The sequence below is a fragment of the Streptomyces sp. NPDC058371 genome (assembly GCF_042723265.1).
GTDB lineage: Bacteria > Actinomycetota > Actinomycetes > Streptomycetales > Streptomycetaceae > Streptomyces.
Map to the genome: position 1 here is coordinate 57003 of NZ_JBHXJC010000016.1, position 113776 is coordinate 170778.

Below are 113776 nucleotides of genomic sequence, written 5' to 3' on the forward strand. Positions count from 1 at the left end.
AACACCGCGATGAACAGCGCGCCCGCCGCGAGGAGCAGCAGCCGGGAGACGAGCGCCGCGCCCGTCTTGGTCTGCAGCACCTGGCCGAGCAGGCTCAGGTCGAAGACGTCGGCGACCTTTCCGGAGCCGGTGTACGAGCCGCGCAGAAGCAGCAGCAGAAGCGTGGCGGCGGTGAGCGCGAGCCACCCGGAGACCACGAGCCGCTGCAGTGGACGTACCCCCGCACCCCGCTGCCAGCAGGCCAGTACGAAGGCCGCGCCGCCGATCATGAGGATGAAGCCCGCGTACGAGACGTAGCGTCCGAAGCCGTAGAGCCCGCCCACGACTCCGCCGCCGGCCGTCTGGTCGGACAGGGCGACGGAGGTCTGCGAGGGCGCGCCGATGGAGAAGGTGAAGGCGCCCGAGACGGGGTGGCTGTCCGCCGACACGACCTGGTACGTGACGGTGAACGTGCCGTCGGGCAGGCCCGCGTGCAGCTTCACGCCGTAGGTGGTGCCGCCCAGGTCGGACGCCTTGCCGGTGTCGACCCGCTTGCCCTTGGGGTCGAGGACGCGCACCGAGCTGTCGGACATGGCGACGTTCTCGGAGAAGGTGAGCGAGACCTGTGTGGGCGCCTTGTCGACCACCGCTCCCTGCTGGGGGTCGCTGCCGGTCAGCGCGGCGTGCGCGGAGACCGGCGCGGCCCCGGCCATGAGCGCGCCGACGACGGCGACGAACAGCAACAGCAGTGTCCGTACCCGGAGAGCCGCGCGGTGAGCGGTGCGCGGAGTGCCGCGGCGAGCCCCGCGTCGACCGGCTCGGTGACCGGCTCGGGGAGCGATGGCCTGCGTCAAGGTTGATCCCTCCCTCAGTGCCCGGTCTTGGGGTTGTACGTCGCGGACTTCACCGGCATGGAGACGCGCACCGTGCCGGACTTGGCGAAGTGCAGCTCCACGGACACCTTCTCGCCCTGCTCGGGCTTGCGGGTCAGCTTTTCGAACATGACGTGGTTGGCGCCGCTGGCGAAGTCGAGCGTGCCGTGCGCGGGTACGGCGAAGGACTTCTCCTCCTCCATCGCACCGCCCCGGGTGGAGTGCAGCGTGACGTCACCCGCGAGGTCACTGGTGACCGAGGTCAGGGTGTCGGCACCGCCGGAGTTGGTGACGGTGAAGAAGCCGGCTGCCATCTCGGCCATGGCCGGGGCGGGCATATAGGCGTCGGTGACCTTCAGATCGGGCTTGGCGGAGGTGGCCGTGGAGGCCGCCGAACCGCCCGAGTTCCCGCAGCCGGCCAGTGCCAGCGCAGCGGCTATGACCACCGCGGATCCCGCGAACCGCCTCACGGGTTCTCCCCCTTGATGAGCTTGGGGAGATCCTTGATGTAGTCGTCCACGGTGGCGTCCTCGCCGTACAGCACATAGCCGCCGTCGGTCTTCGGGGAGAACGCGATGACCTGGGTCCCGTGCACGGAGACGACCTTGCCGTTCTTGTCCTTCTTCGACGGCTCGATGGAGATGCCGAGGGTGCGGGCGCCGGCCTGGATCGTGGAGAAGTCGCCGGTCAGACCGACGACGTCGGGGTCGATCCCCTTGAGCCACTCGCCGAGTGCGGCGGGGGTGTCCCGGTCCGGGTCGGTGGTGACGAACACGATGCGGAGCTTGTCCTGCTCTGCCTTGGGCAGCTGCTTCTTGGCGACGGCGAGGTTGTTCATCGTCAGCGGGCAGACGTCGGGGCAGTGGGTGTAGCCGAAGTAGATCAGCGTCGGTCGGCCCTTGGTCTCCGCGCGGAGGTCGTACTTCTTGCCGTGGGTGTCCGTGAGCACCAGGTCCGGCTTCTCGAACGGCTGGTCGAGGACGGTGGCGGCCTGTTGCGAGCCGGACTCGGCGGAGACCTCGGCGACCGGCTTGTTGCCGTCGTCACTGCCGCAGGCGGAGAGGGTCAGAGCGGCGGCGGCGAACAGGGCGGCCACCGCATACGTCTTCTTGCGCATAGAAAAATGTCCCAGATGTGAGAGCTCCGGTGCGCACCGGGGGTCGTCCGGGCCGTACCCGGTCCGGTACGGCGACGTCGTACGACCGCCCGGTGCGCACCGACAGGCGGGTGGGCCTCAGGCGTTCGTACGCCGACGACCGGCCAGAACGCCGTACGCCACGCCCGCCGCGCCGACGACGATGCCGACGATGGCCAGCACGCGCGCGGTGGAGTCACTGCTGTCGGAGGATGCGCTTGCCTCGGTGTCCTTGGCGGCGGACGCGGAGTCGGCGGAGGCGTCCTCGGCGGTGGAGCCGTGGTGGCCGTCCTCGGAGGCGGTGGACAGCGTGAGCGCGGGCGCCGGGTTCTCGGGCTCCTCCTCGCCCTCCTTCTGGGGCTCGATCCAGCGCACGACCTCCTTGTTGTCGTACGTCTGGATCGCCTTGAAGACGAGCTGGTCGGCGTCCTCGGGGAGCTGGCCGACGGAGAGCGGGAACTTCTGGAAGAAGCCGGGCTCGACGCCCTTGCCGGTGGCCGTCCAGGTGACCTTGGTGACGGCCTCGTCGATCTTCTCGCCGTGCATCTCGAGCGGCTTGGCCAGCTTCGACTTGGTGACCTTCACGGTCCAGCCGTCCAGGGGCTGGGGCATCACCGAGGCGAGCGGGTGCTCGGCCGGGAAGTTCACCTCGAGCTTGGTGGTCGAGGCGTCGTCACGCTCGTTCGGGACCTTGAAGTCGATCGTCGCGTAACCGCCCTTGGCGGCCTCGCCCTCCGGCTGCACGCTGACGTGCGCGAAGGCGGGGGCGGACAGGACGACGACGGCCGAGGCGGCGAGGACGCCGGAGGCGGCGATACGGGAAGCCTTCATTACAGAGACACTCCACTGTGAGCGATGGTCCGGTGAGGAAGAGGGGCGCGCAGGTGCGCAGAGGTGCCCCTCAGGGAGCGCGCCCGAAAAGGCGGGCACGCGCGCGTGCCGCACGACGGCATCCCTCCGGGCGGAGTGCTCCACCACGTCGAGGGGTTCTCCGAAGGGAGTGCTCCCGCGAGGGAGGGTTCTCCGACGGAATGCCCCCGCGAGGGGCGTGATGCGTCGAGTCAGGCAGCGAGGACGAGCGCGGCGGCCGACGGCGGGCCGCGCCTGATCACCGAGTGCTGGAGTGCGGTGGTACGGGGTCGGAGCGGCCCCGGCAGCGCGGTGCGGGGCACGCGCGGTGCCGTACCGGGCGTGCCCGGAAGTCCCGCCCGCAGGGCGCGCACCAGAGCGAGGGCCGCGCGCAGGGACCGCACGAGCGCCGTCTCCGCGACGCCCTGGGCGGAGAGCCGCATGAGGCGCAGGACCGCCATGTCCCCGCGGCGCAGCACCCATCCGGCGGCGACGGCCGCGAGGACGTGGCCGAGCAGCATGGGCAGCGACGGCAGCACGGACATCGAGGATCCCGCGGTCGCCATGGCGTCCGCGGAGTGGTGCATGGCCTGCTGCGCGGTCCCGGTCCCGGTCGTGCCCGTGCTGAGCCGGGCGTCGGTGAGGAGCCGCTGGGCCTGCGTCGGGCTGATCGCCGCCGCCCCGGCACCGCACACCAGCCGCGCCGCCCGCTCGACGAGTGAGGCGTCCGACGTGGACGACGCCATGGACGAGGTCATGGACGTGGGCATCGATGTGCCGCCCGACGCCGGCATCGTCGACATGCCCTGCTGCCCGAGTCCGAAGAGCGTGTGCAGCACGGTCTGGCCGACCGCGAGGACCGCGGCGATGCCCGGCAGCGAGCGCTCCCGCCCGGCCAACGGGGCGGCCACGGCGAACACCGCGAGGAATCCGGTGCCCATGGACCACAGCGGGACCCTGGCGCAGGAAGCGATCCCATGACCTGCCGCGGCCAGCACGACACAGACCGCGGCGAACACCGCGGCCCGCAGAACCCGGAGATCGCATCCGGAGCGCGCCGAACGCTGGTGGGGGGCAGTCATGGCGGGCTCATCATCGCACTGGCCTTACTCGGCCCATACGGCAGGTCCGCAAGATGGCCTAGAGCCTGAAAGATGCCGTTTCGGGCGGAGTCGCCGGTGCATATGCCGATTTCCGGTGTCCCCACATACACCGATCTGGGCGCCCGCGCATCCGCCGTTCGAGCGGCGGCACGGGGTGCGGGCGATTGCACACCGGTCCTGGCGGCAATACGTAACGGTATGTCGAGCCGCGGCCGGGAGGCTGGAGCATGAGCATCTGGTGGTCACTCCATTTGCGGCGCGAAGCTGCGAGCGTCCCGCTCGCCCGGCGCCTGCTGCTCGGCACGATGGAGACGGCGGGTGTCGATCCGGATGTCTCGTACGACCTCTCCCTCGCCCTCAGCGAGGCCTGTGCCAACGCCGTCGAACACGGGGGGAACGCCGCGTCCAACGGCCCCTCCGAGGCGTACCGCGTCACCGCCTACCTCGACGGCGAGACGTGCCGCATCGAGGTGGCCGACTCCGGGCCCGGTTTCCCGTCCGGTCTCCGCCAAGAGCTCGACCCCGCCCCGGCGGGAAGGTGCTCCCACCGGCCTCCGGCCCGCACCGTCCACAGCGAAGCCGAGAACGGCCGCGGGCTGTGCCTGATCCACGAACTCGCCGACCACGTCCACATCGGCAACAAGCCGGGCCGGGGCGGGGCGGTCGTGAGCTTCGACAAGATCCTCAAGTGGCGCGAGGACACGCCTCTGGTGACGGCGTGAGCACACGCCGGCGGGACGGCATTGGCGCGTGCCGGCGGGACTTCCATGGCCGGGGCCGGAGTCCCCGCGGCAGCGCGGGTGGCTCCTCGCAGCCGCCCTTTTCGCCGACTCCCTAGTTGCGCGGCCACCCGCCGGCCGGGTCCGTACTACGCGGCTATCGCCGACCGGGCCCGCGCCCCGGTGGAGGGAGCGCTCGCCGGTATAGGCGACTGCTCGGCGGCCCGGCGGGTCTCCGCCCACCTTGCTGCCGGGCCCATCCCGAGCGAGGCGGCCAGCATCACGCCGCCCAGCAGCAGCCATCCCGGGGTTCCCCACCCGACGAGCAGGGCCGTGAGGACCAGGGGGCCGAGAGTGCGGGCCACCGTGACACCGGTGCCGAAGAAGCCCTGGTACTCGCCCGTGCGGTCGGCCGGGGCGAGGCCGAAGGCCAGCTGCCAGGAACCGGCGGACTGCTGCATCTCGGCGGCGACTTGAAGGATCGCGCCCACCACCAGAATCCCGGCCGCGAGCCAGGGCGCGGTCCCGGCGGAGAGGGCGAACACCGCGCACGACGCCAGCATCACGAACCCGGAGCGACGTATCGCCCGCGTGGCGGACGAGAGACCTGTGACGCCGCGGGCCATCCGCACCTGGAAGACCATCACCGCGCCCGTGTTGAGTACGAACAGCGCGGAGACCAGCCAGGCGGGCGCGTCGGTCCGCTCGGTGATCCACAGCGGGATGCCGAGGCTGAGCAGCGGCATCCGCAGCAGCAGGACCGTGTTCAGAAGCGTGACGAGCGCGTACGGGCGGTCGCGCAGGACACCGAGTCCGCGATCGCGGTTCACCGCGACGGGCGGCACGGAAGGAAGCCGCAACAGGACCGCCGCGCAGAACAGGAAGCTCACCGCGTCCAGCGCGAAGACCCCGAGATACGCGGCCCGCGTCCCCGCGTGCAGCGCGAGCCCGCCGAGGCCGGCACCCACCGCCAGGCCGGCGTTGAGCGTCGACTGGAGGTGCGCGAGCAGTCCCGTCCGCTCCCCGGCCGGTATCAGCCCGGCCAGCAGCGCCTGCCGGGCCGCCGCGAGTCCCGACTGCGCGGACGCGTACGCGCAGGCCGCGAGCAGGAAGGGGACGAAGCCGCGTACGACCAGGAAGGACGCGACCGCCATCGCGGTCGCCAGCGCGAGCAGCACCGCGGTGCCCCGCGGTCCGCGCCGGTCGGCGAGCCGGCCCAGCGGAACGCCCACCAGCGAGCCGATCGCCCACGCGACGGTCAGTCCCAGTCCCACCCGGGCGGGAGCCAGGCCGACCACATGTGTGAAGTACAGCGCCGAGGTGACGTAATAGGCGCCGTCGCCGACGGAGTTGCTGAGCTGGGCGAGCGCCAGCACCCGCTGCGGACCCGCGGGCGGCACGAGCCGACTCGCCTTGGCGGTGCTGCCGCCGCTCCCGGGTCCGCCGACGAGGCCACCGGCGGGCTCCTTCGCGCGGCCACCGGCGGTCTTCGCGAGACCGGGAGCGGTGGCGTCCGTGAGGCCGCGAGCGGTGTCGTTCGCCCGGTGTGTGGAGCGTGCGGCGCGTTTCGTCATGTCTTCGACGCTACGGGCCAGGTGGGTCGCTCAACAGGCCCAATTCTCACGCCTTTTCATGACCCAATTCACGCCCACCCATGACATCCGTCATGCCGCACCCGGCCTGTGCCCGGCCGGCGTCCGGTCCGCGCCCGGCTCGCAGCCGCCCCGTCTCCGGCCCGCACCCGACCCGTGCCCGACGGGTGCCGATCCCGTCCCAGGCCGGCACCCGACCTCGTCCCAGGCCGGCGCCCGCACCCGACCCCGCCCCGCATCACGTCGGCATCGGCACCCGCCCCGCCGGCCCCACGCGCCCCGACCCCCTCAACGAACCCGCCCCGGCCGGCCCGCCCGCACGACCTCCCCCAACACCCCTCCCAGCACCTCCAACGCCTCGGGATACACCCGCTCCCGAGGCGTCCCGTACCCGACGACCAGCCCCTGCGGCCGGCCCTCGGCCGCCTCGTGCCAGTGGTCGCCGAGGTGCCCGACCGCGAGCCCCTCCCGCTCGGCCAGTGCCAGCACCTCGGCCTCGTCCGGCACCTCCACCAACGCATGCAGTCCCGCCGCGATCCCGCGCACGCTCCAACGCGCCCCCAGCCGGTCGAGAAGCTGGTCCCTGCGTCGCCGGTACCGCAGCCGGGAGGCGCGCACATGCCGGTCGTACGCATGGCTGGTGATCATCTCGGCGAGTGCCAACTGACCGATGGACTCGGTGTGATGGTCGCTGTGCAGCTTGACGTCGGCCACCGCGTCGACCAGGTCTGGGGGCAGCACCATCCAGCCGAGCCGCAGCGCGGGGCCGAGGGTCTTGGAGGCCGTGCCCAGGTAGGCGACATGGCCCGGCGCCATCCCCTGGAGCGCGCCGACGGGCTGCCGGTCGTAACGGAACTCCCCGTCGTAGTCGTCCTCGACGATCAGCCCGCCACGCGCGCGTGCCCAGTCGGTGAGCGCCCGCCGCCGCTCGGGATGCAGGGTCACGCCGGTCGGGTACTGGTGGGCCGGCGTGACGACCACCGCGTCCTCGTCGGTCAACTGCCCCGCACAGGCGCCGCGTTCGTCGACGGCCAGCGGCACCACCTGCCCGCCGCCCCGCCGCACCACGTCCCGGTGGAACGGCAGCCCGGGATCTTCCATCGCGACCACTCCGCCGTCCAGCACCCGCGAGAGGAGCGCGAGTCCCTGCACGTACCCGGAAGTGATCACGATCCGTTCGGGCGGCGCGGTCACGCCGCGGGCCCGCCCCAGGTATCCGGAGAGGGCCGTCCGCAGTTCGATGCGGCCGCGCGGATCCCCGTAGTCGTAGGCCAGGGAGGGGGCCGTCGCGATCGCGCGCCGCAGCGCCCGCAGCCAGGCCGCCGCCGGGAACGTACCGACGTCCGGGCTGCCTGGACGCAGGTCGAAACGGGGTGCACGCGCGCGTGGAGCCCTCACAGCGGCCGTCACACCGTCCGTCGGCAGCGCGGCCACCTCGGTGCCCGACCCCTGCCGCGCCCTCAAGTACCCCTCGGCGACGAGCTGGTCGTACGCCGCCTTCGCCGTCCCCCGGGATATGCCCAGCTCGGTGGCGAGCCGCCGGGTCGCGGGCAGGCGTGTGCCCGGTATGAGGCGTCCGTCGCGCACGGCGTCCCGCAGCGCCCGTTCGAGCCCCGCCCTGCGTCCGTTCGCCGCGTCCGGCTCCAGATGCAGATGCAGATCCACACCGACGCCGGACCAGAAGTCCTCCACGAAAGCCGCCCCCTAAAAACGCCTGGTCATCACTGGACACTGGACAAACGAATGGCCGGGTACCCCACCGGTACCCGGCCGTCCGTGTCGTACTGCCTCGTCATCAGCCGTTGACGGGCGCTTTCCAGCCCTTCAGGGACGCCATCCAGGCCTCGACCTCGTCGGAGCGGCGCGGCAGCCCCGCCGACAGGTTCCGGTTGCCGTCCTCGGTGACCAGGATGTCGTCCTCGATGCGGACACCGATGCCGCGGTACTCCTCGGGGACGGTCAGGTCGTCCGCCTGGAAGTACAGGCCCGGCTCGACGGTCAGGCACATGCCCGGCTCCAGCGTGGCGTCGACGTACGTCTCGGTGCGCGCGGCCGCGCAGTCGTGGACGTCCATGCCGAGCATGTGACCCGTGCCGTGCAGCGTCCAGCGGCGCTGGAGGCCCAGCTCCAGGACGCGCTCCACGGGCCCCTCGACCAGACCCCACTCGACGAGCTTCTCGGTCAGCACGCGCTGCGCGGCGTCGTGGAAGTCGCGGTACTTGGCGCCCGGCTGCACGGCGGCGATACCGGCCTCCTGGGCCTCGTACACGGCGTCGTAGATCTTCTTCTGGATCTCCGTGTACGTGCCGTTGACCGGCAGCGTGCGCGTGACGTCCGCGGTGTAGAGCGTGTGCGTCTCGACGCCCGCGTCCAGCAGGAGCAGGTCGCCGGAGCGGACCGGGCCGTCATTGCGCACCCAGTGCAGCGTGCACGCGTGCGGGCCGGCGGCGCAGATCGAGCCGTAGCCGATGTCGTTGCCCTCGACCCGGGCGCGCAGGAAGAACGTGCCCTCGATGTAGCGCTCGCTGGTCGCCTCGGCCTTGTCCAGGACCTTCACGACGTCCTCGAAACCGCGCACGGTCGAGTCGACGGCCTTCTGCAGCTCGCCGGCCTCGAACTCGTCCTTGACCAGCCGCGCCTCCGACAGGAAGACCCGCAGCTCCTCGTCGCGCTCGGCGGTCACCTTGTCGGTGAGTGCCGCCTCGATGCCGGCGTCGTGGCCGCGGACGACCCGGACCGGGCCGGTGGCCTCGCGCAGCGATTCGGCGAGCTCGCGCACGTCCGAGGCCGGGATGCCGTACAGCTGCTCGGCCTCGGCCAGCGAGTGACGGCGGCCGACCCACAGCTCGCCCTGCCCGGACAGCCAGAACTCGCCGTTCTCGCGGTCGGAGCGCGGCAGCAGGTAGATCGTCGCCTGGTGGCCGCCGCTCCGGGCCGGCTCCAGGATCAGGACGCCGTCCTCGGTCAGGTTGCCGGTGAGGTACGCGTACTCGACCGAGGCGCGGAAGGCGTACTCCGTGTCGTTCGAGCGGGTCTTCAGGTTGCCCGCGGGGATCACCAGGCGCTCGCCCGGGAAGCGTGCGGACAGCGCGGCACGGCGGGCGGCGGTGTACTCGGCCTGGGCGATCGGCTCCAGACCGCGCAGCTCGGTGTCCGCCCAGCCGGACTTCATGTTCTCGGCGAGCTCGTCGGACACGCCGGGGTACAGGCCGTTCTTGCGCTGCTTGATCGGCTCTTCCTCACCCGCTTCGTCAGCGGCTTCGTCGAGCACGGCTTCCGGGGTCTCCGGGGTGAGCGCCTCCGACACGGTCTGCCTCCTAGTTACGACTCTGGACCACCCCCCATCGTACGGTCGTACGGAAGGGGGCCCAGGGCCGTAGGACCTGTTACCGCGCGCTCACTCGAACCGCGCCGCCAGCAGGACGACGTCCTCGTCGCTGTCCGCCTCGTCGAGGCCGTCGGGCAGCACACTCCGCAGGACGTGGTCGGCGACCGCGTCCGGATCGGTGCGCAGCGCCCGCGGCACACCCGCGGCGGCCGCGTGCAGCCGGGCGAAGGCACGGTCCATGGGATCGCCGGTGCGATGCAGCAGACCGTCGGTGTACAGAAGCACCGTCTCGCCCGGCTCGGCGCACAGCTCGACGCTCGGCGCCTCCCAGCAGGCGAGCATCCCCAGGGGAGCTGACAGGGAGGTCTCGACGAACTCGGTGCGCCGCTCGCCGATCACCAGGGGCGGGCTGTGTCCGGCCCCGGCGAGGGTGATCTTGCGCAGCGCCGGCTCGCAGTACGCGAAGAGGGCGGTGGCGGACCGGGCGGGCTCGGTGAGCCGCAGCAGCAGTTCGAGGTCCGACAGCACGGCTACGGGGTCCTCGCCCTCCATCACGGCGTACGCCCGCAGGGACGCTCTGAGACGGCCCATCGCGGCGACCGCGCTGGGCCCGGAGCCGGTGACCGATCCGACGGCGAGTCCGAGGGCGGCGTCGGGCAGCGGCAGCGCGTCGTACCAGTCGCCGCCGCCACGCGGACCGGTGCGGTGCCGGACGGCGAGCTGGACTCCGGAGACCCGGGGCAGCCGCGGGGGAAGCAGCTCCTCGGAGATTGTCGTCATGCACGCACGCGTGCGCTCCAGTTCCGTCAACCGCGCCAGGTGCTCGGCCGCGTAACGGGCGTACAGCCCGATGAGGTGGCGCTGGCGCTCGACCGGTTCGGCGGGCTCGTCGTAGAGCCATACGGCGGCACCCAGCCGGCCCGCGTCGTCGGTGGACAGGGGGACCGCGTAGCTCGCGGCGTAGCCGAGCCGGGCGGCCACCTCGCGGTGGCGGGGATCGAGCCCGTCCTCGGAGAACAGATCGGGCTGGGCGATCTCGCCCTCGCCGCCCGGCAGTCCGTCCAGGATCTTCCCGTACGACATGGAGCTGCGCGGGACGGTCTCGATGTGCCCCAGATCGGCGCGGGCCAGGCCCAGGCCGATGGTGGTGTCCGGGCCGAGTCCGTCGTGCGGCTCCAGGACGACGAGGCCGCGCCGGGCGCCCACGAGGGCGGCGCCGGCGCGCAGCAGTTCCTGGAGGGCGTCGGGCAGGGACGCGGTGCGCACGAGACGCTCGGTGAGTTCGTGCAGGGTCGTGAGGTCGGAGACCCAGCCCGCGAGACGATCTTGGAGAATGGCTCCGGCGCCGGTGGAAGGCGTGGCCGGTGGGGTACCCGTGGCGGCAGGCGTCGGCGCGACAGTGTGTGCGGGCGCGGGAACCGTGGAATCGATTCCGGCCACTTTCGGGAGGTGAGGGGCGTTCATGGTGTCCGGCTTTCCGACCGGTGCGTATTGCTCAATAGCATCGCAAACCCCCATGTCATTCTGCGCCGCTAGCAGTGTCTCCACATGTACACGCACTCGTGAGGGGATGTCCAGCATTGTCCTGCTGGGATTCCTGGTGTCCATGAGACACTTGCGGAAAAGCAAAGTTGGCTTAAAACTGCCTCGGGTAACGGGTTATTGAGGTCGACTGGCCTAGTTCGACGGAGCGTCACAGCGGTCGTGATGGGTACGTACTCGGTGAAGGCCAGGGGCGGTTGAGATCCGCCCGGAACCTGGCAGCGGACCCGGGCGTCTTAACCATCGACGACCGTGCCCCATCCTCCCGTGGCGGAGGCGGCGAGTAGTACTCGGGACAGCAAACGCCAGGCGCCGCCACCCCACGCCATGCCCCTGCTTCTGATAGACGCAGTATGGACGCGGACGCAGCCAGCTCTCGGCCCATAGGGGTTCCCCTTGCCTCGTGCAGGGGTGTGATGCGCCAGCAGGTACGCACAGTGAAGAGATCGACACATGGTGTGATGTGATCCACAGTGTTGCCAGGCGTGCAACGGAAAGGAACGAGCGCTCATGCGCGAGATCCTCGGAAGGCGACGCAGGCTCCTGTCCAGGCGAAACAGCAGGAGCCCTGAGATGCTCAGCGCGGCCCTGACCTTCGCGACCGAATGGCAGTGGCCCGTACTCCCGGGTGTGGCACCGGATCCGCGAGGGCGGGCCGGCTGCGCATGCCCCGATCCGGAGTGCACGGTGCCAGGTGCCCACCCCTTCGACCCCGGCCTCCTCGCGGCCTCCACCGACGAGCGCATGGTGCGCTGGTGGTGGACCAACCGGCCGTCGGCACCGATCGTGCTGGCCACCGGAGGCACGGCTCCCTGCGCGGTGAGCCTGCCGGCTCTCGCCGCCGCCCGCGCCCTCGACGCCCTCGACCACATGGGGATGCGTCTCGGCCCGGTCGTCGCCTCCCCCGCGCGGTGGGCGATCCTCGTCGCGCCGTACTCCCTGGAGCAGCTCGGCGAGCTGCTGTACGCCAAGGACTACGTCCCCGGCTCCCTCCGCTTCCACGGCGAAGGCGGCTACATCGCGCTGCCGCCGTCCGAGACCGGCCAGGGCCGGGTCCGCTGGGAGCGGGCTCCCCTGCCCGGTTCGGCCGTGCCCTGGGTGCCGGATGTGGAGGCCGTCGTGGACGCGGTGGTCGAAGCGCTCACTCGTACGGGTGTGAGCGCGCCCGAGTTGTAGGGGTGTCGGGCGCGCGGTGAACCGGGCGCCCGCCCCGCTCGTTATCTTCCCCTCATGAACCTTCGCCTGCTCGCACTCGCGGGCGTAGCGGCGGTCACGGTGGCCCTTCCGCTGGCCGTGGCATCCGCAGGGCCCGTCGGCGACGGCGGTCCTGCGGTCGTACGTGCATCCGAACACGACGACCGGCACGACGAACTCGGCGGCGGGCACGGCAACGAGCACCGGGACGGGCGCGACGACGGCAAGGGGACGGTCCCCGAACCCGGGCGCTCGCCCCTGCTGCTCGGCCTCGGACTCGCCACCGCCGCCCGCTGCGGGCCCGAACTCTCCTCCCCCGACGGGATCGAGGCGCAGACGTGTGTGCTGACCCAGGGGGAGGACACCTGGGCGCGCACCTACTACCGCAACGCGACGGGCGACGAGCTGAGTTCCGCGCTGAGTCTCATGGAGCCCGATGGCCGCACCGTGCAGATGTACTGCGCGGTGGGCGCCGGGGACGAGCCGGGGATGTGCGAGACGCCGCGGCGGCGCACGGCGGGCGAGGTGGCGGCGTACACGGCGGTCGCGGAGTTCGCGGAGGGTGCCGGGCGCGGACCGCTTCTGCTGCGGTCGGGCAGCAACTCTCGCCGCTCGTAGGCGCGTTGGCGCCGAGGGCCCGGGTTGCGCACATGAAAAGACCCGGTTGCTGGCGACGGGGGATGCACCAGCAACCGGGCTAATGGAACGGTAACAAGAGATCGGCTATTCGCAAATTCGATCTCGGCTATTCGGACACGGATTTGCCTGTCACAACTGGGAGTTGTGACAGGAGTCACCCGATTCGCCGGACCTCGACCAGCTGACCGGTCGGTCAGTCCGGACCTGTGTGTCAGCTGAGCGTGACCTGTCGGTTGGTGAGACCGCCACGCGCGCGTCGCTCGTCCGCGCTGAGCGGGGTGTCCGCCGCGAGGGCCGCCGTGAGGCGCTCGGCGAACTCGGCCGCCGGCTTCTCGATGTCGTCGGCCGTGACGCCGGTCGGCAGGTCCCAGACCGGCACCGTCAGGCCGTGTGCCCGGAAGGAACCGACCAGCCGCGTGCCCTCGCCGAGGCTGGAGCGGCCTGCCGCGTGCAGCCGCGCGAGGGCGTCCAGAAGTTGCTCCTCGGGGTACGGCATGACCCAGCGCAGGTGGTTCTTGTCCGGGGTCTCGCACCAGTAGGCCGCGTCGACGCCGGCGAGCTTGACCGTCGGAATGGCGGCCGCGTTGGCCCGCTCCAGGGACGCGGTCACTTCCGGTGTCGCGTTCTCCGCGTCGGGAACCCAGAATTCGAAGCCCGCGTGCACAACTGGCTCGAACGCGCCTTGGGGGTCGAGCAGATCCTGCAGCCGCGGACCGTCGGCGGGGGCGCGGCGGCCCTCGACCGGGGTGCCGGGCTCTGCCGTGAGCGCGCGCTGAAGGGTGTCGGCGAGGTCGCGGCTGATGTCGCCGGACGCCGTGTCGTTCTGCAGGCCGAGGAGGACCGAGCCGTCGTCGCGGCGCAGCGCGGGCCACGCCATCGGCAGCACGGTGGCGAGCGTCACCGAGGGGACGCCCTCGGGGAGGCTCTGCTTGAGCTTCAGCTCGACGGTCGCCGCGGGCACCAGCTCGCGCAGGGCGATCCAGTCGCCCTCGCCCGGCAGGCTCTCGAACGGCCGCTGCACCAGCTCGGTCACCGCGTGGGCGGCCGCTCGGCCGTGACAGGCCTTGTAGCGCCGGCCGCTGCCGCAGGGGCAGGGCTCACGAGCGCCGACGACCGGGATCTCCCCGTCTTTCAGCTGAGGCTGGTTGGCCTTCGTCTGGGAACGCTTCTTGGCCATCGTGGGTGTCTCCCGGTTACGGCTCGTCCTGTACGGGCGCGAGCCTAGCCGTTAGTACGAGGGCCGACGGGACCCTGTGGACAACGCACCGGCGTCGTCCCGTTGGTCCCGCGGGCGGTGCTCGCGTCCGGGGTCGCCCGCGGGCGGTGCTCGCTGCGGAGCGGGCCGGGTCGCGGCGGGCTGTTCCGAGCGGGCCGTATCGGGTGGCCCGGTGTGCGGCGGGCCGGTCCGAGCGGGCCGTATCGGGTCCCGTTCGAACGGGTCTCGGTCGGTGGGCTCAGTCCACGTCCTCGAAGGCGTCCACGAAGTCCAGCTCGGGTATCGCGGTGGACACGGCCGGGGACGCGACGCGCGTAGCGAAATCGTCACGGCGGTGCGCGGTCCCGACGTCGTCCTGGACGACGACCCACACCGTGACCTCACCGCGGGTGTCGTCCCGGACACCCCAGTCCTTGGCGAGTGCCGTGATGATGTTCAGCCCGCGGCCACCGCGCGCGGTGACCGAAGGCGTGGCCGGAACCGGGCGGGTCGGACCACCGCCGTCCGTCACCTCGACCGTGAGACGGCCCGCCGTGTCGACGCGCCATGCGGCGCGCACGTCGCCGTCGCCGGCCAGGGCGTCGCCGAGTGGCCTGCCGTGCCGACAGGCGTTGCTCAATAGTTCGGAAAGGATCAGTACGGCGTCGTCGATGACCGCTTCCGCCACGCCACCGGTACGCAGCTGGTCCCGCATCCGGTGTCTCGCTGCCCCCACGCCCGCAGGGCCATGGGGTACGGCCATGCTCGACGACGCGGGCACCTCCTGTGCCACCACCAACGCCACCCCCGAGACCTCCTTTGCCCCACGCCACGGTGTGAATGCCCCTTTGGACTGGACCGGAAACCGGCCAACCCACGTCCTCTGACGCACTCGTAACGATCGAATACGGACCGAACGCGCCGGTGCACTCCCTGTAGTCGCGTGGCCGGTTTTCGGCAGGTTTTCGGTGGCTGGAATGAGGGGTGATCTCGGTCCGGTCAGCGGCCCAACTGGTGCAGTACCGCGCGCGGTCGGTTGGTGATGATGGCGTCGACGCCCAGGTCAACGCAGAGATCGACGTCCTCGGGCTCGTTCACGGTCCACACGTGCACCTGGTGGCCGGTCCGCTTGAGGCGCTCGATGTACCCGGGGTGACCGCGCACGATCCGCATCGAAGGGCCTGCGATCCGGACACCGGCGGGAAGCCTCCCGTCGCGCAACCGGGGTGAGACGAACTGCAGCAGATAGACCGTCGGCAAAGTCGGGCACGCGGCGCGGACGCGGTGCAGCGAGCGCGCCGAGAAACTCATGACGCGTACGGGCGACTCGGCGGCCGTTTCCGGGGCGTCCAGTCCGAAGCGCTTCAGCAGGAGCAGCAGCCGCTCCTCGACCTGGCCCGCCCAGCGGGTGGGGTGCTTGGTCTCGATGGCCAGTTCCACGCGGCGGCCGGCGTCGGCGACGAGTTCGAGCAGCCGCTCCAGGGTGAGTACGGAGGTGTCCTCCGGGTCGCCGGGGCCGTGCTCCCAGTCGGGGGCCTCGTCGCGGCCCTTCCAGGAGCCGAAGTCGAGGGCGGCGAGGTCGGCGAGCTCCAGCGCGGAGACCGCGCCACGGCCGTTGGAGGTGCGGTTGACGCGGCGGTCGTGGACGCAGACGAGATGGCCGTCCGCGGTCAGCCGTACGTCGCACTCAAGGGCGTCGGCGCCGTCCTCGATGGCCTTCCGGTACGCGGCCAGGGTGTGCTCGGGAGCCTCTTCCGAGGCGCCGCGGTGGGCAACGACTTGGATCGGATGCTGTCGTGCGAGGGTCACCGCGTCATGGTGCCACCGTCGCGGGGTACGCGTGGAGGCGAAGACGTCAGGAATGCGTCCGTTTCGCCAGAAAGGTCCGATATAAAGGATGGCCTCGGACCCACAGCGACCGCTTATGGTGCTCTGACGGCCGGTGGGAAAAGCTGACGGCATACAAAAGCACATGCACAGCTGAATCGCGCCGGCCCGTCCACAAGCGTGAGTGAGCGTGACCGAGTGCGACCGAGAACAACAGCCGTGGATCGAGGAGAAGAGCTGTGAGCACCGAGAACGAGGGCACCGCGGTACCCCCGGCCCCGTCCGCGCCTCCCGTGCCGGTGGACACTCCCGTTGCTTCCGCGAGGAACACCGCGCCCGAGGGTGGCGCGCCGACGACTCCGATCCCGGCGGTGCCCCAGGGCGCGCCCGGCGCGTCGGAGCACGACCTGGTGTCCGCACCCCATGGCACGCCGTACGCGGCCGCCGGCGCCGCACCCGGAACAGGTGCCCCCGGACAGGGGCAGGGCTTTGGTGAGCACGGGCACGGCGCTCCGGGACAGGGCCAGGGACAGGGCTTCGGTGAGCACGCGCAGGGTGCGCCCGGCTCGTCGTCCGTTCCCGAGGGCGGCTGGCCGCCGCCTCCGCCCGCCGTCCCGTCGTACGCGGACGGCGGTGGTTCGGGGTCCGGTTGGGGCTCCTCCTACGAGCAGCCCGCGCCGAAGCCGAAGTCCGGCCGCGGTGGTCTGGTCGCCTCGATCCTCGTCGCCGCGCTGGTCGCGGGGGGCGTCGGCGGCGGTATCGGCTACTCGCTGGCCAAGGACAACGACAACTCCACGGGCTCCACGACGGTGTCCGCCTCCGAGAGCGGCGGCGACCTCAAGCGCGACGCGGGCACGGTCGCGGGCGTGGCCGCCAAGGCCCTGCCGAGCACGGTCACCATCGAGGCCGAGAGCAGCAGCGGCGAGGGCGGCACCGGCACGGGCTTCGTGTTCGACAAGCAGGGTCACATCCTCACCAACAACCACGTCGTGGCGGACGCGGTCGACGGCGGCAAGCTCACCGCGACCTTCGCCAGCGGCAAGAAGTACAACGCCGAAGTGGTCGGCCACGCACAGGGTTACGACGTCGCCGTCATCAAGCTCAAGAACGCGCCCTCGGACCTGCAGCCCCTGGCGCTCGGCAACTCCGACAAGGTGGCCGTCGGCGACTCGACCATCGCGATCGGCGCGCCCTTCGGCCTGTCCAACACCGTGACCACGGGCATCATCAGCGCCAAGAACCGCCCGGTGGCCTCCAGCGACGGCAGCGCCAGCAGCAAGGCCTCGTACATGAGTGCCCTGCAGACCGACGCGTCGATCAACCCGGGCAACTCCGGTGGCCCTCTCCTGGATGCCGGCGGCGCGGTCATCGGCATCAACTCGGCGATTCAGTCGAGCGGCGGCGGTCTGGGCGGCACCAGCCAGTCCGGTTCGATCGGTCTGGGCTTCGCGATCCCGGTCAACCAGGCGAAGTACGTTGCCCAGCAGCTGATCAAGACCGGCAAGCCGGTGTACGCGAAGATCGGCGCCTCGGTCTCCCTGGAGGAAGGCACCGGCGGCGCGAAGATCACCGAGCAGGGGGCGAACAACGCCGCTGCGGTGGAGTCCGGCGGCCCGGCGGCCAAGGCCGGCCTCAAGCCCGGTGACGTCATCACCAAGCTCGACGACATGGTGATCGACAGCGGCCCGACCCTCATCGGCGAGATCTGGACCCACAAGCCCGGTGACACCGTCAAGCTCACGTACACCCGCGGCGGCAAGACCCACACGGCCGACCTGACCCTGGGCGAACGCGAGGGCGACAGCTGAGCCGACGCCGCGTGCCGGGGGCTCACCTGAGGCAGGTGACGCCGCGCCCCGGGGCCTGCCTGAGGCGGCCGACGGTGTGACCCGTGGGCTTGCCTGAGTCGGGGGTCTGGGTGAGCCGCGGACGCGCCGCTCGACCGGTTAGTCTTGTCCCCGCGCGGCCGACGATCGTGGGCCGCGCGGGGTGGGTTGCCCGAGCGGCCTAAGGGAACGGTCTTGAAAACCGTCGTGGCAGCGATGTCACCGTGGGTTCAAATCCCACACCCACCGCGCAGGTCAAAGGTGTTGCAGGTCAGAAGGGGTGCCACTCTCCGGAGGGGCACCCTTTCTGTGTGCGGCCTGTCTCACGCTGATCCGGCGGTATCCCACTCCTGACTCGCGCGTGACCACGTTGGGTTGGGCAGGCCATGGGGCTCTGCTTTGCCGGTGGCCATAGGCCCGACGGTGGCCGCCCCCGCGTACATCATGTGGTCTGGAAGGCGGGGCCAAGGCAGGCGGCGGGGCCAAGGCAGGCACGAGGACGACGTGAGGCCGGCGGTCCCGGCGGAGGTGCCTCCGCTTCCGCCTCCGCCACCGCCGTTGGTTCCGTAGCTCAGCTGTGGAAGTGGTTGCGCTTGATCACTGCTTTGCGGATGTGGACCCTGGTCCCGCTCTTGGAGCCGCTCGCGCTGCTCGATGCATGGGCTTGTCAGTTCGCCTGGCTAGGGTGATCACTTCGGTGGCACGGATGGGGGAACCGCCTGTGCCTGTGAGGGGGCGTCATGGGTGGCGGCATTCAGTGGCTTGCAGATCAGGACGACTGGCGGCACGGCGTGGTGTTCGCGCGCGGCATCGCGCCGGAGGAACTGGGGCTGCTGATGGGGGGCGTGCCGGGATCTGTCGTGTCACCGATCACGGACACAGAGGCATGGCACATGGTCCAGGACCTGGCGACGGATGACGATGACATCGTGCGGGTCGGTGCGTGCGGCGGTTGGTCATTCGCCGTTGAGTACGGTTTGGGCGACGGGAGTCGCAGGCTGGCCGAGATCTCCGGAAACGGTACGGAGGCGATCCATCTGGATCCTGCCCCGGACCATCCGCCGGCGACGTTCGCATACGCGAGGGACGGGGAGATCGTCTGTGGTTTCGGAATCGGCGAAGAAGTCTGGCGATGGGGGACCCAGCCGAACCTGTTGCTGCCGGAGCTGATCGCGGCTGATGTGTTGTATCCGGACGGCGAGTACGCACGATCGGAAGACGAACCCTATCCAGACCGGGACCGCCACACATTGGCGCTCATAGAGGCGCGATTCGGTCTCTCCCTTCCTCGCGACGAAGTGGAGCAACAGCGTCTACCGGCCTTCATCATCGGTTGAATGACAGCCTCTGATCGAGGCTCAGCCATCGAGCACATCTCGACGGCATGCGCTCTGCCTGCCCTGCCGCAGGACAGTCGAGCAGCGATCCGGCCAGGGATCTGAGCAGAGTCCGTGCGAGACCTCTGCTGGCATGGTCGGATACGGGATCTCCTACTGGCTTCGTGCTTTCGCCGCGGACCCGGCAGACCCGACGGACCCGACGGACCCGACGGACCCGGCGCCGTGGCACCGAGGCGCTCGCCGACGGCGGTGACACGGTCGGTGCTTTGTCCGGGCAGGGGGAGGAGACTGGAGGCGGGTCTCTCAGGGGCTTCGGATCCAGGGAAGGACCCGGTGGAGGTTGACCTCCCGGCCGGCCAGTGGGACGCCAACGCGTTGATCCTCTTGGTAGCCGGTAGCCGGTAGCCGGTAGCCGGTCGTGGGCGCCACTGGAAGGCGGGAGGCCTGGCGGAGCCGGTCGTTGTCACCGTGGTTCTGACCGCGCGCTGTTGGCCTTGCGCACTGCCCTCACGGGGTGTCGGCGGGACGTGATCAGACGTAACAGGTCTCTGTCCATTGCCCTCGGTCTTCGCGGGAGGAAGCCGAAAGCTCCTCTCCGGCGAGAGCGGGGTTCGTGGTGGCGGACAGGGAGCGGCACCGTCGGTTGTCGGCGGCCGAGGGCGCCGCGAGGCGCGGGGACATTGCCTCCCCCCAGCAAGTGTTCCCGCGCTTCATGTCCTCACGAGTTCCCGCTCTCTTCCCTCGTTCCCTCTCTTCCCTCGTTCCCTCTCCTCTGTGCGGGTCACTGCTCCTTGTGGGGCCCGCTTCGTGGGGCCCGCCGCCGCTCCCCTGCGCTGCCCACCGAGACCGTGCGGCGGGCAGCGCCATGAGCGGCGTTCTAAGGGCGGTGTGACATGCGGGCCGCCGAGGAGATCGTCGACCGGGCCTCGCGGTCGGTGAGTCCCGTGTGGAGCGCCGCTTCGACGAGGGCTTCGGTCAGGTCCGGGCCGATGCCGTTCTCGTAGGCGCGGCAAGCGGCCCAGAACAGGCGGGTGTTGCGCTGCCCCTCATGGGCGGTGAGGACGAACTGGACGAGTCCCTGGCCGTGTTGGCCGGTCTCGCGGTGAGTGGGCTGGTGGGTGCGTGGCGGGGGCGTGAGCAGGCGCAGCAGGGCGGGTGGGCAGGGCGCGGGAGCCAGGTGCGCGGTGCCCGGGGCCGTGCCGTACACGCCGTGTTCGGTACGTGAGCCGGGGCCGACGAGATAGCCGCCGGCGCCCCTGATGTCGATGCCGGGGGCGAGTCGGCCCGCCGAGTTGGGGACGACCGCGTCGGGCGGGCCGCTGAGCCAGAGATGACGGCCGCCGCTGGGGGTCAGTACGACCACGGTGTCCGGGATCGTGAAGAGGTGCCGCAGGGCCAGTTCGCGCAGGGCCGCCGAGGAGTCCGTACCGGATTTGGTGTCGAGGTCGATGCCGATGAGGTGGTGGGGATGCAGCCCGCAGGCGATGCCGTAGCCGCTGGCCCAGGGGGCGGCGGCGAACAGGGCGCGGATGCGTCGGGGGTCGGTCGAGGCGTCGTAGACCCCATGTCCGAAGCGGCCGCACTCGCCGTGGCAGGTGGGTGCCGTGAGGTCCGGATCGTCGCGGTGGGGGGAGCGGAGGGCCGGGAGCTTGGTGCGGGACAGCGGAATGACCGCCAGCCCGCGTTCGGCGGCGGACAGGGCGTGTGCCAGGGCCATGGTCGTGGCCTGCCGGTCGATGGTGGCCATGACTCCATGTTCGTACGAGTGTTCGAAAAAGGGAAGAGGCGCTGGGCGGGCACATGCGCGTGTCGGCCATCGCGGGGCGGGTTGGGCGAGATTGGCCGAGATTGCGGCGAAACGCTTCAGCGCCTGTCGCGCTTGGGGTGGAGGAGGGTGTACCCGTCCTGAACTGGGTGTTCATGCGCCTTCGCGGGCCTTAAAGGTCATGAAACGGGTTTATCGACATGTCCTCACGCTTGAGGGCGAATCGCGGCTTCCGGGGTGGTTCGCCGGGGATTCGGTGGGCAACTCTTGATTCGCGACGTCGTGCACAGCAATCGAGGCGGTCGGCCAACTGCCTTGAAACAGCCCGTACTTCCCGGTCACGGCCGGTGTACATCCGGTTCTGGAGGAATTCACATGGCAAGCATCCGTACCGCCCGCGTTCTCGCCGCCGTTGCGGCCCTGCCCCTGGCTGCCGCCCTCTTCTCGGGGGTGGCGACGGCAGACAACGGCGCCTTCGCGGACGACGGATCGAACGCGGCTGTCGCCACCGTCAGCGGCAGCGGGGTCGGACACAACAACAACGGCAACTCGTCCACCACGCAGCAGCAGGCGGTGGGTTCCGGCGCCTCGAACCAGAGCAATACGGCTCAGGTGAACGGCTCCGCGTTCACGGCCATCGACCAGTCGAACGAGACCATCGCCGTCAACTTCACCAACCTCTGGTGAGCCGGGGGCCGATGCGCTCCCATCGGCCCTGAACTCCCTCATGGGGGTGCGTTCCGAGGGTGGTAAGCGTCTGCGCGGCGGCACTTCGGTGTCGTCGCGCAGACGCGTTCCGGGGAGCCGTGAGGCGGTCGATGACCTTGACAGGGCAGGGCATCTGACGGACAGTCAGAAAACCTTGCTCGTACGAGGCCCGAGGCCGAGGCCCTGGAGGATCGCCACCGTGCACCTCGCCCCCACCGAGCGCCAGCAGCGCCTGCGCGCCGAGCTCCGTACGTACTTCCGGGACCTGATGCCCGAGGGGCCGCCGCCCGCCGACGACCCGGCCCGGCAGCGCGCCCTGCTGCGCCGCATCGGCGCCGACGGGCTGCTCGGACTCGGCTGGCCGCAGGAGTACGGCGGTCAAGGCCGCGGCGCCGACGAGCAGTTCATCTTCTTCGACGAGGCGTACCGGGCGGGTGCGCCGGTGTCGATGGTGACGCTGAACACCGTGGGTCCGACGTTGATGAAGTACGGGAGCGAGGAGCAGAAGGCCTGCTTCCTGCCGCGGATTCTGCGCGGTGAGCTCGTCTTCGCGATCGGGTACAGCGAGCCGTCGGCGGGGACGGACCTGGCGGCATTGCGGACACGGGCCGTGCGGGTTGCCGGGGGTTCCGGGGACGCGGGGGGCGCCGGTGATACCGGTGATGTCAGGGACGCTGGGGATGCCGGGGGCGGTGGGGACACCGGGGACGCCAGGGGCGGCGGAGGTGACGGCGGGCTCGCGGGCGGAAGCTTCGGGGACTGGCTGATCGACGGGCAGAAGATCTTCACCTCGAACGCCCAGAACGCCGACTGGATCTGGCTCGCCTGCCGCACCGACCCCGACGCCCCCAAGCATCAGGGCATCTCGATCATCCTCGTGCCCACGGACGCGCCCGGTTTCTCGTGGACCCCGATCGAGACGGTAGGCGGGCAGTTGACGACGGCCACCTACTACGACGGGATCCGCGTCCCCTTCTCCCATCTCGTCGGCGAGGAGAACGGCGGCTGGGGCCTCATCACCAACCAGCTCAATCACGAGCGGGTCGCGCTCGCGGCGATCGGCATGCAGGCCGAGGACTTCTACGCGGCCGCGCTGGAGGCGGTGCGGACACCCGATCCGGTGACTGGCCGGCGCCGGATTGACGAGCCGTGGGTGCGGTCCGGACTGGCCGAGGTGCAGGCCCGGTTGGCGGCATCGCGCCTGCTCAACTGGCATTTGGTGGGGGCTGTCGGGGCGGGCGGACCGGCGCCCGGAGACGCCAGTGGCGTGAAAGTCATGGGAACCGAATCGGCGGTCGCGGTGTACCGAATGTGTCAGCACATCGTGGGAGCGGACGCCCTGGTCCGTTCGGGATCACCGGGGACGTTCGGGGGCGGCGAGCTGGAGCGGATGAACAGGGCGGCACAGATCAACACGTTCGGGGGCGGAGTGAGCGAGGTGCAGCGGGAGATCGTGGCGACGATGCGGCTCGGCATGCGAAGGGGGCGGAGGTGAGCGATGAGTTCCGGTGATGACTTCCTGGCACGCCTGAAGGGATACGAGGGGCGGGCAGCCGCGGTGGCAGGCGTGGGCAAGGACCCGGTCAACGAGCCGATGATCCGGCACTGGTGCGAGGCGATGGACGACGGCAACCCGGCGTACAGGGGACCGGACGCCATAGCTCCGCCGACCATGCTCCAGGCGTGGACGATGGGCGGCCTGTCCGGGCACGAGGGGCGCACGGACGCGTACGACGAGCTGCTCGCCCTGCTCGACGAGGCGGGGTGCACGTCGGTGGTCGCCACGGACTGCGAGCAGGAGTATCTGCGGCCGCTGCGGCCGGGGGACGAGATCACCTTCGACGCGGTCATCGAGTCGGTCTCGGCGCTCAAGACCACCAAGCTCGGCACGGGCCACTTCGTCACGACGCGGATGGACGTCCGCGCGGACGGGGAGCTCGCCGGGACGCATCGATTCCGGATCCTCAAGTACGCGCCCGCGCAGCACAAGCCCGAGGGCCGCCGGCCCCGGCCGGTGATCAATCGGGACAACGCCGCGTTCTGGGAGGGCGTGGGGCGCCACCGGCTGCTGATCCAGCGGTGCGAGGGCTGCGGCACCCTGCGCTTCCCCTGGCTCCCGGGCTGCAATGCCTGCGGCTCCCTGGAGTGGGACTCGGTCGAGGCGAGCGGCGAGGGGACCGTCTATTCGTACGTCGTCATGCACCATCCGCCCTTCCCGGCCTTCGACCCTCCGTACGCGGTCGGTCTGATCGAACTGGCCGAGGGCGTCCGGATCGTGAGCAACGTGGTGGGGGTGCCCTACGACGAGGTCCGCATCGGGATGCCGGTCCGGCTCCGGTTCGAGCGGTACGACGAAGAGCTGGAACTGCCGGTCTTCAGCGCGGACGGCGGCCAGGCAGCCCGCGCGGGCCAGACCGGCCTGGCGGGCAGTGCGGAGCACGAAGGAGGTGCGGGCTGACATGGACTTCACGCCCACGGAGGAGCAGGCCGCGGCGCGCGAGCTGGCGGCACGGATCTTCGGTGACCTCTCGACGCACGAGCGGCTGTCGGCGGCCGGGACGGACAGCGACCCCGAGCTGTGGAAGGCGCTCTGCGCGGCCGGGCTGGTGACCGCCGTGGAGGACATAGGACTCCTCGGCCTGGTCCTTCTGCTGGAGGAGCAGGGGCGGACGACAGCACAGGTGCCCTTCGCGGCGAGCTGTGTGTACGGGCTGCTCGCGGTGTCCGCCCACGGTTCGCCGGAGCAGCGCGAGCGACTCCTGCCGGGCATCGGGGACGGCTCGGTGGTGGTGTGCGGGGCGGTGTCGAGGGCGGAGGGTGTACGGGTTTCTGCGCGGTCGGGGGCGGAGGGCGTACGGGTGCCTGCGCGGTCGGGGGCGGAGGGCGTACGGGTGCCTGCGCGGACGCGCACGCGGTCGGGGGCGGAGGCGGAGGGCGTAGCGGCTTCGATGTGGCGGGGGGCGGAGAGGGAACGAGCCGCGACGTGGTCAGAGGCGGAGGGCGTACGCGGCTCCAGCGGGTCGGCGACGGGGTGGGTGCCACCGGAGACGGAGGGCATACGCGGCTCCAGCGGGCCGGCGGCGGGGTCGGTGCCACCGGAGGCGGGGGCCGGGGCTGGGACGCGACCCGGTCAACCGGGCGGTGAGGGCGGCCTGTTGAGCGGTGTGGCCCCCGTGGTGCCGTGGCTGCGGGACGCCACCCATGTCCTCGTCGCCGACGACCGGCAGCGGCTGTGGCTGGTGCGAACCGCGGACGCGGTGTGCGAGCCGGTGGAGCTGACCGCGCCCTGGGCCGTGGGCCGGCTGACGCTCGACGACACACCGGGCGAGCTGCTGGGCGACGGGGTGGGCGAGCAACTGGGTAACGGGGTGGGTGAGATGCCGGGCGACGGCCGGGTTGAGCGGCCACACGGTGCGGCGCGGGAGCGGCCGGGCGACGGCGTCGGTGACCGGGCGGGCGATGGCGTCGGTGAGCGGCCGGGCGATGGCGTGGGTGAGCGGGCGGGGGAAGGCGTGGGTGAGCGGGCGGGGGAAGGCGTGGGTGAGCGGCCGGGCGAGACCGGCGCGCATCCGGACGCGGGGGCGAGTGCGGGCCCTGGCGCTGACGGGGCCGGGGCGTACCCCGGCGTGGGCGCGTACGCCGACGTGCTGGCCATGGCGCGTACGGCCTTCGCGGGATTGCAGGCCGGAGTCTGCGCCGGATCGCTGGCGAGGGCGGTGCAGCACACCAACACGCGTGAGCAGTTCGGGCGGCCGCTGGCAGCCAGACAGGGAGTCCAACTGCGGGCCGCCGACGCGTACATGGACACGGAAGCGATACGTGTGACGACGTACGAGGCGGCCTGGCGGCGGGACGCGGGGCTGCCGTTCGCCTCGCACGCCCTGACCGCCGCCTGGTGGGCGTCCGAGGCGGGCCACCGGGTCGTGCACACGGGACAGCATCTGCACGGCGGTACGGGCGCCGACGTGGAGCATCCGGTCCACCGGCATTTCCTGTGGGGGCGCCAGCTGGAGGCGTACCTGGGGTGCGGAAGCGAAGTGCTTCAGGAATTGGGGGAGTTGATCGCACATGGGGAGGGGGACGGATGAGGGCCGGTGAGCAGATGCCGCCGCTGGAGATTCCGATCACGCGCACGCTGGTCGTCGCCGGCGCCATCGCCTCGCGTGACTACCAGGACGTGCACCACGACGCGGAGCTGGCGCGACGCAAGGGATCGCCGGACATCTTCATGAACATCCTGACCACGAACGGACTCGTCGGGCGGTACATCACGGATCACTTCGGCCCGAGCGCCGTCCTCCGCAAGGTGGCCATACGGCTGGGAGCGCCCAACTACCCGGGCGACACCATGGTGTTGACGGGCACGGTCGAGGAGGTGGACGGCGACACGGTCACCGTGAAGGTCGTCGGAGCCAACGACATCGGCAGACACGTGACAGGCACCGTGACAGTGACGGTCCCGGACGCCGGAGGTGCGGCGGCGGACAGAGGTGACGCCGTCATCCCTCGGGAGCCGGTCGGCCGGACGCCGGGCGGTGTCTCATGAGCGTGCGGACGAGAGACAGCCTCGGCGGCAGGGCCGCGATCGTGGGCATCGGAGCCACGGAGTTCTCCAAGGACTCGGGGCGCAGCGAGCTGCGGCTGGCGGTGGAGGCGGTGCGGGCGGCGCTGGACGACGCGGGGCTGACACCGGCCGACGTGGACGGCATGGTCACGTTCACGATGGACACGAGCCCGGAGATCACCGTCGCCCAGGCGGCCGGCATGGGGGAGCTGTCCTTCTTCTCGCGCATTCACTACGGGGGTGGCGCGGCGTGCGCGACCGTCCAGCAGGCGGCGCTCGCGGTGGCGACGGGAGTGGCCGAGGTCGTCGTCTGCTACCGGGCGTTCAACGAGCGGTCGGGGCGGAGATTCGGCTCCGGGGTGCAGCACCGGGAGCCGTCGGCCGAGGGCGCGGCGCTGGGCTGGGCACTCCCCTACGGTCTGCTGACGCCGGCGTCCTGGGTGGCGATGGCGGCCCAGCGGTATCTGCACGCCTACGGGCTGAGCCCGGAGGTCTTCGGGCACGTCGCCGTGCTCGACCGGAAGTACGCGGCGACGAACCCGGCGGCGTATTTCCATGGCAGACCGATCACCCTCGCCGACCACGCCGCCTCCCGTTGGATCGTCGAGCCGTTGCGCCTGCTGGACTGCTGTCAGGAGACGGACGGCGGTCAGGCGCTGGTCGTGACATCCGTCGAGCGGGCTCGTGATCTGCCGCGCGCCCCGGTGGTGATCACCGCCGCCGCCCAGGGCGCGGGCCGCGCGCAGGAGCAGATGACCAGCTTCTACCGGGACGATCTGACAGGGCTGCCGGAGATGGGAGTGGTGGCACGGCAGTTGTGGCGGACCTCCGGGTTGACGCCGGCGGACATCGACGTGGGGATTCTCTACGACCACTTCACCCCGTTCGTGCTGATGCAGCTGGAGGAGTTCGGGTTCTGCAAGCCGGGCGAGGCGGCGGATCTCGTGGCCGAGGAGCGACTGCCGCTCAACACCCACGGCGGCCAGCTCGGTGAGGCGTATCTGCACGGGATGAACGGCATCGCGGAGGCGGCCCGCCAGCTGCGGGGCACGGCGGCGAACCAGATACCCGGTGTGGACCGCGTTCTCGTCACGGCGGGCACCGGGGTCCCCACATCGGGGCTGATTCTGGGGTCGGACGGCTGAACGGGGCGTGTGGCTGACGCTCGGGCGCCCCGGCTGCTCGTTCACTCGCCCTATGCACTGTCACGGACGTCACCGGAGTCATAGCGGTCACCACCGTCAGCCCCGTCACCAGCGAGGTCCACGGGCCGTCGTCGGACTCGGCCTGGCGCTGCTCCTGCTGTCGCTGACGGCGGTTCCGGCGACAGGAGCGGTCCGAGTGAGCGGACGGGAGCTCGTGAGCTCCGGCCGCGGGTACGCGGCGCGTCCGGCGGTCGGGGGCGTGGTCACCGGGTCCGAGGGAGCGTCCGGCGCCGGGGCCCGTGGGGGCGGCGGCACGGGACAGCCCCGAAGATCGGCGGCGACGGTCTTCAAGGGCCGGGCCTTCGACACCTGCCAGGCGCCGTCGGCCGACACCATGCGCCGCTGGCTGACGTCCCAGTACCGAGCGGTCGGCGTCTACTTCGGTGGCCGCGCCCGGGCCTGCAAGCACCAGACGCACCTCACCCACGGCTGGATGCGGACGGTCAAGCGGCTCGGCTGGAAGGTGCTGCCGCTGTACGTGGGATCGCAGGCGACCTGTGTGTTCAGCCACTCCAAGCGGCCGGTGCGGATCGGAAGCCGGCCCTGGCAGCAGGGGAGGACGGAAGCGCGGGACGCGGTGCGCGCGGCGAAGGTGTACGGCATCCGGGCGGGCAGCCCGCTCTATCTGGACATGGAGGCGTACAACTACCGGAACAAGTCGTGCGCCAAGTCCACGCTCCTCTTTGTCCGGGGGTGGAACCGCGAGGTGCGGGCGCGGGGTTATCTGCCGGGGTTCTACAGCAGCGCCGCGACGGGCGTACGGCACATGGACACGGCCCGGCGGGCGGGGGTGCGGGACCTGCCGTCGGTGATGTGGTTCGCGCGCTGGCGGGTGAAGCCGCGGCTGGCCGGGGAGCCGGCACTCGGGCGCGGTACGTGGTCGGCGCGCAGGATCCACCAGTACGCGGGGGACGTGAAGGAGCGGCACGGGGGGCGTACCCTCCTCATCGACCGCAACCAGATGTACGCCCCGGTGGCGCGCGTCGGCTGACGCGGGCGCGGGGGCGGAGGCATCCGCGGGACTCCTCCGCACCCTCTTGCGGCGCTGCCCAGCTACTGCCGCGGGAGGCCCTCTCAGGGATGAACCCTCAGGGATCCGGCCCCGCTCCTCCACCTTCAGGAGGTGGGGGCAGCCCCACTTCTACAACCTGAGGCGGACATGGCTTCGGGACCTCCGGCCGATCCGCGGGAGTAGGGGGCGCTCCTAGCGTGGAGCCATGACCACACCCGTCTGCACCAGCGCTTCGAACGTAGCGACACGGAGCGTTCCGTACGCGCCGTACCCCTCGTTCGCGTCGTACGTGAAGGCCCGCCAGCCGGTGCTGTTGCGTACCGCGCGCTCGTTGACCGCGAACCCGAGCGACGCCGAGGACCTGTTGCAGACCGCGCTGGCCAAGACGTATGTCGCGTGGGAGCGGATCGAGGACCACCGGGCGCTGGACGGTTACGTACGCCGTGCCCTGCTGAACACGCGGACGTCGCAGTGGCGCAAGCGCAAGGTGGACGAGTTCACGTGCGAAGAGCTGCCGGAGTCGGCGGGCCTGCCCGCCGGGGACCCGGCCGAGCAGCAGGCGCTGCACGACGCGATGTGGCGCGCGATCATGAAGCTGCCGGCGCGGCAGCGGGCGATGGTCGTCCTGCGGTACTACGAGGATCTGAGCGAGGCACAGACGGCCGAGGTGCTCGGCGTCTCCATCGGCACGGTGAAGTCGGCGGTGTCGCGTGCGCTGGGCAAGCTGCGCGAGGACCCTGAGCTGGCCCCGGTTCGCTAGGCGCGCTCGCGGACTCTGCCGGCCCCGACACCTTCGCCGACCCCACCCACCCTGCGCGCCACGCCGACCCGCGCAGCCCGCCGCGGAAACTCCCCCGCGGCCTCCCAGGCAGGCCAACCACGGCTCACGTGACCTGATCGATCACCCGGAACTAGTGACATACCGCGCGGTATGTGCGCAGAATCAGCGCAACCCTTACCACCGCGTAGGCAATGTCGCCCCGGGAGGCCGCCGTGCTGAGCACGATGCAGGATGTACCGCTGCTGATCTCGAGGATCCTGGCCCACGGGTCGCGAGTCCACGGCACATCGCAGGTGACCACCTGGACCGGTGAGGGCGCACCGCAGCGCCGCTCCTATGCCGAGATCGGTGCCCGCACGGCCCAGCTGGCGCACGCGCTGCGCGAGGACCTCGGGATCGCGGACCAGGACCGTGTGGCGACGCTGATGTGGAACAACGCGGAACACGTCGAGGCGTACTTCGCGGTCCCCTCCATGGGGGCGGTCCTGCACACGCTGAACCTCCGGCTGCCCGCGGAGCAGCTCGTGTTCATCGTCCGTCACGCCGCCGACCGCGTGATCATCGCCAACGGCTCGCTGCTCCCGCTGCTCGCGCCGCTCCTCCCCCAGCTGCAGACGGTCGAGCACATCGTCGTCTCGGGCCCCGGTGACCGCTCGCTGCTGTCCGGCGCGACGGCGCAGGTGCACGAGTACGAGGAGCTGATCGCGGGCAAGCCGACGAGCTACGCGTGGCCCGAGCTGGACGAGCGCTCCGCGGCGGCCATGTGTTACACCTCGGGCACCACCGGTGACCCCAAGGGCGTCATCTACTCGCACCGTTCCATCTATCTGCACTCCATGCAGGTCAACATGGCCCAGTCCATGGGGCTGACGGACCAGGACACCACCCTCGTCGTGGTCCCGCAGTTCCATGTGAACGCCTGGGGCCTGCCGCACGCCACGTTCATGACGGGCATCAACATGCTGATGCCGGACCGCTTTCTGCAGCCCGTGCCGATCGCCGAGATGATCGAGAGCGAGCGGCCGACGCATGCCGCGGCCGTCCCCACCATCTGGCAGGGACTGCTCGCCGAACTGCACGCCAAGCCGCGGGACGTCAGCTCCCTCACCCAGGTCACCATCGGCGGTTCGGCCTGCCCGCCCTCGCTCATGGAGGCCTTCGACAAGCTGGGCATGCGGGTCTGTCACGCCTGGGGGATGACGGAGACGTCCCCGCTGGGCACGGTGGCGCGTCCGCCGGCCCATGCCGTCGGAACGGACGAGGAGTTCGCCTACCGCCTCACCCAGGGCCGTTTCCCGGCCGGTGTCGAGGGACGGCTCACCGGCCCCGGTGGCGAGCGGCTCCCCTGGGACGGTGAGTCCGCGGGCGAGCTGGAGGTCCGCGGCCCCTGGATCGCGGGCGCGTACTACGGCGGACAGGGCGCCGAAGTCCTGCGTCCCGCCGACAAGTTCAGCGAGGACGGCTGGCTCAAGACCGGTGACGTCGGCACGATCAGCTCCGACGGCTATCTGACCCTCACCGACCGCGCCAAGGACGTCATCAAGTCGGGCGGCGAGTGGATCTCCTCGGTCGACCTGGAGAACGCCCTCATGGCGCACCCGGATGTGGCCGAGGCCGCCGTGGTCGCCGTCCCCGACGAGAAGTGGGGCGAACGCCCCCTCGCCACGGTCGTGTTGCGAGAGGGCGCCACCGCCGACTTCGCCACGCTCCGCGCCTTCCTCGCGGACGAGGGCAAGATCGCCAAGTGGCAGCTCCCCGAGCGCTGGACGATCATCGAGGCGGTCCCCAAGACGAGCGTGGGCAAGTTCGACAAGAAGGTGCTGCGCAGGCAGTACGCGGAGGGCGAGCTGGACGTCACCCAGCTCTGACGCACCCCCGGACGTCACATGGGTTGGGGCACTGTTTCACGTGAAACAGTGCCCCAACCCACCTATGCGTGACGTCAGTTCGTGCCGATACGTGCCAGCAGATCGACGATCCGGTCCTGCACCTCGGCGCTGGTCGATCGCTCGGCGAGGAACAGGACTGTCTCCCCCGCGGCCAGGCGCGGGAGTTCGGTCTGGTCGACGACGGCGGTGTAGACGACGAGCGGTGTGCGGTTCAACTGGCCGTTCGCGCGCAGCCAGTCGACGATTCCGGCGCGCCGACGCCGTACCTGCATCAGGTCCATCACCACGAGGTTCGGCCGCATCTGCGAGGCCAGCGTGACCGCGTCCTCGTCGGACGCGGCCCGCGCCACCTGCATGCCGCGCCGCTCCAGCGTGGCCGTGAGGGCCAGGGCGATCTCCCCGTGCTCCTCGATGAGCAGCACGCGTGGCGGGTGCTGCTCCGAGTCGCGCGGAGCGAGCGCCTTCAGGAGTACGGCCGGGTCGGCGCCGTATGCCGCCTCGCGCGTCGCCTGGCCGAGTCCTGCCGTCACGAGGACGGGGACCTCGGCGGCGACCGCGGCCTGGCGCAGGGACTGGAGCGCGGTGCGCGTGATCGGTCCGGTCAGCGGGTCCACGAAGAGCGCGGCCGGGAAGGCGGCGATCTGTGCGTCGACCTCCTCGCGCGAGTGCACGATGACGGGCCGGTAGCCGCGGTCGCTCAGGGCCTGCTGAGTCGTCATGTCCGGCGCGGGCCACACCAGCAGCCGCCGCGGATTGTCCAGCGGCTCCGGGGGCAACTCGTCGTCCAGCGGCCGCGGCTGGGGCTGGTCGGCGATCTCGACGGCACCACCGGGGCCGTCGAGCGGCTCGGGACCTTCGTCCGCGTTCCTGTCCGGGGCTCCTATGGCGTACGAGCGTCCGGCGCCCTCGGTGCCACCGGCCAAGCGGGACTGCCCGTTCTGCGGATGCGGGCGGGCGCCGGTCTCCGGGCGGTCGGCGGCGGGTTCGGGACGCGTACCGAGCTTGCGGCGGCGGCCGGAACCGTTCGTCTGGTTCGGGGGAGGAGTCTGCGTCTGGGCCGGGGCTGCGGGCTGGGCCTGCGCCGGTGCCTGTGCGGGAGCCTGCTGGTTCGGCGCGGCCTGGCGGCCGAAGGGCACGCCCTGGCCGAGTGTGCGCACGCTGATCGCGCGACCCTGCGTCGAGTTCGGGTCCACGGGGGCGGCGGCCTCGGCCGGCAACGGCTGGGCTGCGCGGGGCGGGACCGCGCGCTCCGGCGGCAGCGGTGTGCCGGGCGCGGGGGTCTGCCCGGCCTGCCCGGTGGGAACGGGGTGGCCGGCACCGGACGAGTCGTCGGCGGCGGGCCAGGGCTGGGGTGCGATCGGGCCGGGGGCGGCGGCCTGCGCGGGGGCACCGGCGGCGGACGGTTCCGCACCGCTCGGCCACGCCTGGGGCGCGGAGGGCGCAGCCGACTGCTGGGCGCCCGGTGATCCTGCGGGAGTGCCGTACGGCGCGACGGCCTGGGCCGGCGGGACGGGCCGGACGGGTGCGGCCGGGCCGGGGCCACCCGGTGCGGTGACCGGCTGGCCGGCCGTCGCCTGACCCGGGATGTTCTGACCCGGTGCGCCCTGTCCCGCAACGGGCGGAACGGGCTGCCCGGGGGCGGCTGCCGAGCCGAGCGCCCTGCGCGGAGCGGCCTGTCCGGCCGTCCGGCCGACTCCGGTCTGAGCGGTGGCCGGCCGCTGACCCGCCGCGGCCGCCGCGGGCACGGCCTGCCCCGGCTGTCCGGGAACGCCCTGCGCGGGAACCGCCGGTCCGGGGATCCCCTGCGCGGGCGCTCCCTGGACCGGAGCGCCCGGGGCGCCCTGTGCCGGAACGGCCTGTGCGGGTGCGCCCGTCGCGTCCGCCTGCGCGGGAGCCCGGCGGGCACGGCGACGGCCCGTCGGTGCCGACACCGGGTGCGGCTGCGGCGGGGTGTGGTCGTCGGCCGGGTCGTGCGCCATCACGTCGTGACGGCCGTCGTCCACCTGGACGTTGCCCGCGGGGCCCGGCGCCCGGCCGGCGGCCTCGGCCGCCACGTACTCGGGCGAGCGGTCCGCCTCGGCCGGCGGCAGCGCGAACACCGTACGGGCACCCGCCTCCTGGGCCGCGGCACGTTCCGCCGCCGCGGCCAGGGCGCGACGGCGGCGGCCGGTCGGCTGCCCCGCGTCATCGTCCGGGGCATCGCCGTCCGGTGTGCTCGGCGCCGGGGGCAGGGCCGCGGGCAGCGCGTGCTGTTCGGCGTCCCGCCGGGCGCGCCGGCCCGAAGGCACGGGCACGCCCTGCGGCGGCACCGTTCCCCCCAGCCCCGTACCCGCCGCGGCGGTCCCGGCGCCGTGCTCGCCCGCCATGACGACCGCGCCCTCGGCGACGCCCTCGACAGAACTTCCGACAGCGCCTTCGGGCACGCTCTCGACCGCACTCGGTCGGCCCCGGCGCCGCCCGGTACCGCCGGAGGCTCCGCCGCCTCCCGTGTCCTCTGCTCCGGATCCCTCCCCGGGGATCGCCGCGTCCGCGGGCGCCGCCTCCGCCCTACGCCGACGGCGCCGCCCGGTGGGCGCGCCGCCCTCGCCGGAGGGGTCCCCGGCCGGGGACGGTGCGGACTCGGGTGTCGCGGCCTCGCTGTCCAGGAAGGCGTCCACGGAGGACCGCCGGGCCCGTCGCCGGCCGCCCCCGCTCCCCTGCGGTGCGGCCGGCTCGGCCAGCGCGATCTCCGTACCCGGCACATCTCCCGCGGCGACCGCTCCCGCACCACCGCCGAGCGGCACCTCGAGCACATAGGCGCTGCCGCTCATCCCCGGCACCTCGTGGGTCTGCAGCACACCGCCGTGCGCCCGCACGATGCCCCGGACGATCGGCTCGTGCACCGGGTCTCCCCCGGAGTACGGCCCGCGCACCTCGATACGGACGACCTCACCGCGCTGCGCCGCCGCCACGACGACCGTGTTGTCCAGATAACCGCCCGCCGATACGGGCGCGTTGCCGGTCGCGTCGACGCCCGCCACGTCCGCGACGAGATGCGCGAGCGCGGTCGCGAGCCGCTGCGGGTCGACCTCGGCCTCGATGGGCGGCGCGTGGACCGCGAACTGCACCCTCCCGGGGCCGATCAGCTCGACCGCGCCCTCGACTCCCGCCGCGACGACCGCGTCGAGCATCACCTTCGTGCGGGTGACCTGCTCGGTGCCGGCGTCCAGCCGCTGGTAGCCGAGCACGTTGTCGACGAGGGTGGTGATCCGCGAGTAGCCGGCCGCGAGGTGGTGGAGCACCTGGTTGGCCTCGGGCCACAGCTGGCCCGCGTCGTCGGCGGCGAGCTTCGACAGTTCGCCGCGCAGCTGGTCGAGCGGACCGCGCAGGGACTGCCCGAGCACGGCGAGCAGCTGATCGTGCCGCGCGGTCAGTGCCTCGTAGCGGTCCTTCTCGCGCTCGGCGAGCGCCGCGTACCGGTCGTCGCCGGCGGCGAGTTCCTCCTCGTGCTGCTCGCGCAGCTCGGCGAGCTCCTCCGCGTGCTGGGCGCGCAGCCGCTCCAGTTCCCCGGCGTGCTCGTCCGCGATCCGGGAGAGCTCCTCCGCGTGCCGGGCGGCCTCGGTGTCCTTCTCCTCCGCGAGGCTGTCGTACGGCCGTCGGTCGGTGAACGTCATCACGGCGCCCACGAGCTGGTCCCCGTCACGCACCGGCGCGGTCGTCAGGTCGACCGACACCTTGTCCCCGGCCTTGGACCACACGACCTGCCCGCGCACCCGGTGCTTGCGCCCGGAACGCAGGGTGTCGGCGAGCGGCGACTCCTCGTACGCGAAGGGCTCGCCGTCGGCGCGGGAGTGGAGGATGAGCGCGTGCAGGGCCTGACCGCCGAGGTCACTGGCCCGGTATCCCAGTATCTGAGCGGCGGCCGGATTGACGAGAACGACCCGTCCGTCGGTGTCCGTGCCCACCACGCCCTCGGAGGCGGCACGCAGGATCATCTCGGTCTGGCGTTGCGAACGCGCGAGTTCGGCTTCGGTGTCGACGGTGCCGGACAGATCGCGTACGACGAGCATGAGCAGCTCGTCGCCGGTGTAGCCGTAGCCGTCGTAGGCCTGCTGGGGGTTCTCCAGATTCGCACTGGTGACCTCGACCGGGAACTCGGTCCCGTCGGTCCGGCGGGCCACCATCCGGGTCGGCTTGGTCCGCCCGCTCTGGTCCATGGACTCGGGCCGTCGCATCGAGCCGGGGATCAGCCGGGAGTCGAACTGCGGCAGCAGATCGAGCAGCCCCCGGCCCACCAGCGCCGTGCCCGGGGCCTCGAAGGCCTCCAGGGCGATGGTGTTGGCGTTGACGACGGTGCCATTGGCGTTGACCAGTACCAACGCATCGGGCAGCGCGTCCAGTATGGCTGCGAGGCGAGCAGCGCCTCGGGATGGCCTGCTGCTCACGAGACGCTTCCTCCCTGTTACCGCACCTTGCCGACCGCGAGGGCCATCTTGCCAACCTGCTCGCAGCGTGTCACGCGAGGGAGTCTACGGGCAGAGGTTGCGCTCGCGACGCCGGATGAGAGGGAGGTCGCACGCAGAAGAGACGTAGAACCTGTGACCGCGCATTTCGTCCCTCGGACCCATGACTTGGACATGCCGTCACCGTGTCCTGCGCGTGCCTCATCCGTGTCCGGGCTGTGAGACGCGACCGTGAGCGGGGACTCGTCCGACGGCTGTACGGCGCCGGCCGCGCGCCGACGACCGGCCGACCGCCGGGCTCCGACCGAGGGGCTCCTGCGGAGGGCCGGACCGGTCCCAGCCCGAGCCCGAGGCCGAGCCCGAGGCCGAGCCGGAGTCGGATCCCGAGCCGAAGCCGGGGGCAGGACTCCGGCGGAGAGCCGGACGCAGACTCCGACGCAGCGCCGGACGCGGGACTCCGACGCAGGGCCAGATGCAGCGGGCCAGCTCGGCCGCGTCCGTCCGTCCTGGTGGGGACTTCGACGCAGGGCCCGGCAGGGCCTAGCCGCGGACTTCGGGCAACAGCGGCACGAGGGCGTTCCACCGGCCGATCTCGCATCCGTCGCCGCGGTCGTACCTGGCGTCGACGGGACGCCCGGCCCATGTCCCGGTGACATGCGCGGTGGCGGGGCCGCCGTACTGCATGGTGCACATCGACCCCTGCGGTACGGGTGCGAAGGGGTCCTTGCCCCAACGGGTGCCGCTGTCGAGCTTGTCGCAGGCGGCGCGCGCGTCGGGGTGGCTCCCGCCGCCGGGGTGGCAGGTCAGCTCGTACTTCCCGTCGGCCTGGCCGACGTGGCTGACGGTGACGACGAGATGATCGCCGCTCTCCCCGCCCGGGATGGGCAGCGGCATGAGGTGACCGGGCCGCGCGGACGCGAGGGGGCCGCTCTGCGGATCGGACAGCGGAAGGGAGCGCGGAGCGGACTCGGCGCTCGCGACGGAGGGAGCGGCCGCCAGGGCGGTGGCGGTGGCGGAGGCGGCGGCCGCGAGGGCGATCCGGCGCAGGACGACCCGGGACATGACAGGACTCATGACCGGACTAACGCCGTACGACGCGCGTGGTTGCGCGGCAGGACCGGGCTTTGCCCTGCGGCCTGCCTGCCTAGTACCGTGGGGGGCGATTGGTGACACCCCGCTCGGCTGTGTCATCATCTGCACGCACCATTCGCGCTCGCGCGGGTGGTTGTGCTGGAGGCGTCGCCTAGTCCGGTCTATGGCGCCGCACTGCTAATGCGGTTTGGGCCTTCAAGCCCATCGAGGGTTCAAATCCCTCCGCCTCCGCACTCGATACCGAAGCCCCGGTCGTGACGACCGGGGCTTCGGTCGTTCCCGGCTTCCCGTGCCTGCCTCCGACCCCTCCGGGGATCGTCACGCTCTGCTGATGTCCGCAGGTCAGGCCGGGTGCAACAAACGGATTTCGTCTCACGGCGCCAGTCATGTAATGTTGTTCCCGCAACGCCGACCGGGGCCGAAAAGCCCGGAAGGAAGAGCAACACAACAGAACACACAAGCACTCGTAGCTTAACGGATAGAGCATCTGACTACGGATCAGAAGGTTGCAGGTTCGAATCCTGCCGAGTGCACACAGGTTGAAGGCCCCCGGAGAGATCCGGGGGTCTTTTGCGTGGGGCGGGGCGGGCCGGGTTGTCAGTGGGGGCGCCTACGCTCGGGGGGAATGGGACGGGTGTGGAGTTGTTCGGGGTTGCGGTGGTCGGGGGACGGTCCCGTGCTGGTCTGGGGTGGGGGTAGGGGCAGTGCCCTGGCCTGGGGGCAGCGGGTGGCCTTCGGGGTGGCGGAAGGGGGGCGGCGGACTTGTGTGGGGGCGCGGGGGCATGTGTGTCCGCTGGGTGCGGCCGTGGCGGGGCGGAGCAGTGGCGCGCGGTGCGAGGAGTGTGCGCGGCTGGAGCGGGCCCACTCCGTCGCCGCGGACACGATCGCCGATGATCCGCGGCCGTACCACGTATATCTGGCGTGGTTCGGGCCCGGCATGGTGAAGGTCGGGATCACCGGCGTCGAGCGGGGATCCGCGCGGCTGTTGGAGCAGGGGGCCATCACCTTCAGCTGGCTCGGGCGGGGGCCGCTGATGGCCGCTCGGCGGGCGGAGGAGTTGCTGCGGGCCGCGCTCCGGGTGCCCGACCGGATTCCGTACGCCGAGAAGCGGGCGGTGCGGGCCGCGTTGCCGGGAGTCGGGGGTGCGGGTGGGTTGGGCGTCGGGGGTGCGGGAGGTGTGGGGGTCGGCCGTGCGAGGGAGCTGGAGGTCGGCGGCCCGGAAGAGCTGGGGGGCGGTGGTGTGAGGGAGTCCGGAGTTGGCGGTGTGGGAGACGCGGGGGTCGGCGCGCGGGTCGTTGAGATCGCGGAGCTGCATGCCCGGGCCGGGCTGCTCGACGGGTGGCCCGAGTCCCTGGAGCGTGCGCCGTTCCAAGCCGTCGATCACACCGAGGTGTTCGGGCTCGCGGGCCTTGCGCCCGCCGACGGTGTTGTCAGTGAGCTGATCGCCGGCGGTGTCGTGAGTGGGGAGTTGCTCGCCGCCGCCGGTCCCGATCTGCATCTCGCGACCGGTCTTGGGGTCGTCGTACTCGATACGCGGCTGCTGCCCGGGTGGGAGTTGACCGCCGTGACCGCCGCCGACGGGGACGGCCGGGTGACCGTGCCCGTGCGGGAGTCGAGGTCGGGGGCAGGGTCGGCGGGCGGGGTCCAGGACGGGCTCTTCTGAAGGGGACGCGGGGGACGCGGGGGAGGCACGGAGTGACCGGTCGTGGGCAGGGCGGTCGGGGTTCTCCGTGGGTCAAGACTTCGATCCCTTTTGGATCCCCTTCGGAAAGGCGCTGGACGTCGGCAGGGGGCCGCACCGAGAGTTGCGTCATGAGCGATCATCCTGTGGCGCCTGACGCCGTCGTCCCCGTCGCCGCCCACGAACCCCCTTATTACGCCGTGGTCTTCACCTCCGTACCGACCGAGGAGTCCGACGGGTACGGGGAAACCTCCGAGCGGATGGAGGAGCTGGTGCGGGGCGTCCCGGGGTTCCTCGGCATGGATCATGCGCGGACGCCCGGCGGGTTGTCCATCACCGTCGGGTACTTCAAGGACGAGGCCGCTCTTCAGGAGTGGCGGAGCGATGTCGAGCACCGGGCGGCGCAGCGGCGGGGGCGCACCGAGTGGTACGAGCGGTACACCCTGCACGTTGCCAAGGTCGAGCGCAGTCATGGGTACGAGCGCAGTCATGGGGACAAGCGCAGCCACGGAGACGAGCGCAGCCACGAGTACGAGCGCAGTCATGGGTACGCACGTGGCCGGGTCTGACGGCGACGGCGTCGACGACGCCCGCATCGAGAACCAAGCGGATGCCCGCATCGAGGACAAGGTGGATGCCCGCATCGAGGACCAGCCGGACGCCCGTCCCGGCGCTCAAGCGCCCGCGCACACCGGCGCCCGCGCGAACAACCGTCCCGGCACCCCCACCGACCCCCTCCCCGTGCGGCAGTTCTGGTCCCGGCTCGGGCTTCCCGGGCTCGTCGACGTGCACACGCACTTCATGCCCGAGCAGGTGCTGCGCAAGGTCTGGGACTACTTCGACGCGCTCGGCCCGCTGACCGGCGGGCTCGAGTGGCCGATCACCTACCGCGCGGACGAGGAGGAACGGCTCGCGGTCATCAGGGAGTTCGGCGTCCGCGCCTTCACCGCGATGCTCTATCCGCACAAGCCCGGCATGGCGCAGTGGCTCAACGGCTGGGCCGTGGACTTCGCCCGCCGCACCCCCGACTGTCTGCACACCGCGACCCTCTTTCCCGAGCCGGGAGCCGAGGCGTATGTGCGGGAGGCCGTCGAGGCGGGGGCCCGTGTCTTCAAGGCGCACGTGCAGGTGGGGGCGTACGACCCGGCGGACGAACTGCTCGACCCCGTATGGGGGTTGCTCGCCGAGGCGGGGATCCCGGTCGTGATGCACTGCGGGTCGGGACCCGCGCCGGGCAAGCACACCGGGCCGGGTCCGGTGGCGAACGTACTGGCCCGGCATCCGCGGCTGCGGCTTGTCGTCGCGCATCTCGGCATGCCCGAGTACGAGGACTTCCTCGGCCTCGCGGAGCGGTACGGCGAGGTGCGGCTCGACACCACCATGGCGTTCACCGACTTCAACGAACGCCTCGCGCCGTTCCCGCGCGAGGCGCTGCACAGGCTCGCCGACCTGGGTGACCGGGTGCTGCTCGGGACGGACTTTCCGAACATCCCGCACTCGTACGGCCACCAGCTCGACGTCCTGGAGGACCTCGGCCTGGGCGACGACTGGCTGCGGGCAGTCTGCTACACCAATGCCGTACGCCTGTTCGAAATCGACGGCTGAGTCGAGGAACGGAACGGGAGGCTGGGCCAGGGAACGGAACGGGAGGCTGGGCCAGGGAGCCGAACGGGAGGCTCAGTCAGGGAGCGGGAGGCGCGGACGGAGAACGGAACGGGAGGCTCAGCCGAGGGCAGGGAAGCCGGACGCTCAGCCGACGTACAGCTCCCTCCTTGGTTTCCGCCCGCGCACAGGCTCCTCCAGGGTGTCCGAAAAGCCCCGGAACCCTTGTGGCGTGGGGGTTCTGCCGGCTTCCCAGCTGTTCCCTGAGAGGCACCTGTGCATTTCTCAGGGAAATCACAGGTTCCCGAAAGGGTGCTCTCAGCGTCGCGCAGCAATCTGTGCGCTATGACCACGACCTCGCCCCAGGGGCGCACCGAACTGCTGAGGCCGGACGGGAGCCCCGTCCGAGTGCTGGTGGTGGACGACGAGCTGTCGATCACCGAGCTGCTGTCCATGGCACTTCGCTACGAAGGCTGGCAGATCCGCAGCGCGGGCGACGGACAGGGGGCGGTGCAGACCGCTCGCGAGTTCCGGCCCGACGCCGTGGTGCTGGACATGATGCTGCCCGACATGGACGGTCTCGCCGTCCTGGGGCGGCTGCGGCGCGAGCTGCCCGACGTGCCCGTCCTCTTCCTCACGGCCAAGGACGCCGTCGAGGATCGGATCGCGGGTCTGACCGCCGGTGGCGACGACTACGTCACCAAGCCCTTCAGCCTCGAAGAGGTCGTCGCCCGGTTGCGCGGACTGATCCGCCGCTCCGGTGCGGCCGACCGGCGCAGCGACTCCGTGCTCGTCGTCGGGGACCTCACCCTCGACGAGGACAGCCACGAGGTGTCGCGGGCCGGTGAGGGCATCCACCTCACCGCCACCGAGTTCGAGCTGCTGCGCTTCCTGATGCGCAACCCGCGCCGGGTGCTGAGCAAGGCGCAGATCCTGGACCGCGTGTGGTCGTACGACTTCGGCGGCCAGGCCAACGTCGTCGAGCTCTACATCTCGTATCTGCGCCGGAAGATCGACGCGGGCCGTGAGCCGATGATCCACACCCGGCGTGGGGCCGGCTATCTGATCAAGCCCGCCGCGTCATGACCGGGCGACGACGGCCGCGGAAGCAGAGGCGAGGACGAAAGCCGCGCACGCTGCGGACCCGGCTCGTCGTCTCCGCGGTCACGCTCATCGCCGTGGTCTGCGCCGTGATCGGCACGGTGACGACCATAGCGCTGCAGCAGCACCTGTATACGCAGCTGGACGGCCAGCTGACCGAGTCCGCCGCGCGGGCGTCCGGGGCCGGGCCGGTGAAGCCGGGGAACGGCAACGCGTCCAACCTTCCGGGTGTCGGGAAACTCGGCGGCTCCGCCGACCGGGTCCAGCCTCTCGACTTCCTCACCCGGGGCCCGACCCAGGTGAACACCATCGGGGCCGTCGTGGAGAACGGCGGGATCGCCAAGGCCGGCCTTGCCAAGGAGCAGCCCACCTCCACCAACACCACCGAGATGACCGCTCAGGACCTCACCAAGGCACAGATCGCGGCGCTCGGCTCGGTGTCGAAGGACGGCAAGAAGCACAGCGTGGACATCCCCGGACTCGGTGAGTACCGCGTCGTGTACCAGCACGGCGCCCGGGGCGACTTCTACGTCGGCCTGCCCACCCAGGCCGTCACGAACACCATCAGCACCCTGATCATCGTCGAGGTCAGCGTCACCGGCGCGGGTCTCGTCGCCGCCGGCATCGCGGGCTCCGTGCTCGTCAGTGTCGCCCTGCGCCCGCTGCGCCGGGTCGCCTCCACCGCGACCCGGGTCTCCGAACTCCCGCTGCACACCGGCGAAGTGACCCTCTACGAACGGGTCCCCGACGCCGAGGCCGATCCGCGCACGGAGGTCGGCCAGGTCGGCGCCGCGCTGAACCGCATGCTCGACCACATCCACGGCGCCCTGCACGCGCGGCAGCAGAGCGAGATGCGCGTACGGCAGTTCGTCGCCGACGCGAGTCACGAGCTGCGTACACCGCTCGCCTCCATCCGCGGTTACGCCGAGCTGACCAGACGTGGCAGAGAGGAGACCGGGCCCGACACCCGGCACGCGCTCGGCCGGATCGAATCCGAAGCCGGCCGCATGACCCTCCTCGTGGAGGACCTGCTCCTGCTCGCCCGGCTCGACGCCGGACGGCCGCTCCAGTACGAGAACACCGACCTCGTCCCCCTCGTCATCGACGCCGTCAGCGACGCGCGGGCGGCCGACCGCGAGCACAGCTGGCGGCTCGAACTGCCGGACGAACCCGCCCTGGTGTCGGCGGACGCCGCCCGCCTCCAGCAGGTTCTGGTCAACCTGTTCGCAAACGCACGGACGCACACCCCACCTGGTACGACCGTCACCGCGCGGGTGCACCGGCACGGGCCGTGGCTGTGCGTGGACGTCCAGGACGACGGGCCCGGCATCCCCCAGGAGCTGCTGCCCCGGGTCTTCGAACGCTTCGCCCGCGGCGACTCCTCGCGGTCCCGCGCCTCCGGTTCGACCGGTCTGGGCCTTGCCATCGTGCAGGCCGTTGCGGCCGCCCACGGGGGTGCCGTGACCGTCGACAGCCTCCCCGGCCGGACGGTGTTCACCGTGCATCTGCCCGCGCTGGCCGTCGAAACAAATTCGCAAACGTACTCACAGGCACAGCACAGTGCCACCACATGGGCGTAACAGGGCAGTTGACGAATGTCATTGCCATGCGAACCGACCCTTCTCCCGGCACCCTGCCGGCGCGGGAACACCTCCCTGCCGGAAATGCCGGTACGCCTGTCCTGGACGTAGTGATCCCCGTCTACAACGAGGAGAAGGACCTCCAGCCGTGTGTGATGCGCCTGCACGATCACCTCGCGCGGACCTTCCCGTACGCCTTCCGCATCACGATCGCGGACAACGCCTCCACGGACACCACCCCGCTGGTGGCCGCCCGGCTGGACGCGGAGATCCCGGAGGTCCGGTCCTTCCGGCTGGAGCAGAAGGGCCGCGGCCGGGCGCTGCGGACCGTCTGGTCCGCCTCGGACGCACCGATCCTCGCGTACATGGACGTCGACCTGTCCACCGACCTCAACGCACTGCTGCCGCTGGTGGCGCCGCTGATCTCGGGCCACTCGGATCTGGCGATCGGCTCCCGGCTGTCCCGCTCGTCGCGGGTGGTGCGCGGCGCCAAGCGGGAGTTCATCAGCCGCACCTACAACCTGATCCTGCGCGGTTCGCTGCAGGCCCGTTTCTCCGACGCGCAGTGCGGCTTCAAGGCGATCCGGCGTGATGTCGCCCAGGCGCTGCTGCCGCTGGTCGAGGACACCGGCTGGTTCTTCGACACCGAGATGCTGGTGGTGGCGGAGCGGGCCGGGCTGCGCATCCACGAGGTCCCCGTCGACTGGGTAGACGACCCGGACTCGACGGTGCACATCGTGAAGACCGCGACGGACGACCTCAAGGGCGTGTGGCGGGTGGGCCGGGCCCTCGCCACCGGTTCGCTGCCCCTCGACCGGCTCGCCCGGCCCTTCGGGGACGACCCGCGCGACCGCGAGCTGACCGACGTACCGCGTGGGCTCGCCCGCCAGCTGGTCGGCTTCTGTGTGGTGGGCGTCCTGTCCACGCTGTTCTACCTGCTGCTCTACTCGGGCTTCCGCATCGTGTCGGGGCCGCAGATCGCCAACGCGCTCGCCCTGCTCGTCTCGGCGGTGGCCAACACCTCGGCCAACCGGCGGCTGACCTTCGGTGTCCGCGGCCGTGACCGCGCGGTCCGCCATCAGGCACAGGGCCTGGTCGTGTTCGGCATCGGACTCGCGCTCACCAGCGGCTCGCTCGCCGCCCTGAACGCCGCGACGTCCAACCCCTCGCACTCCACGGAACTGGCGGTGCTCATCGCCGCCAACCTCGCGGCGACGGTGCTGCGGTTCCTGCTCTTCCGTGCCTGGGTCTTCCCGGACCGGACCGACGAGACGGCCTCCAAGGTCGTGGCGTCGCACAGCCCGGACTCGCCCGCGTACTCCAACGGGGCGCACCCGCTCGGCGCCGCGCCGGGGTCCCACCGGCCGACGGCGCAGCACGTTCCGTACGAGACCACAGACTTCCGCGTCGTCGATGCCGCGGACCGCCCCCGGGGCGACGCGACCGTGCAACTGCAGCCGGTGCGCCCGCACGATCACGATCCGAGGAACACCCGATGACCCTTGACTCCGACACGACCTACGAGGGGGGCGCAGGCCCCTCCGGGGGACCGCCCCCGACGGCGGCCCAGGAACCGGCCGTGCCCACCGCGGCCCCCCGCTCCGGTGAGCCGAAGCAGCCCTTCCTGCACCGTGCCTGGCGCGGCCGTCCCGAGGACCCGCGCTGGGCGCGCCCGGCCCTCCTCGGTCTGCTCGTCGCCACCGGTCTGCTCTACCTGTACAACCTGAGCGCCTCCGGATACGCCAACTCCTTCTACTCGGCGGCGGTCCAGGCCGGCAGCCAGAGCTGGAAGGCCATGTTCTTCGGCTCGCTCGACGCGAGCAACGCGATCACCGTCGACAAGCCCCCGGCCGCACTGTGGCCGATGGACCTGTCGGTGAAGATCTTCGGCGTCAACTCGTGGGCGATCCTCGTCCCCGAGGTGCTGATGGGCGTCGCCACGGTCGGCGTGCTCTACGCGGCCCTGCGGCGTCGCTTCAGCCCGGCGGCCGGTCTGATCGCGGGCGCGGTGCTGGCGCTCACCCCCGTCGCCGCGCTGATGTTCCGCTTCAACAACCCGGACGCGCTGCTCGCGCTGCTGATGACCGTCACGGTCTACTGCGTGATCCGCGCCCTGGAGGACGGCCGCACCAAGTGGCTGGTCTGGGCGGGTGTCGCGGTCGGCTTCGCCTTCCTGACGAAGACCCTGCAGGCCTTCCTGATCCTGCCGCCGCTGGCGATCCTGTACGCGGTGTGCGCGCCGGTGAAGCTGAAGAAGCGCTTCGGTCAACTCGCCCTCGCCACCGGCGCGATGGTCGTCGCGGGCGGCTGGTGGGTGGCCATCGTCGAACTGTGGCCCGCCTCCTCCCGCCCGTACATCGGCGGCTCGCAGAACAACTCCTTCCTGGAGCTGACCTTCGGCTACAACGGCCTCGGCCGGATCAACGGCGACGAGGCCGGCAGCGTCGGCGGAGGCGGCGGGGCCGGCGGCACCGGGCGGTGGGGTGCCACCGGCTGGGACCGCATGTTCAACGACGAGGTCGGCAGCCAGGTCTCGTGGCTGCTGCCGGCCGCGCTGGTCCTGCTGGTCGCGGCCCTCTGGCTGACCCGCAAGGCCAAGCGGACCGACCTGACCCGCAGTTCGTTCCTCGCCTGGGGCGGCTCGCTGCTGATCACTGTGCTGGTCTTCAGCTACATGGCCGGCATCTTCCACCAGTACTACACGATCGCGCTGGCCCCCTACATTGCGGCGCTGGTCGGCATGGGCGCCACGGCGCTGTGGGCGGAGCGGTCGAAGATCTGGGCCGCCCTGGCCCTGGCGGCCACCGCGGCCGCGACGGCGGCCTGGGGCTATGTGCTCCTCAACCGCACTCCCGACTACCTGCCCTGGCTCAAGTGGCTGGTGCTCATCGGTGGTCTGGCCGGCGCGCTCGGCCTGATCTTCGTGGCCAGGCTGGGCCGGCAACTCGCCATCGCGGCGGCCGGGTTGAGCTTTGTGGCGGCGATCGCCGGTCCGACCGCGTTCACGCTCAGCACGGTGGCCACCGGGCACACCGGTTCCATCGTGACGGCCGGTCCCGCCGGTGCGAGCCGGATGGGCGGTATGGGCGGCGGCGGTGGCGGTGGCGGTGCGCGCGGTGGCGGCGGCTTCCCCGGCGGCGGCCAGAACCGGCAGGGCGGCACGGGTCAGCCGCCGGCCGGCGGGTTCCCGGGCGGCGGTCAGAACCCGCAGGGCAACGCCCAGGGTGCGCCGCAGGGCGGTATGGGCGGCCGGATGGGCGGCGAAGGCGGGATGGCCGGCGGCGGTGCCGCGGGCCTGCTCAAGGGCGCAACCGTCAGCTCCGAAGCCAAGCAGCTGCTGGAGAAGAACGCGGGTGACTACACCTGGGCGGCCGCCGCTATCGGCGCCCAGAACTCCGCGAGCTACCAACTGGCCACCGGGGACCCGGTGATGGCGATCGGCGGCTTCAACGGCACCGACCCGTCGCCGACGCTCGCCCAGTTCAAGCAGTACGTGGAGGACGGAAAGATCCACTACTTCATCTCGGGCGGCGGTATGGGCGGTGGCGGCACCTCCGGCACCTCCGGCCAGATCACCACGTGGGTGGAGGCCAACTACAAGAAGGTGACGGTCGGTACCGCGACCTTCTACGACCTGACGCAGCCGACGAGCTGACGCGGGACTCACCGAAGAGCGGTGGCCCGGAGCAATCTCGCTCCGGGCCACCGCTCTTCGCGTGCCGCGCCGCGGGGTTGCCGCTCCTCGCGCGCTCGCCGCAAGGGGCACCAACCCGCTTCGGCCGACCCGCCGGGCCACCGCTCGCTTCGGCCGACCCGCCGGGCCACCGCTCGCTTCGGCCGACCCGCCGGGACGCCGCCCGCTCCTGTCCGTTCCGTGCGCGCGAATTCACCTTGTACGGCGTATGGCAAGTGTTCTACGGTGTACATCAACCACTTCCCGTACACCGTAGAAGGGCTCCGTATGCCGGCACCGACAGCCGCCGAGACGGCCGCGACCCCGCAGGGGCACCCGCAGCGCTGGCTGATCCTCGGCGTCATCTGCCTCGCGCAGCTCACCGTGCTGCTCGACAACACCGTTCTGAACGTCGCGATCCCCTCCCTCACCCGGGAGCTGGACGCGGCCACCTCCGACATCCAGTGGATGATCAACGCGTATTCGCTGGTGCAGTCGGGGCTGCTGCTCACCGCGGGCAGCGCAGCCGACCGCTACGGCCGCAAGAAGATGCTGATCGCCGGCCTCGCACTGTTCGGCGTCGGCTCCCTGGCGGCCGGACTCGCCGACTCCACCGGCCAGTTGATCGCCGCCCGGGCCGGGATGGGCATCGGCGGCGCACTGCTGCTCACCACCACCCTCGCCGTCGCGATGCAGATCTTCGCGCCCCAGGAGCAGCCGAAGGCCATCGGCATCTGGAGCGCCGTCAACGCGCTCGGCTTCGCGATCGGCCCGCTGATCGGCGGCTTCATGCTGGGCCACTTCTGGTGGGGCGCGATCTTCCTGATCAATCTGCCGGTGGCGGCACTGGGCCTCGCCGCGGTCGTCGCCCTCGTACCGGAGTCGAAGAATCCGCGGGGGGACCGCCCGGACCTCCTCGGCGCGCTGCTGTCCACCATCGGCATGGCCTCGCTCGTGTACGCGATCATCTCGGGTCCCGAGCACGGCTGGACGTCCGTCCGGGTGCTCACCCCGGCGACGGTGGCCGTGCTGGTGCTGGCCCTCTTCGCGTACTGGGAGAGCCGGATCCCGTATCCCATGCTCGACCTGCACTTCTTCCGTGACCGCCGCTTCACCGGAGCCGTCGCGGGAGCCGTCCTGATCACCTTCGGCATGGGCGGCGCGCTCTTCCTGCTCACCCAGCACCTCCAGTTCGTCCTGGGATACGGACCGCTGGAGGCCGGACTGCGCACGGCACCCCTCGCCCTCTCGGTCGTCGCGCTGAACTTCACCGGTCTGTCGGCCAGGTGGACGGCGAAACTCGGGACGCCGGTCTCCATCGCCCTCGGCATGGTGCTGATGTCGGGCGGCCTGGTGTCCATCGCGACGCTCGCCGCGCAGGGCTACACCGGCACCCTCCTCGGGCTGCTGCTGATCGGTGCGGGCTGCGCGGTCGCCAACCCCGCCATGGCGCACGCCATCATGAGCGCGATCCCGCCGGCCAAGGCGGGCGTGGGCGCGGGCATCAACGGCACGCTCGCCGAGTTCGGCAACGGCCTGGGCGTGGCGGTGCTGGGCGCCGTCCTCAACTCCCGCTTCGCCGCGCTGATCCCGATGGCGGCGGCCTCGTTGCCGGCGGCGCTCGCGTCGGCGGACTCGGCGCGGGAGCGGGAGCGGATCACCGACGCGTTCTCGTCGGGGCTGGAGACGAGTCAGCTCGTGGGCGCGCTGGCGGTGCTTCTGGGCGGACTGCTGGCGGCGGAGTTGCTACGGCGGGCCGAGAGGGCAGACTCCGCGGTGACGGCATCCGCGTAACGCCCGCATAGCATCAAGGTGGGCGGACCGGAGAATTCCGGCCCGCCCACCGCCAGGTACCCGAACCACGTCAAGTACCGCAGTCCGAGTTGCGAGAGAGGTGCGCCATGGTGAGGGCAGCCGACCGGGCCCAGGGTCCGGCGCGGGTCAGCGTCTGGTTGGAGGGCAAGGCTCCGCGGCGCGGTACGGCGCGCAGTGGCGGCCAGCCGTCAGGGCTCGACCGGGACCGCATCACCGAGGTCACCGTGCGGCTGCTCGACGCGGAGGGGCTGGCCAAGTTCTCCATGCGCCGGCTCGCCGCCGAGCTGAACGTCACCGCGATGTCCGTCTACTGGTACGTCGACACCAAGGACGACCTCCTCGAACTCGCCCTGGACGCGGTCTTCGGCGAACTCTCCCTGCCCGAAGCGGAGTCCGGCGAGGACTGGCGCGACCAGCTGCGCGCCGTCGCCACCGGTTACCGGGCCCTGCTGGTCCGCCACCCCTGGGTGTCACCGCTCAGCGGCAGCTTCCTGAACATCGGACCGCACTCCATGGCCCTCTCGCTCTGTGTGCAGCAGGTGATCCGCAACACCGGCCTGCCCCCGCACGGCCAGATGGGCGCGCTCTCGGCGGTCTTCCAGTTCGTGTACGGCTTCGGCACGATCGAGGGCCACTTCATCCAGCGGTGCGCCTCGGCCGGCATGAGCCAGGACGACTACTTCCGCCAGGCCATGAGCACGATCAGCGAGCAGCCCCAGTTCGCCGTCCACGTCGAGAGCGCCGCGGACCTGATGGAGGCCCGCGGCGGCGACACGGTCGAGGAAATGCGGGAACGCGACTTCACCTTCGCCCTGGACACGCTGATCGCAGGAATCGAGACGATGGTCCAACGCGGCAGCTGATGCCAGATGCGGCCCGCACCCCCCAGCCGTCAGACGGGGCCCGCCCCGGACTAGCCCTCAGACGCGGCCCGTGCCGGAAAGCCCCCCGTGGCCACGGGCCCCCACCGCTCGGGGGTGACCCGGATGATCGACTTGCCCTGCTTGACCATCGCCGCCCGGTACTCGTCCCAGTCCGGATGCTCACCCGCGATGTTGCGGTAGTACTCGACGAGCGCCTCGACGGAGTCGGGCGAGTCGATGACCTCGGCGGTGCCGTCGACCTGGACCCAGGGCCCGTCCCACTCGTCGCTCAGCACGAGCAGACTGACCCGCTCGTCCCGCTTGGCGTTCCGCGTCTTGGCGCGCTCCGGATACGTGGAGACGACGATGCGCCCCGAGTCGTCGACCCCGCAGGTCAGCGGTGAGCCCTGCGGCCCGCCGTCGGCCCGGCGGGTCAGCAGGATGGCGCGGTGCCGGGGCCGTACGAAGTCCAGCAACTCGTCCAGGGACACGGAGGTGTTCGTCGCGATGTTGGGTGCCATGACGCAAGCCTAGAGGGCGTCGCCGACCCGGGGCTGATCCCCACGCCACCCCTAGGACGACACGGCCTCCGCCAGGTCGTCGTACACGGCGACATCCCGCCGCAGTCCGGTCAGGTTCAGGACGCGGCCGGCCATGCCCTCCGGGTCCACCGCCACGCGCAGCTCCGTGCGGGGCGGGTGGTGCACACGGTGCCGCACCTGGTCGAGGAGGCGGACGCCCTGGGAGTCCATGAACCGGGTCCCGGTGAGGTCCAGGACGAGCACCCGCAGCCGGCCCGTCCGAGCGTGCACGAGGTCCATCGTCTCGGCGTACAGCAGGTCGGCGTTGGAGATGTCGATTTCCGCGGGCAGCGTGAGGAGAGTGCAGTTCGGCAGGTCACGTGGGTTCGGGGAGAAGGTCATGGCAACTCACCTGGCAGACGTGTGTCCGGATCCGATGAGGCCGCTTCCTGACCTGTCCGGCCATTCCATCACGGGCGCGCCCGAGTTCGGAAGCTCGTCCGCCGGGCCGCAACCTCACCCCATCGGAGCAGCTAAAGTGCTGTTCGTCCTGTGCTCGCAGTCGGGAATGTGCTGCGGAGCTCTCCTGCGCATGGCCATGGGTCTGTCGTCACGCCGACGACGGGGTCCGGGGCCATGCATGCCGAAGAGGTTCGTGGTGGCTTCGTCCGATTTTCCTGAAGTACCCCATTTCCCCATGGGTTTTGAGCTGGCCGAGGCTCTGACGGTGGCCGCTCAGCAGCTGCACGAGACGTCGACGGCCAACGGCGCCCTGCGGGCGGCGGCACGGCTGGCCGTGCACGTCCTGCCCGGTGCCGAGCACGCCGGTATCTCCGTCATCGAGAAGACCCACCGCCAGACCCTCGCCTGGACCGACGAGGTCGTACGGTCCGCCGACGCCCTGAACGCGGGCCGGGAACACCACCTGTACTGGAGCCGGCTGTGGACCGCGCCGGTCGCCCGGATCGACGACAGCGCGGCCTACGACAGCGGTGAACTCTCCTTCTCCGGCCTGGGCCTGCGCTCGGTGCTCTCGCTCCGGCTGCGCGCGGACCGCCGCCGGCTCACCGTGCTCACCGCTTACGCGCGCAAGCCGCGGGCCTTCGACGAGTCGGCCACCCGGGTCGGCCGGCTGTTCACCGCGCACGTCAGCATCGCGCTGGAGTCGGTGACCGCGCGCGAACAGCTCACCGAGGCCATGCGCACCCGGGACCTGATCGGGCAGGCGACGGGCATCCTCATGGAACGCCTGGGCATCGATGCCGGCGCGGCCTTCGACAGCCTGGTGCGCACCTCTCAGCGGGAGAACGTCAAACTGCGCGACCTGGCCCGCCGGCTCGTGGACACCATGCGCCACGAGTGAGCGGACACCCTGCACGACGAGTGAGCGGGCGTCGGCGGGATACCCGGATCTCCATGAGACCTCCAGCGGATCCGCTCGAGTCACCCCGGGCCGTCGCCCCCGACACCCGTACGGCAGCCGCCCCGCTGCACCAGGCGCTGGCCGGGAGCGGCGGCCTCGACACGCTGCTGCGGGACCTCACCGAGCGGGCGGTGCTCGCGGTGGAGGGGGCGGCGGCCTGCAGCATCACCGTGCGGCGCGACGGACGGCTGCTGACGCTGGCGGGCACCGACGGTCTGCCCAGCGGACTCGACCAGCGGCAGTACGAGAACGGCGACGGGCCCTGTGTCCGGGCGGCGGCGCTGGAGTCCGAGCAGCACGCCCCCGACCTGTCCGAGGAGACCCGCTGGCCCTCGTACACCGCGTACGCGCTCTCGCAGGGCATCCGTTCGGTGCTGGCCGTCCCGCTCACGGTCGACGGGGAGACGGATGCCGCGCTCAATCTCTACGCCGTGACCGAGGACGCCTTCCACGACCGGCGCGACACCGCCCGGGCGTTCGCGGCGCGTGCCTCGGAGGCGATCAACGCGGCGCTGCGGATCGAGCGCGAACGGGCGTCGGCGGGGGACGTCCGCACCGCGCTCCTCTCGCGCAGCGTGATCGACCAGGCGATCGGCATCCTGATGGCCAAGGAGCGCTGCGACGCGCGGGCGGCACTCGACAGGCTGCGCCGCGCCTCGCAGGACTCCAACGTCAAGCTCCGGGACCTGTGCGGCGATCTGGTGGCCCGGGTGACGGGCGCGACCGCGGCCCGCGACGGCAGGACGCCCAGGCCCTAGCGGCCGGTCCGCGTGGTCGGGCGGACGGGCGGCCAGGGCCCCGGCGACCGGTCCGCGGGTCAGACGGACGGCAGCGACTCCCCCTGCACCGCCTGGATGTCCAGCTCCACGCGCAGGGTCGTGCCGATGGCCGAGATGCCCGCCTGGAGCACCTGGTTGTAGTTCATCGCGAAGTCCTCGCGCCGGAGTTCGGCGGTGGCGCGGAAGGCGGCACGCGTGCCGCCCCACGGGTCGGCGCCGGTGCCCAGGTAGGCGAGGTCCAGATCGACCGGCCGGACGACACCGTGCATGGTCAGTTCGCCGTGCACCGTCCAGCGGTCCGACCCGGCGAGGGTCAGGCCCGTCGAGTGATAGGTGATCTCCGGGTACGTCGCCACGTCCAGGAAGTCCGGCGACTTGAGGTGTCCGTCGCGCATCCCGTTGCCGGTGTCGATGGACGCCGCGGAGATCACCGCCTCCACCCGGGACTTGGCCACCTCGTCCGGTGCGATCTCGATCCGTCCGGCGAACTCGGTGAACCGGCCGTGCACGCTGGAGATCCCCAGGTGCTGGGCGACCGCGCTCACGGAGGAGTGCACCGGGTCGATGGTCCAGGGACCCGGCGGCGGCAGCTCGGTGCCGCCCTGCCGGGTGAGGACCACGTTGCCGACCTCGGCCCGCCCGCTCGCCGTGACGATCGCGCTGGACGCCGCGGGCGCGTACCCGACCGCGGTGACGATCACGGTGTAGGCGCCGGGCGCCAGCGCGGTCGTGTCGCGCACGGCCCCCTCGCTGTCGGCCTCGGCCCGCAGCACCTGCGTGCCCGTCATGTCGGTCACCGTGACGACCGCGTGCGACACGGCCCAGCCGTCCCGCGTACGGATCCGTGCGGTCAGTCCCATCCCGTTTTCTCCTTGCAAGCCGGTTGCCGACTCCGCCGGGGCGGTGTCGGCGGAAAAAGAGCCGGCCCGTGGGGGCGCACCTCCGCTCGGAGCGCGTCCCCACGGGCCGGGGTCCGAACTACTCGCCGGGGTGGGCGAGTTCGATGTCGTGGCCGTCGGCGCCGCGGCCGTCGACCGTCAGCGAGGTGGCCACCGGCGGGTAGCCCGTCGCGATGACGGTGTACTCGCCGCTGTCCAGGTCGGTGAAGGCGTACGCGCCGTCCGACCCGGTCCGGGCCGTGCCGACCACGTTGCCGGCCGCGTCGACCAGCGTGACCCGCGCGTCGCCGAGCGGGCCGCCCGGTGCCCGTACGACACCCTGGACCTGGGCGCCCGAGCTGAGCTCGACCTCGACCCGGGTGACGCCGGTGCCGCCGACCTCGACGGGCAGTGCCATCGGCCGGTGCCCGGCCGCGTTCACCGCGACGGTCACGGAGCCGGGGACCAGCTCGGCGAAGGTGAACTCGCCCTGCGCACCGGTGGTTCCGGTGGCCAGCACATCGCCGCGCACGTCGGTCACGATGACCATGGCGTCCTTGACCGGGGCGCCGGTCTCGGCGGCGCGAACGACACCGTTCAGCCCGCTCGTGCCGCTCAGCAGGATGTCGTAGGCGAGCGGCTCGCCGTTCACGACGATTGTCGAGGCCTGCGGCTGGAAGCCGTCGGCGGAGGCGATCAGGACGTACGAGCCCGCGCCCGGCGCGTCCACCGCGTAGGCGCCGTCGGCCTGCGCGACCGACCGGCCCAACTGCCGTCCCGCGAGCGAGATCAGCGTGACCGCGGCCCGCGGTACGGGCGCGCTCTCGGCACCGCGGACATGGCCGCGTACCGCGATTCCACCGGACATCGGTGCGGTCTCCCTCTCCACAGTGGCGACGGCCGCACGTGGCTGCGTGCCGTCGGGGCCGGACTCGGCACCCGTCTCGGAGACGGCCCAGCTGGGGACCTTCTCCTCGGCGACCGGGGCGGCGACCGGGGCGGCGGCCGGGGCGGCGGCGGCCGGGGCCGCGGCCTCGGCGTTTGCCTCGGCGGCCTGCGCCAGGCCGCCCGAGGTCCGCAGCGGGACCTCCTTGATGAAGATCGTCACCAGGAAGGCGAGCAGCGCCAGCGGTGCGGCGATCAGGAACACGTCCGCGATGCCGTGGCCGTACGCGCTCTCCATCACGGTGCGCAGCGGCGCGGGCAGCGTGTCCATGTCGGGGATGGAGCTGCTGGAGCTCGAACTCGCCGCCGCGGCCGCGTACTTGGGGTCGAGGTGGACGAGCCCGTCCTTGGCGTAGTCGGTGATCCGGTTGGCCATGACCGCGCCGAGCGCGGAGACGCCGACGGCACCGCCGAGGGACCGGAAGAAGGTCACCGTGGAGCTGGCCGAGCCGAGGTCGGCCGGGGCCACCTGGTTCTGCGTGCACAGCACCAGGTTCTGCATCATCATGCCGATGCCGAGGCCCATCAGCGCCATGAAGATCGCGATGTGCCAGTACGGGGTGTCGTAGCGGATGGTGCCGAGCAGACCCAGACCCGCGCTCACCAGGACACCGCCGGCGAGCAGCCATGCCTTCCAGCGGCCGGTCTTGGTGATGACCTGGCCGGAGACCGTCGAGGAGAGGAACAGACCGGCGATCATCGGGATGGTCATCACGCCCGACATCGTCGGGGACTTGTCGCGGGCCAGCTGGAAGTACTGGCTGAAGAAGACCGTGCCGGTGAACATCGCGACACCCACGAAGAGCGAGGCGAGCGACGACAGGGTGATGGTCCGGTTGCGGAACAGCCGCAGCGGGATGATCGGTTCGCGGGCCTTGGACTCGACGAGGATGAAGAGCAGACCGAGGACGACGGATCCGCCGACCATCGCGTACGTCTGCCACGAGACCCAGTCGTACTTGTCACCGGCGAAGGTGACCCAGACCAGCAGCAGCGAGACGGCGGCGGAGATGAAGAACGCGCCGCCCCAGTCGACCTTCACGTCCCGCTTCACGACGGGCAGGTGCAGGGTCTTCTGCAGCACGATCAGGGCGATCACCGCGAACGGCACACCGACGTAGAAGCACCAGCGCCAGCCGAGCCACGAGGTGTCGGTGATGACACCGCCGAGCAGCGGGCCGCCGACGGTCGCGACGGCGAAGGTCGCGCCGAGGTAGCCGGAGTAACGGCCGCGCTCCCGCGGGGAGATCATCGCCGCCATGACGATCTGTGCCAGGGCGGAGAGACCGCCGACGCCGATGCCCTGGACGACCCGGACGGCGATCAGCATGCCCGAGTTCTGCGAGAGACCCGCGACCACAGAGCCCAGAACGTAGATGATCAGGGCTATCTGGACGAGAGCCTTCTTGCTGTACAGGTCGGAGAGCTTGCCCCACAGGGGCGTGCTCGCGGTCATGGCCAGCAGCGAGGCGGTGACGACCCAGGTGTAGGCGGACTGGCCGCCGCCCAGGTCGCCGATGATCTCGGGGAGTGCGTTGGTGACGATCGTCGACGACAGGATCGCGACGAACATGCCGAGCAGAAGCCCGGAGAGGGCTTCCATGATCTGCCGGTGCGTCATCGGAGCGCTGCCGCCGGAGGTCCCACCCCCGTGCTTGGCGTGAGCCCGCACACCGGCTGGTGTGGTCGTTGCCATGGGCTTCCTTTTCTTACGTGCTTGATGCGGGTGTACGGGTGGTCAGTTCTGTCGCGTACGAGTGCGGGGGCGCGGGCCGCTGCGGTGCGGAACGGCAGTCGCCGAAGCTCTCCCGCAGCCGGGCCATGAGCTCGATGAGCAGGCCGACCTCGTCGTCGGACCAGTGGCTCAGCCGGTCGGCCAGGAGCCGCGACGTGCGCAGGGAGAGCTCGTCCAGCTGGTCCTGCCCCGCGGCGGTGAGCCGCAGGATGCGGGAGCGCTTGTCGGCGGGGTCGGGGGACCGTTCGATCCAGTCCCGGGCCGCGACGTGCGCCACATGGCGGCTGGTCACCGACATGTCCACGGACAGCAGCTCGGCGAGCCGGCTCATCCGCATGTCGCCGTGCTGTCCGAGGAGCGTCAGTACGGCGGCGGCTCCCGCCGGGCAGTCCTGCGGCAGGATCCGCCCCATGTCCCTCTTCACGGCACCGATGGCACTGAGCTGACGAGCCAGTTCCTCGTACTGCGCCTGCCCGGCCATCCACCCTCCCGTATTCGTTGCTTTGGGCAACCATAAAATCAGTTGGTTGCCACAGGCAAACTAAGAAGCGAATGAGAGCCCTAAAAACTTGGCAAAGGCAAGCATTGGCAAACGTAAACCCGCAGGTGGGGTGGGGCGATGGCGCCCGGGGAGGGTCCGGGGGCCCGCTCGGCGAGCGGGGCGGCCGTCCATGGGCCTGCCCGACGCCGGGCGGCGAGGCCGTTCGGGGCGGACGGAGGCGCGGGAGCGGAGCCCCGCACTTGGGCAACCGTCATGCGTTCGCTAGGGTCCTGCCCCATGGCAAACACCCAGGGCCCCGAGGGCAACTACGACCCCGCGGGTAGCACCCAGATGTTCCGAGCGTTCGTCGACGAGGCGCCTCAGGGCCGGCAGCAGCAGGCCGCCGCCCCCGCCGGGCCCCGCGTCGGCCTGATCATCGGCGTCGTAGTCGCCCTGGCGGTCGTGGCCGCCGTGGCCTGGCTCGCACTCTCGTAAGAGGGCGTCGGCCAGGCGGCGCGGGCTACTTCCACTGGACGGACACGTCCCGCGTCTCGATGTGCATGCCCAGCGGCACCCGCCACGCGTCGACGCACACCGTCCAGGTCCTGTCCTTCGTGGCGCCGGCGGCGATCGGCGCGGGCAGGTCCTCGGTGGACTCGATCGTCGCCCAGTCGATCCCGAGCGCCCCGATGATGTGCGTCCCGAAGGTCACCCTGCCCGAACGCACCGCCGTACCGCCGGTGTTGCGGAACGAGACGGTGACCTCCTCGCACCACCGCTTGTCGGTGGCGGCCCGCTCGGGCTCGCCCACGCTCAGTGCGGCGGGGCCGGCCGAGGGGTGCGCCGGGGCGCCGGTCGCCGTACCGCCGCCGGAACCTCCGCTCGTACCACCGGAGTTGCCGCTCCCGGCGGAGGGCGACCGGGTGGCCGACGCACCGCCGCTCGTGGCGTCTCCGCCGTCCCCGCCCCCGTCGGCTGCGGCGCCTCCGGACGTCGCCCCCGAGCCTGACGCCAGGCCTGCGCCGGGTCCCGGGGTCGGCTCCCGCGACCCCGAACTCCCGCTCCTGGAAGCCTTCTTGGTGGCGGACGCGCCGGCGGAGCCGCCCCCGTCCAGCGGTGCCAGCGAGACATCTCCGGTCGGGGCCACCACCGCTCCGGACGCCCGGGGCGTGCCCCCGGCGGCGCCGACCGCGACATAGCCGCCCCCGCCGCCACCGCTTCCGCACGCGGCCAGCGCGGTACCCAGACAGACGACGGCCGCCGAGGCACCCAGCAGGGCACCCCGGCGACCATGTACCAACCGTCGACGCATCGCGCCAGTGTGGCTGACGATCCGTCAATTATGAACCCTCAGTCGGAGATGAGGCCTTCCCGCAGCTGGGCGAGGGTTCGGGTGAGCAGCCGGGAGACGTGCATCTGCGAGATGCCGACCTCCTCGCCGATCTGCGACTGGGTCATGTTCGCGAAGAAGCGCAGCATGATGATGCGGCGCTCGCGGGGCGGGAGCTTGGCCAGCAGCGGCTTGAGCGACTCGCGGTACTCGACGCCCTCCAGGGACGGGTCCTCGTAGCCGAGGCGGTCCGCGAGGGAGCCCTCACCGCCGTCGTCCTCGGGGGCCGGGGAGTCGAGCGAGGACGCCGTGTACGCGTTGCCGACCGCCAGGCCGTCGACCACGTCCTCCTCGGACACGCCCAGGACCACGGCGAGTTCGGCGACGGTGGGCGAGCGGTCCAGCTTCTGGGAGAGCTCGTCGCTGGCCTTGGTGAGGGCCAGTCGCAGTTCCTGGAGGCGGCGCGGGACGCGGACGGACCACGAGGTGTCGCGGAAGAACCGCTTGATCTCGCCGACGACCGTCGGCATCGCGAACGTCGGGAATTCCACGCCGCGTTCGCAGTCGAAGCGGTCGATCGCCTTGATCAGGCCGATGGTGCCGACCTGGACGATGTCCTCCATCGGCTCGTTGCGGGAGCGGAAGCGGGCGGCCGCGTACCGGACGAGCGGGAGGTTCAGCTCGATGAGGGTGTCGCGTACGTAGCCGCGCTCCGGGCTGTTCTCGTCCAGTGCGGCGAGCCGCAGGAACAGGGAGCGGGACAGGGTGCGTGTGTCGATGGCTCCCGAGGCCGGGAGGGCCGGGACGGCTTCCTGGTCCGGGAGAGCCGGGACGTTGTGAAGCGCGTCGGGCGCGGATTCGCTCTTCGTGAGCGTGAGCACCTTCGAGCTGCCCTGGTCTGCGGACATGCCACCCCCTTTGGGTCGCGGACGGTCGCGGCGGACGCTCCCGTCGGAGGAACGCAGCCTCCACCTGAATACCGGAGGCGGGGCCGCGGCAAACGCGCTTCCGAGAGAATGTCACATGTCGGCAACACGCTGTAGTGACATGTCGACATGGAGCAGCCTAATCGGCCCTGGAAAAAGGGGGTCTGACGGTTTTTCAGCGCTGAACTGTCGGAAAAGTAGCCACTGAGCGATTAGCTCTCATCGGTTACGCCTCGATCCTGTTTGCGGATCGAAGACGCGCGAAGCTTCGGGCGAGCAGCCTTGACACATGCATCTGGGAGACACCCAGTTCGGCGCTGATCTGCGACTGCGTCAGGTTGCTGTAGTAGCGCAGCAGCAGGATCCGCTGCTCGCGCTCGGGCAGCTGTACGAGCAGATGCCGTACGAGGTCGCGGTGTTCGACCCCGTCGAGCGCGGGGTCCTCGTAGCCGAGCCGGTCGAGCAGGCCCGGCAGCCCGTCGCCCTCCTGGGCGGCCTCCAGGGAGGTCGCGTGATAGGAGCGGCCCGCCTCGATGCAGGACAGCACGTCCTCCTCGGTGATGCGCAGCCGCTCGGCGATCTCGGCGGTGGTGGGGGAGCGTCCGAAGGCGGTGGTCAGATCCTCGGTCGCGCCGTTCACCTGCACCCACAGCTCGTGGAGCCGGCGCGGGACGTGGACCGTACGGACGTTGTCGCGGAAGTACCGCTTGATCTCGCCGACGACGGTCGGCATCGCGAAGGTCGGGAACTGCACGCCCCGGTCGGGGTCGAAGCGGTCGATGGCGTTGATCAGGCCGATGGTGCCGACCTGGACCACGTCCTCCATCGGCTCGTTGCGACTGCGGAAGCGGGCGGCCGCGTACCGCACGAGCGGAAGGTTCGCCTCGATGAGCGCACCGCGCACCCGGCCGTGCTCGGGGCTGCCCGGCTCCAGGTTCTTGAGCTGCCCGAAGAGCACCTGGGTGAGCGCCCGGGTGTCGGCGCCCCGACGCTTCTCGGGGGCGGGCGCGGACGGCTGGGCGGGAGTGGACGGGGTCGCGGGGGTGGTCGGCGTCGCGAGCGTGGAGGGCTGGGCCTGGGCGGAGACGGGGGGCTGGACGGAGGCGGAGGGCTGGACGGGGGTGGAGGGCTGTTCCTGGGAGGGCCCCGGCTGGGGCCGGGCCAAGGTCTCGGCCTGCGTCTGAGCCGGGGCTTCCTCCTGGGGTGGCGCAGTACTGGCCGACACGGTCAACGCCACCTCTTCATCCGTCAACGATCCGTCGACGTATCCGTCAACTCATCCGTCAAAAGCGGTCATAGCATCACAAGACATGTGCACTGTGTGCAAGCACCGCATAACACCGTGTTGACGGTCAGTTGGGGCATTTGACGCAAAAGGGCCCTCCGCCGGTTGCGGCGAAGGGCTTCGGAAGAGGGTGGCTGGAGGCTCAGAACGGGTAGTCGGCGATCACCCACGTGGCGAACTCCCGCCACAGGGCGACACCCGCCTGGTGAGCCGGGTGTTCCAGGTACCGCTTCAGCGCATCCGCGTCCTCGACCGCCGAGTTGATCGCGAAGTCGTACGCGATGGGCCGGTCGGTGATGTTCCAGTCGCACTCCCAGAACGTCAGCTCCGGGATCTGTCCGCCGAGCGCGCGGAAGGCCGCGACCCCCTCGACGACGCGCGGGTCGTCGCGCTGGACGCCCTCGTTGAGCTTGAAGAGGACCAGATGGCGGATCACGGGCGCTCCCAGGGGTACACGACGGGCGGCCGCCCAGCTCCGGGGTCTGCTTCCGGGCTCTAGTTCTTGGCTCCGTCGGCGATCCACGTCATGAAGTCGCCGACGGCCTGAGCGGCATTCGAAATGCCCTCGAACCCTATCTGGACGTAGTCCGCGGCCTTGGCCGGGTCCGTGATGATCACATAGAGCGCGAAGACCACGAGTACGTAGACGGCGATCTTCTTCGAATTCACCGCCACCGCGGCCTCCCCTGTGCCTGCTGTGTCCGCTGCGCCCGCGTGGGCCCCCTGTTGCCGGCGGTGAGTGTATCCCGGCCAGGTGTTCGGGCACCCGAAAAAGATCACGTATCCGCCGCCTCCTCACCTCGTCATCAGGGACCAACGGCCCGGCGATCGAGGCCCTTTGCCGGACCGATCGGGCCGGCGCGGGCGGCAGGATGGAAGTGAGCCCGGGCGGATCCGTCAGGAACCCCCGGGCCGGGACGGGCCCGACTGCGTGGTCCGCGTCGCAGCTTCCCCCAGAAGACGGCGCGGACTTGAGGGCCCGGACCTCGTCGGGGGAAGCGGCTGTCCCCCCGTATGCCGCTTCCCCCGACGCCTTGTGGGTGCGAGAAGAGCCCCGGTGCCGAGCGGCGCCGGGGCTCTATGCAGTCGTAGAGCCGGGGCTCGCGTCCGTCGGAGGGCTGGGCTCGCGTCCGTCGGAGGGCCGGGACGCGGTTGCCGTCGTATGGACGGGACGCGGTTGCCGTCGTATGGACGGGAGGCGTTGCCGTCGTATGGACGGGAGGCGTTGCCGTCGTACGGACGGGACGCGTTGCCGTCGTACCGTCCGGGCTTGTCGCCGTCGTACGGTCCGGGCTTGTTGCCGGAGTGCGGTCGGAGCCGGAGCAGCAGGAAGGGCCCGGTTCAAAGAACCGGGCCCTTCTCCAGCGGTAGCGGAGGGATTTGAACCCTCGGTGACTTGCGCCACACTCGCTTTCGAGGCGAGCTCCTTCGGCCGCTCGGACACGCTACCGAGGGAGACTTTACCCCACGGTGGGCCGTGCTCCGAAATCCGTTTCCGCGGGCCTCAGGAGGTCAGCGGGCGCGGAAGAAATCGGTGAGCAGCCGGGCGCTCTCGGCCGCGAGAACACCCTCGATCACCTCGGGCCGGTGGTTCAGACGACGGTCGCGTACGACGTCCCAGAGGGAGCCGGCCGCGCCCGCCTTCTCGTCGCGCGCGCCGTAGACGACCCGGTCCACCCGGGACTGCACGAGCGCGCCCGCGCACATCGTGCAGGGCTCCAGGGTGACGACGAGCGTGCAGCCCGACAGCCGCCAGGCGCCGAGCTCGGCGGCGGCCCGGCGGATCGCGAGGACCTCGGCGTGCGCCGTCGGATCGCCGGTGGCCTCGCGTTCGTTGTGCCCGGCCGCGAGCACCGTCGTACCGTCCGGGGACAGCACGACGGCGCCGACGGGAACATCCCCGCCCCGGACGGCCGACCGGGCCTCGTCCAGGGCGAGTCGCATCGCGCCCCGCCAGCGGTCGCGTACCGGATCCGCCGGGTCCCCCGGATCGGGCTGGGACGTCTCGTCTGTGCTGCTCACCCGGGGAACCTAGCGGACGGGACCGGCGGACGGGGCTGCCGGCGGGGTTGGTGGACGGGGCGACGGACCGAACCGGTGGACCGACCCGGCGGACTCGACTATCGGACCGGACTAGCGGACGGTCTCCAGGACCTCCGCGGCCCCCAGGGCATCGGCGATCGTGTTGAGCGCGTCGCCTTCACCGAGGGCGAGTAGTTCCTTCTCGCTGACGCCCAGGTCGGCCAGGACCTCGCGGTCCCCTACCGGACTGTGCGGCACGGCCTCACCGGAGGTGACGTCCTCGTCCTCGTCCTCGTCGGAGTCCGCTTCGTTGTCGGGTTCACCGTCCTCCGTACCGTCGAGATCGAGGGAGTCCAGGTCCGGGACGTCGTCGTCGGGCTCCCTTCCGAGCAGTTCGTCCGTGAGCAGGATCTCGCCGTACGAGCTGCGGGCTGCGGCTGCGGCGTCCGAGACGTAGATACGAGGGTCCTCCTCGCCGTCCACGCGGACGACACCGAACCACCCGTCCTCCTGCTCGATGAACACGAGAACCGTGTCGTCGTCGACCGAGGCCTCGCGGGCCAGGTCGGTCAGATCCGACAGGGTCTCCACATCGTCGAGCTCTGTGTCGCTCGCTTCCCACCCGTCTTCGGTGCGCGCGAGCAGTGCGGCGAAGTACACCGTGACTCTCCCACTGGTCATAGGTGTGCCGGTTGGGGGTCCCCCCGGCGGAGGCTGTGGGCGGGAGCGCTGCTGCCAGCCCCACCCACTCGGAATCGTGGCAGAAACAGAGCGTTCAGGGGACGTCTTCGGCCTGCTGTGTCTGCCTCTTTTGATCGCTGACAGCGGGATCGTACGCGGCTCACGGCGCCGTATCCGCACGTGACCGCTCCCGGACGGGCCGCGGCTACCAGCGGAAGGTGCGCATGCGCATGGCGTGACGCAGGCGAGCGGCTTTGGCGCGGCGGGGCTGGACTCGCTCGCGCAACTCGCGCGCCTCGGTCAGCTCGCGCAGGAACTGCGCGCGGCGCCTCCTGCGCTCGGCCTCGGTCTCCCGCTGCACCAGGGAGTCGTCGTCCCGCTCCGGCATAGGTACACCACCCCAGATCCGTCCCTCCCACTTTCCCCCTGATGAGGGGTTTGATGCCAGCGCACGGGTGAGCGCGGGGCCGGAGAGTTTGCGGGGGCGCGGCGGGGCGGGGCGACGGTCGGTACGGGCGCGGGCAGCGGGCGCCGGGGAAAGCCCGGTTACTGTTGTGGGCATGCGTCTCCACGTCGTCGACCACCCCCTGGTCGCCCATAAGCTCACCACGCTGCGCGACCGCCGCACCGACTCCCCGACCTTCCGGCGGCTCGCCGACGAGCTGGTCACCCTGCTCGCCTACGAGGCCACGCGGGACGTGCGGACGGAGCAGGTCGACATCGTGACCCCGGTCGCGTCCACCACGGGCGTCAAGCTGTCCCACCCGCGCCCGCTGGTCGTGCCGATCCTGCGGGCCGGGCTCGGCATGCTCGACGGCATGATGCGACTGCTGCCGACCGCCGAGGTGGGCTTCCTGGGCATGGTGCGCGACGAGGAGACGCTCGAGGCGTCCACGTACGCGACCCGCATGCCGGACGACCTCTCCGGGCGCCAGGTGTACGTCCTCGACCCGATGCTGGCCACCGGCGGCACCCTCGTCGCGGCGATCCGTGAGCTCATCAAGCGCGGCGCGGACGATGTGACGGCCGTGGTCCTGCTCGCCGCCCCGGAGGGCGTCGAGATCATGGAGCGCGACCTCGCGGGCACGCCGGTCACCGTCGTCACGGCGTCGGTCGACGAGCGGCTCAACGAGCACGGCTACATCGTCCCGGGACTGGGAGACGCCGGGGACCGCATGTACGGAGCGGCCGAGTAGGCCCTCCTCGCGTCAGCAGGTCTTCTTCGTGGCGGAGGGCGTCGGCTGGGGCTTGGCCAGGACGGCCAGGGCCTTCTCGGCGTCCTCCTTCGTCGTCAGCTCCTTGAAGCCGGCGCCGAGGATGAGGTCGACCTCGGTGGTCTTGTCCCGGCCGTCGGTCTTCACTTCCGCGCCGGAGAGCTGGGTGTTGAGCACCGGCAGCGCGGCCGCGTAGGCGGCCTTCGCGCCGAGCAGTATCCCGGGGCCGTCGACCTTCTTGTCGTACGTGTCCGTCGCGTTGCCCACGTCGCCGATGTGGAAGCCGCGCTTCTTCAGCTCGTCCGCGGTCTCCTTGGCCAGCCCGCTGCGGGGCGTCGCGTTCAGGACGTTGACGGTGATCTGGTCCGGCTTGGGCAGTGATCCGGCCGCCGCGGACTCGGTGGACGTCGTGGCCGACGGGCTCGCCCTGGTCGCGCAGGCGGCCTTCGAACCCGCCGCCGTGGCCTTGTCGCCGCCGCCCGTGAAGACGTCGATGAGCTGCAGGGTTCCCCAGCCGATCAACCCCAGCGCGGCGGTGGACGCGATCACGAGGAACACCAGCCTGCGGCGCCCCCGGGGTCGGCGCATCCGCGGGTATTTGTCCCCCGTGATCCGGTACTGGCCGCCCATGCCTGGGGGAGTCAGCATGCTCATGAGCGCAGCGTAGTGCGACTTGGCGACGATAACTACTAAATGATCATTGCCCGGGGCTCAGTCCAACCCAAAAGGGTCAACGGACGGGTGGTCGAGCCTCAGTCCAGCTCGAGTACGCGGGCGTGGAGCACCTGGCGCTGCTGGAGCGCGGCCCGGACCGCGCGGTGCAGTCCGTCCTCCAGATACAGGTCGCCTTGCCACTTCACGACGTGCGCGAAGAGGTCGCCGTAGAAGGTGGAGTCCTCGGCGAGGAGCGTCTCCAGATCCAGCTGGCCCTTGGTCGTCACGAGCTGATCGAGGCGGACCGGGCGCGGCGCGACGTCCGCCCACTGCCGGGTGCTTTCCCGGCCGTGGTCGGGGTACGGCCGGCCGTTTCCGATGCGCTTGAAGATCACACGGAAAGCCTACCGGTCAAGACCTTCCGGGCGCAGCCATGGCGACGGAGTGCGACGCTGGAAAAGACGTCGCATATACGGGCAAACCGGTTACTGTCCGTGGTTCCCAGGAACCCGCCGGGGACGCTCGAACGGGGACAACCGGGAACAGGGGCCTGACATGAGTGACAGCGAGACCGAGTCGGCGGCGTCCCCGGCAAGCGCACCCGAAGGAGTGGGCGGGACTCCCGCGCGGCCTGCGGAAGTCCAGGAGATCGCCGCCGGATACGCGTTCTCCGGCCCCGCCCTCGATCTCGGCGCCCTGCTCTGGGACGGACAGTGCCTGCCGGACGTACAGATCCGCATTCCGCTGCCCGTGCTCAACCGCCACGGACTGGTCGCGGGCGCCACCGGCACCGGCAAGACGAAGACCCTCCAGCTCGTCGCGGAGCAGCTCTCCGCCCAGGGCGTTCCGGTGTTCCTCGCGGACATCAAGGGCGACGTGTCGGGCGTCTCCGCGCCCGGCGAGGCCGGTGCGAAGGTCCAGGAGCGCGCGCGGGACGTGCGCCAGGAGTGGACGGCGACCGGTTTCCCCGCGGAGTTCTACGCGCTGGGCGGCATGGGGCACGGGATCCCCGTACGCGCCACCGTCACCAGCTTCGGCCCGGTGCTGCTGTCCAAGGTGCTCCAGCTCAACCAGACCCAGGAGCAGTCCCTCGGCCTGATCTTCCACTACGCCGACCAGAAGGGCCTGGAGCTGGTCGACCTGAAGGATCTGCGCGCGGTCGTCACCTTCCTGACGTCCGACGAGGGCAAGCAGGAGCTGAAGGGGATCGGCGGGCTCTCGTCCGCCACGGCGGGCGTGATCCTGCGGTCCCTCACCACGTTCGAAGCGCAGGGCATGAGCCCCTTCTTCGGGGAGCCGGAGTTCGACACCAGCGAGCTGTTGCGGACCGCGTCGGACGGCCGCGGCACGGTCTCCGTCCTGGAGCTGCCCGAGGTCCAGGACAAGCCGCAGCTCTTCTCGACGTTCCTGATGTGGCTGCTCGCCGACCTGTTCCACGACCTTCCCGAGGTCGGCGACGTGGACAAGCCGAAGCTGGTCTTCTTCTTCGACGAGGCGCACCTGCTCTTCAACGACGCCTCGAAGGCGTTCCTCGACTCCATCACGCAGACCGTCCGGCTCATTCGCTCGAAAGGGGTCGGCGTCTTCTTCGTGACGCAGACCCCGAAGGACGTACCGGCCGATGTGCTCGGCCAGCTCGGCAACCGGGTGCAGCACGCGCTGCGCGCCTTCACCCCCGACGACCAGAAGGCCCTGAAGGCCACGGTGAAGACCTTCCCGAACTCCGCGTACGACCTGGAGGAGGTCCTCACCGGCCTCGGCACCGGCGAGGCCGTGATCACCGTCCTCAGCGAGAAGGGCGCGCCGACGCCGGTCGCGGCGACGCGGCTGCGGGCGCCGGAGTCGCTGATGGGGCCGGTGGATCCGGCGGCCCTGGACCAGGCGGTGAAGGCCTCCTCCCTGTACGCGCGGTACGCGGAGGCGGTGGACCGCGAGTCGGCGTACGAGAAGCTCACCGCCCGCGAGCAGGCGGATCAGGCGCTGGCCGCGCAGGAGGCCGCGCGAACCGCGGAGAAGGCCCCGCCCCGGCAGAGCCGGCAGGCCAAGGGGGACGGCTCGGTGGTCGAGCAGGTGGTCGGCAGCGGCATCTTCAAGTCCCTGGCCCGTTCGGTGGGCACGCAGATCGGGCGGGAGATCACGCGCTCGATCTTCGGGACGGCACGGCGCCGGTAGCCCTCCGCCGCACGGGCGGCCGCCCCCGTTCGGGGACGGCCGCCCGCATGTTCAGTCGCGCCCCTGCTTCTTCGGAGGCGGCGTCTCCTCCCGTTGCTCGGCCGGTCCGGGGCGGGGTTCCGCCTTCGGTTTGGGCGCGTTGCGTACGCCCTCCGCGCGCAGCAGTGCCTGGAGGACCGCGTAGGGGTCGTTGGCCATGGCTGTGTCCTGTCCTGAGTCCTTGAATGCGTGACTTCGAATGCGTGACTTCGCTGATGAGGCGGGCCGGGCCACTCAGCAGCGCAGGACCACGCAGCGCAGGACGTGCAGGGCAAGGGGGGACAGCGGCGGTGACGGTACGGGGAGGGGGTGGGCGGCCGGCTCCCGGTGCGCGGTGTCCGGGGCGGGCGCGGGGCGCAGCGGGGCGAGCGGCCGGTGTCCCTGCCGGACCGGCGGGCGCAGGGCCGTGTCGAGTACGTCGTGCTCGGCGCCGCCCGTCTCGGCGGCGCCGGCGACGGGGACGGCGGCGAGCGACTCGGAGTGCGGACCCGCCGCCAGCAGCGCGACGACCAGCAGGACGAGGAAACGCAGCCAGGCGGCCCTGGAGACACGGCCGCGAGCCCCTCCCCGCGCCCGCACGCACTGGCGCAGCGGGTGCGGTGGACGCGGGGTGGGGCTCATGAGACGTCATGTCCCCATCGGGAGCGGGGTTTTCATCGGTCGGCCACGAGATCCGCCCTCTTGGCGTACGGGCCGGGCGTGCGGTTGACGGATCGGGACCGTCAGACGGCGTGCGGGATGTGCTGTGCGCGTCCGTGGATCCGGACCGCGGTGATGATCTCGGTGATGCCGACCGCGAGGAGCCAGCAGCCGCCGACGACGGCCAGTACGGCGACCGACTCGAACGGGGAGACGATCAGCACGACTCCGGCGAAGAAGCTGATGACGCCGAGGAACATCTGCCAGCCGCGGGCCGGAACGTTCGGGTCGGACGCGGCGGCCAGCGTCTGCGTGATGCCGCGGAACAGCCAGCCGATGCCGATCCACAGGGCCAGCAGCAGAATCGACTGCATCGCTCCGCGGAAGCAGAACAGGCCCAGCAGGATCGACAGCACGCCGCTGATGAACGCCATGACCCGCAGCGAGGTCGCGGCATGCGTCCCGAAGGCGGAGACGAGTTGCAGCACCCCGCTGACGAGCAGATAGAGCCCGAAGAGCACGCCGGCCGCGAACAGGGTCGCCTTCGGCCAGGCCAGGACCAGGATCCCCAGGACCAGCGCGGCGATCCCGGCGACCAGGACGGCCTGCCAGGCGGCGCGGGAGAGGAAGTGCAGGGGGCCCTCGAAGCCCCCGAGGCCCTCGGAACGGTCCGGGCCGGCGGGGTGGTCGCCTCGCGGGTCCCGGGACGCGTGGACGCGCCGGTCGTCGTACTCCGGACCCTGTGAGCCGTTCGGTACCTCGGTCATGTCTCATGGTCCGACCGGGCGCGCGGGATCTGCCACCCGGGACGGGCCAGGCGACTGACGCGGGCCTCGGCCCGGGTCGGTGACGTCTGCGTGCCGGCTACTTGCCGGCCTTGGCCGCCTTCGCCGCCGCCTTCATCTCCTGCTTGTGCGCCCGCACCTTCGCCAGCGACTCGGGACCGGTGATGTCGGCGACGGACCGGTACGCCTTCGGCTCCCCGTACGCTCCCGCGGCCTCGCGCCAGCCCTTGGGGCGTACGTCGAGCTGTTTGCCCAGGAGGGCGAGGAAGATCTGCGCCTTCTGGGTTCCGAACCCGGGCAGGTCCTTCAGCCGGCGCAGGAGTTCCTCGCCGGTCGCGGCGTCCCGCCAGACGGCGCTCGCGTCACCGCCGTAGTGCTCCACGAGGTACTGGCAGAGCTGCTGGATCCGTTTGGCCATCGAGCCCGGGTAGCGGTGCACGGCCGGCTTGTCGGAGAGCAGCGCCGCGAAGGCCTCGGGGTCGTACGCCGCGATCTCGTGCGCGTCGAGGTCGTCCCGTCCCAGCCGCCGGGCGACGGTGTACGGGCCCGCGAACGCCCACTCCATCGGAACCTGCTGGTCCAGCAGCATCCCCACGAGCGCGGCGAGCGGACTGCGGCCCAGCAGCTCGTCCGCTTCCGGCTGCTGGGCGAGGTGAAGAGTGGCGTCCATGCCTCGATGATCGCCCGCACGCGCGCGTGCCGCCTCTTCGGGCTCCATGGGCGTTGCCCCTCTTCCTTTTCGGGCTCCACGCGCGTGGCCCCGTGCGTACCGTTCCGTCGCAATAAGTTAGGTTAGCCTAACCTGAAATGAGTGGGGGTGGACCGTGACCACCGAGATCTACCGTGACGCCTGGGGCATCCCCCATCTGCGGGCGGACAGCCCGCGCGAACTCGCCCATGCCCAGGGCCGGATCACCGCGGTGGACCGGGCCTGGCAGCTGGAGGTCGAGCGGCATCGCGCGCAGGGCACCTCGGCCGCGTTCCTCGGCGCCGCGTCCCTCGACTGGGACCTCTTCGTGCGCCGCGCCCGCCTCGACGACACCTCCAGACGTTGTTTCGCGGCCCTGGAGGAACGGGACCCGGAGACGGCCGACTGGCTCCGGGCGTACGTCGACGGAGTCAACGCGGGCCTGGCCGAAGGCGCCCGCCGCGCCCCCGAGTTCGCGGCAGCCCGGCTCGCCCCCGGCCGCTGGGAGCCGTGGACCCCGCTGGGCGTCTGGCTGAGCGCTCACATCCTGTTCGTGGGTTTCCCCGCCAAGTTGTGGCGCGAGGAGGTCGTGCGGCGGCTCGGCCCCGACGCGGTCGGGCTCTTCGCCACCGACGGGCCCGGCACGGTCGGCAGCAACGGCTGGCTCGTCACCGGCGAGCGCACCAGCACCGGCCGGCCGGTCATCGCGGGCGACCCCCACCGCTTCATCGAGGACCCCGGCGTCTACCAGCAGATCCACCTCGCCTGCCCCGAGTTCGACGTCGTCGGCCTCGCCGTCCCCGGCGTCCCGGGCATCGCCCACTTCGCCCACACCGGCACGGTCGCCTGGGCCATCACCAACGCGATGGCCGACTACCAGGACCTCTACCGCGAACGCCTGCGGCGCACCACGGACGGCGTCGAGGCCCTCGGCCCGGACGGCGTTTGGCGGCCGGCGATCCGCCACACCGAGACCGTCGAGGTGGCCGACACGGAGCCCGTCGAGGTCGAGGTGATCGAGACGGAACGGGGGCCGGTGGTCATCGGGGAGCCCGGTGCCGTCATCGGTGGGTCCGGTGGCGTCATCGGGGAGCCCGGTGGCGCCGGGGAGGAGGCGGGCATCAGCCTCCGGTATCCGCCCCGGGTCACCCATGACCTCGGCTTCGGTGCGCTGTTGCCGCTGCTGCGCGCCCGCACGGTGGCCGACGTGGACCGGGCGCTCGACCGGTGGGCCGAGCCCGTGAACGTCGTCCAGGCCGCCGACACCGAAGGCGGGCTGCTGCACCGGGTCGCCGGCAAGGTGCCGGTGCGCCACGCGGACAACCGGACCCGCGTGGTGCCCGCCTGGGTGCCCGGCCACGAGTGGCGCGGCTGGCACGAGATGCCGTACGGCACTATCGACGACGGCATCGCCGTGATGGCCAACCAGCGCGCCGCGTCGGCCCCGCTCGGCGTCGAGTTCGCCCCGCCGCACCGAGCCGCCCGCATCCGCACCCTGCTCACCGCTCAGGAGACCTGGTCCGCGCCGGAGATGGCGGCCGTCCACATGGACACCCATCTCGCCTCCGCGGCACCCCTGTTGGCCCGCCTCGACGCCCTCGACGTGCAGGCGCTGAGTCCCCGGGCCGCCGCCGTACGGGCCCGACTCCTGTCCTGGAACCGGCACATGGACGCCGACAGCACCGACGCGACGGTGTACGCGGCGGTGCGCGGCGCGGTCGTACGACGGCTCGCGGCGCACCCCGCCCTGGCGTGTCTGACCGACCCGCCCGCGTACCCGGAGATCTTCCTCCCCTGGCTCGCCCTCACCCCACGCGTCGGTTACGCCCTGGAAAACCTGCTGGGTGCACGGGAGTTGTACGGCATCGACCGTGCCGCGATCGTGCGGGAAGCCGTCGAGGAGGTGGCCGCAGGCGCTGGGGACGGCATGCGGGATTCGACCTGGGGAGACACGCATCGCCTCGCACCGTGGCGCGCGCTCGCCTCGGCCCCGTACGACGAACCGGGTCTGTCCGGGGACCACGACTGCGTGCTGTGCACCTCGGCCGTCCCCGGGGTGACGGACCGCGCCGCGCGGGGCCCGGCCGCCCGTTACGTATGGGACCTCGCCCGCCGTGACGACAGCCTCTGGGTCGTCCCGCTCGGCGCCTCGGGCATCCCCGGCTCGCCCCACCACCGCGACCAACTCCCCTTGTGGCTCAAGGGAGATCTCGCCCTGGTCGGCACCGACTGGAGCCTGCTGCACCCGCTGACGAAGGAGAACGATGACCACTGAGCCGTACGCCGCTGCCCGCGAAGCCGTCCACGAGCAGTCCATCGACGGCTTCGGCACCGTCCGCATCCTGCCCCTGGACCCGCACGCCGACCTGGACGTCGTGCACGGCTGGGTCACCGGGGAACGCGCCGTCTTCTGGGGCATGAACGGGTTCACCAAGGAGCAGGTCCTGGAGACGTACGTTCATCTGGACACGCTCGACACCCACCACGCCTTCCTCGCCGTCATGGACGGCGAACCGGCCGCGCTCCTGCAGACGTACGAGCCGGCGGCCGACCGGGTGAGCGAGTGCTACGAGGTCGAGCCGGGCGACATCGGTATCCACGTGCTGATCGGGCCGGCCGGACCCGGCGGGCCGCGGCCCGGTTTCTCCGCCGCGCTGCTGACCGCGTTCACGGTGTACGTGCTGACCGGCCAGGACCGCCGGCGGGTGGTGGTCGACCCCGACGAGCGCAACGAGAAGGCGATCGCCCGTTTCGTCCGGCACGGTTTCGAGCCCGGGCCGCTGGTCGTCCTGCCCGAAATCGTTCTCCCCGACGTCCATCTGCCCGAGAAGCGCGCCCGACTCGCCTTTCTCACCAGGCAGACGGCCCCTGCCCCGGCCTCGGCTCAGTAGCCTGGCCGGATGACGCCCGAAGATCTCGTCGCCCATTACGGACTGGAGCCGATCCCCCAGGAAGGGGGCCTCTTCCGGCAGACGTGGGCGGGCCCCGAGCGGGCCGACGGCCGCCCCGAGGGAACCGCGATCGTCGCCCTGCTCACCTCCGCTCCCGGCGACTTCTCGGCCCTGCACCGGCTGCCGACGGACGAGGTCTGGCACTTCTACCTCGGCGATCCGCTGGACATGCTGCTGCTCGCCCCGGACGGCAGCGCGCGCACGGTCGTCCTGGGGCCCGATGTGCTCGGCGGCCAGCACCCGCAGTACACCGTCCCCGCCGGCACCTGGATGGGCGCGCGGGTCGCCGGGGACGGGTCCTGGACGTTCTTCGGTTGCACGATGGCCCCCGGATTCACCTACGAGGGCTACGAGCACGGCGACCGCGCCGAGCTGACCGCCCGCTACCCCGCCGAGGAGGCGCGGATCACCGCGCTGAGCCGCCCTTGACCGCCGCCGAGGGTCTCCTCGCCGGCCAAGTGGCCCTGGTGACCGGCGCCTCGGGAGGGATCGGGCGCGGGATCGCGCTGCGGTTCGCCCGGGCCGGCGCGGCGGTCGCCGTCCACCACCGCACCGGGTCCGCCGCCGCCGACGAAGTGGTCGCCGAGGCACGGGACCTGGGCGTCGAGGCCGTCGCTCTGCGAGCCGATCTGACGGACGAGGACGCCTGCGGGCGGCTGGTCCGGGAGGCGGCGGAGTGGGGGCGGGGGCTGGGACTCCGGCACGGCGCGGGTTCGGCGGGCGGTGCCGGGCTGACCGCCCTGGTCAACAACGCGGGCGTCCAGCCCACTCAGGCGTTGCCCGGTATGTCCCTGGCCGACTGGAAGGCCGTCGTCGACACCAACCTGTCGAGCGTCTTCGCCTGTACGCAGGCCGCCGCGGAGGTCATGAGCGCGGGTGGCGGTGGCAGCGTCACGCACATCGCCTCCATCGAGGCGACCCACCCCGCGCCTCTGCACGCCCACTACTCCGCCGCCAAAGCGGCCGTCGTCATGCACGCACGTTCGGCGGCCCTGGAGTACGGCCCGCACGGCATCCGCGTCAACACCGTCTCGCCCGGCCTGATCGACCGCGAGGGCCTGGCCGAGGCCTGGCCGGAGGGCGTACGACGCTGGCAACAGGCGGTCCCCACCGGCCGCCTGGGCCGCCCCGAGGACGTGGGCGACGCCTGCGTGTTCCTCGCCTCCCCGCTGGCGTCGTGGGTCACCGGCCACGACCTGGTGGTGGATGGCGGGGTGTCGGCACGGCCGACCTGGTAGGCCGGCCCGACCGCCGGTGACCTCGCCCGTGCGTCGTGGGGAGGTCGTCCTGGCCGTCCTGCTCGGCTGCGGTGAGGTCCGCCTGCTACGCCGGTGACCTCGCCCGTGCGTCGTGGGGAGACCGCCCTGCTCGGCCCCGGTGAGGCTCGCCCGCTCGGCCCGGTGAGTGCGCGACCGCGCACGTCCGTATGTATCCGCACGCAGCCGCGCGCCGGCACCACCGGACGTCCGGGACACCCCCGGACACGCGGAAGTACGGACGCGGCACCATACGGATACACGGATGACCCGGGCGCCGGCCGGCGGCGCCCGGCCATCGGATGCCCGGATACGGAGACGCGACGTGGGCCCACGGCGAGAAGAAGGACACGATGGCGGACGAGGCGGAGGGCGGGGCGCGACTGTCGCCGGGTCACGACGCGGACGCTGGGCCGGAGCGGTTGCCGGGTCGCGAGGCGGTCGGCGGGGCGCGACTGTCGCCAGTTCATCGCGCGGACGGTGGGCCGGGTCGTGGCGCGGACGGTGGGCCGGAGGAGTCGCCGGGTCGCGAACCGGTCGGTGGGGCGGCGATGTCGGCGAATCGCGAGCCGGACGACGGGCTGCGGCGGTCGCCGGATCCCGGGGCGGACGAGGCCCTGGCGGGCGGGTCGTTCACGGCGTGGTGCTGCTGGGCGCCGTGCTGGTCCTGCTCGTCCTCGGCGGCGCGGGCCCGGCGTCCGCGCACGCCGCCCTCAGCGGCACCGACCCCCGGGACGGAACCGTCCTCAAGTCGGCCCCACGCCACGTCACCCTGACCTTCACCGAGTCCGTCGGTCTGCTCGACGACTCCTTCCGCGTCCTCGACCCCGAGAACCGGCGCGTCCACACCGGAGAGGCCGGACACGCGGGGGGCCGTTCCGAGACGGCCAGGGTGACCCTGCCGCGTGATCTGGGCACCGGCACCTTCACGGTGGCCTGGCGGGTCGTGTCGGCGGACAGCCACCCCGTCTCCGGCGCCTTCACCTTCTCCGTCGGCAAGCCCTCCGCGACCAGCGTCGTCCTGCCGTCCGACGCCTCCGGGAACACGGCCGCCGGCACGCTCTACGACGCCGCGCGCTACTTCGCGTACGCCGCCGTGGCCCTGCTGATCGGAGCGGCCACCTTCGCCGTGGTCACCGGCGTCGCCCCGGTCCGCACCCTGCTGCTGGCCGGCTGGTGGACGCTGCTCCTCTCCACCGTCGCCCTGCTGCTGCTCCGCGGTCCGTACGAGCAGGGCAGCGGTCTTTCGACGGCCCTGGACCCGTCGGCCCTGGCGACCACGCTGACCGGGCGGCCGGGGGTGGCGCTGCTGGCCAGGCTGGTCCTGCTGGCCGCGGTGGCCCTGCTGCCGATGCGGATTCCTGCGCGGCTGCTCGAAGACGGCGATGAAGCCGTACGCGGGGGCGAAGCGGACGCCGATGCCGGGGCCGGAGCCGGAGCCGGAGCCGGCGGCGACGTCGCGAGCGGCGGTGAACCCGGGCCGGTCGGTGACGATCTCCCGCAGACCGGAACCGGAAAGGCAGACGCTTCCGACCCGGCGGAGGACTCCACCCCGACCAAGGACGCCACCCCTGCGGAGATCTTCAGCCCCCCAAGGGGCGTGCTCGTCGCGGGCGGTGTGCTGGCCGTCTCCCTGACGACGACCTGGGCCGCCGCCGAACACGCCTCGGCCGGGATCCAGGTCCCCGTGGCGATGGTCTCCGCCGTACTGCACCTGCTGTCGATGGCGGTCTGGCTGGGCGGCCTCGCGGCCCTGCTCACCGCTCTCCAGCGGGCCCCCGAGAGCCTGCCCGCCACCGCCGTCGCCCGCTTCTCCCGCCTCGCGTTCATCGCGGTCGCCGTACTGGTCGCCACCGGCGTCTACCAGTCCTGGCGCGGCCTGGGCTCCTGGGACGCCCTCACTTCGACGTCGTACGGCCGGATCCTGATCGCCAAACTGGCGGCGGTCCTGCTCGTCCTCGCGGCGGCGGCGTACTCACGACGCTGGACGGCACGTCTGCTGACGACAGCACGTCAGGTGACGACGGCACGTCTGGCGACGACGGCGGACCGTACGATCCCGGCGCCCGCGCGGCTGCCCGAGCGCGTGGGTGCCCCGGCCGCCCTCGGCGACGAGTCCGACGACGTACGGGCGGACTCCGACGACGTACGGGCGGACTCCGACGACGTACGGGCGGATGGTGAACGGCGGGACGGTGAACGGCCGGACGGCGTACGACCGGACGGCGTACGGCCGGACGCGGGTGCGGCCCTGCCCGAGGGGTCGCCCGATCCGGGAACGTACCGCCGTGCCCTGCGCCGCTCCGTGCTGGCGGAGGTGACGATCGGGATCGTGGTCCTGGTGATCACCACCGTGCTCACCGGGACCCAGCCGGGCCGCGCCGCCACGGAGGCGAAGGCGGCGTCGGCCTCGTCGGCCTCGTCGGCCGATCAGTCCGTCGGCTCGACGACCTTGATCCCGTTCGACGTGGGGACGCCGGGCGGGCACGGCAAGGTGCAGATCGATCTGGCGCCGGGGCGGGTCGGCGAGAACACGGTCCAGGCCGTGATCATCGGTCCCGACGGCGGGATCGCCACCGTCCCCGAGCTGCGCCTCAACTTCACGCTGGCCAAGGAGAAGATCGGCCCGCTCGACGCGAACGTCACCAACAGGGGCGGCTACTGGGGCGCGGACAGCGTCAACCTGCCGCTGCCCGGAACCTGGACGATGAAGGTCACGATCCGCACGACCGACATCGACCAGGTCACGGTCTCGAAGACGGTGAAGATCAGGTAGTACGGGGCGAGACGGGGCGGTGGGCCGGCGCAGGGCGACGGGCTCACCGCACGACAAGGGTCCTCTCGGTGACGAGCAGGTTCCGCATGGCCTCGGCGGCCCGGACGGCCGCGTCGGCACAGCAGTTGTTGAACAGCACGTGGACCTGCCGGGCCCGCTCGGCGGCACGGGCCACCCGGGGCGCCCACTCGGCCAGTTCACCGACGGTGTACTCGTGGCGGAACCGGTCCTCTTTGGTACCGGTCCCCCAGGCCTCGTTCCGCCCGTGGAAGCGGATCATCGCCAACTCGGGCGAGGTGACGGGCAGCACGGGCGGCACGGAGACGTCGAGCGTCTGCACCATGTCGACGGCGACGGCGGCCATCCCCGACTCGGAGAGCAGGGCGGCGGTATCGGCGTACCGCTCCTCCTGCCACCACGCCGGATGCCGGAACTCCACGGCGACGGACCAGCCGGCCGTACGCTCGGCGCACTCCGCGAGGAACCGCTCGGCCCGCTCCCCGGGCGCGAACCACGGCGGAAACTGGAACAGCACCGCCCCCAAGCGCCCCGCCCGCCGCAGCGGTTCGAGCGCCGAACCGAAACGCCCCCACACCTCGTCGAGCACCCCGGCCCCGGGCTCGCCCCGCCCGACCCGGCCCCGTAGATCACCGGGCAGCGCACCGTCCCGCGTCGGATGCCCGGTGAGCAGCGAGAACGCCTTCACGTCAAAGAGAAACCCGTCCGGGGTCCGCTCGCTCCACAGCAGACTGTTCCGCTCGCTGGGGAGGCCGTAGTAGGTGGAGTCCACTTCCACCACGGGAAACCGCCCCGCGTAGTGCCGCAACCGCCCCTCGGCATCCCGCCACCCGGAGGGATACCACCCACTCCCCACCAACTCCCGATCCGTCCACGAACAGGCCCCCACCAGAATCTCGCCCATGGACCCCGGCTACCCACCTGAGCCGGAAACTGTGTCGGCCAACGTCGAAGGGCCCCGCTGCAAGCAGCGGGGCCCTTCGATTTCGTGCCCGGTGAGGCACTGGCGGAGGATAGGGGATTCGAACCCCCTGAGGAGTTGCCCCCAACACGCTTTCCAAATGTTCGTCTGGGGGTCCGGGAGCGATCAGAAGTGTCCTGGCCTGCGGCGCAATGGTGTTGAGGGCAGGTGGCGGGCGGCGCCGAACAGCGGTGAATGAGCCAGACCGGTGCCGGTGCTGAAGACCATTTCGGCGCTACAGGCCGCGTCGGACAGATGGGTCCATCGGCTGCCCGTGGGCCGGCACTCGATGGTGCCGGCGCGTATCGCCTCCCACTCGCGTGCCATGCCGATGAGTGTGGTCTCTGTCCTGCGGCCGTCCGCGAGGGGGTGCCCCGCCCTCAGCTCTCTTCTTGAAGCAGCGTGAACGGGGCCTGGTAAGGCATTCGAAGATCACGCGCGGTGGAAGACGTCGAGTGGGCCGTAAGCAGTCGGCTTGCTGTTGGCCAGCTCAGGGTGGTTGCCGACGCGGTACCGGAGGATGCCGATGGTGTCGGGCCACACGGTGAAGTGTGCTCCGTCGCCCGTGAGGATGCGGTCCCAGTCCTGGGAAGCCGAAACGCCGGTTCGGTCGATGACGAAACCGCGGCACTCGGTTGGGTCCTGGTCGAGCGTGCGCACCAGTGCTGCCACGGCCTCTTCGCGGTCGGGTGCCGGGACGCCGGTGAGGCGCAGTGTGATGCTCTGCGTCGTCTCGTCCGTGCGTCGCACGATACCGGTCAGGGACTGGTCGTAGCCCTTCCAGCACGTGAACTCGGCTTTCGAGTAGCGGTCGTCGGCCAGGGCGGTGGCGAGGGCTGTGCCATCACCCAGCAGGGGTTCGCGGTTTCCGGTCGGCGTCTCGCGGAATCCGAAGAGGGCGTTCGTCAGGGGGTGCACGGCTGAGAGTCCCGCGTTCTCCAGATGGGCGAGGAGCTGATGGGCGCTCGTGCTGTTCAGCTTCGGCACGTACCAGGTGAAGAAGCCCGTTGCCTTGGACGGGGTCGTGGCGGGGGCGCTGTCCAGGAACTCCTCCTGGAAAATGTGCCTGGCTTGTTCGTCGGGTACGACAGGGACCGTGTAGTCGTTGGTCCGGATGTGGTCCAGGAACTCCTGCGGGAGGGCAGCGTGATGACGGCGCACGTAGTGCACGAGGTCAACGGGCCAGAGCCAGGTGCCGTCCGTCATCAGGGATCCGGAGCCGGTGATCCACTCCTCGCCGGTGAGGGCGTCGCGCTCGGCGCCCATCGTGGTGTAGATCTCCAGGGCCGATTCCAGGTAGGTGAGGACGCGGTCCTCGTCCCAGGGCCCACTGTCCTGTACGGCATCCCGCAGGGACGGCGCATCGTCTCCGGTTGTGGTCCGGCCGCCGATCTCCCGGTAGAAGCCTGCTCGCTTGATCATCTTCACTCCTGTGAGCCTGCCGCTAGTGGGCCATGGGCAGGTAGGTGCGCCAGTAGCCATTGTTGCCGATGGTGGGGGTCTGGTTGAGGCCGAGTTGGGGTGACGTGCCCACCTTGCTCGTGGGCGCGGTCACGGGTACGCCGAGTTCGTTGGCGACGGACTGAGCGAGGGGCAGCTCGGGAGGTCTCGCGTCGGCACCGGAGTAGCAGGAGATGAGGCGTACCGGTTCGCCGTGGTAGTTGGGATTGCTGCGGATGGCATCCGCGATGTGGTTGGGATGCACTTCGAAGTCCGTCAGGGTCTTTCCCGCCGCGTTGACCCGGCCGGGAACGAACACGCCCTCGTCCGTGCCGTGCACGACCACGTCGTGCACGCCGGGGACCCGGGCGACCCGTTGCAGGTTGTTCAGGGTCCGCTCGTCGTAGCCCACCGTGGTGGTGTTCTTGCCGAAGTAGACCGGGTCGCCCGAGACCAACTCGTGGTCGCCGGCCCGCGCCGGTGCGGCGGGAATCTTCGAGTCGGGAGACTGGAACAGCTTCCAGGTACGGGACTTGCCCATCTCGTCGAGGGCCGCGCTGTTCAGTCGGAAGCCGTTGAACAGGCTCTCCATCCCGCCGTTCTCGGTGACGATTCGGGCTGTGCTTCCGCCTGCTCCGAACGCGCCGCCGAACGCCATGCCGTAGCGGGCGGAGTCACTCACCTCGTCAAGGCTCAGGCCCTTGCTCTCCCCAGTGGCCATCGCAACGGGCTGGGTGACGGCCAGGTCGACGGTGATCGATTCGAGTCCGCCGATGGCAGCGCTGGCGAGTGTGGTGCCGGCGATGGTGGCGATCTCGGTGGAGACGGTCACGCCGAGGGTGGCGGACAGTTCCAGGATCGAGGCGGTGGCGGCGGCTGCGGCGCCTTCGGAGATGCCGAGAGTGAAGACCGCGAGGGCGGTGCCGGCGACGATGGTGGCGCCGACGATCTCCAGCTCGTGTTCCAGATGCTTGACGGCCTTGTGGACGACATCGGCGTACTGGTCGAGGGCCTTGGCCATGTCGCGGGCGCCGTCGATCATGTCCTGGAGCCAGCCGTGGCCGTCGTAGTAGTAGCGGCGCCAGAACGGGTCGTCGAAGGCGGATATCGCCTCGCCCTTGTTGTGCTCGATGATGCCCCGGGCCGACTTGTTCGCGGCGGCCGTGACCTTTTCGAGGTCGTCGGCAAAGTCCCGCCACGCCTTGGCCGCGTCCCGCAGACCGCCCTCGTCGGCATCCGGCCACCACATGCCGGTCATGTCCTGGACGATCTTCTTGGCCGTGTCGGCTGCGCTCACTGCGCGGTTCCGTTGCCGTCGTGCGGAGCGGGCTGGATCTTGCTGAACATCGAGCGGACGAGCAGTTCGTTGTCGATATGGCCGTCCGCCATGTCGGTCATGGCTGCCTCGATGCTGGCCAGGCCGAGCGCCAGGATTCCGGCGGCTTCTTCCATCTTCGTCACGTGCGGGCCGTACTGCTCGTGAAACTTCTGGCCCTGTTCGTCGTCGCCCCACGGTGAACCGGCTGCCGCCAGGCCGGTCTTGAGCTTGGTCAGCGCCTTGGCCAGGTCGGAGCTGTGCGTGTGGAAATGCGGGGCTGTCGCCTTTAGGTCGGCGATCTTGATGTCGAGTATCTTGCCGTCGCTTTTGTCGCCCATGGCGTCGTTTGCTCCCCCTGAGTCGGCTGGCCGGCCCGAAGACGGTAGATCACCGAGCAGGTTTGCTGTCGCGATATTGACAAAGGGCCGGCAAAGCCCTGATCAAGGTGGGCGCAAGGTGAGGGCTGTGCGGCCTGTATTTGCTGACCTGCTTCCGTCGGTGCGACGGCGCGCTGCGTGTCCGCCGTCGATGTCGGCGGTGAAGCGGCGGGCGAGCTGGAGATGGAGACATCAGGGAGTCGGCCATGACGGCGCCCCTTTTTGCCTGTCCGTGGAAGCCCACGGCTGACCGCTCTGCGTAACTGAGACCAGGCAACGACGAAGGGCCCCACCGCGAACGGTGGGGCCCTTCGACATCGTGCCCGGTGAGGCACTGGCGGAGGATAGGGGATTCGAACCCCTGAGGAGTTGCCCCCAACACGCTTTCCAAGCGTGCGCCCTAGGCCACTAGGCGAATCCTCCGCCGCAAACAATACAAGACGCGGAGGAGTGCTCGCGAACTCGTTCCCCCCGCTCAGATCGGGTACCCTGTGCGGAGCCCCTCACGTGGCGCTATCTGACTGAACTCCCCCAGGGCCGGAAGGCAGCAAGGGTAGGTCGGCTCTGGCGGGTGCGTGGGGGGCGTCTGCGTTCCCGGGTACGGGCCCCGCCGGGGCGGACGGGCACTGGCCTCCGGGGCGGGCTGCTGAGAGCCGACGAGTGCCGACTGTTGCGAGCCGGCGCGTGCAGGCTGCTGAGAGCCGGCGGGTATGGACTGTTGAGAGCCGGCGGGTGCGGGCTGCGGGGGCCGAGTTCGCGGAGCTGTCGGTGGTGGTGACCGGGCGTGGGGGAGGGGACCGCTTCCGGAGCGGTCCTGGTTGTCAGTGGGCGCCTATAACCTCGTATGCGTGTCGTCTCTCGCGCTGTACCGCCGCTATCGCCCGGAGTCGTTCGCCGAGGTCATCGGGCAGGAGCATGTCACCGACCCGTTGCAGCAGGCGCTGCGAAACAACCGGGTCAATCACGCGTACCTGTTCAGCGGTCCGCGCGGATGCGGGAAGACGACGAGCGCGCGCATTCTGGCCCGCTGTCTGAACTGCGAGCAGGGGCCCACGCCGACGCCCTGCGGGGAGTGCCAGTCGTGCCAGGACCTGGCGCGGAACGGGCCGGGTTCCATCGACGTCATCGAGATCGACGCCGCTTCGCACGGTGGTGTGGACGACGCCCGTGACCTGCGCGAAAAGGCCTTCTTCGGACCCGCGAGCAGTCGGTACAAGATCTACATCATCGACGAGGCCCACATGGTCACGTCGGCCGGTTTCAACGCGCTGCTGAAGGTCGTCGAGGAGCCGCCGGAGCACCTCAAGTTCATCTTCGCCACGACCGAGCCCGAGAAGGTCATCGGGACGATCCGGTCGCGGACGCATCACTACCCCTTCCGGCTGGTCCCGCCCGGGACCCTGCGCGAGTATCTGGGCGAGGTCTGCGGACGTGAGGGCACCCCCATCGAGGACGGGGTGCTTCCGCTGGTCGTGCGGGCCGGTGGCGGTTCGGTGCGTGACTCCATGTCCGTCATGGACCAGCTGCTCGCGGGCGCGGCCGACGCCGGTGTGACGTATGCCATGGCGACCTCGCTGCTCGGTTATACGGACGGGTCGCTGCTCGACTCCGTGATCGAGGCGTTCGCCTCCGGGGACGGGGCGGCGGCCTTCGAGATCGTCGACCGCGTCATCGAGGGCGGCAACGACCCGCGGCGCTTCGTCGCCGATCTGCTGGAGCGGTTGCGGGACCTCGTGATTCTCGCGGCCGTGCCGGAGGCCGCCGAGAAGGGGCTCATCGACGCTCCTGTCGACGTGGTGGAGCGCATGCAGGCCCAGGCCGGCGTCTTCGGCGCCGCCGAGCTGAGCCGCGCCGCCGACCTCGTCAACGAGGGACTCACGGAGATGCGCGGCGCCACGTCCCCGCGGCTCCAGCTCGAACTCATCTGCGCGCGCGTGCTGCTCCCCGCCGCGTACGGCGACGAGCGTTCCGTCATGGCCCGCCTCGACCGGATCGAGCGCGGGGTGAACTTCTCCGGGGGCGGGGCCGGTCCCGCGATGGGATACGTGCCGGCTCCGGGGCCCGATGCGCATGGGGGCGGGGCTGGGGGTGGGGCCTCGCTTCCGTCCGGTGGCGTCGGCGCCGGCGGGAGCGCGGGTGCGCCTGCTGGGGGACCTGCGGTTCCGCTCGGCGGCGGGCCCGCCGCTGCTCGGGCCGCGGTGCGGGCGGCGGGTGGTCCTGGGGGTGGGTCCGGGGGCGGACCTGCTGGTGGACCTGAGGGTGGCGCTGCGGAGGCCGGTACGCCTGCTCCGGCACCTGCCCCCGTACACCCCCCGACACCGACCCCGACCCCGGCACCGGAGCAGGGGCCGCCCGCAAGCGCACCCGTGGACGCGCCTACCGGGTCCGCTCCTTCCAGGCCTGCCACTCCTTCCACCTCTTCCGCTCCTTCCGCTCCGGCGGCAGCCCAGTCGTCGGCCCCGCAGCCGGCTTCCGCTCCGCCCGCCGCCGCGAACTCCGCGCCGGGCGCCTGGCCCACCGCGACGGCGGTGGGCAGCGGACGGCGACCCGGCGGCTGGCCGACGGCGGCACCCGCAGGCGGGGGACCGGCCCCGGCCGGTTCCGGTACGCCCGCGGGCCCTGCCCAGCCGGCGGCGCCCGTGTCTGCTCCGGCGCCCACGCCCGCCGCTCCCGCTTCTCCGGCGGCCTACTCGGCCCCTCCCGCGGGCGGCGGTCCCGACCCGCGCACGGTCTGGCCGAACATCCTGGAGGCGGTGAAGAACCGGCGCCGGTTCACCTGGATCCTGCTCAGCCAGAACGCCCAGGTGACCGGGTTCGACGGCACGACGCTCCAGATCGGCTTCGTCAACGCGGGGGCGCGGGACAACTTCGCCAGCAGCGGCAGCGAGGACGTACTGCGGCAGGCGCTGGCCGAGCAGTTCAACGTGCAGTGGAAGATCGAGGCGGTCGTCGACCCGTCGGGCGGCTCGGCGGCGCCGGTGGCCCCCGGCCCCGGCGGCGGTTACGGCGGCGCGCCCGCCGCTCCCCGTCCCGCACCGCAGCAGCCTTCGGCACCCCGCCCCGCCGCGGCCCAGGGCGGCCCCGGGTTCACCGGCCAGAACCCGTCCGCGTCCGCCCCGAGCAATGGCCCGTCGTCCGCTCCGGAACCGCCGCCCCCGGTCGCTCCCGAGGACGACACCCCCGAGGACGACGACCCCGACCTCGACGAGTCGGCCCTCTCCGGCTACGACCTGATCGTCCGCGAGCTGGGGGCGACGGTGGTGGAGGAGTTCTCCAACGAGTAGTCCGGGCGCCCGGCCCGGGCAACGCGGGCTGCCGAGCGACGGGACCACGGGGACACGGGGCATCAGGGCCTTAGGACATCGGGGCCTCGGGGCCTCAGGGCCTCAGGGCCTCAGGGCGTGATCCTCCCCTGGTTGCACCGCCACTCTCGTGCGATCCCACCAAGCGCGGGCGCATCCCACCTCGGAAGCCCCTACAAGGTCACTCGTCGCGGCCGGTTAGGCTGACCCCCGTGAAGGTCCTTGTCATCGGTAGCGGCGCCCGCGAACACGCCCTGTGTCACTCCCTGTCCCTCGATCCCGACGTCACCGCCCTGCACTGCGCTCCCGGGAACGCGGGCATCGCGGAGGTGGCCGAGCTGCACCCGGTCGACGCCCTCGACGGTGCCGCCGTGGCCGCGCTCGCCACGGAGCTCGGTGCCGAGCTGGTGATCGTGGGTCCGGAGGCCCCGCTGGTCGCGGGGGTCGCCGACGCCGTACGCGCGGCGGGCATCCCCTGCTTCGGCCCCTCCAAGGAGGCCGCGCAGCTGGAGGGCTCCAAGGCCTTCGCCAAGGACGTGATGGCCGGAGCGGGCGTCCCGACCGCGCGCTCGTACGTCTGTACGGCAGCGGACGAGGTCGACCTGGCGCTCGACGCCTTCGGTGCCCCGTACGTGGTGAAGGACGACGGTCTCGCGGCGGGCAAGGGTGTCGTCGTGACCGGTGACATCGAGGCCGCGAGGGCGCACGCGAACGCCTGCGACCGCGTCGTCATCGAGGAGTTCCTCGACGGCCCCGAGGTCTCGCTCTTCGCGATCACCGACGGCGAGACCGTCGTACCGCTCCAGCCCGCCCAGGACTTCAAGCGCGCACTGGACGGCGACGAGGGCCCGAACACCGGCGGCATGGGTGCGTACTCGCCCCTGCCCTGGGCGGACCCGAAGCTGGTCGACGAGGTCATGGAGACCGTCCTGCAGCCGACCGTCGACGAACTGCGGCGCCGCGGCACACCGTTTTCCGGCCTCCTCTACGCGGGCCTGGCGATCACCAGCCGCGGGGTGCGGGTCATCGAGTTCAACGCCCGCTTCGGCGACCCGGAGACCCAGGTGGTCCTGGCCCGGCTGCAGACCCCGCTCGCGGGGCTGCTGCTCGCCGCGGCCACGGGCAATCTCGCGTTCCTCCCGCCCCTGCGCTGGAGCGACGACGTGGCCGTCACCGTGGTCGTGGCCTCGCACAACTATCCGGACACCCCGCGCACCGGCGACCCGATCACCGGTCTCGACGAGGTGGCGGCCCAGGACGCGCCGTACGCGTACGTCCTCCACGCCGGTACGAAGCGTGACGGTGACGCCGTCGTGAGCGCGGGCGGCCGGGTGCTCTCCGTCACGGCGACCGGCGCGGACCTCACGCAGGCCCGTGACCGTGCGTACGCGGCGGTCGCCCGCATCCGCCTCGACGGCTCCCAGCACCGCACGGACATCGCGGCCAGGGCGGCGGCGGACGCGTCCCAGTGAGCACGGCCAAGGCGGCAGCTGTCTCGCAGTAACCGCTGCCGGGGCGAGCGCCTGACGGTCCCGCGGGGACGGCGCCTCCGGAGGGCGGACGTCTCCCAGTAACCGCGGCCGAGGCGGTGGCGCTCCCCTGTGACCGCGGCCGAGGCGGTGGACGCTCTCCTGTGACCGCGGCCGAGTCGGCGGCCGAGGGCTCCTGGTCGCCTCCCGGGCGCCTCTCCGTGACCGACGGTCATGGATCTCCGTCGCCCGCTACTTTCCGTCATCCGAGCTGTTCGGCACCAGGCCCCGGATTCCCCTTGGAATTCGGGGCCTGATCGTTGCCCACTGTCATCCACCTCTCCCCAAAGCCATTCCATCGAGTGACCGATGCCCCAACTGGCTGACGGAGGCCGAGGCCCCAACTAGGGTGCGGCGCAAGCGTTCCGGCACTTGGCCCACCGGCATTGCGTTGTCAGTGGTCGGTGCCACAGTGGGGGGATGAGCAACGCCAGGCGAGTGCCCGGCGCGGGCCGTGACGGTGGCTGTCACGACGTGCGCCGAGCCGGACAGTAGGGGGTGTCATCCGGTCGTGACCGGTATGGGTGTGGAGGTGGGCGCGCAGGCCGCGCGCTCCCGGGCTCTCGCTGTGCTGCGGATCCGCAGCAGGGCGTTGGCCGTCGCCCTGCTGCCCGCGGCCGTCGCCGTCGTGCTGCTCGTCGGCGGCTCCACCGGCCATATAACCGGCGGGAGTTGGGGGATCACGCGCTGGGTCGTGACGGCCGTAGCCGTCGTCGTCCTGCTCGCCGCCGCGGGCATCGCGCTCGTCGTCACCCGCGCCCGGCCGGCCCTGAGCCCCACGATCGCGATCAACGAGTCCTCGGCGCCCGACCTGTACCGCATGGTGCGGGACCTGGCCGACCGCCTCGACGTCCCCGCCCCCTCCGCGATAGCCCTCACTCCGGACTGCGACAGCTGGCTGGAGGACCGCACCCATCCGGCCCACGCCACGGCCCCGGCCGAGCGCGCCGACGGATCACGAGGAGCAGGACACGGCGTACGTGGGCTGCGTGGCCGCCTGTCGGCCCTGGTCCGTGGCGTCGGCCGGGCAGGGAAGTACGGGCATCGCCGAAGCCTCGCCGCGCCCGTCCTCGTCATCGGCTCCCCGTTCCTGTGGTGGATGCGCGTCGGAGAACTGCGCGCGGTCCTCGCCCCGGTCGTCGCCGGTACGGGCCCGTCGGCCCACCCGGACATAGCAGCGGCCCGCCGTTTCGTACGAGGTCTGGACGCGGCCGTGGCCGTGACCTCCGCGCCGAACCGCGGCCTGCTGTCCCGGGCGGTGCTCGGAGGCGTCGGCTGGGTTACGCGTCTGCTGCTGCGGAGCTGCCGCGGCCATGCGGGGGAGATGGAGCGGGGGGTGGCGGCCGCCGCCGCCGAGCGTGCACAGGCTGTGGACTACGGCCTGCGGATCGTCGCCCAGGAACAGGTGGGGCTGGCGTACGCGGGCTGGGACCGGTTGCTGACCCGGGTCGCGCTGCCCGCCTGGCGCATGGGCCGCTGGCCCTCCCGGCTGGACGCGGGCGTCGTCGCGGCCCTCACCGAACTCTCCCGGCGCGACCGTCTCGCCGAGGGCTTCACCTCCCGTCTCGGCGAGCGCCCCGCCTGTGACCTGCTGGAAGAGCCCGGCACGATCGATGAGGCGGCCTCGCTTCTCGCCGCCCGGCTCTTCCATGGCGGTCCCGCCGAGCGCGGTCTCGACTGGGCGCCGGTGAACTGGCAGGAGTATCCGGAGGAGGTCGTCGACCGGAAATGGCGGACCGACGCGGCTCGTCTCCACCGGGTCCTCGACGCCCAGGGCGTCCGCCCCAGTGGCGGCCCCGCGTCGTCCGACTCCGGGCCGACCCTCTCCAGGGTCATGGACCACCTGACCACCGTCCCGAGCGACGAGACGACCGCGCCCGCCACACCGACTGGGCCTCCGTCTCCGTCTCCGTACGACGAGACGGCCGAGGGCACGGCTGAAGGCGCAGGTGGGGAGCCGCAGGGCGTACCCGCCGGCGCGGTCGAGCCGTTGGACGACGACGAGGACGAGGATCCGCTGGGCAACGAACGGACGGCGGCTCTTGCGGCGGCGCTGAGCGCGGAGCTGGCGCGTGAGGAGGCCGCCGTGGGGCCGGTTGCGGCCGCCGGCGTGGAGCAGTCGGGTCCCGACAGCGCGCTCTGGGACGACGGGGTGCTGCCGCTCTTCCCGCTCCAGCCGCCGCGGACGGGGCGAGAGCTGCTCGCCGATCACGTCACGGCGATGGTGTGCTGTGCCGCGATGGACACGGCGGGGGCGGTGCCGGGTCTCGACTGGCTCGACGGGCCGTCGCTTCTCGTCAACGGCGAGCGTGCCGCCGATCTCGGCCCCAGGGTCGTCACCCTCATCGAGACCGGTGACCCGTCCCCCCTCCGCACCTGGCTCCGCGAATCAGGCGTCCGCCCAGAAAAACCGGTCCGCCTGGTCTGACGCCCCCGAGCGGACGCACGCCCAGGATTACGTCTGCCCGCAGCCAGGACGGCCCGCAGCCGCCCACGCGTCGATGGGGCCGTGGCGGCGGTCAGCCCTGACCCCCGTCCACCCGCAGTCGCGCACCCGTCGATGGGGCCGTGGCGGCGGTCAGCCCTGACCCCCGTCCACCTGCAGTCGCGCACCCGTCGATGGGGCCGTGCCGGGCTTAGCCCTGACCCCCGTCCACCCGCAGTCGCTCACGCACCGAAGGGGCCGTGCCGGTACATCAAATGCCCGTCGCCATGCGTGAGTACAGCCAAGACAAGCCCTCCAAGAACTGAACAGCCGGTAGGGCGACGGGCGGATGTACCGGCACGGACCCGACCCACCCACCGGCGAACCGCGAACCGCGCCCAGCGACAGGCGCCCCCGGCCGACAGCCCCACCCCGCCCCGCCCCGCCCCATCCCCCGGAGCCCCCCCCGTTCCGTTCACGTCAATTCGCGACGAACGGTGACGGAGTGCGTGCGTTATGTGATGTGCTGGGATCGATCGCGCACAGGGCAGGGCTGACAAGGGTGACGGGGGCGCCAGGGAGGGGAGCAGGCATGGGGTCGGAGCAGATCCGCCGCTGGGAGTCGGGTGCGCTCGCGCACGCCGTCACGGACCCCTTCGGGCAAGGCCCGGTCCCCTGGCTCCGAGGCGACGAGCACTACTTCAGTGACACCGGCCAGGTCGTCCCCTGGTACATCGACCAGGCCGACCAGGCCGATCAGGCGGACCACCACGGCCCCCGGCTTCCGGGAGCCGGCAGCGGCGCCACGCTCGAGGACGCCCCCCGCCCCGACAAGGGCACCCGCTCAGTCCCCCACCCCCGCGCCGGAGGCCCCCGCGCGGCCGACGACGTCCGCCGTCAGATCAAGGGCTTCACCTCCACCGGCGCCGTAGCCCCCGGCGAGGCCATCGACTTCCACATCACGGTCGACCCGCCCCAGGAATTCAGCGTCGACATCTACCGCATCGGCCATTACGGAGGCGACGGCGCGTCAAAGATCACCACCAGCCCCCGTCTCTCCGGCATCGTGCAACCGCCCCCGCTCACCGCGGACCGCACGGTCTCCTGCCATCACTGGTGGCTCTCCTGGCGGCTGCAGATCCCGAGCTACTGGAACATCGGCGCGTACGTCGCCGTACTCACCACCGCCGACGGCTACCGCTCCCACGTCCCCTTCACGGTCCGCGACGACCACCCGGCGGACCTGCTGCTCCTGCTCCCCGACATCACGTGGCAGGCGTACAACCTCTATCCGGAGGACGGCCGCACGGGCGCCAGTCTCTACCACGCGTGGGACGACGACGGCCGTCTCCTCGGCGAGGCCGACGCCGCGACGACGGTCTCCTTCGACCGCCCGTACGCCGGCGCCGGCCTCCCCCTGCACGTCGGCCACGCCTACGACTTCATCCGCTGGGCCGAGCGCTACGGCTACGACCTCGCGTACGCCAACGCCAGTGATCTGCACGCCGGCCGCGTGGATCCCACCCGCTACCGGGGCCTGGTCTTCCCGGGCCACGACGAGTACTGGTCGGCGGCCATGCGCCGCACCGCCGAGCGCGCCCGCGACCACGGCACCTCGCTGGTCTTCCTCTCCGCCAACACCATGTACTGGCAAGTGGAGTTGGGCCCGTCCCCGTCCGGCGTCCCCGACCGCCTGCTGACCTGTCGCAAGCGCCGGGGCCCGGGAAAGCCGGCCCTGTGGCGGGAAATCGACCGCCCGGAACAGCAACTCATCGGCATCCAGTACGCGGGACGAGTCCCCGAACCCCAGCCGCTGGTCGTCCGCAACGCCGGCCACTGGCTGTGGGAGGCGACCGGCGCCCACGAGGGCGACGAACTCGACGGCCTGGTCGCGGGCGAGGCCGACCGCTACTTCCCGCGCACCCCGCTCCCCGAGCACCAGGGCCGTATCCTCCTGGCGCACTCCCCGTACCCGGACAGCGAGGGCGTCCCCCGCCACCAGGAGACCTCTCTCTACCGCTCCCCCTCCGGCGCCCTGATCTTCGCCTCCGGAACGTTCGCCTGGTCTCCCGCCCTGGACCGCCCCGGCCACGTCGACACCCGGGTCCAGCGGGCCACCGCCAACCTCCTCGACCGCATCTGCAAACGCGACTGAGCGAGCCGCACCCCGTACCGACATCGACCCCACCACGTGCCCCAGGCACCCTCGCCACCCACCCGCTCCACACACCCCCTGGCCAAAGCCGGTCCCCATGTACGGGAGAATCGAGCCATAGGACAGAACTACGGGGAGGAACCGTGTCCGGATTCGTTGAAAAGCCCGAGCCCCTCCAGGTCCCGGGTCTGGTGCATCTGCACACCGGCAAGGTGCGCGACCTGTACCAGAACGAGGCGGGCGACCTCGTGATGATCGCCAGCGACCGCATGTCCGCCTACGACTGGGTGCTCCCGACGGAGATCCCCGACAAGGGCCGGGTGCTGACCCAGCTTTCGCTCTGGTGGTTCGACCAGCTCGCCGACCTGGCCCCCAACCACGTCCTCAGCACCGAACTCCCGCCGGGCGCCCCCGAGGACTGGGCCGGCCGCACCCTGATCTGCAAGTCCCTGCAGATGGTCCCGGTCGAGTGCGTCGCCCGCGGCTATCTCACCGGCTCCGGCCTCGTCGAGTACAACGAGTCCCGTACGGTCTGCGGCCTCGCCCTCCCCGAGGGCCTGGTCGACGGCTCGGAACTGCCCGCCCCGATCTTCACCCCCGCCACCAAGGCCGCGGTCGGCGAGCACGACGAGAACGTCTCGTACGAGGAAGTCGCCCGCCAGGTCGGCGCCGACACCGCGGCCCAGCTCCGCCAGTCGACCCTCGCCGTCTACAGCCGCGCCCGCGACATCGCCCGCGACCGCGGCATCATCCTCGCGGACACCAAGTTCGAGTTCGGCTTCGAGGGGGAGACGCTCGTCCTCGCCGACGAGGTACTGACCCCCGACTCCTCCCGCTTCTGGCCGGCCGAGCAGTGGGAGCCGGGCCGCTCCCAGCCCTCGTACGACAAACAGTTCGTACGGAACTGGCTCACCTCCGCCGAGTCCGGCTGGGACCGCAAGAGCGAGCAGCCCCCGCCCGCCCTGCCCCCGCAGGTCGTGGAGGCGACCCGCGCCAAATACATCGAGGCCTACGAGCACCTGACCGGCACCAGCTGGTCGTAACCGCCCACCGAAGCCGACCACACGCCCCCGGCCGACCACACGCCCCCGGCCGACCACACACCCTCGGCCGACCACACGCCCTCGGCCGACCGCATGCCCTCGGCCGACCGCATGCCCTCGGCCGACCGCATGCCCTCGGCCGACCGCATGCCCTCGGCGGACCGCGGGATTCGGCCGGAGACGGGTTCGGCGGCCTATGGCGGCGGGCCGGCCGAAGGCGCGCGGCCTGTTCGAAGGCGCGCGGCCTGCTCTAGGGAGCGCGGCCTGTCGAACGGTTCGGGCCGGCCACAGTGTTGGGACCGGCCACAGGGTTCGGGCCGACCACAGGGTTGAGGTGGCCACAGGTCTGGGGTGGCCACAGGTCTGGGGTGGCCGCATGGCGGGGGTCGGCCGCAGGCCTCGGGTCGGCCGGCCTGAGGCCCGCGTCGACCCCGAACACACGCAGGCTCCCCAACCTCCGGTCGCGAACACACCGACCCGCTCCCGGACATACGAAAAGGCCCCCGGTCCATGACCGGGGGCCTTTTCTTCCTGAGCGGACGACGAGGTTCGAACTCGCGACCTCAACCTTGGCAAGGTTGCGCTCTACCAGCTGAGCTACGTCCGCACTGCGCCGTGGCGCGACAGCCACTATACCCAACCTCGCTGACGCGCGAGCCGCACCGCCGTGTGCCGGTTCTCCGCTCCGAGCTTGGTCGCGGCCGACGACAGATAGTTCCGCACCGTCCCCTGTGACAGCGCCGCACGCTCGGCGATCTCCGAGACGGGCGCCCCGTCGGCCGCGAGCTCCAGCACCTCCGCCTCCCGCGCGGTCAGCGGCGAGTCCCCGGCCGAGATCGCGTCGGCCGCCAACTCCGGGTCCACATAGCGGTTTCCCGCATGCACCGTCCGAATGATCTCCGCGAGCCGCTGGGCGCTGACGGTCTTCGGCACGAACCCGCGCACACCCGCCGCAAGCGCCCGCTTCAGATGCCCGGGCCGCCCATGACTGGTCACGATCAGCACCTGGCAGGCAGGCAGTTCCTTCCGCAGGGATGTGGCCACCCTCACACCGTCAGCCCCCGGCATCTGAAGATCCAGCACTGCCACGTCGGGTGCATGGGCCCGTGCCATCGCGAGCGCCTCCGGTCCGGTCGCCGCCTCGGCGATCACCGTCAGGTCGTCCTCCAGGGCGAGCAGTGCCGCGAGCGCGCCCCGGATGAGGTGTTCGTCATCGGCGAGCAGCAGCCGCACACGAGCAGCGGGAGAGCCGGACGGCAGGGGCGGCACGGACGTCATGAGGTGACCTCGTTCATCGGATGCGGGAGGGGGGAGGGGGCAGCCGGGGCGGACGCGGCGTCCTCGGCGACCGCGGACTGCGTCACAGGCAGTGGTACGTCCGCGGTCAGCCGGTACATGCCGTCACCCCCGACGGGCCCTGCCCGCAACACCCCGTCGACCTTCCCGAGCCGCTCCCGCAGCCCGACCAGCCCGGAACCCGGGCCCGGGTCGGCGCCTCGCTCCGTCTCCGGGCACGGCTCCGCGGCCGGCACGCCGTCGTTCTCGACGGTGAGCACCACGCGGTCGTCCGTCACGCGCAAGGACACCGCGCAGCGCTGTGCGTCGCCATGGCGGAGCACATTCGTGGTCGCCTCCCTGACGACCCAGCCGAGCGCCGACTGGACCTGCACGGGCAGCCCCGCCGCCGAACCGCTGACCTCGCACTCGATCCCGGCCGCCGTCAACACCCCCTGTGCGCCGGCGAGTTCGACCCCCAGGTCGGCCGCCCGGTAGCCGCGCACCACCTCACGGACCTCCCGCTGCGAATCGCGCGCTATGCGCTGCACCTCGATCATCTGGTCCACGGCCTCGGGCCGCTCGCGCCGGGCCAGCTGCACGGCGAGCTCGCTCTTCAGGGCGATCACCGCCAGATTGCGGCCCATCACGTCGTGCAGATCGCGTCCGAAGCGCAGCCGCTCCTCGGCGACGGCCAGCCGGGCGCGCGTGTCACGGGCCTCGTCCAGTTCGTACACGGCGTTGAGCAGCCAGACCGAGAACGCGGCGGTGAATGCGAGGAAGCCGGCGGTGAGCAGCACGATCACGCCGGTGATCAGCGCAGCAGGGCCGGGGAGGCCCAGCGGGAACGAGACGATCGCCGCGCTCACGGCCGCGCCGAACACCACGTGGAGCAAACGTCTGGTGTTGCGCGTACCGAGTGCGAGCGTGCCGGTCCCGAACGCTATGACGCCCACGTAGAGAGTCGATGCCGCCGCGACAGTCTTCTCGTCGGCGGGCCGCCAGTCCGTGCCCGACAGGGCCATCGCCACCGAGGCGACCACGGCCGTGGCCACCGCGAGCGTCAGGAGCATGCGCCCCGGCTGCTCGCGCGTGCCGCGCGTCCAGTCCAGCGCCTTCGAAGCGGTCACCGCGCAGAGCACGGCGTGGCCGCACACCATGAGGAACAGCCACCACGCCAGGGGCTTTGCCATGCTCCCGAAGGTGGTGAGACCGATGGTGCTCACTTCGATCACCGCGAAGAAGTGGAACGACCAGCGGGTGTACGTCTCGACCTTCGCCGGGGTGCTCTTGCCCCGCCACCAGGCCATGGACTTGCGCATGCCTCATCCCCCGCCCATGTCACAGATCACCGCCGGGGTTCCCAGCGGAACCACCGTCGTACAGCAAACACCGCGAGCACGGTCCAGGCCACCGCCGTCACCAGGGCGCCCAGGGCCTCGTACGCGGAGAGGTTTCCGGTCCAGCCGCCGCGTATCAGGGTGATCACCGGGGTGAGCGGCAGCACTTGGCAGAACCTGGCCAGGCGGTCGGGGAGGACCTCCAGGGGGATGAAGGTGCCCGAGCCGAACATGGACACGAGCATCAGTGGCATGGCCGCGACCTGGGCGCCCTCCACGCTCTTGCTGAAGTTCGCCGTGACCGCCGCCAGGGCCGGGCACATCACGAGGCCCAACAGCAGTCCGAGAAGGGCGAGATGGGGTGCCTTGGGGACCCCGGCGTCGAGCGCCACGCCAAAGGCGGCGGTGAGGACCAGGCACTGCACCACTCCTATCACCACCGACGGCAGGGCGGCGCCCGAGAGGATCTCCATGTCGCGCAGCTCACCGGTCCGCAGCCGCTTGAGCACGAGCTCCTCGCGACGGGCCGCGTACACGCTCACGAGTGCGCTGTAGACGGCGAAGAGGAGAGAGAAGCCGATGGAGGACGGCAGCAGGATCGAGCCGACCGAGAGGCCGGTGCCCGCCAGATCCATCTGGTCGACCCCCGAGCGGACACTGAACGGCAGGACCAGCGGCACCAGCACCGCCGCGAAGAGCGTCGCCTTGGCGCGGCCCAGCAGGATCAGCTCGGCGCGGGCCAGCGCACTCATCCGCCCCAGAGCCGTGGTCGTGCCGACGCCGGCCGTCTTCACGTCGGCCCTCGCTACCCCCGCTGTCCCGCCCGCCGTCCCCATGTCCGCCCCCTCCATGCCTGCCGTCCCGATGTTGGCCGTCTTCTCGTCCGTTGTGACCTTCGCTCCGCCCATGCCCTTCACGCTGCTCATGCGGGCGTCTCCTTCCGCGGGCCCGTCCGCTGTGAGGTGAGGGTCCGGGGGCCCTCTGTCCCCGGCGGGTCCTGCGGTGCGACTTGCTGCGTCACCTTTTGCGCGTCCGTCTCCACGGCGTCCTGCGCTGCCTCCCTCGCTATGCGCAGGAATGCCTCCTCCAGAGAGGCCGACCGCACATCGAGCCCCCGCAGCTCGACCTGCGCCCGCTCGGCCCACAACAGAAGTGCGGTGGCGGTGCGTTGGACTTCGTGGGTACGCAGACGGACCGTGCGGCCCGTCATCTCGTGGTCGGTGACGCCCAGCTCGGCGAGCGGTGGCAGGTCCCCCACGAAATAGCCCTCGGGCAGGGCGAAGGAGATCCGGGAGGGCTGGGAGGCGGTCACCTCGGCAGGGGTGCCGGAGGCGGCGATGCGCCCCTCGTGAAGTATCGCGAGGCGGTCGGCCAGCTCTTCCGCCTCCTCCAGATAGTGGGTGGTCAGCAGCACCGTCGTACCGCCGGCGCGCAGCTCGCGCACCAACTCCCAGGTGTCCCGGCGCCCTTCGGCGTCCAGGCCGGTCGTCGGCTCGTCGAGAAAGAGGACCTCCGGACGGCCGAGGAGTGCGAGGGCCAGATCGAGGCGCCGTTTCTCGCCGCCGGACAGCTGCTTCACCCGGACCCGGGAGCGGCGCCCGAGCCCGACCGTCCCCAGCGCCTCTGCCGTGGGTCGCGCCCCACTCGTACAGCCCGCCCACATCCGGACGGTCTCCTCGACGGTCAGCTCCGAGGGGAAGCCGCCTTCCTGCAGCATCACGCCGATCCGGGGGCGGACCGCCGCCCGGTCCTCGTACGGATCGTGCCCGAGGACGCGCACCCGACCGGCGGCCGGGGGCGCGAGGCCTTCCAGCAGCTCGAGGGTGGAGGTCTTGCCCGCGCCATTGGTGCCCAGCAGTGCGTACAGCTCGCCGCGGCCCACGCTGAAGGTGATTCCACGCACGGCCTCGAAGGCCTTCCCGCTGCGGGCGGACGCCCGGGGACCCCCCTCGTACACGCGCCGCAGATCAGTGACCTCAATCACGTCATCGTGCTCATTCGTGTTCATGAGATCAGCGTCCCCGCGGACGGGACGCGGCAGCAGTGCGCGGTGTCATCACTCCCCATGACAAATGTCAGAAGGAGGGAGAGATGGAGAGGGAGGAGAGGAGGAGCGCAGGAAGCGACGGGCGCGATCGAAACCGTGCCGGGCACACCACACAGCGCATGACGCAGACACCCGACGCACAACAAAAAGCCCCGGTCATCGACCGGGGCCTTCATAAGTGGAGCGGACGACGAGGTTCGAACTCGCGACCTCAACCTTGGCAAGGTTGCGCTCTACCAGCTGAGCTACGTCCGCATTGCCTCCGACCGGCTCTCACCGATCGGCGCGAGCACCACCCTACCTGATCCACAAGAGTGGTCGATAAGGGATGCAGAGCGGGTGACAGGAATTGCACACTGCGCCTTCCCCCTGGAAGGGGGATGTTCTACTACTGAACTACACCCGCGTGACTCCGTGGGGTTCGGCCTTTCGGCCTTGCCCTTCGGCGTGCTCCAGACTCTAGCTGACCAGCAGGGGGGCAGCGCAAGTCGGCTGCTCTCAGGGCCCGATGGCAGGTCATCGCGGTGCCGCGCGGACGGGTGCTCCCGCACCTGTGAGCGGAGGGTGGCCTTCCGAGGAGCGCGCGTGCGCCCCCGCAGGACCCACCCGCCGGCACCTCGCCCCCAACGAAAGAACCCGGGCCCCCAAGGGAAGCCCGGGTCTCACGCGGGAGCCGGGCTTCCCTTGGGGCCGCCCGGATGCGTCCGCTCAGTGCGCCTCGGCGAACGCCTCGTACACCTTCTTCGGGATCCGCCCCCGAGGCGGAACCTCCAGCTTGTTCGAGCGGGCCCAGGCGCGGACGGCGGCCGGGTCGGGTGTCAGCGCCGTGTGCGTGTACGTCTTCCCGGACTTCGCCCGCTTGCGGCCGGCGTCGACGTACGGAGCGAGCGCCTTACGCAGTTTCTTGGCATTGGTTGGATTGAGGTCGATCTCGTACGACTTGCCGTCCAGTCCGAAGGCGATCGTTTCCGCCGCTTCTGAGCCGTCGATGTCGTCAAAGAGAGTGACCACGACACGCTGCGCCACGAATATCGGTCCCTTCGTGCGGCACCTCTCGATCGCGCACCACGACGTGCAGAGACGTCACGGAGTTGACGGAGAGATGTCGACTGTCCGGCTGTTATCGAGCAAAGTATCGGCTATTGCCAATTCCTTTGTACAGTGCCCGGCAATGCATTGTGAAGCCCGACTAAATCCCTCCGCGTGTCCGGGTGGCAATGTCCCCCCACCGCTCTTCTGCGGTTTTTCCCAGGATTTTCCGTGGAAGCCCCCGCGTCGATGCGGGATCGTGATGGGGCTCACGTAGGATTCTACGAATCTACGCGAGTAGAAATTTTGTGCGGGTAGTCTGAAGGGACCTGCTCAGCACCACACACCGGGAGTGCCAGTGGCACGCGTCGTAGTCGACGTCATGCTCAAGCCGGAGATCCTCGACCCCCAGGGCCAGGCGGTGCAGCGTGCACTGCCGCGCCTCGGTTTCGAGGGCGTCTCCGACGTACGTCAGGGAAAGCGATTCGAACTCGAAGTGGACGGACCGGTGGACGACACCGCACTCGCCCGCATCCACGAACTGGCGGAATCGTTCCTCGCCAACACCGTGATCGAGGACTTCACCGTGAAGGTGGAGGACGAGAAGGTGGAGGCCGGAAAGTGACCGCTCGTATTGGAGTCGTCACCTTTCCCGGCAGCCTCGACGACCGGGACACGCAGCGCGCGATCCGGCTCGCCGGTGCCGAACCCGTCGCTCTCTGGCACAAGGACAAGGACCTCAAGCAGGTCGACGCCGTGGTGCTGTGCGGGGGATTCTCCTACGGCGACTATCTGCGTGCGGGTGCCATCGCGCGCTTCTCGCCGGTGATGGAGACCCTCATCGCGGAGGCGAAGTCCGGAATGCCGGTCCTCGGCATCTGCAACGGCTTCCAGATCCTCACCGAGGCCCATCTGCTGCCCGGTGCGATGCTCGGCAACAACCACCTGCACTTCATCTGCCGCGACCAGAAGTTGCGGGTGGAGAACGCGGAGACCTCCTGGACCACCGACTACGCGTCGGGTCAGGAGATCCACATCCCGCTGAAGAACATGGACGGGCGGTACGTCGCCGACGAGCGCACCCTCGACATGCTGGAGGCGGAGGGCCGAGTCGCCTTCCGATACCTGGACTTCAACCCCAACGGCTCGCAGCGGGACATCGCCGGCATCACGAACGAGGCCGGCAACGTGGTCGGTCTCATGCCGCACCCCGAGCACGCCGTGGAGCCCCTCATCGGGTCGGGCCGCACCGACGGTCTCCCCTTCTTCACCTCGATCCTCAAGAAGCTGGTCACCGCATGAGCCGCACGCCTCTGGACACGGTCGAGAACGCGGCCGCGACCCCCGACGTCGAGCTGCCCTGGGCCGAACTGGGCCTGAAGAAGGACGAGTACGAGCGGGTCGTGGAGATCCTCGGCCGCCGGCCCACCGGTGCCGAGCTCGCCATGTACTCGGTCATGTGGTCCGAGCACTGCAGCTACAAGTCCTCGAAGGTGCACCTCCGCCAGTTCGGCGAGAAGGCCCCCGAGTCCGACGCGCTGCTGGTCGGCATCGGTGAGAACGCCGGTGTCGTGGACGTCGGCCAGGGCTATGCCGTCACCTTCAAGGTCGAGTCCCACAACCACCCCTCGTACGTCGAGCCCTACCAGGGCGCGGCCACGGGCGTCGGCGGCATCGTGCGCGACATCATCGCGATGGGCGCGCGGCCGGTCGCCGTGGTCGACCCGCTGCGGTTCGGCGCGGCGGACCACCCGGACACCAAGCGCGTCCTGCCGGGTGTCGTCGCGGGCATCGGCGGCTACGGCAACTGTCTCGGCCTGCCGAACATCGGCGGCGAGGTCGTCTTCGACGCCTGCTACCAGGGCAACCCGCTCGTCAACGCCGGTGCCATCGGTGTGATGAAGCACGAGGACATCCACCTCGCCAAGGCGTCCGGTTCGGGCAACAAGGTCATCCTGTACGGGGCTCGCACGGGCGGCGACGGCATCGGCGGCGCCTCGATCCTGGCGAGTGAGACCTTCGACGACGCCAAGCCGTCGAAGCGTCCCGCGGTTCAGGTCGGCGACCCCTTCCAGGAGAAGCTCCTCATCGAGTGCACCCTGGAGGCCTTCGCCGAGAAGCTGGTCGTCGGCATCCAGGACCTCGGCGCGGCCGGACTGTCCTGCGCCACCAGCGAGTTGGCGTCCAACGGCTCCGGCGGTATGCGCGTCACCCTCGACGACGTACCGCTGCGCGACTCCACGCTCTCGCCCGAGGAAATCCTCATGAGCGAGTCGCAGGAACGCATGTGCGCGGTCGTCGAGCCGGCGAAGGTCGACCGCTTCCTGGAGATCTGCGAGAAGTGGGACGTCATCGCCACCGTCATCGGTGAGGTGACCGACGGCGACCGGCTCGAGATCTTCTGGCACGGCGGCAAGATCGTCGACGTCGACCCGCGCACGGTCGCGCACGACGGCCCGGTCTACGAGCGTCCGTACGCCCGCCCGGACTGGCAGGACGCCCTCCAGGCCGACGACGCCAACAAGCTGCCCCGGCCGGCGACTTCGGAGGAGCTGCGGGACCAGGTCCTGAGGCTGGTGTCCTCCCCGAACCAGGCGTCCAAGTCCTGGATCACCTCCCAGTACGACCACTTCGTGCAGGGCAACACGGTGCTGGCGCAGCCCGAGGACTCGGGCATGATCCGCATCGACGAGGAGACCGGGCTCGGCGTCGCCATCGCCACGGACGGCAACGGGCGGTACGCGAAGCTCGACCCGTACGCGGGCGCGCAGCTGGCACTCTCGGAGGCGTACCGCAACGTCGCCACCACCGGTGCCAAGCCGCTCGCCGTCTCCGACTGCCTGAACTTCGGCTCGCCCGAGGACCCGGCCGTGATGTGGCAGTTCGCCGAGGCGATCCGCGGACTCGCCGACGCCTGCCAGCAGTTGGGCACCCCGGTGACCGGCGGCAATGTCTCGCTCTACAACCAGACGGGCGAGGTCGCCATCCACCCGACTCCCGTCGTGGCCGTGCTCGGCGTCATCGACGACGTCGCCCGGCGCACGCCCGTCGCCTTCCAGGAAGAGGGCCAGCTCCTCTACCTGCTCGGCGACACCCGTGAGGAGTTCGGCGGTTCGGCCTGGTCGCAGGTTGTCCACGACCACCTGGGCGGTCTGCCTCCGCGGGTGGACCTGGAGCGCGAGCGGCTGCTCGCCGAGATCCTCATCTCGGCGTCCCGCGACGGCATGATCGACTCTGCGCACGACCTGTCCGACGGCGGTCTGATCCAGGCCGTGGTCGAGTCGGCGCTGCTCGGCGAGAAGGGCGCGCGACTGATCGTCCCCGACGGTCTCGATGCCTTCACCTTCCTGTTCTCGGAGTCGGCGGGCCGCGCGGTCGTCGCGATCCCGCGCTCGGAGGAGCTCCGCTTCAACGACATGTGCGGCGCGCGGGGGCTGCCCGTCACCCGCATCGGTGTCGTCGACGGTGATGTGGTCGAGATCCAGGGCGAGTTCACCCTCCCTCTGGACGAGCTGCGCACGGCCCACGAGGGGACGATCCCGGCACTGCTGGCCTGACGCCGGCCGGCCGCCGGACGTACCCAGAGGGTTCGCTCCTACGGTGATGAAGGCCCCGCCCGATGTCCGGGCGGGGCCTTCCCCCGTTCCTCCGTGTCCGGGATCAGGCCGCGATCGGCTGGTCCCCCGGTATGGAGTCGTGTACGGGATCGCCCTTCTGTGGGGTCGGCTTCGGCAGTCGTAGGGCGAGCAGCGTTCCCAGCGCCATCAGTCCGGCCGCGCCCCAGAAGACGACGTCCATCGCCGAGACGAAGGCCTGCACGCCGTCGGCGCGGGCCGGCCCCGTCAGCCGGGCGAGGGCGCTGATGTCCCCGCCGGGCCCGTCGGCCGCGTACAGACGGGCCAGGACCGTGCCGAAGGCGGCGGTCCCCAGGGCGCTGCCCAGCGTCTGGAAGAAGCGGATGCTCGTCGTGGCGACGCCCAGCTGGTGGCGGGGTGCCGCGTCCTGCACGAGCAGGATCAGCTGACCCATGAGCTGCCCCAACCCGGCTCCGACGAGGAGCAGTTCGGCCCGGATCAGCCAGAGCGAGGTGTCGGGGCCGGTGGTGGCGAGGAGCACGAAGGCGAGCAGGGTGGTCGCCGTGCCGCTGATCGTGAACGTGCGGGCCGACCAGCCGCGCTCGGCGAGACGGCCCGAGAGCAGCCCGACCGCCGTCATACCGGCCGCCATCGGCAGCAGATAGAGCCCCGCGGAGGAGCTGGGGACGCCTCGGGCGACCTGCAGATAGACGAGCACGTAGTAGATGGCGCACATCATCGCGGCGCCCATCAGCCCCTGGATGGCGAAGCCCAGCCGCATTTCGGGGACCTTGAACAGGGAGAGCGGGAGCACCGGTTCGGGCGCCCGCCGCTGTCGCCGGAGGAACAGGACCAGGGTCGCTGCGGCGGTCAGGACCAGCCCTAGGACGACGGGTGAGGACCAGGCGTACTGCTTGCCGCCCCAGTCGGTGACGAGCAGCAGGGCGCAGGAGAACGCGGCCGCGAGTCCCGCGCCCGCATAGTCGATCGGCCGGCGGACGTGCTGCCCGGGGATCTTCAGTGCGAAGGCGGAGGCGGCCAGGACCGCGATGCCGATGGGCAGGTTGACGTAGAAGATCCAGCGCCAGCTCGCGTGGTCGGCGAGGAGGCCGCCGATCCAGGGCCCGATCGCCATACCGCCGCCCGCGACGACCCCGCCGATGTTGCTCCCCTTGCCGCGGTCCTGCTCCCCGGGGCCCTTGAGGTGGGCGATCACCACCATCGTGACGCTCATCAGGCCGCCGCCGCCCAGGCCCTGCACCGCACGTGCCGCGATGAGCTGGCCCATTGACTGGGCCGCGCCGCACAGCGCGGAGCCCAGCAGGAACGTGGCGATCGCGCCGGTGAAGACCTGCTTGGGTCCGAAGACGTCGCACAGCTTGCCGTACAGCGGCAGCATCGCGGCCGACGCGAGCGCGAAGGCGCTGACCAGCCAGGGGATCTTGTCGAGGCCGTGCACGGGGTCGAGGTCCCGGACGATCGGGACGGTCGCCGCCGAGACGATCTGTGTGTCGAGGATGGCCAGGACGATCGTGACCAGGCAGACCACGAAGCCGATCCTGCGTTGCCTTTCGGTCATCCCGGCCGGGCCGGGGCCGGTGTCGACTGGTGCGGACATGCGTAACTCCCCCTCGTGGACAGCGGTTCTGGCCCGCCGTCTGCGGTGGCACCACCATGCACGAGAAGTGTGGACCTGGTCAATCTTTTTTCTCGGAACAAATTTTATCCTGGTACACTGATGTGCATGGCTGAGGCGATGGGGCTGCGCGAGCGCAAGAAGCTGCAGACCGGGCTCCGCATCTGGCGGACCGCGGTCGAGCTGTTCCTGGAGCGGGGCTTCGACCAGGTCTCCGTGATGGAGATCGCCGAAGCGTCCGACGTCTCCAAGATGACGGTCTTCAACTACTTCGGGAGCAAGGAAGACCTGGTCTTCCTGCCGATGGAGGAGCACTTCGGCGATGTCGCCCGGGCCGTGCGCGACCGGCAGCCGGGCGAGTCCGCGGTGGCCGCCGTACGCCGGTATTTCCTGGAGATGATCGAGTCGCGGGACCCCTCGATCGGCCTGAGCCCGGACCCCTTCGTGCGCCAGGTGCGCCAACTGGTCATGGACACACCGGCCCTGTTGGAGCGGGCCTTCCTCGCCTCCCGGCAGGGCGAGCAGGAGCTGATCAAGGCGCTGATGGACGAGGGCGAGGAGCGTGTGCCCGCCGGCCTCGCGGCCGCCCTCCTCATCGCGGTCCGCAACACTCTGATCGAAGAACACCATCGCCGCGCGTCCGAGGGGGAGAGCGCGGACGAGATCGCCGCGGCCGCCGTCGACCTGGCCCACCGTGCCTTCGACCAGGTGGAGAACGGCCTGGGCGGATACGCCGTACGACCGTGACCGGACGGCCCGCGCCCACGGGACCGACACGGGCGCCCCGGCCGTACCCACGGGACCGACACAGGCGCCCCGGCCGTACGAGGCCTACTCCCGAGGCCTACTCCCGAGGCCGATTCCCGGATCCGAATTCCCGGAGCCGACTCCCGAGGCCGGGCCGGACCGCTGAGCCGCAGCCGCAGCCACAGCCACAACCCCGCCCACCCCCCGGCGCCGAGGCCGGACCCCGACCTCGAATCCCCGTTTGCACCGGGGCACCTGGGCAGCTAGGCACCTGCCCACCCGCCCCCAGGATCTAGGCTGAGGATCATGCCCCCGGCCAAGAAGCGCGCGCGTACGTACGACCCCGCCAAGATCCGCGCCGCGGTGCGCGCGCAGTTCGGGAACGTACGAGAGGGTGTGCACGCTCTCAGCGAGGAGCAGTTGGCGGGGCCCACGGGGCTCGGGGACTGGAGCGTGCGGGAACTGGCCGCGCACATCGCCATGACGGTGGAGTCCGTCAGCCGAGCCCTCGACCGGGACGAGCCGGCCAGGGCCGAACTCGACCCGCAGCAGATGCTGTTCGCCAGTGCCGCGTTCGCGGCGGACATCGCCGAGGGCACCCGTACGCTCGCCGAGCGCACCCCGGACCTCGACGCGCTGTACGCGGACGCCGAAGAGCGCCTCGCCGAGCGTCTGGCCGCGACCCCCGGCACCCGCCTGATCGACACCCGCGCGGGGGCGATCACGCTGGCCGACCACCTGGTCACCCGCACCGTCGAACTCGTCGTCCACACCGACGACCTGAACCGCGCCACCGGAAGCGCCGTCCCGCTGGACCGTCAGGCGCTCGCCGCCTGCACCCGTCTCCTCGCCGACGCCCTCGCGGTGAAGGCGCCCGGTGCCTCGACGGAGGTGCGGATTCCGCCGTACGCCGTGGTGCAGTGCGTGGAAGGCCCCCGGCACACCCGCGGCACCCCGCCGAACGTCGTCGAGACCGACCCGCTGACCTGGATCAGGCTCGCCACCGGACGTATCGACTGGCAGGCCGCTCTCGACGACGCCAAGGTGAGCGCGAGCGGGGAGCGCGCGGACCTGTCCGGACTGTTGCCCGTCGTGGGCTGAACCCGTCCCGGCCCGCGGGGGGAACCAACCACCCCACCCGCCCCGTCACACCGGCATGTACAGGCAGCGACTGACCCTCACCGCTCTGACCCTGCTCCCGCTCGCGATGGCCTGCGGCAACGAGACGGCCGGCGATGCGGTCCGCTCGGATGCCGGGCCGGACCTGGCCGGCACCTACTGGACCGTCGACAGCGCCACCGTCGACGGCACCACCCAGCGCGCGCCCGCCGGGGCCCGCGTCGAGATCGGCGACCACGGCAAGGTCCAGGGCAACTACGGATGCAACCACTTCAACGCGACCGCCACCTTCAAGGACGGCCGCCTCGACCTCGGCCCGGTCACCTCGACCGAGATGGCCTGCGAGAAGGCCCCGATGAAGTTCGAGAGCACCCTGGCCCGCACGCTCTCCGACGGCGCCCTCACCACCAAGGTCGCGGACGACGCCCTCACCCTCACCACCGACTCCGGAGACCGGGTCCGCCTGACCGAGGAGAAGGACGCGCCCCTGTACGGCACGAAATGGACCGTTACGTCGTTCGGTCACGCAGACGTCGCACAGTCCCTGCCGAAGGGCGCCGACAGCAAGGCCTACCTCGTCCTCGACAGGAAGAAGGGCACGCTGGGCGGCCGGTTCGGCTGCAACCACGGCTCCGCGAAGGCCACGGTCCGCGACGGACATATCACCCTCGGGAGGCCGACCACTACCCGGATGATGTGCGACGGCTCACTCATGGACACCGAGAAGCGTCTCCTGGGCCTCTTCGACGGCAGGGTGGCGTACACGTTGGATCACCGCACGCTCACGCTGACCAGCGCAAACGGTGAAAAGGTGACGGCCGTCGCCGACAAGTGATCCATCGGGGGCCGGCATCCCCAATTCGGACCAGTGGTCGATCTCGCCTACACTCGGTGGCGTGCCACGTGGTGACGGTCGACTCAATCATGATCTGCTCCCCGGTGAGAAAGGCCCCCAGGACGCTTGCGGCGTCTTCGGTGTCTGGGCTCCGGGCGAAGAGGTCGCCAAGCTCACTTACTTCGGGCTCTACGCCCTACAGCATCGAGGTCAGGAATCCGCGGGGATCGCGGTCAGCAATGGCTCCCAGATCCTCGTCTTCAAGGACATGGGCCTCGTGTCCCAGGTCTTCGACGAGACCTCTCTCGGTTCGCTCCAGGGTCATATCGCGGTCGGTCACGCCCGCTACTCGACCACCGGCGCCTCCGTCTGGGAGAACGCCCAGCCGACGTTCCGTGCCACCGCGCACGGCTCCATCGCGCTCGGCCACAACGGCAACCTGGTCAACACGGCGCAGCTCGCCGAGATGGTCGCCGACCTCCCGAAGCAGGACGGCCGCACCACACGCGTGGCGGCCACCAACGACACCGACCTGCTGACGGCGCTCCTCGCCGCCCAGGTGGACGACGACGGCAAGCCGCTGACCATCGAAGAGGCTTCCACCAAGATCCTTCCGCAGGTCAAGGGCGCTTTCTCGCTCGTCTTCATGGACGAGCACACCCTGTACGCGGCCCGCGACCCGCAGGGCATCCGCCCGCTGGTCCTCGGCCGCCTGGAGCGCGGCTGGGTCGTCGCCTCCGAGTCCGCCGCCCTCGACATCTGCGGCGCCGCCTACGTCCGTGAGATCGAGCCGGGCGAGTTCGTCGCCATCGACGAGAACGGCCTCCGTACGTCGCGATTCGCTGAGGCAAAGCCCAAGGGCTGTATTTTCGAGTACGTCTATCTGGCCCGCCCGGACACCGACATCGCCGGCCGGAACGTGTATCTCTCGCGTGTCGAGATGGGCCGTCGGCTCGCCAAAGAAGCTCCCGCAGAGGCCGATCTGGTCATAGCGACCCCGGAGTCGGGGACGCCCGCGGCGATCGGTTACGCGGAGGCCTCCGGCATTCCGTTCGGCGCCGGCCTGGTGAAGAACGCGTACGTCGGCCGGACCTTCATCCAGCCTTCACAGACGATCCGCCAGCTCGGTATCCGGCTGAAGCTGAATCCGCTCAAGGAAGTCATCAAGGGCAAGCGGCTGGTCGTCGTCGACGACTCGATCGTGCGCGGCAACACCCAGCGCGCCCTGGTCCGGATGCTCCGTGAGGCGGGTGCCGCCGAGGTCCACATCCGGATCTCCTCGCCGCCCGTGAAGTGGCCCTGCTTCTTCGGCATCGACTTCGCGACCCGCGCCGAGCTGATCGCCAACGGCATGACCATCGAGGAGATCGGCACGTCCCTGGGCGCCGACTCCCTCTCGTACATCTCCATCGACGGCATGATCGACGCCACGACCATCGACAAGCCGAACCTGTGCCGCGCCTGCTTCGACGGCGAGTACCCGATGGATCTCCCCGACCCGGAACTGCTGGGCAAGCAGCTTCTGGAGACCGAGCTGGCCGCGGGTCCCGCAGCCACGGCCGCGGCTGACGCCATCCGTCGCCCGTAAGCCTCGTACCAACCAACCCGAAAGATCCCAGGCAATGTCTGAGAGCCCTCGTACCGGTGCCTCCTACGCGGCTGCCGGCGTCGACATCGAAGCGGGCGACCGCGCCGTAGAGCTGATGAAGGAGTGGGTGAAGAAGACGCAGCGCCCCGAGGTCCTCGGCGGCCTCGGCGGCTTCGCCGGCCTCTTCGACGCCTCCGCCCTCAAGCGCTTCGAGCGTCCGCTGCTCGCCTCCGCCACGGACGGCGTGGGGACGAAGGTCGACCTCGCCCGGCAGCTCGGCGTGTACGACACCATCGGCCACGACCTGGTCGCGATGGTCATGGACGACATCGTGGTGTGCGGGGCCGAACCGCTCTTCATGACCGACTACATCTGCGTCGGCAAGGTCCACCCGGAGCGCGTCGCCGCGATCGTCAAGGGCATCGCCGAGGGCTGTGTCCTCGCCGGCTGCGCCCTGGTGGGCGGCGAGACGGCCGAACACCCGGGTCTGCTGGGTCCGGACGACTTCGACGTCGCAGGCGCCGGTACGGGCGTGGTCGAGGCCGACCAGCTGCTCGGCCCGGATCGTATCCGTACGGGTGACGCGGTGATCGCGATGGCCGCCTCGGGACTTCACTCGAACGGGTACTCACTCGTCCGGCACGTGCTCTTCGACCGGGCGAACCTCCGACTGGACCAGCACGTGGAGGAGTTCGGCCGCACGCTCGGCGAGGAGCTCCTGGAGCCCACCAAGATCTACTCGCTGGACTGTCTGGCGCTCACCCGCACCACCGAGGTGCACGCGTTCTCGCACATCACCGGCGGAGGACTGGCGGCCAACCTGGCCCGCGTCATCCCGGACGGGCTGCACGCGATCGTCGACCGCGAGACCTGGACCCCGGCCCCGGTCTTCGACCTCGTCGGCAGGACCGGTGACGTCGAGCGCCTGGAGCTGGAGAAGACGCTGAACATGGGCGTCGGCATGATGGCGATCGTCCCGGAGGAGTCGGCGGACGTCGCGCTCGCCACCCTTGCCGACCGCGGCGTGGACGCCTGGATCGCCGGCGAGATCACCGACCGTGGCGAGCACCCGACGGGTGCGGCGCTCGTGGGCGACTACGCGAACTGAGCCCCGTAGGGCAGCACGAAACCCGGTCCGGCGCTGAGGCCCCGGACCGGGTGAGGTGCAGTGCTGCGAGTTCTACGAGAACCGTGGAACCTGCTGAGCCCGCTGCGAGCGCTACGCGCCGCGACGTTGAGACTGAGGACCTGATTGGTCGTCCTCGTCCTCATCGTCGTCGTTGTAGAGATCCGCGTACTGGGCGTACGGGTCGTCTTCCTCGTCGTCGTCCTCGAACGGCTCGCCATTCGGCGGCTGGCTCGAAGTCGAAGCGCCCAGCTCATTGGCCAGGCGCGAGAGGTCAGTCCCGCCGCTGCTGTACTTCAGCTGGCGGGCGACCTTCGTCTGCTTGGCCTTTGCCCGGCCGCGCCCCATGGCTCGACCCCCTCGGATACGGGGCTCGATGGCCCCAGAGTCTTGACACGCGTTCATGATCTGGAACGGGCTCTCCGTGGAGAGACCGGTCCGTAGGGCATCCACGGTACCTGAGCCCACGCCCATACGGTACGTCGCCCGCAGCACGCGCCTTCGCCCACGACCCGCGAGGTGCCCTGTCCTCGCTGGTCAACCGCGATTTTAACCTCTTCTTGGCGCACGACCCGCCGACGAAAGTGAGAGTTCTCTCCAAGTGTCCGTCGGCGGGTCCCTGACAACGGGGTCCGCGGTCAGGGTCGGCGTGCCTCGGCCATCCGCTGTTCGGCGATCCGGTCGGCCGCCGCGGCCGGCGGAATCCCGTCCGCCTTCGCACGTGCGAATATTCCCAGCGTGGTGTCGAAGATCTTCGCGGCCTTCGCCTTGCACCGGTCGAAGTCGAAGCCGTGCAGCTCGTCGGCGACCTGGATGACACCGCCCGCGTTGACGACGTAGTCCGGGGCGTAGAGGATCCCGCGGTCCGCGAGGTCCTTCTCCACGCCCGGGTGCGCCAGTTGGTTGTTGGCCGCGCCGCACACGACCTTCGCGGTGAGCACCGGAACAGAGTCGTCGTTCAGTGCACCGCCCAGCGCGCAGGGGGCGTAGATGTCGAGGCCCTCGACGCGGATCAGCGCCTCGGTGTCGGCCACGGCGCGGACCGCGGGGTGACGGTGCAGGATGCGGCCCACCGCCTCCTCCCGTACATCCGTGATCACGACGTCGGCGCCGTCGTCGAGCAGGTGCTCGACGAGGTGGTGCCCGACCTTGCCGACGCCCGCGATGCCGACCGTGCGGCCGCGTAGCGTCGGGTCGCCCCACAGGTGCTGGGCGCTGGCCCGCATGCCCTGGTAGACGCCGAAGGCGGTCAGCACGGACGAGTCGCCCGCGCCGCCGTTCTCGGGCGAGCGCCCGGTCGTCCAGCGGCACTCGCGCGCCACCACGTCCATGTCGGCGACATACGTACCGACGTCGCACGCGGTGACGTACCGCCCGCCGAGGGAGGCCACGAACCGTCCGTACGCGAGGAGGAGTTCCTCGGTCTTGATCAGCTCGGGGTCGCCGATGATCACGGCCTTGCCGCCGCCGTGGTCGAGACCGGCCATGGCGTTCTTGTACGACATCCCGCGCGCGAGGTTCAGCGCGTCGGCGACGGCCTGCTCCTCGGTCGCGTACGGGTAGAAGCGCGTACCGCCCAGGGCGGGGCCCAGAGCGGTGGAGTGGATGGCGATGACGGCCTTGAGGCCAGTGGCCCGGTCCTGGCAGAGCACGACTTGCTCATGACCCCCCTGATCCGAGTGGAAGAGGGTGTGCAGGACGCCGTTGGTTACGTCGGTCACGGTGGTGACTCCCAGGTACGTAGCGGCGGTTGACGGCGGTGCCCGTGCGGGTGGCGGGCTCCCGTTGGGCACGAGATTAGAGCCTGGGCCCGGCCGCCACCGACGCAGTGTTCAGGATCACCCTCTCCCGGAGTACGTTCCGGTCGGTCCGTGGGACGATTTGCAGTGTTTTCCCGGTCGCTTGTGCGCAGGTTGCGCCGGTTCGCGCTCGGGTTTCACGTCCGGTCCGTTGGGGAGGGAGCAGGGGTGCCCAAGGTGTCCGCGGTGATCATCCCGTACGCGTCCTATCTGCGTGTGTACGAGCCGCTGGCGGCCTTCCCGGAGCCGGAGCGCGGCCACTGGGCGCGCTACGCCCGGCGGGCCGAGCGCCCCTCGTACCAGGACGAACTGCGTCGCTCCCTCGCCGATTTGCTGCCGACCCCGCCGATCCCCGTGCCGGTGCACGAGAGCGGTGACGCCTTCGTCGTGGAGGTCGACGGCGTGCTCTGCGTCTGTCCCTGGCGGACCAGGCTGCGCGGCTGGCAGGCCCTGGGCGAGCTGGCCGAGGAGTTTCCGGCGCCGGTCCTGGACGCGCTGCTGCCCCCGCTCGTACGCCGCCAGGCCACCCAGGACTACGAGCGCTGGCTGACCCGCAACCCCGACGCCCGTCCGTGGATCCGCACCTCGACCTGGCAGGTGCCGCTGAACTGGTTCGTCCTGGTCTCCGACGAGGAGCGGGAGTACGGCAAGGGGGCGGGGGAGCCGGACGGGGACGGGCCGGTGCTGCGCTACCGGACGCCGATGGTGCAGGCGCGGCGCCGGGTGGCGCGCGCCCTGAAGACGCTCAAGGACACCATCGAGGAAGGGCCGCTGATCGACGGCCTGTTGGACGTGGGGCGGTGGCTGGAGGAGTTCCACCCGCGCTCGCTCGTGGAGCTGGACTACGGCGGCCTGGTGCACGTCCTGCCGGCTGCGGAGCTGGAAGGGGACCACTCGGCGGCCGACGTCGCCGAGGGCATCGAGGCGCTGCGCACCGGTGACGGAGTTGCCGCGGGTGAGGCGTACGGCCGCCTTGTGGAGCGCTGGCGTTCGGTCCGGGACCGGCAGTCGGCGAACTGACGCGATCGTCCCTGTGAGGGGCTGACAGGGACGCGTGGTCGTGGTGGACTGGCGACCCTTGGCCCAGGGTTGACGCAGGGCGCCCAGTTCCCGCCCGACGTACCCCGGTCTTTCGCCGTACGGGACGTAGGTCCTGATCCGGGCTTTTGTCGCAAGCGTGATGGAACGCACTTACTCGCCCCTTGCGCCGCTTGCCCCCCCTCGTGCCAAAATAGGACAAGGAGTCCGGGGAGGGCTCCGTCCGTCCGTGTATGGGCGGAATCTCAGCATTGCACGCTATGGGGGGTCTGATGACTCCTGATCGCCCTGTGACTGATCGTCACAGCGGCGTGACTGTCCGCTATGGCATGGTCCATCGGCTTCCGTCGCTGATGAACACCTGGGAGGGCAATTCCATCGGTTTGGCCTACGCGGCTGGACGGATGGTGTAGTTGTAGTGCCGAGGACAAGCCGTTCGTCCTATAACCGACTCGACCCGCGCTGACCATTTCGGGCAACGCGGGTCAAGGTGCAGAATTTAGAGGAAAGAACCGAGAAGGTTCGGTTCTCCCGAGGAGGCCGCTCATGACCGCTCGCACCCCTGATGCCGAGCCGCTGCTGACCCCGGCTGAGGTCGCCACGATGTTCCGCGTCGACCCCAAGACGGTCACGCGGTGGGCGAAGGCCGGCAAGCTCACGTCGATCCGCACGCTCGGCGGGCATCGCCGCTATCGCGAAGCGGAGGTCCGTGCTCTGCTCGCGGGCATCCCGCAGCAGCGCAGCGAAGCCTGAACAACTGCATAGCCGGGCATATCGGTAAGTACCCCAACCTGCCAGGACGCCCGGACACAAGCTCCAAGCGACGCGGGTTCTGCCCCAACAGAGCCCACGCCCAAGCTTCACAAGCACGCGACAAGGGTGCGTCGTAGATCGCGCTGGACTCCGCCGGGTCCAGCGCGATCTTTTTTATGCCCTGATTCGGGACTGCTTGCCCACCGGTTCCGTCCCGCTTCTGACCGAGTTGGGCGCCGAGTGGACCGGTTCGGCTCGACTGTGAGCGTCCTTGTCGGAGTCTGGGGAGGGCTGTGGGATCTCCTGTGGGAGTCCTCTGGGAGTGGTGCAATTGCACATATTAAATTGACTAGTTGTAGGTGGGGCGTAAGTACCAGGGTTTCAAAAACTTATGCGGTGACACCCATCACACGCCGGGTACCTTGTTACTCATGAGGCAACTGCGCTAAAGGGGACGCGTGTTCGGGCCGGGTCGCTACGTCCAGCTTTCCACCGGGCGCGGCACCACTCTCCCCGGCTTTGGTCACGCCGTGGCGGGACTTTCGTCCTCGGCGGGTGCCTCGGGGTCCTCCACGGCGCGCGGGGCGGGGTCTACGGCGCGCGGCGCGGGCTCAACGGCGCGCGGACCGGGCTCCATGGCGAGGCGCAGGAGCTGGTGGCAGATCGGGCAGTGGCGCGTCAGGTGGCGATAGCCGGAGGCGGCCGACAGGTGGGCGCGGAGCAGGGCTCGCGTCTCGTGCCTGGCGGTCGTCGCCATACGCCACCTCCGGGAGGTCGAGGGCCCTGTTTTCTGGGTACCGGCCGACGGCGGCGACGTCAAGATGCGCGGGGCGGGCGCTCCATGCGGAAGGGCCCCGCAGCCGGGAGGATGCGGGGCCCTTCTTTGCTGCGGTCCTGACGGGATGTGCTGTGTTTGATTGCGGCTGCGCCGTGGGCGCGGCCTCCGGCTCGGTGGGGAGGCGGGGGTGGTTGGGGGGTGGGACGGGAAGAGCCCCGCTCCGTTGCCGGATGCGGGGCTCTTCGTTACTGCGGTCCTGACGGGATTTGAACCCGCGGCCTCCACCTTGACAGGGTGGCGAGCACTCCAAACTGCTCCACAGGACCTGGTCTCGCAGTCACCATTTGTGCGCTGTGCTGCGAGAAGAGACTGTACAGGAGGGTGGGCCCGGCGGTCGAACTCACCCATCGTGCCGGGCCGGTTACGGCACCGCCGCGTCGATCGCCTTCACGATGCGCTTGTCGGAGACCGGGTACGCCGTGCCGAGCGCGTGGGCGAAATAGCTGACGCGGAGCTCCTCGAGCATCCAGCGGATGTCCAGGACCTGCTGGGGGACCGGCCGGCCCATTGGCATCTGCTCCAGGAGCCACGCGTACTCGTCCTGCATCTCGTGGACCTTCTCCATGCGCGAGGTGTCCCGCTGGACGTTCGTCGGCATCTGCTGGAGCCGGCGGTCGGCGGCGACCAGGTAGCGCATCAGGTCCGGCAGGCGGCGCAAGCCGGTCTCCGTGACGAAGCCGGGCTTCACGAGGGCGTCCAGCTGCTTGCGCACGTCCGTGAGGTTCGCCAGCAGCGTGGGGCTCTTGACGCCCTTCAGCCGGCGCTCACAGGCCTGCCAGGCGGCGAGGACCTGCTGGACCTGGCCGACCGTACGCACCGTGGTGTCGACGATCTCGGCGCGCACCTTCTCGTACAGCTTCCGGTACGACTCCTCGTCCCAGGCCGGGCCCCCGAAGTCCGCGATCAGCTTGTCCGCGGCGGCTGTCGCGCAGTCGTCGAAGAGCGCCTGGACGGTGCCGTGCGGGTTCGCGGACAGGGCGATCTTCTGGGCGTTCGTGAGCTTGTCCGAGGCGAACTTGCCCGGGTTCACCGGGATGTTGCGCAGGATCAGGCGCCGGGTGCCCTTCCACATGGCCTGCTGCTGCTCGGCCTCCGTGTCGAAGAGCCGTACGGAGACGGTGTCGCCGTCGTCCACGAGCGCCGGGTAGGCCTTGACCGGCTGGCCCGCGCGCCGCGTCTCGAAGATGCGGGTGAGGGAGCCGATCGACCAGTCGGTGAGGCCCTTGCGCTCCAGGGACTCGCCGCCCTCGCGCTCCGCCGTCGCCGCCGCGGCCTGCGAGATCGCCTTGCGCGCCTTCGGCTTCAGCTGGAGCTTGAGCGCCTCCAGGTCCTTGTCCTCGGCGACGTTGCGACGCCGCTCGTCGACGATCCGGAAGGTGATCTTCAGGTGTTCCGGGACGCGCGACCAGTCGAAGTCGTCGGCCGTGAGCGGGACGCCGACCATGCGCTTCAGCTCACGCGCCATGGTCAGGGTCAGCGGCTCCTGGAGGGGTACCGCGCGCTCCAGGAACTTCTGGGCGAAGTTCGGGGCGGGCACGTAGTTGCGGCGGATCGGTTTCGGGAGGGAGCGGATGAGCTCCGTGACGACCTCTTCGCGCAGCCCCGGGATCTGCCAGTCGAAGCCCTCGTCCGTCACCTGGTTGAGGACCTGGAGCGGGATGTGGACGGTCACGCCGTCCGCGTCCGCGCCCGGCTCGAACTGGTAGGTGACACGGAACTTGAGGGCCCCCTGGCGCCAGGAGTCCGGGTAGTCGTCCTTGCTGACGTCGCCGGCACGCTCGTTGATGAGCATCGAGCGCTCGAAGTCGAGGAATTCGGGCTCCTCATGACGCTTGTGCTTCCACCAGGAGTCGAAGTGCGCGCCGGACACCACGTGTTCGGGCACCCGCTGGTCGTAGAAGTCGAAGAGCGTCTCGTCGTCGACCAGGATGTCCCGGCGCCGGGCCCGGTGCTCCAGCTCCTCGACCTCGGTGAGGAGCCGGCGGTTGTCGGCGAAGAACTTGTGGTGCGTGCGCCAGTCGCCCTCGACGAGCGCGTTGCGAATGAACAGCTCGCGGCTCGCCTCCGGGTCGATCCGCCCGTAGTTCACCTTCCGCTGGGCGACGATCGGGACGCCGTACAGCGTCACCTTCTCGTACGCCATCACCGCGGCCTGGTCCTTCTCCCAGTGCGGCTCGCTGTAGGTGCGCTTGAGGAGATGCCCGGCGAGCGGCTCGACCCATTCGGGCTCGATCTTCGCGTTGACCCGGGCCCACAGGCGCGAGGTCTCCACCAGCTCGGCGGACATCACGAAACGCGGGGGCTTCTTGAAGAGGGCCGAGCCCGGGAAGATCGCGAACTTGGCGTTGCGGGCACCCAGATACTCGTTCTTGCCCGTGCTCCTGCCGCTCTCGCCGCCGGTCTCCTTCACGTCCTTCATGCCGACGTGGGAGAGCAGGCCGGCGAGCAGCGAGACATGGACGCTCTGGTCGGCCGCGTCCTCCTCCTTCGGATGGATGCCCATCTGCTTGGCGACCGTGCGCAGCTGGCTGTAGATGTCCTGCCACTCGCGGATGCGCAGGAAGTTCAGGTACTCCTGCTTGCACATGCGCCGGAACGAGGACGAGCCGCGCTCCTTCTGCTGCTCGCGGACGTACCGCCAGAGATTGAGGTACGCGAGGAAGTCGGACGTCTCGTCCCTGAAGCGGGCGTGCTGCTGGTCGGCCTGCGCCTGCTTCTCGGCCGGGCGCTCGCGCGGGTCCTGGATGGACAGCGCGGCGGCGATCACCATGACCTCGCGCACACAGCCGTTCTTGTCGGCCTCCAGCACCATGCGGGCGAGACGGGGGTCGACGGGCAGCTGGGCCAGCTTGCGGCCGGTTTCGGTGAGCCGCTTGCGTACGTCCTTCTCGCTCGGGTCCAACGCGCCCAGTTCTTGGAGGAGTTGGACGCCGTCGCGGATGTTGCGGTGGTCCGGCGGGTCGATGAAGGGGAACTTCTCGATGTCGCCGAGCCCGGCCGCGGTCATCTGGAGGATGACGGAGGCGAGGTTCGTACGGAGGATCTCCGCGTCCGTGTACTCGGGGCGGGCGAGGAAGTCGTCCTCGCTGTAGAGGCGGATGCAGATGCCGTCGCTCGTACGGCCGCAGCGGCCCTTGCGCTGGTTGGCGCTGGCCTGCGAGACCGGCTCGATGGGCAGCCGCTGGACCTTGGTGCGGTGGCTGTAGCGGGAGATACGGGCGTTGCCCGGGTCGATGACGTACTTGATGCCCGGGACGGTGAGCGAGGTCTCGGCGACGTTGGTTGCCAGAACGATCCTGCGCCCGGTGTGCTGCTGGAAGACGCGGTGCTGCTCGGCGTGCGAGAGCCGGGCGTAGAGGGGGAGGACTTC

Annotated in this window: 97 protein-coding genes, 9 tRNA genes and 1 other RNA gene (2 of these 107 only partly in view); 52 read left to right on the plus strand and 55 right to left on the minus strand. The window is 71.0% G+C overall.

All coding sequences use genetic code 11. The features are described from left to right. From ACFWM2_RS33775 to ACFWM2_RS33795, 5 genes are all read right to left on the minus strand, one after another. Positions 1-728 carry the beginning of a copper resistance CopC/CopD family protein gene (locus ACFWM2_RS33775; protein WP_383288157.1) on the minus strand. The gene continues 1471 nt to the left of window position 1, outside the view, so only the first 728 of its 2199 coding nucleotides appear in the window; its start codon is at positions 726-728; its stop codon lies off the left edge, out of view. A gap of 119 nt (positions 729-847) precedes the next feature. After that, the gene (locus ACFWM2_RS33780) at positions 848-1321 is read right to left on the minus strand and encodes a copper chaperone PCu(A)C (RefSeq protein WP_383287887.1); all 474 of its coding nucleotides are present in this window, start codon (positions 1319-1321) and stop codon (positions 848-850) included. Continuing rightward, positions 1318-1968 (minus strand): SCO family protein, encoded by a 651-nt coding sequence (locus ACFWM2_RS33785; RefSeq protein ID WP_383287889.1) that lies wholly within the window; start codon positions 1966-1968, stop codon positions 1318-1320. The genes ACFWM2_RS33780 and ACFWM2_RS33785 overlap by 4 nt, the downstream gene beginning before the upstream one ends. A gap of 117 nt (positions 1969-2085) precedes the next feature. Next, positions 2086-2817: a YcnI family protein gene (locus tag ACFWM2_RS33790; RefSeq protein WP_383287891.1), complete on the minus strand. Its 732-nt coding sequence runs from the start codon at positions 2815-2817 to the stop codon at positions 2086-2088. A gap of 230 nt (positions 2818-3047) precedes the next feature. Continuing rightward, positions 3048-3917, minus strand: coding sequence for a hypothetical protein (locus ACFWM2_RS33795; protein WP_383287893.1), 870 nt, complete (start codon positions 3915-3917; stop codon positions 3048-3050). A 248-nt stretch (positions 3918-4165) separates the two neighbouring features. Between ACFWM2_RS33795 and ACFWM2_RS33800 the strand changes: the two genes are divergently transcribed. Next, the gene (locus ACFWM2_RS33800) at positions 4166-4660 is read left to right on the plus strand and encodes an ATP-binding protein (RefSeq protein ID WP_383287895.1); all 495 of its coding nucleotides are present in this window, start codon (positions 4166-4168) and stop codon (positions 4658-4660) included. 146 nt (positions 4661-4806) lie between these two features. Here the strand turns inward: ACFWM2_RS33800 and ACFWM2_RS33805 are convergent, their stop codons facing one another. From ACFWM2_RS33805 to ACFWM2_RS33820, 4 genes are all read right to left on the minus strand, one after another. Then, positions 4807-6231: an MFS transporter gene (locus ACFWM2_RS33805; protein ID WP_383287897.1), complete on the minus strand. Its 1425-nt coding sequence runs from the start codon at positions 6229-6231 to the stop codon at positions 4807-4809. Positions 6232-6537: 306 nt separating this feature from the next. Further along, positions 6538-7941 (minus strand): PLP-dependent aminotransferase family protein, encoded by a 1404-nt coding sequence (locus tag ACFWM2_RS33810; protein ID WP_383287899.1) that lies wholly within the window; start codon positions 7939-7941, stop codon positions 6538-6540. A 103-nt stretch (positions 7942-8044) separates the two neighbouring features. Next, on the minus strand, positions 8045-9556 hold the full coding sequence (locus ACFWM2_RS33815; RefSeq protein WP_383287901.1) for an aminopeptidase P family protein: 1512 nt from the start codon (positions 9554-9556) through the stop codon (positions 8045-8047). Between the two features lie 90 nt (positions 9557-9646). Continuing rightward, complete coding sequence (locus ACFWM2_RS33820; protein WP_383287903.1) at positions 9647-11158, minus strand: PP2C family protein-serine/threonine phosphatase; 1512 nt, start codon at positions 11156-11158, stop codon at positions 9647-9649. Positions 11159-11629: 471 nt separating this feature from the next. Between ACFWM2_RS33820 and ACFWM2_RS33825 the strand changes: the two genes are divergently transcribed. Both ACFWM2_RS33825 and ACFWM2_RS33830 read left to right on the plus strand, forming a co-directional pair. After that, positions 11630-12295 carry a bifunctional DNA primase/polymerase gene (locus ACFWM2_RS33825; protein ID WP_383287905.1) on the plus strand — a complete coding sequence of 222 codons (666 nt, stop codon included), beginning with the start codon at positions 11630-11632 and terminating at the stop codon, positions 12293-12295. A gap of 54 nt (positions 12296-12349) precedes the next feature. Beyond that, on the plus strand, positions 12350-12931 hold the full coding sequence (locus ACFWM2_RS33830; RefSeq protein ID WP_383287907.1) for a hypothetical protein: 582 nt from the start codon (positions 12350-12352) through the stop codon (positions 12929-12931). A gap of 232 nt (positions 12932-13163) precedes the next feature. On the opposite strand, the gene ACFWM2_RS33835 is transcribed toward ACFWM2_RS33830, so the two are convergent. The 3 genes from ACFWM2_RS33835 to ACFWM2_RS33845 form a co-directional block, all read right to left on the minus strand. After that, positions 13164-14129 carry a DUF5926 family protein gene (locus ACFWM2_RS33835; RefSeq protein ID WP_383287909.1) on the minus strand — a complete coding sequence of 322 codons (966 nt, stop codon included), beginning with the start codon at positions 14127-14129 and terminating at the stop codon, positions 13164-13166. A 277-nt stretch (positions 14130-14406) separates the two neighbouring features. Then, positions 14407-15039, minus strand: a complete 633-nt coding sequence (locus ACFWM2_RS33840) for an ATP-binding protein (protein WP_383287911.1) — start codon at positions 15037-15039, stop codon at positions 14407-14409. 107 nt (positions 15040-15146) lie between these two features. Continuing rightward, the gene (locus ACFWM2_RS33845) at positions 15147-15956 is read right to left on the minus strand and encodes a glycerophosphodiester phosphodiesterase (RefSeq protein ID WP_383287913.1); all 810 of its coding nucleotides are present in this window, start codon (positions 15954-15956) and stop codon (positions 15147-15149) included. Between the two features lie 257 nt (positions 15957-16213). Here ACFWM2_RS33845 and ACFWM2_RS33850 point away from each other — a divergent pair, with 257 nt between their 5' ends. The 3 genes from ACFWM2_RS33850 to ACFWM2_RS33860 all read left to right on the plus strand — a co-directional run bounded on the left by ACFWM2_RS33850 (position 16214) and on the right by ACFWM2_RS33860 (position 19137). After that, positions 16214-17782, plus strand: a complete 1569-nt coding sequence (locus ACFWM2_RS33850) for a S1C family serine protease (RefSeq protein WP_383287915.1) — start codon at positions 16214-16216, stop codon at positions 17780-17782. 180 nt (positions 17783-17962) lie between these two features. Next, positions 17963-18049: transfer RNA gene (locus ACFWM2_RS33855), tRNA-Ser, on the plus strand. Between the two features lie 491 nt (positions 18050-18540). Then, positions 18541-19137 carry a DUF6461 domain-containing protein gene (locus ACFWM2_RS33860; protein WP_383287917.1) on the plus strand — a complete coding sequence of 199 codons (597 nt, stop codon included), beginning with the start codon at positions 18541-18543 and terminating at the stop codon, positions 19135-19137. Between the two features lie 880 nt (positions 19138-20017). Here the strand turns inward: ACFWM2_RS33860 and ACFWM2_RS33865 are convergent. Continuing rightward, on the minus strand, positions 20018-20887 hold the full coding sequence (locus ACFWM2_RS33865; RefSeq protein ID WP_383287919.1) for a bifunctional DNA primase/polymerase: 870 nt from the start codon (positions 20885-20887) through the stop codon (positions 20018-20020). A 393-nt stretch (positions 20888-21280) separates the two neighbouring features. Between ACFWM2_RS33865 and ACFWM2_RS33870 the strand changes: the two genes are divergently transcribed. From ACFWM2_RS33870 to ACFWM2_RS33910, 9 genes are all read left to right on the plus strand, one after another. After that, positions 21281-21592, plus strand: a complete 312-nt coding sequence (locus tag ACFWM2_RS33870) for a hypothetical protein (protein ID WP_383287921.1) — start codon at positions 21281-21283, stop codon at positions 21590-21592. Between the two features lie 220 nt (positions 21593-21812). Then, positions 21813-23108 carry an acyl-CoA dehydrogenase family protein gene (locus ACFWM2_RS33875; RefSeq protein WP_383287923.1) on the plus strand — a complete coding sequence of 432 codons (1296 nt, stop codon included), beginning with the start codon at positions 21813-21815 and terminating at the stop codon, positions 23106-23108. Between the two features lie 3 nt (positions 23109-23111). Further along, entirely contained in the window at positions 23112-24071 is a 960-nt protein-coding gene (locus ACFWM2_RS33880; protein ID WP_383287925.1) for a bifunctional MaoC family dehydratase N-terminal/OB-fold nucleic acid binding domain-containing protein, read from the plus strand. Position 24072: 1 nt separating this feature from the next. After that, a complete protein-coding gene (locus ACFWM2_RS33885; protein ID WP_383287927.1) occupies positions 24073-25701 on the plus strand; it encodes an acyl-CoA dehydrogenase family protein in 1629 nt (542 codons plus the stop codon). After that, the gene (locus ACFWM2_RS33890) at positions 25698-26159 is read left to right on the plus strand and encodes a MaoC family dehydratase (protein WP_383287929.1); all 462 of its coding nucleotides are present in this window, start codon (positions 25698-25700) and stop codon (positions 26157-26159) included. Before ACFWM2_RS33885 ends, ACFWM2_RS33890 begins: the two co-directional genes overlap by 4 nt. After that, complete coding sequence (locus ACFWM2_RS33895) at positions 26156-27322, plus strand: lipid-transfer protein (RefSeq protein WP_383287931.1); 1167 nt, start codon at positions 26156-26158, stop codon at positions 27320-27322. The genes ACFWM2_RS33890 and ACFWM2_RS33895 overlap by 4 nt, the downstream gene beginning before the upstream one ends. A 196-nt stretch (positions 27323-27518) precedes the next feature. Further along, complete coding sequence (locus ACFWM2_RS33900) at positions 27519-28373, plus strand: glycoside hydrolase domain-containing protein (RefSeq protein WP_383287933.1); 855 nt, start codon at positions 27519-27521, stop codon at positions 28371-28373. Positions 28374-28599: 226 nt separating this feature from the next. Beyond that, positions 28600-29154 carry a SigE family RNA polymerase sigma factor gene (locus ACFWM2_RS33905; protein ID WP_383287935.1) on the plus strand — a complete coding sequence of 185 codons (555 nt, stop codon included), beginning with the start codon at positions 28600-28602 and terminating at the stop codon, positions 29152-29154. 212 nt (positions 29155-29366) lie between these two features. Continuing rightward, positions 29367-31043: a long-chain fatty acid--CoA ligase gene (locus tag ACFWM2_RS33910; protein WP_383287937.1), complete on the plus strand. Its 1677-nt coding sequence runs from the start codon at positions 29367-29369 to the stop codon at positions 31041-31043. A 74-nt stretch (positions 31044-31117) separates the two neighbouring features. Here the strand turns inward: ACFWM2_RS33910 and ACFWM2_RS33915 are convergent, their stop codons facing one another. After that, positions 31118-35488, minus strand: coding sequence for a PAS domain-containing protein (locus tag ACFWM2_RS33915; RefSeq protein WP_383287939.1), 4371 nt, complete (start codon positions 35486-35488; stop codon positions 31118-31120). 558 nt (positions 35489-36046) lie between these two features. After that, entirely contained in the window at positions 36047-36580 is a 534-nt protein-coding gene (locus ACFWM2_RS33920; protein WP_383287941.1) for an SSI family serine proteinase inhibitor, read from the minus strand. A 158-nt stretch (positions 36581-36738) separates the two neighbouring features. On the opposite strand from ACFWM2_RS33920, the gene ACFWM2_RS33925 reads away from it, so the two are divergent. The 11 genes from ACFWM2_RS33925 to ACFWM2_RS33975 all read left to right on the plus strand — a co-directional run bounded on the left by ACFWM2_RS33925 (position 36739) and on the right by ACFWM2_RS33975 (position 48913). Further along, positions 36739-36829 (plus strand) — tRNA-Ser (locus tag ACFWM2_RS33925). Between the two features lie 229 nt (positions 36830-37058). Next, positions 37059-37131: transfer RNA gene (locus ACFWM2_RS33930), tRNA-Arg, on the plus strand. A gap of 92 nt (positions 37132-37223) precedes the next feature. After that, positions 37224-38261 (plus strand): DUF2797 domain-containing protein, encoded by a 1038-nt coding sequence (locus tag ACFWM2_RS33935; RefSeq protein WP_383287943.1) that lies wholly within the window; start codon positions 37224-37226, stop codon positions 38259-38261. Between the two features lie 149 nt (positions 38262-38410). Next, complete coding sequence (locus ACFWM2_RS33940) at positions 38411-38848, plus strand: antibiotic biosynthesis monooxygenase family protein (protein WP_383287945.1); 438 nt, start codon at positions 38411-38413, stop codon at positions 38846-38848. Beyond that, complete coding sequence (locus ACFWM2_RS33945; RefSeq protein ID WP_383287947.1) at positions 38823-39884, plus strand: amidohydrolase family protein; 1062 nt, start codon at positions 38823-38825, stop codon at positions 39882-39884. The genes ACFWM2_RS33940 and ACFWM2_RS33945 overlap by 26 nt, the downstream gene beginning before the upstream one ends. A 342-nt stretch (positions 39885-40226) precedes the next feature. After that, complete coding sequence (locus ACFWM2_RS33950; protein ID WP_383287949.1) at positions 40227-40967, plus strand: response regulator transcription factor; 741 nt, start codon at positions 40227-40229, stop codon at positions 40965-40967. Continuing rightward, positions 40964-42562 carry a sensor histidine kinase gene (locus tag ACFWM2_RS33955; RefSeq protein ID WP_383287951.1) on the plus strand — a complete coding sequence of 533 codons (1599 nt, stop codon included), beginning with the start codon at positions 40964-40966 and terminating at the stop codon, positions 42560-42562. Before ACFWM2_RS33950 ends, ACFWM2_RS33955 begins: the two co-directional genes overlap by 4 nt. 26 nt (positions 42563-42588) lie before the next feature. Then, positions 42589-44061, plus strand: coding sequence for a glycosyltransferase (locus ACFWM2_RS33960; protein WP_383287953.1), 1473 nt, complete (start codon positions 42589-42591; stop codon positions 44059-44061). Next, complete coding sequence (locus ACFWM2_RS33965; protein WP_383287955.1) at positions 44058-46217, plus strand: ArnT family glycosyltransferase; 2160 nt, start codon at positions 44058-44060, stop codon at positions 46215-46217. Before ACFWM2_RS33960 ends, ACFWM2_RS33965 begins: the two co-directional genes overlap by 4 nt. A gap of 306 nt (positions 46218-46523) precedes the next feature. After that, the gene (locus tag ACFWM2_RS33970) at positions 46524-48029 is read left to right on the plus strand and encodes an MFS transporter (RefSeq protein ID WP_383287957.1); all 1506 of its coding nucleotides are present in this window, start codon (positions 46524-46526) and stop codon (positions 48027-48029) included. A gap of 107 nt (positions 48030-48136) precedes the next feature. Next, positions 48137-48913, plus strand: a complete 777-nt coding sequence (locus tag ACFWM2_RS33975; RefSeq protein ID WP_383287959.1) for a TetR/AcrR family transcriptional regulator — start codon at positions 48137-48139, stop codon at positions 48911-48913. Positions 48914-48963: 50 nt separating this feature from the next. Here ACFWM2_RS33975 and ACFWM2_RS33980 read toward each other — a convergent pair whose 3' ends face one another. Together ACFWM2_RS33980 and ACFWM2_RS33985 are read right to left on the minus strand one after the other, a co-directional pair. Continuing rightward, a complete protein-coding gene (locus ACFWM2_RS33980) occupies positions 48964-49434 on the minus strand; it encodes a PPOX class F420-dependent oxidoreductase (RefSeq protein WP_383287961.1) in 471 nt (156 codons plus the stop codon). 51 nt (positions 49435-49485) lie between these two features. Next, on the minus strand, positions 49486-49836 hold the full coding sequence (locus ACFWM2_RS33985; protein WP_383287962.1) for an STAS domain-containing protein: 351 nt from the start codon (positions 49834-49836) through the stop codon (positions 49486-49488). 238 nt (positions 49837-50074) lie between these two features. Here ACFWM2_RS33985 and ACFWM2_RS33990 point away from each other — a divergent pair, with 238 nt between their 5' ends. Continuing rightward, positions 50075-50797 carry an ANTAR domain-containing protein gene (locus ACFWM2_RS33990; RefSeq protein ID WP_383287964.1) on the plus strand — a complete coding sequence of 241 codons (723 nt, stop codon included), beginning with the start codon at positions 50075-50077 and terminating at the stop codon, positions 50795-50797. A gap of 53 nt (positions 50798-50850) precedes the next feature. Beyond that, complete coding sequence (locus ACFWM2_RS33995; RefSeq protein WP_383287966.1) at positions 50851-51615, plus strand: GAF and ANTAR domain-containing protein; 765 nt, start codon at positions 50851-50853, stop codon at positions 51613-51615. A 59-nt stretch (positions 51616-51674) separates the two neighbouring features. Here ACFWM2_RS33995 and ACFWM2_RS34000 read toward each other — a convergent pair whose 3' ends face one another. From ACFWM2_RS34000 to ACFWM2_RS34010, 3 genes are all read right to left on the minus strand, one after another. Further along, entirely contained in the window at positions 51675-52496 is an 822-nt protein-coding gene (locus ACFWM2_RS34000; RefSeq protein WP_383287968.1) for a YceI family protein, read from the minus strand. A gap of 118 nt (positions 52497-52614) precedes the next feature. Then, entirely contained in the window at positions 52615-55155 is a 2541-nt protein-coding gene (locus ACFWM2_RS34005; protein ID WP_383287970.1) for an MFS transporter, read from the minus strand. 13 nt (positions 55156-55168) lie between these two features. Beyond that, positions 55169-55675, minus strand: coding sequence for a MarR family winged helix-turn-helix transcriptional regulator (locus ACFWM2_RS34010; protein ID WP_383287972.1), 507 nt, complete (start codon positions 55673-55675; stop codon positions 55169-55171). Between the two features lie 297 nt (positions 55676-55972). Between ACFWM2_RS34010 and ACFWM2_RS34015 the strand changes: the two genes are divergently transcribed. Beyond that, on the plus strand, positions 55973-56170 hold the full coding sequence (locus ACFWM2_RS34015) for a hypothetical protein (protein WP_383287974.1): 198 nt from the start codon (positions 55973-55975) through the stop codon (positions 56168-56170). Between the two features lie 25 nt (positions 56171-56195). Here the strand turns inward: ACFWM2_RS34015 and ACFWM2_RS34020 are convergent, their stop codons facing one another. From ACFWM2_RS34020 to ACFWM2_RS34060, 9 genes are all read right to left on the minus strand, one after another. Continuing rightward, positions 56196-56987 carry a hypothetical protein gene (locus ACFWM2_RS34020; protein WP_383287976.1) on the minus strand — a complete coding sequence of 264 codons (792 nt, stop codon included), beginning with the start codon at positions 56985-56987 and terminating at the stop codon, positions 56196-56198. A gap of 38 nt (positions 56988-57025) precedes the next feature. Further along, complete coding sequence (locus tag ACFWM2_RS34025) at positions 57026-57913, minus strand: RNA polymerase sigma factor SigF (RefSeq protein ID WP_383287978.1); 888 nt, start codon at positions 57911-57913, stop codon at positions 57026-57028. Positions 57914-58157: 244 nt separating this feature from the next. Beyond that, positions 58158-59156: a SigB/SigF/SigG family RNA polymerase sigma factor gene (locus ACFWM2_RS34030; RefSeq protein WP_383287980.1), complete on the minus strand. Its 999-nt coding sequence runs from the start codon at positions 59154-59156 to the stop codon at positions 58158-58160. Between the two features lie 202 nt (positions 59157-59358). Further along, positions 59359-59652, minus strand: a complete 294-nt coding sequence (locus tag ACFWM2_RS34035) for a Dabb family protein (protein ID WP_383287982.1) — start codon at positions 59650-59652, stop codon at positions 59359-59361. Between the two features lie 59 nt (positions 59653-59711). Further along, positions 59712-59891 (minus strand): hypothetical protein, encoded by a 180-nt coding sequence (locus ACFWM2_RS34040; RefSeq protein ID WP_383287984.1) that lies wholly within the window; start codon positions 59889-59891, stop codon positions 59712-59714. Between the two features lie 690 nt (positions 59892-60581). Next, a tRNA-Ser gene (locus ACFWM2_RS34045) sits at positions 60582-60666 on the minus strand. Between the two features lie 62 nt (positions 60667-60728). Beyond that, the gene (gene tadA / locus ACFWM2_RS34050; RefSeq protein ID WP_383288161.1) at positions 60729-61160 is read right to left on the minus strand and encodes a tRNA adenosine(34) deaminase TadA; all 432 of its coding nucleotides are present in this window, start codon (positions 61158-61160) and stop codon (positions 60729-60731) included. A gap of 189 nt (positions 61161-61349) precedes the next feature. Continuing rightward, complete coding sequence (locus tag ACFWM2_RS34055) at positions 61350-61898, minus strand: hypothetical protein (protein WP_383288164.1); 549 nt, start codon at positions 61896-61898, stop codon at positions 61350-61352. 226 nt (positions 61899-62124) lie between these two features. Further along, positions 62125-62307 (minus strand): hypothetical protein, encoded by a 183-nt coding sequence (locus tag ACFWM2_RS34060; RefSeq protein WP_383288167.1) that lies wholly within the window; start codon positions 62305-62307, stop codon positions 62125-62127. Positions 62308-62479: 172 nt separating this feature from the next. Here ACFWM2_RS34060 and upp point away from each other — a divergent pair, with 172 nt between their 5' ends. Then, entirely contained in the window at positions 62480-63115 is a 636-nt protein-coding gene (upp, locus tag ACFWM2_RS34065) for a uracil phosphoribosyltransferase (protein ID WP_383287986.1), read from the plus strand. 12 nt (positions 63116-63127) lie between these two features. Here the strand turns inward: upp and ACFWM2_RS34070 are convergent, their stop codons facing one another. Both ACFWM2_RS34070 and ACFWM2_RS34075 read right to left on the minus strand, forming a co-directional pair. Then, positions 63128-63787, minus strand: coding sequence for a LytR C-terminal domain-containing protein (locus ACFWM2_RS34070; protein ID WP_383287987.1), 660 nt, complete (start codon positions 63785-63787; stop codon positions 63128-63130). Between the two features lie 98 nt (positions 63788-63885). Beyond that, positions 63886-64182 (minus strand): type II toxin-antitoxin system VapB family antitoxin, encoded by a 297-nt coding sequence (locus tag ACFWM2_RS34075; protein ID WP_003999914.1) that lies wholly within the window; start codon positions 64180-64182, stop codon positions 63886-63888. 160 nt (positions 64183-64342) lie between these two features. Between ACFWM2_RS34075 and ACFWM2_RS34080 the strand changes: the two genes are divergently transcribed. Then, positions 64343-65959 carry a helicase HerA-like domain-containing protein gene (locus ACFWM2_RS34080; RefSeq protein WP_383287990.1) on the plus strand — a complete coding sequence of 539 codons (1617 nt, stop codon included), beginning with the start codon at positions 64343-64345 and terminating at the stop codon, positions 65957-65959. 51 nt (positions 65960-66010) lie between these two features. On the opposite strand, the gene ACFWM2_RS34085 is transcribed toward ACFWM2_RS34080, so the two are convergent. From ACFWM2_RS34085 to ACFWM2_RS34100, 4 genes are all read right to left on the minus strand, one after another. After that, positions 66011-66157 (minus strand): hypothetical protein, encoded by a 147-nt coding sequence (locus tag ACFWM2_RS34085; protein ID WP_383287992.1) that lies wholly within the window; start codon positions 66155-66157, stop codon positions 66011-66013. A 75-nt stretch (positions 66158-66232) separates the two neighbouring features. Continuing rightward, entirely contained in the window at positions 66233-66619 is a 387-nt protein-coding gene (locus ACFWM2_RS34090) for a hypothetical protein (RefSeq protein ID WP_383287994.1), read from the minus strand. Between the two features lie 101 nt (positions 66620-66720). Continuing rightward, positions 66721-67404 carry an HdeD family acid-resistance protein gene (locus ACFWM2_RS34095; RefSeq protein WP_383287996.1) on the minus strand — a complete coding sequence of 228 codons (684 nt, stop codon included), beginning with the start codon at positions 67402-67404 and terminating at the stop codon, positions 66721-66723. A 97-nt stretch (positions 67405-67501) separates the two neighbouring features. Continuing rightward, positions 67502-68092, minus strand: coding sequence for an HhH-GPD-type base excision DNA repair protein (locus ACFWM2_RS34100; protein WP_383287998.1), 591 nt, complete (start codon positions 68090-68092; stop codon positions 67502-67504). Between the two features lie 154 nt (positions 68093-68246). Here ACFWM2_RS34100 and ACFWM2_RS34105 point away from each other — a divergent pair, with 154 nt between their 5' ends. The 5 genes from ACFWM2_RS34105 (at position 68247) to ACFWM2_RS34125 (ending at position 75093) form a co-directional block, all read left to right on the plus strand. Beyond that, positions 68247-70385: a penicillin acylase family protein gene (locus ACFWM2_RS34105; RefSeq protein WP_383288000.1), complete on the plus strand. Its 2139-nt coding sequence runs from the start codon at positions 68247-68249 to the stop codon at positions 70383-70385. After that, positions 70375-71001, plus strand: a complete 627-nt coding sequence (locus tag ACFWM2_RS34110; protein ID WP_383288002.1) for a GNAT family N-acetyltransferase — start codon at positions 70375-70377, stop codon at positions 70999-71001. The genes ACFWM2_RS34105 and ACFWM2_RS34110 overlap by 11 nt, the downstream gene beginning before the upstream one ends. A 9-nt stretch (positions 71002-71010) precedes the next feature. Beyond that, a complete protein-coding gene (locus tag ACFWM2_RS34115) occupies positions 71011-71490 on the plus strand; it encodes a cupin domain-containing protein (RefSeq protein ID WP_383288004.1) in 480 nt (159 codons plus the stop codon). After that, positions 71487-72299, plus strand: coding sequence for an SDR family NAD(P)-dependent oxidoreductase (locus ACFWM2_RS34120; protein ID WP_383288006.1), 813 nt, complete (start codon positions 71487-71489; stop codon positions 72297-72299). The genes ACFWM2_RS34115 and ACFWM2_RS34120 overlap by 4 nt, the downstream gene beginning before the upstream one ends. Positions 72300-72960: 661 nt before the next feature. After that, positions 72961-75093 carry a copper resistance CopC/CopD family protein gene (locus tag ACFWM2_RS34125; RefSeq protein ID WP_383288170.1) on the plus strand — a complete coding sequence of 711 codons (2133 nt, stop codon included), beginning with the start codon at positions 72961-72963 and terminating at the stop codon, positions 75091-75093. Between the two features lie 43 nt (positions 75094-75136). Here ACFWM2_RS34125 and ACFWM2_RS34130 read toward each other — a convergent pair whose 3' ends face one another. The 6 genes from ACFWM2_RS34130 to ACFWM2_RS34155 form a co-directional block, all read right to left on the minus strand. After that, positions 75137-76015, minus strand: a complete 879-nt coding sequence (locus ACFWM2_RS34130) for a DUF72 domain-containing protein (protein ID WP_383288008.1) — start codon at positions 76013-76015, stop codon at positions 75137-75139. A gap of 183 nt (positions 76016-76198) precedes the next feature. Further along, positions 76199-76399, minus strand: coding sequence for a hypothetical protein (locus ACFWM2_RS34135; RefSeq protein WP_383288010.1), 201 nt, complete (start codon positions 76397-76399; stop codon positions 76199-76201). Between the two features lie 105 nt (positions 76400-76504). Then, the gene (locus tag ACFWM2_RS34140) at positions 76505-77494 is read right to left on the minus strand and encodes a hypothetical protein (protein ID WP_383288012.1); all 990 of its coding nucleotides are present in this window, start codon (positions 77492-77494) and stop codon (positions 76505-76507) included. 22 nt (positions 77495-77516) lie between these two features. Continuing rightward, the gene (locus tag ACFWM2_RS34145; protein WP_383288014.1) at positions 77517-78809 is read right to left on the minus strand and encodes a hypothetical protein; all 1293 of its coding nucleotides are present in this window, start codon (positions 78807-78809) and stop codon (positions 77517-77519) included. After that, the gene (locus ACFWM2_RS34150; protein ID WP_383288016.1) at positions 78806-79168 is read right to left on the minus strand and encodes a hypothetical protein; all 363 of its coding nucleotides are present in this window, start codon (positions 79166-79168) and stop codon (positions 78806-78808) included. Before ACFWM2_RS34150 ends, ACFWM2_RS34145 begins: the two co-directional genes overlap by 4 nt. Positions 79169-79542: 374 nt before the next feature. Further along, positions 79543-79630, minus strand: a tRNA-Ser gene (locus ACFWM2_RS34155). A 72-nt stretch (positions 79631-79702) separates the two neighbouring features. Here ACFWM2_RS34155 and ffs point away from each other — a divergent pair. The 6 genes from ffs to ACFWM2_RS34185 all read left to right on the plus strand — a co-directional run bounded on the left by ffs (position 79703) and on the right by ACFWM2_RS34185 (position 89661). After that, positions 79703-79797, plus strand: an RNA gene (gene ffs / locus ACFWM2_RS34160) — signal recognition particle sRNA small type. 258 nt (positions 79798-80055) lie between these two features. Further along, the gene (locus ACFWM2_RS34165) at positions 80056-82491 is read left to right on the plus strand and encodes a DNA polymerase III subunit gamma and tau (protein WP_383288018.1); all 2436 of its coding nucleotides are present in this window, start codon (positions 80056-80058) and stop codon (positions 82489-82491) included. 230 nt (positions 82492-82721) lie between these two features. Next, entirely contained in the window at positions 82722-83981 is a 1260-nt protein-coding gene (gene purD, locus ACFWM2_RS34170; RefSeq protein ID WP_383288020.1) for a phosphoribosylamine--glycine ligase, read from the plus strand. Positions 83982-84558: 577 nt separating this feature from the next. Next, positions 84559-86466 (plus strand): hypothetical protein, encoded by a 1908-nt coding sequence (locus tag ACFWM2_RS34175; RefSeq protein WP_383288173.1) that lies wholly within the window; start codon positions 84559-84561, stop codon positions 86464-86466. Positions 86467-87055: 589 nt separating this feature from the next. Then, positions 87056-88618 carry a N,N-dimethylformamidase beta subunit family domain-containing protein gene (locus ACFWM2_RS34180; protein WP_383288022.1) on the plus strand — a complete coding sequence of 521 codons (1563 nt, stop codon included), beginning with the start codon at positions 87056-87058 and terminating at the stop codon, positions 88616-88618. Between the two features lie 143 nt (positions 88619-88761). Next, positions 88762-89661, plus strand: coding sequence for a phosphoribosylaminoimidazolesuccinocarboxamide synthase (locus ACFWM2_RS34185; RefSeq protein WP_383288024.1), 900 nt, complete (start codon positions 88762-88764; stop codon positions 89659-89661). Between the two features lie 534 nt (positions 89662-90195). Here the strand turns inward: ACFWM2_RS34185 and ACFWM2_RS34190 are convergent. The 8 genes from ACFWM2_RS34190 to ACFWM2_RS34225 all read right to left on the minus strand — a co-directional run bounded on the left by ACFWM2_RS34190 (position 90196) and on the right by ACFWM2_RS34225 (position 95349). Next, a tRNA-Gly gene (locus ACFWM2_RS34190) sits at positions 90196-90268 on the minus strand. Between the two features lie 23 nt (positions 90269-90291). Further along, on the minus strand, positions 90292-90939 hold the full coding sequence (locus tag ACFWM2_RS34195) for a response regulator (protein ID WP_383288026.1): 648 nt from the start codon (positions 90937-90939) through the stop codon (positions 90292-90294). Further along, positions 90936-92258 (minus strand): sensor histidine kinase, encoded by a 1323-nt coding sequence (locus tag ACFWM2_RS34200; protein ID WP_383288028.1) that lies wholly within the window; start codon positions 92256-92258, stop codon positions 90936-90938. Before ACFWM2_RS34200 ends, ACFWM2_RS34195 begins: the two co-directional genes overlap by 4 nt. Positions 92259-92284: 26 nt before the next feature. Continuing rightward, positions 92285-93127 (minus strand): ABC transporter permease, encoded by an 843-nt coding sequence (locus ACFWM2_RS34205; RefSeq protein ID WP_383288176.1) that lies wholly within the window; start codon positions 93125-93127, stop codon positions 92285-92287. A 71-nt stretch (positions 93128-93198) separates the two neighbouring features. Next, complete coding sequence (locus ACFWM2_RS34210; RefSeq protein WP_383288030.1) at positions 93199-94284, minus strand: ABC transporter ATP-binding protein; 1086 nt, start codon at positions 94282-94284, stop codon at positions 93199-93201. Positions 94285-94502: 218 nt separating this feature from the next. After that, positions 94503-94578, minus strand: a tRNA-Gly gene (locus ACFWM2_RS34215). 79 nt (positions 94579-94657) lie between these two features. After that, positions 94658-94729, minus strand: a tRNA-Gly gene (locus tag ACFWM2_RS34220). Positions 94730-95031: 302 nt separating this feature from the next. Then, positions 95032-95349: an Lsr2 family protein gene (locus tag ACFWM2_RS34225; RefSeq protein ID WP_383288032.1), complete on the minus strand. Its 318-nt coding sequence runs from the start codon at positions 95347-95349 to the stop codon at positions 95032-95034. Between the two features lie 361 nt (positions 95350-95710). Here ACFWM2_RS34225 and purS point away from each other — a divergent pair, with 361 nt between their 5' ends. Genes purS through purL form a run of 3 tightly spaced genes read left to right on the plus strand, consistent with a single transcriptional unit; the run spans position 95711 to position 98909 of the window. Continuing rightward, positions 95711-95977, plus strand: a complete 267-nt coding sequence (gene purS, locus ACFWM2_RS34230; RefSeq protein ID WP_383288034.1) for a phosphoribosylformylglycinamidine synthase subunit PurS — start codon at positions 95711-95713, stop codon at positions 95975-95977. Beyond that, entirely contained in the window at positions 95974-96654 is a 681-nt protein-coding gene (gene purQ, locus ACFWM2_RS34235; protein WP_383288036.1) for a phosphoribosylformylglycinamidine synthase subunit PurQ, read from the plus strand. The genes purS and purQ overlap by 4 nt, the downstream gene beginning before the upstream one ends. Beyond that, positions 96651-98909, plus strand: a complete 2259-nt coding sequence (purL, locus tag ACFWM2_RS34240) for a phosphoribosylformylglycinamidine synthase subunit PurL (protein ID WP_383288038.1) — start codon at positions 96651-96653, stop codon at positions 98907-98909. The genes purQ and purL overlap by 4 nt, the downstream gene beginning before the upstream one ends. A gap of 103 nt (positions 98910-99012) precedes the next feature. Here purL and ACFWM2_RS34245 read toward each other — a convergent pair whose 3' ends face one another. After that, positions 99013-100545 carry an MFS transporter gene (locus tag ACFWM2_RS34245; protein ID WP_383288040.1) on the minus strand — a complete coding sequence of 511 codons (1533 nt, stop codon included), beginning with the start codon at positions 100543-100545 and terminating at the stop codon, positions 99013-99015. Between the two features lie 126 nt (positions 100546-100671). Between ACFWM2_RS34245 and ACFWM2_RS34250 the strand changes: the two genes are divergently transcribed. The 5 genes from ACFWM2_RS34250 to purM all read left to right on the plus strand — a co-directional run bounded on the left by ACFWM2_RS34250 (position 100672) and on the right by purM (position 105960). Then, positions 100672-101310 carry a TetR/AcrR family transcriptional regulator gene (locus tag ACFWM2_RS34250; protein ID WP_383288041.1) on the plus strand — a complete coding sequence of 213 codons (639 nt, stop codon included), beginning with the start codon at positions 100672-100674 and terminating at the stop codon, positions 101308-101310. A gap of 306 nt (positions 101311-101616) precedes the next feature. Further along, positions 101617-102411 (plus strand): sterol carrier family protein, encoded by a 795-nt coding sequence (locus ACFWM2_RS34255; RefSeq protein ID WP_383288043.1) that lies wholly within the window; start codon positions 101617-101619, stop codon positions 102409-102411. 55 nt (positions 102412-102466) lie between these two features. Then, entirely contained in the window at positions 102467-103264 is a 798-nt protein-coding gene (locus tag ACFWM2_RS34260) for an META domain-containing protein (protein ID WP_383288045.1), read from the plus strand. A 61-nt stretch (positions 103265-103325) separates the two neighbouring features. Further along, positions 103326-104852, plus strand: coding sequence for an amidophosphoribosyltransferase (gene purF, locus ACFWM2_RS34265; protein ID WP_383288047.1), 1527 nt, complete (start codon positions 103326-103328; stop codon positions 104850-104852). A 34-nt stretch (positions 104853-104886) separates the two neighbouring features. Beyond that, positions 104887-105960: a phosphoribosylformylglycinamidine cyclo-ligase gene (gene purM, locus ACFWM2_RS34270; protein ID WP_383288049.1), complete on the plus strand. Its 1074-nt coding sequence runs from the start codon at positions 104887-104889 to the stop codon at positions 105958-105960. A gap of 111 nt (positions 105961-106071) precedes the next feature. Here the strand turns inward: purM and ACFWM2_RS34275 are convergent, their stop codons facing one another. Beyond that, positions 106072-106326, minus strand: coding sequence for a DUF3073 domain-containing protein (locus ACFWM2_RS34275; protein WP_037615441.1), 255 nt, complete (start codon positions 106324-106326; stop codon positions 106072-106074). Between the two features lie 290 nt (positions 106327-106616). Continuing rightward, the gene (locus ACFWM2_RS34280; protein ID WP_383288051.1) at positions 106617-107699 is read right to left on the minus strand and encodes a Leu/Phe/Val dehydrogenase; all 1083 of its coding nucleotides are present in this window, start codon (positions 107697-107699) and stop codon (positions 106617-106619) included. Between the two features lie 246 nt (positions 107700-107945). On the opposite strand from ACFWM2_RS34280, the gene ACFWM2_RS34285 reads away from it, so the two are divergent. Together ACFWM2_RS34285 and bldC are read left to right on the plus strand one after the other, a co-directional pair. Then, positions 107946-108797: a hypothetical protein gene (locus ACFWM2_RS34285; protein WP_383288054.1), complete on the plus strand. Its 852-nt coding sequence runs from the start codon at positions 107946-107948 to the stop codon at positions 108795-108797. 564 nt (positions 108798-109361) lie between these two features. Next, positions 109362-109568, plus strand: a complete 207-nt coding sequence (bldC, locus tag ACFWM2_RS34290; RefSeq protein ID WP_003949541.1) for a developmental transcriptional regulator BldC — start codon at positions 109362-109364, stop codon at positions 109566-109568. 523 nt (positions 109569-110091) lie between these two features. On the opposite strand, the gene ACFWM2_RS34295 is transcribed toward bldC, so the two are convergent. The 3 genes from ACFWM2_RS34295 to hrpA form a co-directional block, all read right to left on the minus strand. After that, complete coding sequence (locus ACFWM2_RS34295; protein ID WP_383288057.1) at positions 110092-110325, minus strand: DUF6274 family protein; 234 nt, start codon at positions 110323-110325, stop codon at positions 110092-110094. 272 nt (positions 110326-110597) lie between these two features. Next, positions 110598-110672 (minus strand) — tRNA-Asp (locus ACFWM2_RS34300). Between the two features lie 95 nt (positions 110673-110767). Further along, positions 110768-113776, minus strand: partial view of an ATP-dependent RNA helicase HrpA gene (gene hrpA, locus ACFWM2_RS34305; RefSeq protein WP_383288060.1) — the 3' portion only. It continues 960 nt past the right edge of the window; only the last 3009 of its 3969 coding nucleotides appear in the window; the start codon falls outside the window, past its right edge; it ends in the stop codon at positions 110768-110770.

What these genes read in the sequence shown, in the direction of transcription:
- ACFWM2_RS33955 (WP_383287951.1), top strand. Translation starts at nt 40,964, where the DNA reads ATGACCGGGCGACGACGGCCGCGGAAGCAGAGGCGAGGACGAAAGCCG.
- ACFWM2_RS33830 (WP_383287907.1), top strand. Translation starts at nt 12,350, where the DNA reads ATGAACCTTCGCCTGCTCGCACTCGCGGGCGTAGCGGCGGTCACGGTG.
- ACFWM2_RS34020 (WP_383287976.1), bottom strand. Translation starts at nt 56,987, where the DNA reads ATGCGTCGACGGTTGGTACATGGTCGCCGGGGTGCCCTGCTGGGTGCC.
- ACFWM2_RS33905 (WP_383287935.1), top strand. Translation starts at nt 28,600, where the DNA reads ATGACCACACCCGTCTGCACCAGCGCTTCGAACGTAGCGACACGGAGC.
- ACFWM2_RS33885 (WP_383287927.1), top strand. Translation starts at nt 24,073, where the DNA reads ATGGACTTCACGCCCACGGAGGAGCAGGCCGCGGCGCGCGAGCTGGCG.
- ACFWM2_RS33865 (WP_383287919.1), bottom strand. Translation starts at nt 20,887, where the DNA reads ATGGCCACCATCGACCGGCAGGCCACGACCATGGCCCTGGCACACGCC.
- ACFWM2_RS34295 (WP_383288057.1), bottom strand. Translation starts at nt 110,325, where the DNA reads ATGGCGACGACCGCCAGGCACGAGACGCGAGCCCTGCTCCGCGCCCAC.
- ACFWM2_RS34175 (WP_383288173.1), top strand. Translation starts at nt 84,559, where the DNA reads ATGGGTGTGGAGGTGGGCGCGCAGGCCGCGCGCTCCCGGGCTCTCGCT.
- ACFWM2_RS34140 (WP_383288012.1), bottom strand. Translation starts at nt 77,494, where the DNA reads ATGATCAAGCGAGCAGGCTTCTACCGGGAGATCGGCGGCCGGACCACA.
- purL (WP_383288038.1), top strand. Translation starts at nt 96,651, where the DNA reads ATGAGCCGCACGCCTCTGGACACGGTCGAGAACGCGGCCGCGACCCCC.
- ACFWM2_RS34150 (WP_383288016.1), bottom strand. Translation starts at nt 79,168, where the DNA reads ATGGGCGACAAAAGCGACGGCAAGATACTCGACATCAAGATCGCCGAC.
- ACFWM2_RS34005 (WP_383287970.1), bottom strand. Translation starts at nt 55,155, where the DNA reads ATGGCAACGACCACACCAGCCGGTGTGCGGGCTCACGCCAAGCACGGG.
- ACFWM2_RS33990 (WP_383287964.1), top strand. Translation starts at nt 50,075, where the DNA reads ATGCCGAAGAGGTTCGTGGTGGCTTCGTCCGATTTTCCTGAAGTACCC.
- ACFWM2_RS33980 (WP_383287961.1), bottom strand. Translation starts at nt 49,434, where the DNA reads ATGGCACCCAACATCGCGACGAACACCTCCGTGTCCCTGGACGAGTTG.
- ACFWM2_RS34180 (WP_383288022.1), top strand. Translation starts at nt 87,056, where the DNA reads ATGGGGTCGGAGCAGATCCGCCGCTGGGAGTCGGGTGCGCTCGCGCAC.
- ACFWM2_RS34260 (WP_383288045.1), top strand. Translation starts at nt 102,467, where the DNA reads ATGTACAGGCAGCGACTGACCCTCACCGCTCTGACCCTGCTCCCGCTC.
- ACFWM2_RS33960 (WP_383287953.1), top strand. Translation starts at nt 42,589, where the DNA reads ATGCGAACCGACCCTTCTCCCGGCACCCTGCCGGCGCGGGAACACCTC.
- ACFWM2_RS34255 (WP_383288043.1), top strand. Translation starts at nt 101,617, where the DNA reads ATGCCCCCGGCCAAGAAGCGCGCGCGTACGTACGACCCCGCCAAGATC.
- ACFWM2_RS34110 (WP_383288002.1), top strand. Translation starts at nt 70,375, where the DNA reads ATGACCACTGAGCCGTACGCCGCTGCCCGCGAAGCCGTCCACGAGCAG.
- ACFWM2_RS34000 (WP_383287968.1), bottom strand. Translation starts at nt 52,496, where the DNA reads ATGGGACTGACCGCACGGATCCGTACGCGGGACGGCTGGGCCGTGTCG.
- tadA (WP_383288161.1), bottom strand. Translation starts at nt 61,160, where the DNA reads ATGCGACTCGCCCTGGACGAGGCCCGGTCGGCCGTCCGGGGCGGGGAT.
- ACFWM2_RS33800 (WP_383287895.1), top strand. Translation starts at nt 4,166, where the DNA reads ATGAGCATCTGGTGGTCACTCCATTTGCGGCGCGAAGCTGCGAGCGTC.
- ACFWM2_RS33860 (WP_383287917.1), top strand. Translation starts at nt 18,541, where the DNA reads ATGGGTGGCGGCATTCAGTGGCTTGCAGATCAGGACGACTGGCGGCAC.
- ACFWM2_RS34195 (WP_383288026.1), bottom strand. Translation starts at nt 90,939, where the DNA reads ATGACGTCCGTGCCGCCCCTGCCGTCCGGCTCTCCCGCTGCTCGTGTG.
- ACFWM2_RS33805 (WP_383287897.1), bottom strand. Translation starts at nt 6,231, where the DNA reads ATGACGAAACGCGCCGCACGCTCCACACACCGGGCGAACGACACCGCT.
- ACFWM2_RS34200 (WP_383288028.1), bottom strand. Translation starts at nt 92,258, where the DNA reads ATGCGCAAGTCCATGGCCTGGTGGCGGGGCAAGAGCACCCCGGCGAAG.
- ACFWM2_RS34250 (WP_383288041.1), top strand. Translation starts at nt 100,672, where the DNA reads ATGGCTGAGGCGATGGGGCTGCGCGAGCGCAAGAAGCTGCAGACCGGG.
- ACFWM2_RS34205 (WP_383288176.1), bottom strand. Translation starts at nt 93,127, where the DNA reads ATGGAGGGGGCGGACATGGGGACGGCGGGCGGGACAGCGGGGGTAGCG.
- ACFWM2_RS34025 (WP_383287978.1), bottom strand. Translation starts at nt 57,913, where the DNA reads ATGTCCGCAGACCAGGGCAGCTCGAAGGTGCTCACGCTCACGAAGAGC.
- ACFWM2_RS34275 (WP_037615441.1), bottom strand. Translation starts at nt 106,326, where the DNA reads ATGGGGCGCGGCCGGGCAAAGGCCAAGCAGACGAAGGTCGCCCGCCAG.
- ACFWM2_RS34135 (WP_383288010.1), bottom strand. Translation starts at nt 76,399, where the DNA reads ATGGCACGCGAGTGGGAGGCGATACGCGCCGGCACCATCGAGTGCCGG.
- ACFWM2_RS33985 (WP_383287962.1), bottom strand. Translation starts at nt 49,836, where the DNA reads ATGACCTTCTCCCCGAACCCACGTGACCTGCCGAACTGCACTCTCCTC.
- bldC (WP_003949541.1), top strand. Translation starts at nt 109,362, where the DNA reads ATGACCGCTCGCACCCCTGATGCCGAGCCGCTGCTGACCCCGGCTGAG.
- ACFWM2_RS33895 (WP_383287931.1), top strand. Translation starts at nt 26,156, where the DNA reads ATGAGCGTGCGGACGAGAGACAGCCTCGGCGGCAGGGCCGCGATCGTG.
- ACFWM2_RS33795 (WP_383287893.1), bottom strand. Translation starts at nt 3,917, where the DNA reads ATGACTGCCCCCCACCAGCGTTCGGCGCGCTCCGGATGCGATCTCCGG.
- ACFWM2_RS33890 (WP_383287929.1), top strand. Translation starts at nt 25,698, where the DNA reads ATGAGGGCCGGTGAGCAGATGCCGCCGCTGGAGATTCCGATCACGCGC.
- ACFWM2_RS33950 (WP_383287949.1), top strand. Translation starts at nt 40,227, where the DNA reads ATGACCACGACCTCGCCCCAGGGGCGCACCGAACTGCTGAGGCCGGAC.
- ACFWM2_RS34100 (WP_383287998.1), bottom strand. Translation starts at nt 68,092, where the DNA reads ATGGACGCCACTCTTCACCTCGCCCAGCAGCCGGAAGCGGACGAGCTG.
- ACFWM2_RS33785 (WP_383287889.1), bottom strand. Translation starts at nt 1,968, where the DNA reads ATGCGCAAGAAGACGTATGCGGTGGCCGCCCTGTTCGCCGCCGCCGCT.
- ACFWM2_RS33935 (WP_383287943.1), top strand. Translation starts at nt 37,224, where the DNA reads ATGGGACGGGTGTGGAGTTGTTCGGGGTTGCGGTGGTCGGGGGACGGT.
- ACFWM2_RS34085 (WP_383287992.1), bottom strand. Translation starts at nt 66,157, where the DNA reads ATGGCCAACGACCCCTACGCGGTCCTCCAGGCACTGCTGCGCGCGGAG.
- ACFWM2_RS34070 (WP_383287987.1), bottom strand. Translation starts at nt 63,787, where the DNA reads ATGAGCATGCTGACTCCCCCAGGCATGGGCGGCCAGTACCGGATCACG.
- ACFWM2_RS34060 (WP_383288167.1), bottom strand. Translation starts at nt 62,307, where the DNA reads ATGCCGGAGCGGGACGACGACTCCCTGGTGCAGCGGGAGACCGAGGCC.
- ACFWM2_RS34115 (WP_383288004.1), top strand. Translation starts at nt 71,011, where the DNA reads ATGACGCCCGAAGATCTCGTCGCCCATTACGGACTGGAGCCGATCCCC.
- ACFWM2_RS33870 (WP_383287921.1), top strand. Translation starts at nt 21,281, where the DNA reads ATGGCAAGCATCCGTACCGCCCGCGTTCTCGCCGCCGTTGCGGCCCTG.
- ACFWM2_RS33940 (WP_383287945.1), top strand. Translation starts at nt 38,411, where the DNA reads ATGAGCGATCATCCTGTGGCGCCTGACGCCGTCGTCCCCGTCGCCGCC.
- ACFWM2_RS34015 (WP_383287974.1), top strand. Translation starts at nt 55,973, where the DNA reads ATGGCAAACACCCAGGGCCCCGAGGGCAACTACGACCCCGCGGGTAGC.
- ACFWM2_RS33820 (WP_383287903.1), bottom strand. Translation starts at nt 11,158, where the DNA reads ATGCTGGACATCCCCTCACGAGTGCGTGTACATGTGGAGACACTGCTA.
- ACFWM2_RS34090 (WP_383287994.1), bottom strand. Translation starts at nt 66,619, where the DNA reads ATGAGCCCCACCCCGCGTCCACCGCACCCGCTGCGCCAGTGCGTGCGG.
- ACFWM2_RS33975 (WP_383287959.1), top strand. Translation starts at nt 48,137, where the DNA reads ATGGTGAGGGCAGCCGACCGGGCCCAGGGTCCGGCGCGGGTCAGCGTC.
- ACFWM2_RS34095 (WP_383287996.1), bottom strand. Translation starts at nt 67,404, where the DNA reads ATGACCGAGGTACCGAACGGCTCACAGGGTCCGGAGTACGACGACCGG.
- ACFWM2_RS33880 (WP_383287925.1), top strand. Translation starts at nt 23,112, where the DNA reads ATGAGTTCCGGTGATGACTTCCTGGCACGCCTGAAGGGATACGAGGGG.
- ACFWM2_RS33920 (WP_383287941.1), bottom strand. Translation starts at nt 36,580, where the DNA reads ATGAGTCCTGTCATGTCCCGGGTCGTCCTGCGCCGGATCGCCCTCGCG.
- ACFWM2_RS34010 (WP_383287972.1), bottom strand. Translation starts at nt 55,675, where the DNA reads ATGGCCGGGCAGGCGCAGTACGAGGAACTGGCTCGTCAGCTCAGTGCC.
- ACFWM2_RS34130 (WP_383288008.1), bottom strand. Translation starts at nt 76,015, where the DNA reads ATGGGCGAGATTCTGGTGGGGGCCTGTTCGTGGACGGATCGGGAGTTG.
- ACFWM2_RS34080 (WP_383287990.1), top strand. Translation starts at nt 64,343, where the DNA reads ATGAGTGACAGCGAGACCGAGTCGGCGGCGTCCCCGGCAAGCGCACCC.
- upp (WP_383287986.1), top strand. Translation starts at nt 62,480, where the DNA reads ATGCGTCTCCACGTCGTCGACCACCCCCTGGTCGCCCATAAGCTCACC.
- ACFWM2_RS33995 (WP_383287966.1), top strand. Translation starts at nt 50,851, where the DNA reads ATGAGACCTCCAGCGGATCCGCTCGAGTCACCCCGGGCCGTCGCCCCC.
- ACFWM2_RS34210 (WP_383288030.1), bottom strand. Translation starts at nt 94,284, where the DNA reads ATGAACACGAATGAGCACGATGACGTGATTGAGGTCACTGATCTGCGG.
- ACFWM2_RS33970 (WP_383287957.1), top strand. Translation starts at nt 46,524, where the DNA reads ATGCCGGCACCGACAGCCGCCGAGACGGCCGCGACCCCGCAGGGGCAC.
- ACFWM2_RS33965 (WP_383287955.1), top strand. Translation starts at nt 44,058, where the DNA reads ATGACCCTTGACTCCGACACGACCTACGAGGGGGGCGCAGGCCCCTCC.
- ACFWM2_RS33825 (WP_383287905.1), top strand. Translation starts at nt 11,630, where the DNA reads ATGCGCGAGATCCTCGGAAGGCGACGCAGGCTCCTGTCCAGGCGAAAC.
- ACFWM2_RS33910 (WP_383287937.1), top strand. Translation starts at nt 29,367, where the DNA reads ATGTCGCCCCGGGAGGCCGCCGTGCTGAGCACGATGCAGGATGTACCG.
- purM (WP_383288049.1), top strand. Translation starts at nt 104,887, where the DNA reads ATGTCTGAGAGCCCTCGTACCGGTGCCTCCTACGCGGCTGCCGGCGTC.
- ACFWM2_RS33945 (WP_383287947.1), top strand. Translation starts at nt 38,823, where the DNA reads ATGGGTACGCACGTGGCCGGGTCTGACGGCGACGGCGTCGACGACGCC.
- ACFWM2_RS33835 (WP_383287909.1), bottom strand. Translation starts at nt 14,129, where the DNA reads ATGGCCAAGAAGCGTTCCCAGACGAAGGCCAACCAGCCTCAGCTGAAA.
- ACFWM2_RS34245 (WP_383288040.1), bottom strand. Translation starts at nt 100,545, where the DNA reads ATGTCCGCACCAGTCGACACCGGCCCCGGCCCGGCCGGGATGACCGAA.
- ACFWM2_RS33790 (WP_383287891.1), bottom strand. Translation starts at nt 2,817, where the DNA reads ATGAAGGCTTCCCGTATCGCCGCCTCCGGCGTCCTCGCCGCCTCGGCC.